This window comes from Sphingomonas sp. OK281 (assembly GCF_900115295.1).
Classification (GTDB): domain Bacteria; phylum Pseudomonadota; class Alphaproteobacteria; order Sphingomonadales; family Sphingomonadaceae; genus Sphingomonas.
This window is the reverse complement of record NZ_FOVZ01000002.1, coordinates 397,149-512,491: the sequence shown is the minus strand read 5'-3', so window position 1 is coordinate 512,491 and position 115,343 is coordinate 397,149. Positions and strand designations below refer to the sequence as shown.

The window sequence follows — 115,343 nt, the reverse complement described above, 5'->3', positions numbered from 1 at the left end:
AACCTCCTCCAGATCGAACTGATAAAACGCCGCCGAGCAGGCGAGGACGACCCCCGCATCGGCGAAGGCATCCTCCTCTCCATCAACGCCATCGCCACCGCCCTAAGAAACAGCGGCTAAAAACTCCCTCGCCCCTCCGGGGAGAGGGAAGGGGCCCGCCGCGCTTGCGGTGGGAAGGGAGAGGGGCGTGAGGCTAAGAACGCCAACTCCCAACACCCCTCACCCTTCCGCGACTACGTCGCTCCCTCCCTCTCCCCGCAGGGGAGAGGGACTAGGAGTAAAACGGCGCAGCCACATCCTCGCGCACCCGCATCAACCGCCCGGTCGCCCGATCCAGCAAAGCCCAGGTCGTAACCGCCTCCAGCTTAACCCGCCCATCATCCCCGACAAACCGAACATGCCGATCGAACCGAGCCCCCTTCGGCGCCCCCTCGACCCACGTCTCACCAACGACCGTTTCCCCCGAGACAACACTCCCGCGGTAATCAATCTCATGCCGCGTCACGACCCACACATACGCCAGCTTGTGCTCAGCCGGCGCCACCGCCTCCCAATGCGCGGTCGCGATGGCCTGGATCCACTGCACCCAGACCGCATTGTTCACATGCCCAAGCTCGTCGATATCCGCGTCCTGCGCCGTGATCGAGAGCGTGAACCGGCTCACCCCGCGACGCCCAGCTGCCACAGCACGAACGCATGCTCCTCCGCGCCCTCACGCAGCGATTCGAACCGCCCCGACTTGCCGCCATGTCCCGCGCCCATGTTGGTCTTGAGCAGCAGCACATTGTCGTCGGTCTTCATCAACCGAAGCTTAGCCGCCCACTTCGCCGGCTCCCAATAGGTCACGCGCGGATCGTTCAGCCCGCCGCTGATGAACATCGGCGGATAAGCCTGCGCCTTCACGTTGTCGTACGGCGAATACGACCGGATCAGCGCGAACGCAGCCTCGTCCTCGATCGGATTACCCCATTCGGGCCATTCGCCCGGCGTCAGCGGCAAGCTCTCGTCCAGCATCGTGTTCAGCACGTCGACGAACGGCACATCCGCGATCACCGCACCCCACAGCTCGGGATCCGAATTGACCACCGCCCCCATCAGCTCGCCGCCAGCAGACCGCCCGGCGATCGCGATCTTCCCCGCCGACGTCCACTGCGCGTCGACCAGCGCCTTCGCCACATCAACGAAATCGTTGAACGTGTTCGCGCGCTTCTCCAGCTTGCCATCCAGATACCATTGCTGGCCCAGATCGTCGCCGCCGCGGATATGCGCGATCGCATAGGCGAACCCGCGATCGAGCAGGCTCATCCGCCCGGTCGAGAAGCCCGGCGGGATCGCATAGCCGTACGCGCCATACGCATAGAGGAACAACGGCGCAGACCCGTCGCGCACGAACCCCGCCGGATACACGATCGAAACCGGAATCTCCGTCCCGTCCCGCGCGGTAATCTTGAGCCGCTCGGTCGCGTATTTCGCCGCATCGTAGCCGCTCGGGATCTCCTGCACCTTGAGCATCGTCCGCTCACCGGTATCGACGTCATAGTCGTACACCGTCCCCGGCGTGACCATCGACTCATACCCGAGCCGCAGCACCGTCATGTCGTACTCGGGATTATCCCCCAGCCCGGCGACATAGCTCGCCTCGGGGAAGTCGATCCGCTTGCCCTCGGTCGGCGTCTCGTACCGGTGGATCGCGATCTGATCGAGACCGTCCTCGCGCCCATCGACGACGAAGAAGTCCTGATAGCACTCCACGCCGGTCATATAGAAATGCGGCGACGCCGGAATCAGCTCGCTCCACGCATCCGGCTCCTCGACCAGCGCGGTGCACAGCCGGAAATTCGGATCGACGTCGTTGGTATGGATGAACAGCGTCCCGTCATGCTCGTCTACATCATATTCGCGGCCCACCTTCCGCGCCGAAACGAGGATCGGCACCGCCAGAGGCTCGTGCGCAGGCAGCAGATACAGCTCGCTCGTCACATGATCGCTGGTCGCAATCACGATCCACTTGCGCGAACTCGTCTCCCCGACGCCGACGCGAAAGCCCTCGTCCTCCTCGTGGAACAGCACGACGTCCTCGGAGATCGGCGTCCCCAACCGGTGGAACCGCGCATTGTCCGTCCGCCACTGCTCGTTCGCCAGCCCGTACAAAAAGCCCGCATCGTCCGCGGTCCAGACGATCTCGCTGAGCATCCCCGGGATCACATCGGGCAGGTGCTCGCCGGTATCCAGGTCCTTGACCCGAACCTCGAACCGCTCGCTCCCATTGTCGTCGATCGCATAAGCGAGATAGCGCCCGTCATTGCTGATCGAGAACGCGCCGAGCCGGAAATACTCATGCCCCTCCGCCAGCGCCGGCTCGTCGAGCAGCAGCTCGTCGCCACCGCCGGCCACAGGCTTGCGCCACCATTTCTTATACTGCCCGCCAGTCTCGTACGCAGTCCAGTAGAGCCAGTCGCCATCCTTCTGCGGCACCGAGGATTCATCCTCCTTGATGCGCGCCTTCATCTCTTCGTAGATCGTGTCGGTGAGCGCTTCGTGCGGCGCCATCTGCGCTTCGAAATACGCATTCTCGGCAGCGAGATACGCGAGCACGTCGGCGTCATCGACCTCCGGATAGTTCGGGTCCTTCAGCCACGCATACGGATCCTCGATCTTCACGCCATGCGTGGTGAAGCTGTGCGGGCGCTGTTCGGCGATGGGGGGCGTGGTCATGCAGCGGTGTTAGCCGTGCGGGGGGAGGAAGCCAAACGCTGCGGCGTTGGGGAGCGATCGATAAAGACCGCCCACCCCACCCCACCACCCCGGCGAAGGCCGGGGCCCAATTGGAAAGGTCGCAGTAACTGCGCGCAATCCCTCGTTACCATCGTCCCCCAATTGGGCCCCGGCCTCCGCCGGGGTGGTACAAAACTTCGGTGGCGCCCCTAACCCTGTTTCCCCGCGAAGGCGGGGACCCAGTCTGGGCTCCCGACTTCGCGGGAGAACAAGGAGCAGGAACGCGCGATAGCCGCTAAGAACACCACCCCGGCGGAGGCCGGGGCCCAGTTGGAAGGGTCACCGTAACGAATCGCGGTCCTCAGCCATCGCCGCTCCAACCAGCCACGTCCTACCTCGGGAAAATGGTCGAAAGTACCGCCAACGCTGCAAGCGCATTCCCTCCCCCGCTGTCCTACACATCTGCTTTCTGTCACAACGCTCGGCATGAACCATGACCGCCGATCCACGCCCATACCGATGCCGTCGCACCCGTCCGCAACGCCCACCGGATGCAAGTATTGAAACCTCGCCAGCGTCTGCACTCTCTATACTTCACTTTTGACGAGAGACCGAACCGATGATCCCGACCGCCCGCTTAGCCGACCGCCTCGCCGCCCTCCGCGCCCAGCTAAACACCGATAATCTCGATGGTTTCGTCATCCCGCTCACCGACGAACACATGAGCGAATATGTCGGCGGCTACGCACAGCGCCTCGCCTGGCTCACCGGCTTCGGCGGCTCGGCCGGCACAGCCGTCGTCCTCGCCGACCGCGCCGCGATCTTCACCGACGGTCGCTACACGATCCAGGTCCGCGAACAGGTCGACGGCGCGCACTGGGCGTACGAACCCGTCCCCCAGACCAGCCCCGCCGCCTGGCTCGCCAAGCACGCCCCCGAAGGCGGCCGCATCGGCTACGACCCGTGGCTCCACACCGGCACCTGGGTCGCGGAAGCCACCACAGCCCTCGCGGAACGCAGCGCGACGCTGGTAGCGGTCGACACCAACCCCATCGACGCGATCTGGACCGACCGCCCCGCCCCCTCCCCCGCCAAGCTGACCGTCCAGCCCGACCAGTTCACCGGCGCCTCCTCTGCTGAAAAGCGCGCGCGCATTGCCGACTGGCTCTCCGAGCAGAACGCGGACGCGGTCGTTCTAACCGCACTCGATTCGATCGCCTGGGCGCTCAACGTCCGTGGCGGCGACGTCGACCACACCCCCGTAGCGCTATCCTATGCGATCGTCGGCGCCGACGGCACGACCGACCTGTTCGTCGCCCCCGATAAGCTCGACGACGCAGTCCGTCAGCATCTCGGCAACGCGGTCCGCCTCCACGACCGCACCGCCTTCGCCGCCGCCCTCGCCACCTATGCCGGCAAGCGCGTCGCCGCCGACCCCGAACGCGCGGTCGCCGCAATCACGCAAGCGCTCCAGGCCGGCGGCGCAAAGATACTGCCGCTGCGCGACCCCGTCGTCCTCGCCAAGGCAATCAAGAACCCCGTCGAGATAAACGGCCACCGCGCCGCCTCCGCCCGAGACGGCGCCGCACTCGCGCGCTTCCTCCGCTGGGTAGAAACCGAATGCGTAAAGGGGGAGCAAACCGAACTCAGCGCCGCCGCCAAGCTCCTCGCCTTCCGCGAACAGACCGGCGTCCTCAAGGACACCTCGTTCGACACGATTTCCGCCACCGGCCCGCACGGCGCGATCCCGCACTACCACGTCACCGAGGAATCGAGCGCGCCGATCGAACCCGGCCAGCTCTACCTGATCGACTCCGGCGGCCAATATGCGGACGGCACCACCGACGTGACGCGCGTCATGCCGATCGGCGAACCCACCGAAGAGATGCGCGACCGCTTCACGCGCGTCCTGAAGGGCCATATCGGCATCGCCACCGCCGTCTTCCCCGACGGCACGATGGGCGGCCAGATCGACGCCTTCGCCCGCCGTCCGCTGTGGGAGGCCGGCCTCGATTTCGCGCACGGCACCGGCCACGGCATCGGCGCCTATCTCGCAGTCCACGAAGGCCCGCAGCGCATCGCATCGCCGAACTATCCCGGCGGCGCGGCGATGGAGCCCCTGCGTGCCGGCATGATGCTCTCCAATGAGCCCGGCTACTACAAGGCAGGCGAATACGGCATCCGCATCGAGAACCTGATCCTGATCGAACCGCGCGCCATCCCCGGCGCCGACCGCGAGATGCTGGGCTTCGAGACGCTCACCTTCTGCCCGATCGAACGCACGCTGATCGAGCCGGCGTTGCTGACCGCGGAAGAACGCCACTGGGTCGACGACTATCACGCACGGGTGCTTGAGGTTCTAGCTCCCGAAATGACCGACGCGGAAGATCGCGCCTGGCTCACCGCCAAATGCGCACCATTGTCTTAAGGGCGCTCAACGAGAAGGCTCGTCCTTCACCGCAGGCGCAGCCCCCACGGCACGCGCCTGCGCCTTCCGCCGCCGCAGGTTCTCGCGCAGCGCGGCGGCCATGCGCTCGGCCTTCTCCGCCGCCTTTCGATCCCGATCATCCATAAATATGCCCTACATTGCGGCGCGGTGCCTTGACAATCATCCCGCCCTCGTCTCTTAGCCCCACTCCGCCGGCAGCGATGCCAGCGAGTGCTGCCGTAGCTCAGTGGTAGAGCGCATCCTTGGTAAGGCTGAGGTCGTGAGTTCAATCCTCACCGGCAGCACCATTTTTTCAGTAGGTTCGCCCCTTCCCAAACGGGAAGGGAAGGTATTCGGCCGGCGCGTAACGCGGGACGACAACCGGCACGACAGGGCGTCGGCGTTCCGAGGGAAGCTGAGGCTGGGCCAGTGGTGGCGCATATGTGCCGACGGCACGGAACACCGTGCGCGACCTCTTGAGCGCGGACACACAGCGGCGAGCCGGCATAACGATCAACTGCAAGAAGACACCGCAACTCTACCGCAGGGAAGGTCCGAAGGTGCGCCGATCAGCAGCCAGAGTTCGTAGCCGAGGCACGATGCTGCACAGGACGCAGCGTAGGCAAAAAGCTAGGCTTGGAAGGCGTGCTCGGTGATCGCCGAAGCCGCCGCGCAGTCACAGCCGCCGCCGGGACGGCACGCCTTCGGCGGCGGCGACTGGTCGATATAGCGCGTTTAGAACCGGAAGCCCGTCCGCACGCCATAGGTGCGTGGGTCCTGCAACGAAACGCCACTATACGTGCCCGACGATGCCCCCGATACCACGATGCTGTTTTCCACGTTGCGCACGAAGCCTTGAAGATACCAGCGCTCGCCCGGTGCGTTGTAGGTGAGCGACAGGTCGGTCTTGGTGAAGCTGGGCTGGCGGAACTGGTTGAGCGTACCCAGAGCCGACAAATAGTAGCTGTCGCTGAGGCGGGTGCGTGCCGACGCTTGGATGTTACCGCCGCCCGCCAGCGGAACGGTCTGCGTGATCCCCGCTGTCACCGTCCATTCGGGCGACCGGTCGAGCTTCCTGCCGGCAAAGCTGACGGTCGGTGTCGGGAAGAAGTTCGTGTAGCGCGCGTTCAACCACGAGGCCGATGCGTCGAAGCGCGTGTTCGGACCTGGGTTCACGACCGTTTCGAGCTCGACGCCGTCGACTTTCGCCTGGCCGGCATTGGTGGTTACCTGGCACGGGCCGCCGCAGATCGTGGAGAGCTGGCTCAGCTGGATGCCCGCGAAGTCGTAATGGAAGCCCGACAGGTTCACGCGCAGCACGTTGCCCGCCAGATGCGTCTTGATGCCGCCCTCGTACGACGTGATCGTCTCCGGATTATAATAGAGCGCGGTTTCGCTCAGCGTACAGCCGGTGCCCGTTCCCGCCTGGCAACCATCGTTGAACCCACCCGCCTTGTAGCCGGTCGAGACGACCGCGTAGAGCAGGCTGCGTGAATTCAGGTCGTAGTCGACGCCACCGCGATAGGTGACCTTCGAAAACGTCCTCGCCGCATTGTTGACCGTGCTCGAATCCCCCACGCCGGTGCAGGCGACCGATCCGCAGATGACGGTCGCGCCGATCCGCGCCTTCTCGTCGTGCGAATAGCGGACGCCGCCAGTCACGCGAAACCTGTCGGTCAGCTTCAGCGTCGCCTGGCCGAAGCCGGCAAGCGATTCCGATTTCACGTGACGCTGCGGGAAGCCGAAGACGTAGCCGGGAGCGCCCGGCGTGGCGTTGAGCAGGCCGAAGATGTAGTAATTCTGGAAGCCGGTCTCGTGGAAATAATAGCCACCCGCCTGGATCGAGAGCGGTCCGACGTCGGTCGACAGACGCAGTTCCTGGCTGTTCTGCTGGTACGCGGCATCGTCGCGCGACGGATAGACGGTTAGGCCGGTACCCGGCGTCACGCTCAGGTCTTCGCGCCGTTCGAACTTCCTGTAGGAACCGAGATAGTTGAGCGTCACTCCGCCAAAGTCGTAGCTGAAATCGGCCAGCACGCCGTAGATGTCGTTATCGCGGCCAAGCTTGGTCGTATAGGGTGAGACGACGGTGCGCTGGGCCGTATTGCCCGAGACGGGATTGTAGACCGGATCGACGCCGACCGTGTTGTATCCGGTGAAGAAATTGCTCGCGAGAACAGTGTTCAGCGTCTGTCCGCCCACATGCGAATAATCGCCTACGATCAGCAGCTTGGCCGGCCCGCTCGACCACGACGCCGACAGCCGTCCAGACACGTTGTCGCGGAACGGACTGAGATCGGTACGGACGCGTGGCCCGGACTCGAGGAAGCTGTCGCGGCGGTCGTAGTTGAACGCTGCGCGGACGGCGATGGAATCCGAGAGCGGCACGTTGATCATGCCCGTCAGCAGGCGGCTGTCGTAATTGCCATAGCTCGCGTCGAGCGAAGCCTCGAAGCGATTGACGGGATGGTTGGTGATGACGTTGATCAGACCAGCGGTGGTGTTGCGGCCGAACAACGTACCCTGCGGACCCCGTAGCACCTCGACGCGGGCGATGTCGTAGAAGCTCACCTCCTGCGTTTGCGGGCGCGCGATATAAATGCCGTTGGTCATGAATGCGGCGGACGGATCGCCCTTTTCGGTGCCGTCGGTGCTCGTGATGCCGCGGATCGTGATCTGCAGGCCATTGCCGCGATCGATCGAAAGGTTCGGCACCTGCTCGCCGAGCGTGGTCGGGTTCGTGATGCCCGCTGACAACAGCGCCGTACCGCTGATCGCGGTGAGCGCGATCGGTGTCTTGGAGGCGAGCGATTCGTTTCGGTTGGCGGTGACAACAATATCGCCCTCTGTCGCCTGCAATGCGCTGTTCGATTCCGCCGGGGTCGCAGAGGCCGGGGCGGCACCGGCCTGCTGCACGCTCTGGTCCGGAAGCGTCGACGGCGGCCCGAGTTGTTGGGCTGCTACCGGCGGCGCAAGGAAAGCGATCGCGGAAACCCCACATACCAACAACAGCTTGCTCATCGTTATCCCCTCCTGATCGGCGTGGACTTTGCATCCCGCTCGTCGTTGAATAGTGTCGTCTGTGCAGCGTCATCACGCCACATCACCTCGACCTGCCATCGTGTTCACACGCGCAAGGCTATCAGTAAAATACAAATCCGTGATCGATCGATATAATATCCGGATAGTCCAGCATGCAGTATGCGAACGGATAATGCTTCACTGGAAGGTTCCTCGCCTGTCGGTGAAAGGCGCCACAATCGGCCCCAATCGATCACATTTCGGCATGATGCGATCAGGAAACTCGCATTGCCGGGCGCGCGAAGCCGGGGCATCTCTTGCGGTCAAAGATAATCGGGAGAGACAATGGTGCGGACGGCTTCGATCATATCCATCACGACGTCGCTGATCGCGATGATTGCCGCTGTCGACGCAGCGGCGCAGCGGCCGACGCCGCCGATCACGATCGCCGGCGGGTCGGTCACCGGCATCGAAGATAAGGCGGTCATCGCGTTCAAGGGCATTCCTTTCGCCGCACCGCCGGTGGGGCCGCTCCGCTGGCGTGCGCCGCAACCGGTACGGCCCTGGTCGGGGGTTCGGGCCGCAACCGCGTTCGGCCATGACTGCATGCAGCTGCCGTTCCCCAGCGACGCGGCACCGCTTGGTGCGACCCCGGCGGAGGATTGTCTGGTCCTGAATATCTGGCGTCCCGCGGCGCACGCCAAGGCACGGCCGGTCGTCGTCTGGATCTATGGCGGCGGGTTCGTCAACGGCGGGTCGTCGCCCGCGGTCTATGACGGTGCGGCGTTCGCGCGGCAGGACGTCGTGTTCGTCAGCTTCAACTATCGACTTGGTCGGTTCGGGTTCTTCGCGCATCCCGCGCTCAGCGGCGCCAATGAGGGACCGCTCGGCAATTACGGACTGCTCGATCAGATTGCCGCGCTGAAATGGGTGCAGGCCAACATCGCCAAGTTCGGCGGCGATCCTGCCAAGGTGACGGTGATGGGCGAGTCCGCGGGCGGCTCTTCGGTGTTGAACCTGATGGCGTCGCCGATGGCGAAGGGCTTGTTCCAACAGGCGATCTCGATGTCGGGCGGTGGCCGCAAACTGGTCGGCGGCGTGGCGCTGCACGCGACCCGGCCGGGCGAGGTGTCGGCCGAAGAGATGGGCATGAACTTCGCGCAGAGCGTCGGCATCGCCGGCACCGATGCGAAGGCGCTAGCGGCGCTGCGTGCGTTACCGGCAGAGCGGGTGCGCGGCGACATCAACCTCGCGAACCGCGGTCCGGTCGACAAGCCGACCTATGTCGGTGGGCCGATCGTCGATGGCCGGATCGTGGTGGGTACCACCGATGGCGCGATGCGAGCAGGCACGGCGATGAGGATCCCGATGATGGTCGGATCGACCAGCGCGGATATCGGGTTCTTTTCGGAAAAATCGAAGGATGCGCTGTTCGCCGCGTTCGGCTCGCAGGCCGCCGCGGTTCGCGCGGCCTATGATCCCGGCGGTACGGCCGCCTTGTCGGAGGTCGGCCCGCAAGTTGCGCGCGATCGCCTGATGGTCGAGCCTGCGCGGTTCGTAGCGCAGCAAACCCAGCGCGTGGGTCAACCGGCATTCCTGTACCGGTTCGGCTATGTCGCGGCATCGATGCGCAAGGACTGGGCCGGTGCGCCGCACGCCACCGACATCCCGTATTTCTTCGACACCGTCGCAGTGAAATACGGCGCGGCACTGACCGCCGAAGACGCCAAGGCCGGAAAACTCGCCAACGCCTATGCCGTGAATTTCATCCGCAAGGGCGATCCGAACGGTGCAGGCCTACCGAAATGGTCTGCGTTCGACACCGCGAGGGACAATGTTCAGGTCCTCGATGCGGAAGGAAGTGCCGAAAACGTCGTCGACCCGCTGAAACCACATCTCGATGCCATCCAGGCGGCGGCCCCACAGTAAGTCGAACGCCCGGGCCGGCAGCGAAGCCGGCCCGGACCAGATCGTTGGGGCGGTAGTCGGCCAACAACCGCCAGTCGTCATACGAGTCGACCCGGTCACTCCAATCGAGGCCGGCAAGCGCCTTGCCGTCGGTCGTTGGGATCGATCCGCTCCTGCTGTGGACGGACGGATTGTCCTGCAATCCGTGGTCGCCAGTTGGACGGGCAATCCGGCTACGGAAATTGGCCGCCGATCAGCATCCCGATGAACGGCGGCCGCCGCTCATGGCCTGATCGCCTGCGCGGTTACCTGCATCGTCCCCGACAAGGTCGCCTCGCCTGCCTGCCGACCGACGGTGATCGCCACCGCCCCTGCCGGCACCGACCAGCCGGATCGTTCTGTATCGTAGCGCGCGATCAGCCGAGGATCGACGGTGACACTGACTTGGCGGGTCTCGCCGGGTTGCAACATTACACGCTGGAACCCGACGAGGCGGCGCATCTGCCCTACCGGCGCGGCATAGACCTGCGGCACATCGGCACCCGCGCGCGCGCCGGTGTTGGTGACCGAGAAGCGAATGACCCCGCCATCGACCTTCAGGCCGCGGTACGCGAACCGGGTGTAGGACAGTCCGTGGCCGAACGCGTATGCCGGTGTCGTGCCCTGGCGCTGATACCAGCGATAGCCGACGTCCGCGCCTTCGGGATATTCGACCGGGAACGACGGCACGCCACCGGTCAGGTCGACCGTGCTGAGATCGAGCGTGGCGGTCTTCGGCTTGGCCGCATTGCGCACCTCAGCGGCCTTAACAAGCGCCAGGCCGGGAATCGCCGGCCGCGGCGCCTGTCCGGTGCTGGCGGGAAAGGTGACGGGCAAGCGACCCGACGGGTTCACGTCGCCGACCAAGATCGAAGCAATCGCCTCGCCGCCCCTTTGGCCGGGATACCATGCCTCGAGAATCGCACCGACGCGGGGCGCCCATGGCATCGTCACGGGACCACCGGTTTCCAGCACCACGACGGTCTTCGCATTGGCCGCAGCAACCGCATCGATCAGCGCGTTCTGCGTTCCCGGCAGGTCCAGCGTGTCAACGTCCTGCGCCTCGGTCCGCCACTGCTCGCCGAACACGATCGCGATGTCGGCCGCGCGCGCCGCGGCGGCAGCGGCCTTCACGTCGGTCCCGTCGACATAGGTTACCTGCGCCTGCGGCAGGCGCGCCTTGATCGCCGCAAGTGGCGACGACGCGTGATAGGTGACGCGGATAAATCCGCTCAACGGTCCGCCGCCGGGCATCGGCAGTTCGAGCGGCACACCGCCAACCGAGCGGACCTGCGACGATCCACCGCCCGACAGCACTCCGACATCGGCATGACCGCCGATCACCACGATCTTCTTCGCGGTGGCGGCGAGCGGCAACAGGTCGCGCTCGTTCTTCAACAGCACGATCCCGGCCTCGGCAGTCGCCTGCGCGATCTTGGCGTTGGCGGCGTAATCGATCGGCTGCGGCACCGCGGGAGTCGGCCGGTCCAGCAGGTCGTGCACGATCATCGTCCGCAGGATACGTCGGACCATATCGTCGAGCCGCGCAGGCGGCACGGTGCCCGCGGTGATCGCGGCCTTCAGCGGCGCACCGAAAAAGATCTGCTTGTCGAGCTCCTGGCCCGATTCCTGGTCGAGCCCTGCAGTTGCGGCCTTGACCGTCGAATGCACAGCGCCCCAATCCGACATGACCCAGCCGGTAAAGCCCCAATCCTTTTTGAGGACGGTATTCAACAGGAAGTCGTTCTCGCAGGCATAATGCCCGTTCACTTGGTTGTAGCCGCACATTACCGAACCGGGTTTGCCCGCCTCGATCGCCATCTCGAACGCCAGCAGGTCGCTCTCGCGCATCGGCGCTTCAGCCATCGTCGCGTCGAGCACGTTACGGCCGCTTTCCTGTGCGTTCAGCGCGTAATGCTTGATCGTCGAGACGATGCCGTTCGACTGGATGCCCCTGATCGCCGCGCCTGCCATGACGCCGGTCAGCAGCACGTCCTCGCTCAGATATTCGAAATTGCGGCCATTCCACGGATCGCGGATCAGGTTGGCGCCGCCCGCCAGCAGCACGTTGAAACCCTTCGCGCGGGATTCGCCGCCGATCATCCGCCCGCCGGCCTCGGCGATCGCCGGATCGAACGTGGACGCGGTCAACAGGCTGCCGGGCAGCGCCGTCGCGACGTCGCCCTTGCGCATCTCGCCGCCATTCGCGACGCCCAAGCTCGCATCGCTTTCGTACAGATCGGGAATGCCAAGCCGCGGAACGCCCGGCACATGCCCCGCGCCGATCCGCTTTTCGTCCGGGTTGGTCTTCTTGAGCGCGGAGCCGAACGTGCCGTTCACCATCGCGATCTTCTCGTCGAGCGTCATTTGCGCGAGGATCAGCATGGCGCGCTCATCCGGCGTGCGGCTTGCGTCCATCCATGCCCGTGCAGGGGGCGTCTGCGCTGCCACGGGTACGCTCAACATGAGCGCTGCTACGCCAACCCCATTCCGCCAGATCGTTCTCGTCATATGCCTCTCCCGTTTTTTCTCGCTTGCGCCCTTATCGAAGCCGCGCGATGATTTAAGAAATAGAGATTGCCGATCGATCAATCCAGATTTCTGATTGCTCGGTTCAAGCGACGCATTGATGAGAGGCCAGCATGTCCAGATCTCCGAGCATGTCGAGCCTGCGACTATTCATGCAGGTCGCCCATAATCTCAGCTTCAGCGAAACAGCGCGCATGACGAATGTATCGCAACCCGCGCTCAGCAGGACGATTCGACTGCTCGAGGAAATGCTCGACGTCCGCCTGTTCGATCGCAACTCCCGCAATGTCACGCTGACGACAGCAGGCGAGACGCTACTGCCGATCGTGGAGCGGCTGACTGCGGATTTCGATCACGCGTTCATTTCACTTCGTCAGAATTTCGCCGGCGAGCGCGGTCGCGTCGTGGTGGGGGCGTTGCCGTCGGTCGCTGCGGGGGCGCTGCCTCGCATGATCGCGCATTTCCACACCGTCTATCCCTTGGTCGAAATCATCCTCCACGATCATCTGTCGGGTACGCTGTATCAGGAGATGCAGGATCGCCAGATCGATCTCGCGATCACGACGCCGCCGGACGAAGATGCCTTCCGGTTCGAGCCGTTGATTGAAGACGATTATGTCCTGGTCTGTCGGGCCGGACATCCGGTCGATCTGTCCGGCCCGGCAGACTGGTCGATCTTTGCCGACAACCCGTTCATCGCAATGGCGGCGCGCAGCAGCGTACGCGCCTTGACGGACACCGCCTTCATCATGGCCGCGGTCAGCGTGAAACCGCTTTACGAGTGCACGCAACTGGCGACGATGGGCGGGTTACTGGCAGCAGGGCTCGGGATCAGCGCTCTGCCACGGTCGACGCTTGCCATGCTCGGACACGACACGCTTGCGGCACACCCTCTGACATCGCCCGCGATCAGCCGGACGATCGGCTTGGCGTGGCTTGCCGATCGCACGTTACCGCCCGCCGCATCGGCATTCCTCGAACATTTCCTCGAGCATTGGCCGCGTGCCGGCATCGGCGCCTAAAACCCCAATTCAAATTGGTTATCGATCTATCGAACATTTCTAATTGTTGCATCGATACCGAAGCCGCATGGTATCGCCACCATGATAAAAATAACACGGGGGAGGCCGCAATGTTGGCGCTAGTTGGCGGAATGACGCTCCTAGCGTTGTTGGCGTCGATCCTGTCGAATCGGGTCTCGCCGCTCGCGGCACTGATCCTGATCCCGATTGTCGGCGCAATTGTCGCCGGTCTTGCCCCTCACATTCCCGAATACATTCTCGCCGGCCTGACCAAGATCGCACCGGTTGCCGGAATGTTCGTCTTCGCAATCCTGTTCTTCGGCATCATGACGGACGCTGGCCTGCTCGCGCCGATCGTCTCGCGCATCCTGAAGCTGGTCGGCGAGCGCCCCTCGCGGATTACGCTGGGCACGGCTGCCTTGGCGCTCATCATCCATCTCGACGGTTCGGGCGCGGTGTGTTTCCTGATTACCATACCGGCCCTTCGGCCGCTGTATGATCGCCTGGGGATGGATCGCCGCGTGCTCGCATGCACCGCCTCCATGGCGGCGGGCGTGAACTTCCTTCCCTGGACCGGGCCGACGTTACGCGCAGGCGCTGCGCTGAACCTGTCCGTCTCCACGATCTTCACCCCAATGATCTGGATCCAGGTGATCGGTCTCGTCTTCGTCTTCACAGCATCATGGTGGCTCGGCAAGCGCGAAGAGCGCCGCCTGGGTTTGACCGGAAATACCCTGTCCGGTCTCCCCATACCGCCCGTGATCGAGGAGAGCGAAGCGGTACTGGCGCTGCGTCGACCGCGACTTTATCCCATCAACGCAGCGCTTACGCTGGTCGTCGTCGGCGTCATGGTGAGTGGCGCGATCGAGCCTGCCGTCGCGTTCATGGCCGGGACCGCACTCGCGCTCGTCATTAACTATCCCTCGGCTGGCGAACAGCGCAGTCGGATCGATGCCCACGCGCACGCGGCACTGTTGATGGCGTCGATCCTGTTCGCGGCCGGCGCGTTCACGGGAATCATGTCGGGTTCGGGCATGATCCGCGCGCTTGCGGTCGCGTCGGTATCCCATGTCCCGGACGGAGTGGGCACCCACATTCCCGTTTTTCTCGGCCTGCTGGCGATGCCACTCAGCCTCGTGTTCGATCCCGATAGTTTCTACATGGGCGTACTACCCGTCATAGCCGAAGTCGCGGGCCATTTCGGCGTGCCCTCGGTCAAGGTCGCACAGGCTGCCCTGCTCGGTCAGATGACCACTGGCTTCCCCGTAAGCCCCCTCACCCCGGCCACCTTCCTAGTCGCCGGGTTGAGCGGCATCGAACTCGGCGCGCATCAGCGGTTCTCGATCCCTTGGCTGTTCGCGGCCTCGGTGATCATGACGCTCGCGGCGGTTATCCTTGGACTATTTCCCCTATGACGAACGACGTTTTCCTCCAGGACGCCGGTTCGGGCGATTTCCCTCCGTTGAGGATCGGTGCGGGGGCCGGATATTCGGGCGACCGGATCGAACCGGCGATCGAGCTCGCGAAACATGGCGCGCTCGATTTCCTGGTGTTCGAATGCCTTGCCGAACGCACGATCGCAATTGCACAAGCCGCACGGCAGGCCGACCCCGAGGCGGGATACGATCCCTTGCTCGAAGACCGGATGCGCGCCGTACTTGCGCCAGCGCGTGCGCGCGGCGTGCGGATCGTCACCAACATGGGCGCCGCCAACCCCGTCGCAGCCGCCCGCTGCGTGGCCCGGATCGCACGCGAGATGGGTCTCGACGGGCTGAAGATCGCTGCCGTGATGGGCGACGACGTCCTCGATATCGTCAACAGCCAGCGCTGGCCGCTGATCGACCGCGACGGCACCAGTGCGGATCTGGGCGACGCGATCGTGTCGGCCAACGCCTATCTCGGCGCGGCGGGTATAGTCGAGGCGCTAGATGGCGGCGCCGACGTCGTCATCACGGGCCGCGTCAGCGATCCAGCGTTGTTCCTCGGTCCGCTCGTCCATCATTTTGGCTGGCATGCCGACGAGTGGACGTTGCTCGGGCGAGGCACGCTGGTTGGCCACCTCCTCGAATGCGCAGGGCAGCTAACCGGCGGCTACTTTGCCGATCCCGGCATCAAGGAGGTCCCTGGCCTCGCTCGCCTGGGCTTTCCGATCGCCGAGGTCTCCGCGGACGGATCGGCGATCCTGAGCAAGGTCGACGGATCGGGCGGACGGCTGTCGATCGCCGCGTGCAAGGAACAGCTGTTGTACGAGATTCTCGATCCGGGGGCTTATCTTCAACCCGATGCGGTCGCCGATTTCCGCAATGTCGTCTTTCGTGAGGTCGGCTCGGATCGCATCGCAGTGACCGGCGGCACGGGTGGGGCGCGCCCCGAAACGCTCAAGGTCTCGATCGGCTATAAGGACGGGTTCATCGGCGAGGGTCAGATATCCTATGCCGGCATGGGGGCCGCGGCGCGTGGGCAACTGGCATTGGAGATCGTTCGCGAACGGCTGGCGATCATCGGCGTACCGATACGCGAACTTCGTACCGAACTGATCGGCATCGACGCGGTCGATCGCACCCTATCGGCGGATCGGGAGTCGATACGCGAAGTCCGGGTCCGCGTCGCCGGACGTACGCAAAGCCATGCCGACGCGCGGCGGATCGGCGCAGAGGTTGAGGCTCTCTACACCAACGGCCCGTTCGGCGGCGGTGGCGCGACCAGAAGCGTCCGCGAGGTCATTGCGGTCGCCTCGACTCTGGTGCCGCGAACGATGATTCGATCGGCCGTCCAATATGAGGTCGCCTGACGTGCTGCTCCGCGACATCGCGCACCTGCGCACCGGTGACAAAGGCGACATCTCGCAAATTTCCGTGATTGCCTACGCGCCCGAGCATTATGAAACCCTTGTCCGGTGCGTCACACCGGAGCGCGTGCGCGCGCATCTCGCTGGGCTGTCGATTCGCACGCTCCATCGATACGAACTTCCCACGCTCCATGCCCTGAACCTGGTGCTCGAAGGTGCTTTGGCCGGAGGAGTGACGAGATCCCTATCCCTCGACGCGCACGGCAAAACGCTTGGTGCTCAGTTGCTAGACCTCTCAATCGATTGAGTTCCGGACGGCGCGGCGATCCAACGAAATTAGCCTGACCATTTAGATGCATTCCCAAGGCTGTACCTGCCGGAACCCGCAAAGCGCGCCTCACCGCTGCTAATTCTGGCATCGGAAAAGTAGCAAAGAGTCAGGCGCCGGAGGAGGTCGCCCGCGCAAATCGGCGCGCAAAATACAGGTAAAGGTCGCCTGTACGACGATACCGATCGTCACATTCCTGTCCGTCATGGTCTCCGCCATTGCCGATCTGGAAGGCCGTCGATGGCTCAGCCCCGGAGACTGGGTATCGCCGGATTAGCAACGGCCGTTTGCATGTAAGGGCGAGGCCCTTCCATCGATGATCAAAGGCGGAAACGATACCCGACAGAGGGTCACTCCGAAACGGTGGAACACGCTTCGGGTGAGCCGACCCCACTCGGCCCTCCGATCAGACCTATGGCTTCAACCATGCCTCAACCAGGTTCATGTCGCTAGTTATGACCGCTGTTTCCACGTCGCGACCGACGGACACCCGCACCGTCCCGCGGCGGACGTGCCAGCCTGGCCGCGAAACGTCGTATTGGGCGAGAAGGCGACGGTCGATCGCGATCGACACGGTCCGCCGCTCGCCCGGCGCCAGCGTCACGCGGTCGAAGCCAATCAGGCGCGATACCGGTGCTCCCTCCCGCCCGGCGACGGACGCATAGACCTGTGGCACGTCCGATCCAGCGCGCGTGCCGCTATTGGTGACGGTGAAGACGACGCGCGGTACGGTACCGCCAGTCACCGTCAGCCCCGAATAGGCGAAACGCGTATAGGACAAGCCGTATCCGAACGGGAACAACGGCTTGGCCCCGGTACGGCGATACCAGCGATACCCGGCATCGGCGCCCTCGACATAGTCGACCGGGAAGGATTCGACTCCGCCGCTGATGTCGATCGTCGTCGCGCCGACGGTCGGTGGCTTGCTCGCCTGCCGTGCCGCGGCCTCGTTCACCTTGTCGAGCCCCGGAATGTCGGGGCGTGGCATCTGGCGGTCGCTCGCCGGGAAAGTCAGCGGCAGCCGCCCGGTGGCGTCGACTTCACCGAACAGGACGCGGGCAATCGCCTCGCCGCCGCGCTCGCCAGGATACCAGGCTTCGAGCACCGCACCGACCCGTGGCAACCACGGCATCAACACCGCGCCACCGGTTTCGAGCACGACGGCCGTCTTCGGGTTGGCCGCCGCCACCGCCTCGATCAACGCATCCTGACCGTCCGGCAACGCCAGCGTCGCGAGGTCGACCGCCTCGGTTCGCCACTGCGTCGCGAACACGAACACCAGGTCGGCGGTTCGGGCCGCATCGGCGGCAGCGGCTACATCCTGGCCGTCGAGATACACGATCTCCGCCTTGGGAACACGCGCCGCGATCGCAGTCAGCGGCGACGAACCGTGATAGGTCACCTTGATGAAACCCAGGTTCGGCGGACCATTGGGCATCGGCATGCGGATCGGCGTGCCCGCGACCGCGGCGACCTGCGACGACCCCCCACCCGACAGCACGCCGACATCGGCATGACCGCCGATCACGACGATTCGCTTGGCGGTCCTAGCGGCGGGCAACAGGCCGCGATCGTTCTTGAGCAAGACGATACCGGCTTCTGCGGCCTGTTGCGCGATCAGGCCATGCGCGGTGTAGTCGATCGGTTGCGGCACGGCAGGCGACGGCGTGTCGATCACACCCTGTGCGAACATCGTCCGCAGGATGCGGGCAACCATGTCGTCGATCCGGGCCTGCGATACCGTCCCGGCTTCGACCGCCGCCCTCAACAGCGCACCGAAATAGATCGCCTTGTCCAGTTCCTGGCCGGATTCCTGGTCGAGCCCGGCATTGGCCGCTTTCACCGTCGAATGGACCGCCCCCCAGTCGGACATCACCCAGCCCTTGAAGGCCCAGTCGCGCTTGAGAACGTGGTTCAGCAGGTGGTCGTTCTCGCAATCCCAGTCGCCATTGACCTTGTTGTAGCCACACATGACCGATCCCGGCTGGCCGCGCTCGATCGCGATCTGGAACGCGAGCAGGTCACTTTCCCGTAACGCCGCCTCGGACATGCGCGCGTCGAGGACGTAGCGCCCGCTTTCCTGCGAATTCAACGCGAGATGCTTGATCGTCGAGACGATGCCGTTCGATTGCACGCCCCGGATGCTCTCGCCCGCCAGGACGCCGCTCAGCAGCACGTCTTCGCCAAGATATTCGAAATTGCGGCCGTTCCACGGATCGCGGGTCAGGTTGACTCCGCCCGCGAGCAAAACGTTGAACCCCTTCGCCCGCGCTTCCGCACCGATCATCGCGCCACCGGCATAGGCGATCGCCGGATCGAAGCTGGCGGCGGTCGCGAGACTGGACGGCAATGCGGTGGCGACGTCGCCCGGGCGCATGCTGCCGCCATTGGCGATGCCGAGGCTGGCATCGGTCTCGTACAGATCGGTGATCCCGAGCCGCGCCACGCCTGGGATATGCCCCGCGCCGACCCGCTTGTCCGCCGGGTTCGCCTTGCGGACCGAAGATCCGAAGGTTCCGTGGAGCATGGCGATTTTCTCGTCGAGCGTCATCGCCTTTACCACCAATGCAGCGCGCGCATCTGGCGACAACGACGCGTCGCTCCAGGGTCGCGCGTTTGCCGGGGAGGCTTGCGCCTGCGCCGAAATCGGCAACATCGTCGCGAGAGCAATGCCCGCCAGATATCCTGCGGTCCGGTTTTTCACGTCTCGATCCCTTTCAACGGAAGCGTGGGGCAGGTCAGGGGCGATCGCCCCTGGTCCGCGTCCAGCCTGCGCGGCAGCCTAGTCGAGCCCCTGCAGCATACCGCGATCGGTGAGCATCTAGCCGTCAGGCGGACTATCCTACCACCCACACCACCCCCGCGCCCGGATCGCATAGACCTGCGCCGACGGTGATTGGGGACGGGGTCGACATGATCGAAATGGGACGACGGCGTGCGATCGGCATGATCAGCGGCACGATTGGCGCCGGGTTGGCGGGTCTGGGCCTGACTGAAACGAGCCTGGCCTCCCCCGCGCCACGACGCGGCGGCGCACTCGATTTCGCGCGATCGGAGGATCGGCTGAAGGCGTACATGCTCATGCGTGGCGCGCTCGACGAGCGGCTGGTGATCGGCGGCATCAGCGGCAGCTATTTCGGGGTGGTGGACGACCGGATCACGCCGCTGTGGGACGTCACCGCCGTGACCTTCGCGCGCTATCGGCGCCGTGCCGATGGCGGCTATGACGGGTACACCGCCGAAGTCGCGTATTTCATCGACCCGCAGACCCGGCGCGCAACGGGCCAGTTCCGCAATCCCTATACCGACGAGATCGTGATCGAACCGCAGCAAGGCTATCCCCCGGCGCACGTCGTGATCGGCGCGGACCTGAGTTTCGGGTTGGCGGTCCCCATACCGGGCCTCGTGCTGGACCACCGGATCAAGCAGCCCGACGTCCGCGGCGACGATGTCTGGATTTCGGAAATCAGCCAGAGCGCGATGACGCTGCCGGGCGCCGCGGCGAATGTCCGCAAGCCCGTGCGATACAGTGAAAATATCATCATGCATGCGCGGCGCTCCGAACTGGAGACGCCCGGCGTCCGGCGGGTCCGGACGGACGTCAGCTTTACCAATATCGTCAGCTGGCGGCCCTGGATGAACATGGGCGATCGTCCCGGCCACCTGACCGCGATCGGAGCCGGCAGTGTCTCGGACACCATGGACCTGCTGCCCGCCGACTGGATCGCGGCCACGCGCGAGAAGCGGCCCGCGCTGCTGGATAATCCCGGCATGCTGCTCGATGCGATCTGGAACACCGCTGGCAAGACCGGTGCCTAGCCGCCCTTCGGACAACCGGCCGAGACCATCTCGCGGCCGCTGCGGCGCGGTCTAGGAAACGCCATGCCCAGGACATTGTACGAAAAGCTTTGGGACAGTCACGTCGTCGCCGATCTGTCCCCGCAGCAAAAGGGCGGCGACGCGCTGCTGTATATCGATCGCCACCTCGTCCACGAGGTGAGCAGCCCCCAGGCATTCCAGGCGTTGCGCGACGCCGGGCGCCGGTTGCGGCGACCGGAAACGCATCTCGCTGTCGCCGATCATGCGGTGCCAACGCGCAGCCGGGGCACGATCGCCGATCCGCTCGCGGCGGCTCAGGTCGCCGAACTCGAAGCGAACGTCGCGGAGTTCGACGTACCCTATCGCCGGCTCGACGGCGAAGGCCAGGGCATCGTCCACGTCATCGGCCCGGAGGCGGGCTTCACGCTGCCCGGCATCACGCTCGTCTGCGGCGACAGTCACACGACCACGCATGGCGCCTTCGGCGCGCTCGCATTCGGGATCGGCGCGAGCGAATGCGGGACGGTAATGGCCGCGCAATGCCTCAAGCAAAAGCGCGCGAAGACGATGCGCGTCGAACTGATCGGCACGCTGTCACAGCATGTGACGGCAAAGGACATCGCCCTCGCCTTCATCGCCCGGGTCGGTGCGATGGGTGCGGCGGGGTATGCGGTGGAATATGCCGGTCCGGGCGTCGCCGCGCTGTCGATGGCGGCACGCATGACCTTGTGCAACATGACCATCGAAGCCGGGGGCCGCATCGGGCTGATCGCGCCCGACGAGACCACGTTCGCGTATCTCGAGGGCCGCGCACTCGTCCCGCGCGGCGAGCGATGGAGGCAAGCCGTCGCATATTGGCGGACGCTCCACTCCGACGGCGACGCGGTGTTCGATACGGTCGTCGTCATCGACCTCGGCGACATCGCCCCGCATGTCAGCTGGGGTACGAGCCCCGAGGACTGCGCGCCGATCACCGCGAGCGTGCCGGACCCCACCACGATCATCGACGCCGGCGCGAGGCGGCGGCTGGAAAAGGCGCTCGCCTATATGGACCTCGCGCCCGGCACGCCGCTTCAGGCAATTGCGATCGACAGGGTGTTCATCGGTTCGTGCACCAACGGCAGGATCGAGGACCTGCGCGCCGCGGCGTCGGTCGTCGCGGGACGCTGCGTCGCCGACGGGGTGACTGCGATCGTCGTGCCCGGCTCGACCGCGACCAAGCATCAGGCCGAAGCCGAGGGGCTCGACGTGGTCTTCCGCGCTGCCGGTTTCGAGTGGCGCCATGCCGGCTGTTCGATGTGCGTCGCGATGAACGACGACCGGCTCTTTCCCGGCGAACGTTCGGCGTCCACCTCCAACCGCAATTTCGAGGGTCGCCAAGGGCCCGGCGGCCGGACGCATCTGATGAGCCCGGCCATGGCCGCAGCCGCCGGGATCGCTGGCCACCTGGTCGATATCCGCAATCTGGGAGCGCCCGTCGCATGACACCATTCGGACGCCTCACCGGCACGGCGGCGCCCCTGCCCGAGGAGAATGTCGATACCGACATCATCTTCCCGGCGCGCTTCCTGCTGATCACGGAGCGGCACGGGCTGGGCCGCTACGCGTTCCACGATCGCCGCTTTGCCGCGGACGGATCAGAGATCGCGACGTTCGTACTCAACCGTACGCCGTGGCGTGGTTCGCCGATCCTGATCGCCGGCGCCAATTTCGGATCGGGATCGAGCCGCGAGCAAGCGGTATGGACGTTGCTCGGGCACGGCATACGCTGTGTGGTCGCGTCCAGCTTCGGCGAGATCTTCCACGGCAATTGCCTGCGCAACGGCGTGCTGCCAATCATCCTTCCCGAGCCGATAGTTGTCGCGCTGATGGCTTCGGCACAGGATGGTCGCATCTTCGTCGTCGATCTCGACGCGCAAGTGATCGCGAGCGAGGGCCTGCCCCCTCTATCCTTTCCCATCGACCCGGAACAGCGCCTCGCCTTGCTCAACGGCTGGGACGAGACCGACCTGATCCTCAATGCGCGCGGGCCTGACATCGCCGCCTTCGAGGATCGCCAATGCCGCGATCAACCCTGGCTGTACGAACTGGAGGTATCATGATGGTCGACGATCTGGCGGCGAACTACGCCGGCGTCTACGGCACGCGGATCGGCTTCGGCACGCGCCCCGCGCTGCTGATGATCGACTTCTGCCAGGGCTATTTCGATCCGACGTGCGATCTTTATTCCGGGGTCGAGGACGCGCTCGCCTCGGCCCTGCGCGTCCGGGTCGCGGCGCGCGCGGCTGGTGTACCGGTGATCCTGACCAATGTCGTCTATCATCCGACCGCGATCGACGGCGGCCGCTTCTTCGAAAAGGCGGCGCCTCTCCGCCATTTCCTCGCCGGCAACCCGATGGGCGCCTGGCCCGAAGGGCTGCTGCCGGAAGCCGACGAACTGGTGATCTCGAAACAATATCCAAGCGCGTTCTTCGGCACCTCGCTCGCCTCGACGCTGACCGCATTGGGCGTCGACAGCGTATTGCTGACCGGCCTGACGACCAGCGGCTGCATCCGTGCAAGCTGCGTCGATGCGATGTCGCACGGTTTCCGTACCGCGGTGATCTCAGACGCATGCGGCGACCGTCACGTTGCGCCCCACGACGCGAACCTGTTCGACATGAACGCGAAATATGCCGACGTGGTACGCGAAGCCGATGCGGTGGCGTTCTTGGAGACCCTGAGGCGCTGACGGGGCGGGGATCGGGGACGAGAGTCCATCGGCCATGCAGGATATGCCCCGAGGTCCGGGACGTCAGCCGATAATCCCTGTGCGGCGAATGACCGCTGCCGCGTCCTCTGCCCGGTCGAGCGTCGCGATCGTGTCGAACAGCGGTCCGTCGCACGCGTCGAGCCCCGCGAAAGCGAGGCAATCCCGCGCCTTTCGCCGGTGCTGTTCGGGCGTGAGCGGAAACGCCGGGGAACCCAGTTGCGCGACCACGTCGGCCCGTAGCACGCGGCCGTCATGGAGGCGCGCGATCGCACGGGCCGGGACGAACGCGGCGGGATCCGGATTGGCGTCGGCGACCACCGTCACGCGCCCGGCAATCGCCAGCGTCGCCGGATCGTACAGCAGGTCGGCGCGGAAATCGCCGAGTCCGACGGTCCCCCGCCGGAGCGTCACCGCGGCCAGCCATCGCAAGCATAGCCGTGCATAGCCGGGCGCCATGTCGTGCCGCACCGGACGACCGACGAGCCGGTGGATCAGCGGTGGCGCATGATACTCGAGCGACTGCAGCATGTCCGCGGTGAGACCATACTCGGCGACCAGCGCCTGCACGGCGACGATCCCGCCATGTCCCGCGCGTCCGGTCGGGAACGGTTTCCAGCTGACCTCGGCAATCCGGTGGCCCTGCCCGAGCATTGCGAGCGCGGCACCGAGGTCTGAGCCCGTCTCGAACAGGGTCAGGTAGCCGAACGGGCCGTCGATCGGATGTTCCACGCCAGGCATTCCCGCCAATGCGAGATCGACCGCAAGCAGTGCGCCGCGCGCTGCATTGGCGATCTGGATCGGCAATGCGGGCTTGCCCTCGACATGCGCCTGCATGGTACCCGAGGCGAAGGCGAGCGCATGGCCGAACGCATCTCGCGCAGTACGACGGTCCATTCCGCGCAGGTTGGCGATCGCCGCGATGCACCCGAAGATCCCCGCGGTGGCCGGACGGAAGAACGTCAGCGGGCCGGTCGCCGCAAGTCCTAGCGTGACCGCGACATCGACGCCCGCGACGATCGCGGTCAGCAACCGCGCGCCGTCGACCAGCCTGCCGCGGTCGATCTCGGCGAGCAGCGCCGCGAGGATCGTTGCCATCGGATGGAGAACCGCAGGTTCGTGGACGCAGTCATATTCCTGGCCGTGGATCTGGAACGCGTTGAGGAACGCCGCGGACGACGCCGGCAACCGCACGCCCGGCCGTCCCAGCACGCCGGCAGCCCCGCCCTCGCCCCCACCCTCGCCCCAGCCCCGCACCACCGCGAACACCGCATCGGCATGCGCGGCGTTCCGCCCGGCAACGCCGACGCACAGGCTGTCATGCAGGAACGTCCGCGCAGCCTCGCGCGTGGTGTCCGGCAGTTCGTCCCAGCGCAGTGAAAGCGCATGGTCGATCAGGCACTCCGACACGCTCAATGCGGTTCCTCGCCCCCCGACACGTTCATGCTCTCGCCGGTGATGTAGGTGGCGTCGTCCGAGCACAGGAACGCGACCGCGGCAGCGGTATCGCCTGGCAAACCCGGGCGGCCCATCGGGATCCGCGCCGCCATCCGGATCAGATATTCGTCGACCGACACGCCCTGCAACGCTGCGAAATGCGCGTTCTGCCATGCGCCGAGTCCGGTCGTGACGTGGTTGGGACAGACGTTGTTGACGGTGATGCCGTGGTCGCCGAGCTCGGTTGCGGCCGAGCGGACCAGCCCCACCAGCCCATGCTTCGACGCGGTATAGGCCTGCGCGTGCGGGAAACCGGACTTGGCCGCCTGGCTGGCGATGTTGACGATCCGCCCGCCGCGGCCCTGCGTGATCATGACCTCCGCCGCCGCCTGGAGACCGTAGAACGCGCCGCTCAGGTTGACGTCGATCACCGCGCGCCAGTCGTCCGGCGAGACGTCGAGCAGCGGCTTCATGATATAGCCGATGCCGGCATTGTTGACCCAGATGTCGAGCGAGCCGTGCGCCGCGACCGCATGCGCCGCAAGCGCGCGAACCTGTACCGGATCGCGGACGTCGCACGGGAAGGCGGAGCCACCCGCGATGAGCGATCCGACGATGGCCTGCATGTCCGCCGAACTGCCGATCATGGCATCGGGCGTCGCGGCATCCTGCGACGCGCCGATGTCGGAGACGACGACGGTCGCGCCCTCCGCGGACAGGCGCCGGACGATCGCCTCGCCCAGACCTCCGGCGCGACCGGAGCCGGTGACGACCGCGGTCTTGCCGGCGAACCTCATGCGACGATCTGCTCGGTGGTCAGGAAGGTGACGTCGGCCATCTCCTGAAACGCGGCGGCGATCGCGATCATCGCCTTGGTGGCGATCTCCTCGCCGAACCGGCCCATGTCCGCGACGTCGATCGTCTCGATATAGGCGTAGGGCGGTGCTGCCGCGGAGCCGAGCTGGCCAGTGGTGCGGAACACCTCGAACCGCTCGACCGATGCCAGCCCGTTCACGGTCGGCAGGTCGACCGTCCGGGCCCAGGACTCATACGCGTCGACCGACACGCCGGGCTTGAGATTGAACAGGACGATGAGACGCATGGCGTTTTCCCGGGGTTTGAGGTGCCCGGACGCTAGCGGATGCCGCCGGGCGGAGTGGCGGGGCGGCTGGAGTGATCGCGACGCGACTATTGTGCGTCCGCAGGATTGCGCCGGTTGGTCGAAACCCGAACAGGGTGACATCGCAACGCAAGGATCCGACCGTGGACCAAAGCAGCAGCACTATCAGCCCGCCCCCCTATGACGGGCCGCCCGATTACCGCGTTGTCGGCCGGCACGCGCTGTTCCCGCAGACCAGCCACGACGAGATCGAGCGGATCAATTTCCTCGCGCAGATGAACCGCCATCTGGCCGCCCGCGTCGTACCCGGCGTCAAGGCCGCGTATGACGCGAGGGTCGCACCCAGATTCGCGAGCGCGCATGGCCGCCCGATCGCCGACCGGCACGAGGCCCGCAAGAGCCTGCTTCAGGATCCCGCGTTCCAGACCTGGTCCGCGCTCCGTCGCCTGACGATGGAACAGCGCCAGCAGGCCGGGCGCTGGACGGTGATCCGCCAGCGCGAGGCGCTTGCGCGGATCGCCGCCGGGCTCACCGATGGCGACGACCGGCTTACGCTCGATCCGACGCTGGCAATCCCGCGCTACGTGTCCGCGGTCGATCATCACTGCATGCCCGGCAGCTATCATCGGGAGGCGTTCGACGGCGATGTCGCCAACGGCGCGAATTACGATCATGCGGGTTTCGTCACGACGGGGGGCCTGCTCGGAAAATATTCGGACGGCGGCGGGCATGCGGTGGTCAAATGGGTCAAACGCAACCTGCCTGACTTCGCACCGCGGACGATCCTTGAGATCGGCGGCACCGTCGGCCACAGCAGCCTGCCGCTCGCACAGGCGTTTCCCGAGGCGGAGATGACGATCGCCGATCTCGGCGCGCCGATGCTGCGCTATGGCCTCGCCCGTGCGAAATCGCTGGGCGTCGACAATATCCGCTGGGTTCAGGCAAGCGGCGAAGACCTGTCGATATTTCCGGACGCCAGCTTCGACTGGATTCAGACGACGATGTTCCTGCACGAACTGTCGACCACCGCGCTGCGCAACATCTTCGCCGAGACGCGGCGGTTGCTCAAGCCGGGCGGCATCGTCCTGCACGTCGAACAGCCGCAATACGCGCCCGACATGCCGTTGTTCGAACAGGCGATGCGCGACTGGGATGCGTTCTACAACAACGAGCCGTTCTGGAGCCGGATGCACGAGATGGACCTCGATGCGGCCATGATCGACGCGGGTTTCGATCCGGACGGGTTGATCCACGGTGGCGTGACGGGCGTGGTCGACCGCGATCTGTTCCCCGACGCGCAGGACGACGACACCGAGGACTATGGGCGAAAAGCCGCGTGGCACGTGATTGGGGCTATGGCATGAGTTTCGCGGACGCCCTCGGCGAAGCTGGCGCCAAGCCGGCGGGAAAACGGCCCTATTTCCTCGAGCCACAGGTCGAACGGGTGCTCGCGATCACGATGGCGGTCGCGCAGGAGCTGGCCGTCTCGCGGCAGCGGGTCGATACGCTGGAGCGGCTGCTCACGGCCCGGGGCCTACTCGGGGACGGGGAGATCGATGCGTTCGCGCCCGACCCGCTTGCCGCCACCGAACGCGCGATGTGGAGCCAGGAATATATCGCCCGCATCCTCCGCATTGTCCAGCAGGAGAACGAGGCCGCGATCGCGACCAGCGACGTGGCGTCGGGCGACGTCGGTGATCAGCTTGGCTGACCGTGGCACGTTCGAATTCACGGTTCCCATTCTGATCGTCGGTGGCGGTGCCTGCGGTTGCGTCGCGGCGCTCGCAGCGAAGGATGCAGGCGTCGCGCCGCTGCTGATCGAACAGGATGCGCGGCCAATGGGTACGACCGGCATGTCGCAGGGGCTGTTCTGCGCGGCGGGAACGAAGGCGCAGGCGGCGCTGGGCATCGACGACGACGGTGAGACGCTGTTCGCCGACATCATGGCGAAGACGCGTGGCCTGGCCGACCCGGTCGTCGCCCGCGCGATCGCGTTCGGATCCGGGCCGACTGCGGACTGGTTGATCGAGACACACGGACTGCCCTGGACGCTCGATACCGGATTTCGACCGGCCTACGGGCACAGCCGGTTCCGGGTGCATGGCTGGTACGGCCATGAGGGCGCGGACATGGTGCCGCTGCTCCACCAGAAACTGGCCGAGGCGGACATCGACGTGCTGCTCGGGGCGCGGCTGACGGACATCTTTGCCGATTCCGATGGGCGGGTCCGCGGTGTCGAGATCATGCGACCCGATGGCGCGATCGAACATATCGGCTGCGAAACGCTGATACTCGCCAGCGGCGGTTTCGCGGCGGACGCCGCGATGGTCGCGCGGTTCATGCCGGAAATGGCGCAGGCGCGGCAGAATGGCCATGAGGGTAGCCGTGGGACCGCCGTGCGGCTGGGCGCGGCGGTCGGCGGCGCGCTGGCCGACATGGGCGCGTATCAGGGCTATGCGATGCTCACCGAACCGCAAGGCATCAGCGTACCGCCCGGCGTGATCGTCGAGGGCGGCCTGATCGTCAATATCGACGGCCAGCGCTTCACCGACGAAACCGCCGATATCGCCGGGATGGTCCATCCCGTGATGGCACAGCCGGGCGGGCATTGCTGGGTGATCTTCGACGCGGGGATCGAGGCGCGCAACGCCTATGTCCCCGACACGCGCGCGCTGATCGACCTGCGCGCGGCGAAGTGCGCGGACAGCATCGGCGATCTCGCAGCCCTGATCGACGTCGATCCCGCCACGTTGGGCGCAGCGCTCGCCGAGGCTCACGCGGCACGACGCGAGGGTCGCGTCGATGCGCAGGGCCGTGCCTGGAGCGACGATACGCCCCCGGTCGCACCGTTCCGCGCGCTGAAAGTCGTCGGTGCGATCTATCACACGCAGGGCGGCCTGCAGATCGACGGCGAAGCGCGCGTGCTGCGCACCGATGGCCGCGCGCTGCCGAACCTGTTCGCGGGCGGCGGCGCGGCGCGGGGCGTCTCGGGGCCGTCCTACTGGGGCTATCTCCCGGCAATGGGGCTCTGCACCGCCGTGACGCTCGGACGCCTCGCCGGCGAGACTGCGGCGAAGCACGTGCTAGACATGCGATCGATCCTCCCCCTGCAGAGCGAAGTGGTTGTCGCAACCTGACGCAGAGGGCGGCAACGGATAACATCCGTTCCGCCCTCCGCCGCTTCACGCGCGCCTGCGGGGGATCAGTGGCCTATCGACGAAACGCCTCGAGCCTTACGCCCCATGGCGTGACGGCGGCCGCGGCGGTGACATCACCCCAGGGCTCCATCCGGATCACGCGCGGAGGCAGGATCGTGCAGCCTCCGCGTGCGGCGCTGACGAGGAACCCCTCGATATCGCTCATCGGAAACCGCAGCGTCGCCCATCCCCGTGCCGGCGGCCCGGCTTCGGCGAAATGCAGCGACTCCGCGGTATATTCCAGCACCTCGACGGAGCCCTCGTTGCGGCCGTTCGCCTGATATATGCCAACCTTCAGATCGCGCACCCGGGCCACGTCGAGCGGCAAGCCGAGGCAATTGTCGCCCGACGCATGCGCCCAGGTCGATTCCTGCACCACGCTCCAGCCCAGCGCATCGACGTAGAACGCGCGGGCCGCATCGAAATCGGGCACCACTTGCGTCGAATTGAACACGTAGGACGTGTCGCCGATCGCGTCGTCATACCCCGTCAGCGGCGGCGCCATGCGTTGCATGACGGCGATGGCCAGCCCGTCGGCATCGCGCGAGACGACCTCCTTAACGCTCAGCGCCCCGAAATCCCACGCCGTCAACGGTCCGAACGCGCAAAAGCCGTGGCGCGTCATCGCCGCATGGATCGGCTCGATCGCGGACAGCGCGCGGATGTTGATGTCGAACAACCCCCCGCTGTCCCACGCCTGCGCGCCGTCGCGCATCACGCCGGTATCGCGACCGGGGAACGCAAACAGGCGGATGTTTCCCCTGCCCTGCGCCGGATCGCCGATCAGCGCCTCGTCCGCGGTCCAGCTGGGATCGATACCCATGAGCTCGAGCGTGGCAGGTGCGGCCTGCCCGCGCCAAATCGTCCGGTAACCGAAGATCGCGTTCAGCCGCGCGATGCTGGCATCGACCTCCAGGACGATGGCAGTGGCTTCGTCGAAACCGTTGTCGAGCGCGATCATGCGGGAATATCCTCGTCTGCGAATTGGCGATAGCGGCCCAGCGCCAGGAAGGCGGCGGCCGCCGCGACCAGCGCGAACGCTGCGGTCGTCAGGGAAAAGCTGTAATTGCCGTGGAGGTCGTAATCGCGCGCGAAGGCCAGCGGGCCGAGCCCCGAACCGAGCGCGAAACAGACATATAACAGCCCATATATCGCCGCGTAGCTGCGCATCCCGAAATAACGCGCCACGAAATACGCGACGACGTCATATTCGATTCCCAGCGCGAACCCGATCAGGACAATCGCTGCGGCCGCGGTGGGGTAGTCGAGCGTGGTGCCGGTCAGCAGCCAGCACGATATCGCCGGCAGTGCGAGGATCACGAAGCTGATGCCCGGCGCCCAGAGCCGATCGAGCAGCCAACCGCCGAAGATCCGGCCGATGATCGCCGACAGGCCGACCAGCGGTGTCAGGGCAAGCACGGTGCCGGGCGCCACGCCGCCGCTCTTGAGGATTATCTCCAGGTTGGGCACCGGTCCTGCCAGCGCGTAGGAGATCGGCACCAGCGCGAACGCGATCAGCCAGAACCGCCATTCGCGCAGCGCTTCGCCCAGCGTGAATCCGCCGGGAACAAGGGTACGGACGACCGCGTCGGGATGCGTATCGGTATCGCGGAACAGGAAGAACGCGACCGGAAAGGCGATCAGTATCGGCAACAGGCCTAGTCCGACATACCCGCCGCGCCAGCCATGTTCCGCGATCAACCAGGCGAGATACGGCTTGCCCAATATCCCGAACAGCCCCGTGCCCATCATCGAAATGCCGAGCGCGAGTCCCTTGCGAACATCGAACCACTGGTTGACCGCCTTGGTCCAGGTGATCGGCAGCGTCCCCGCCCCCAGCAACGACACCAGGCCGTAAGTCAGGTAATATTGCAGCAGCGACCCGCCGTTCAGTGCCATCGCCATGAACGCGACACCGAACAACACCAGCGACGTCAGCGCGACGCGGCGGACGCCCAATCGTACCGCCAGCACGCCGACCGCGGGCCCGGCGACCAGCACCACCAACGTCGTCACGGTGATGCCGGCCATGATCTCGCCCATCGACCAGCCGAACTCGGCGGCCAGATGCGGCGCGAACATGCCGATCGTGTAGAACGGCATCGCCGCCAGCCCCAGGCCGATCCCCAGCAGCGAGGCCAGCACGACCTGCCAGCCACGTCTGAATTCGCCATAGCCCAGCGGTTGCGCGGGTCGCCCCATCCAGGCGGTATCGGTCGAAGCGTGGCCGGTCGAAGCTGGCCCGGTCGAAGCGCGGCCTGTCGAAGCGATGGTCATGCTTTGCGTGCCCCCGGGTGGCGGCGACCGATGCCGCCGTTATGCGGACAAGGCGTCAAGGCCTCGACGCGAACAAGCTCGGGTGCTCCACGATCCGCCCTGCGGATAAAGCGAGGCCGGGTCGGCGCAGGGGGGCCCGGCCGCCTATTCAGGCACGCATCACAGCACAGGACGACGCCGATGCACGCGGATGCGACCACGACGCCTTCGAGCTTTCCCGCCCCCCCCTCCGCCGCTGCGCTCGAAGCCGCCTTCGCGGCGATCGTCGGCGCGGCGAACGTGCGCGACGACGAAGCCAGCCTGAAGCTGCACAGCGAGGATGTGTACGAAGCGTCCGCGTATGTCGCGATGCTGATCGTGGCGCCGGCTACGCTCGACGAACTCGGCGCCGTCGTCGCCGCGGCCCATGCCGCCGGCGTCGCGATCGCCCCGCGCGGCGGCGGCATGAGCTATACCGCGTCCTATCTGCCGGTGACCGATACCAGTGTCTCGCTCGACATGTCACGGATGGACCGCGTGCTCGCGATCAGCCCGGAGGACATGACCGTGACGGTCCAGGCCGGCTGCACCTGGCGCGCCCTCAACGACGCGCTCGCGCCGCATGGTTTGCGCACGCCGTTCTGGGGGCCGATGTCTGGCTTGTATTCGACGATCGGCGGGGGTTTGTCGCAGGGCAACGCGATGTTCGGCGCGGGTCGTTACGGGACGGCGAGCGAGAGCATGATCGCGATGACGATAGTGCTGGGCGACGGCCGCGTCCTGCGCACCGGCGCGCGCGGCCCAGACGGCGATACGCCGTTCTATCGACATTACGGGCCCGATATCGCCGGCCTGTTCTGCGGCGACAGCGGGACGCTGGGGATCAAGGCCGAGATCACGATGCGGCTGATCCGCACCCCCGCGCACGAGGACTACGCCTCGTTCAGCTTCAGGTCCGGCACCGACCTGCTGACCGCGCTCGCCGAGATCGCGCGGGCTGGGATCGCATGCGAGACATGCGGCTTCGATCCCGGCCTGACCCGGGTACGGCTGCGCCGGATGTCGCTGGCAAGCGATATCAAGACGCTCGCCGCGGTCGTCGGCAAGCAGAAGTCGTTGACCAAGGGGCTGGCGGCGGCGGCGAGGATCGCGCTCGGCGGCCGTAATTTCGTCGAAGCCGACGAATACCCGCTGCACATCGTCGCCGAGGGGCGGACCGCCGCCGGGGTCGCCGCCGACATCGCCGCGGCGCACGCCATCGCGGTTCGTCACGGCGGTCGGGCGATCGACAACACGATCGCCAAGGTGATCCGCGCGCAGCCCTTTCCCGTGCCGAACTCGATGCTCGGGCCCGACGGGGAAAGCTGGGCGTCGGTCCATAATCACGTATCGCTGTCCAACGCTCCGAAGGTGTTCGCGGATATCGAGACACTGTTCGCCGGGATGCAGCCCGAATTCGACGCCCACGGCATCACTTTCGGCTATCTGTTCACGTCGTTGGCGACCAATGCGATCACCGTCGAGCCGGTCTTCTACTGGCCGCACGGTTACCGTCCGATCCATGCCGCGCTGATGGATCCTGGGCACCTCGCAGGTCTGCCGAAGCTCGATGCCAATCCTGCGGCGACCGCGGTCGTCACGCGCGCGCGCGATGCGGTGAAGGCGATCGGCGTCGAATATGGTGCCGCGCATTTCCAGATCGGTCGCGCCTACCCCTATCGTCAGAGCCGCGACGCGGCATCGCTCGCGTTGCTCGACGCGGTCAAGGCGCTGGTCGATCCGGTGCGGCAGTTCAATCCGGGCGGGCTTGGCTTCCCCGGTTGAGCGCGGGCTAGTCGCATCGCGGTCACTTTGCGCGAACGTCGGTTGCGCGGCGATCACTCGGCCTAGCGTACGATAGACCATGGACAAGGAAGCAAGCGCGATGAGCGAAACCGCAACACTGGGCGTCCGCGAAGCCATGCCGATCCTCGCCAGCAACGAGGGCGTCTGGGAAGGCGTGTACCGCTATTACGATGCGAAGACGGGCAAGCTGATCGACGAACACCAGTCGCGGCTCATCTGTCGGCTGGTGCACGAGGATGGCAAGGACCGATATCACCAGACCAATTTCTATTATTGGGACGATGGTCGCACCGATGTGCGCGAATTTCCGGCGTGGTACGAGAATGGCCGGGTCTGGTGGGACAACGACCTGATCAAGGGCTGGGCCGCGCACATGCAGCCCGATGATTTCAACCGCTCGACCTGCCTCAACTGGACCCGCAAGAACGAGCCCGGCATTTATCTTTACGAGATGATCCAGAACAACGACGAGCGCACCAAGCGCGCCCGGACGTGGCAGTGGTTTCGCAACGGTGAATGCTACCAGCGGACGCTGATCGACGAAGTCTTCGTGACCAAGGACTGGCAGAGCTGGACCTATGATGGTCCGCCCCGGAGCTGAATCCCTGCGCCCGTTCCCCCCTGACGCGAGTGGCTATGCGATGCGCCGTCCCGTTCGATCGATTTTAGTGCTGATCCCGACGCTTGCCGCGCTGGGACTGTTGACCGCCGCCGCGTCGGATCAGGATGCGGTGTACCGTGCGCGGTTCGATGCGATGATGAAGGCCGGCGGGGTCGTGACGCACTATGATCCGATGGAGGTGGTACCGGGTGCACGGTCGGCGGTTCCGCTTCGTGTCGCAACGGCGGCGGAACGCTCGATCCGGGGCGACGCACTGGACCGGGCGACGGCGTATGCAGGGGCGAACAATAGCCGTGTGCTGATCGTCTGGCGCAACGGCACGGTACAGCGCGAGGCGTATTTCGGGGCAGCGGACCGCACCACGCAGATCGTCTCGAAATCGCTCTCCAAACCGCTCGGTGCGATCGCGGTCGGGCGCGCCATCGCGCTCGGCCGGATCAAGTCGCTCGATCAGCCGGTGGCGGACTTCATTCCCGAGTGGACCTCCACGCCAAAGGCCGCGATCCTGGTTCGCCACCTGCTCGACATGCGCTCCGGCATGCTCGGACAGATGACCAGTCCGGACCCCGCGCACCCGATCAACCGTGCGTATCTCGGTCCGGATCACGACCGGGTACTGATCCACGACTATCCCCTCGTCGACGTCCCGGGTACCCGGTTCGGCTACAGCAACGCGGTCGCGGACATGATCGCACTGCTGATCGAACGCGCGACCGGCATGCGATACGCCGAGTTCATCGGACGCGAAGTGCTCACCCCGATCGGGGCGCCAGGCGGACGCATCTGGGTGGATCGTCCCGGCGGCCTTGCACATTCCGGATGCTGCATGACCCTTCCCGCAGAAAGCTGGCTGCGGCTCGGCGTCCTGTTGCTCGACGACGGCATGGCAGGTCGCCGTCGGCTGTTGCCGCGCGGCTATGTCACGCAGATGACTACCCCGACGCCTCAGAACCCCTATTACGGCCTCGGCGTGTGGGTCGCCGGCCGCTATGTGAAACGGCGCGGATTCACCGGCGTTGATGGCCCGGGTCCCCAGGTATTGCACGGCGCGCCCTATGCCGACCGCACGCTGTTCCTGTTCGACGGCAACGCAAACCAGGTCGTCTACATCTCGCCCGCGACGCGGATGGTCATAGTGCGCGTGGGCGATGCGCCACCGAGGCAGCCGACGGAGTGGGACAACAGCGTCCTGCCCAACCTGCTGATTGACGGTATCGTGCCGCGCAAGGGGGAACAAAAACCCGTGCCGCAACCGGAACCCGCGGCGTGATTGCCGTGCATCTGCCATCGTATCGGCATCGGCCATCGTATCTGCGTCGGAAGGAAATCGCATGACCCTTCTTCGCTGCGCCACGCACGGGGTCGCCGATCTCGACGCCGCGACCGAGCGGTTCGCGCAGTGGCTGGACTACCGTGTCGTCGAAGAGGGCGTGGTTGCCGCCGATCTTGCTGCTGCGTGGGGAGCACCGGCCAGTGCGGGCCGGCGCTATGCCGTGTGTCAGCCGGCCTCTGGCACCGAGGCTTTCCTGCGGTTCGTCGAGGGCGACACGGTCCCCGACTATCGCCCAATACGAAGCCATGGCTGGGCGGCGATCGAGATCTGCGTCGAAGACGTCCTCGCGGTCGATGCGCGGATGCGCGAACCCGACTCGCCGTTTCCGGTAATCGGGTCGCCGACGCGGATCGCGGGCTTCCCGGCGATCTTCCCGATGCAGGTACGCGGCCCCGACCAGGAAACAGTGTACTTCACCCAGATCACCGACCCGCTGGTACCGGGCCTGCCGCGTGCCAGCTCGCCGATAGACGCGATATTCATTCTCGTACTCGCGTGCGCTGACCTGCGGACGACGGCGGCTTGGTTTGCCGAAACCCTGCTGCTCGACGTTTCGTCCCCGGTGGCGATCCGATATTCGATGATCAGCCAGGCGTTCGACCTGCCGATCACCGACCTGCACCCGATTGCCACGGCCAGTTGGCAGGGCGAGGTGTTCCTCGAACTGGACGAGTATCCCGCGAGCGCCGGCGAACGCATCGGATATCCAGGCGCGCTGCCGCCGGGCGTATCGATCTGCACGCTCATAGTGCCGCATTTCGCTACCCTGCCGGTGGAGTGGTTCTCCCCGCCCGTAGTGCGGCCAGGCCGGCTTTACGGGGGTCGACGGGTGGGCGTTCTTAAGACGCCGGAAGGGGCATTGATCGAGGTCATCGAAGGGCCGCCCGCATGTGTATTGGCGGCGACCTGCTAGGCAGTGCGATCCGCGACGAATGGCGTGGGCCAACCTGTCGGCAGGATACTGATCGAAGTCGACCGACGCACGATCGCTGCGGTCAGCGCTTGTCCTTCGCACCGTCGGGAGCGGCCGCTTCAATATAGGCGGTCACGAGCGCGGCATAGCGATGCGGAACCTCGACGGGTGGATAATGACCTACGTCGGCAAGACGGATCTTGGAAACCTGGGCGTTGGTCAGATAGCCGGCGAGCGTATCCATCGCCGCATAGGGCAACAACGGATCGGCACCGCCCCAGATCAGCAGAACCGGGGCCTTGACCGCGTTCATCGCCGCCACCGCCTTGGCATGATCTTCCACGACTGCGACCAGACTGAACATGTTGGACCGCGGAGCACGGCGGTTCATGTCGTAGATTTGCCGGTGAAAGGCCGCATCGTAGCGCGCCGGATTGCCTGCGTAGAAGTCCAGGAATGCATCCCAATAGGCTTGCGACTGATAGCCCCGCGCCTTGTAGTCGGCGATCGCGGCTCGCAACGCGGGGGTCAGCGTCTTGACGTCGGGACGTACCTGGTCGGCAGGCGCGTTGGAGATGATCAGCCGCGCGACGAGATCGGGGCGTTTCGCCGCCAGTTGCACCGCCATCGTGCCGCCGCTCGACACGCCGACGACCGTCGCTTTGACGATACCCAGCCTAGCCAGCAGTTGTTCGGGAATATCGGTCGGTCCGAGCGCGGCCAGGGCTTCGTTCGAAACGGGCCCGGACAAGCCCTGCGGCGGAATGTCGAAGCGGATGACTCGGTAGCGTTTCGCCAGTTGCGCGGCGAGCGCATCGTAGGTTTTGAGGGAGCTTACGGAGCCGTGGATGAGCAGGATCACTGCTCCCTTCCCCTCGTCCTTGTAATACACCTCGACGCCGCCGATCATCGCGGTCCTGCCGCGGGCATCACCGTAGCGGGCGCGCAGCGCGTCGAGCGTGAGCCAGGGCGCATCCGTCGCCGCCATGGCGGTCGAGACCGGCACGCTCGCCGAGATTTGCGTGTGGCCGGCGGAGGAAACGCCCGCGACGGCGGCGAATATCGGCAGGATGACGCAAGCCTTCATGGCAGGTCCTTTCACACAGGAATCAGCGTTTGGCAGGCTTCAGCGTGACGAGATACGCGATCATGTCAGCACGGTTCTGGGGTGCCGCGATGCCGGGAAACGCCATCTTGGTGCCCGGTACCAGCGCGCTGGGTCGCTTGAGGAACGCGTCGAGCTGGGCGCCGGTCCAGACGATCCCGGACTTCGCGAGCGCCGGCGAGAACGTGTAGCCGGGCTTGGATGCGGCCTTCGCCCCCGCCACCCCGTTCAGGTTCGGACCGACGCCGTTCCGCTCGGCCGCCCCGACCGTGTGGCAGGCGCGGCATTGCAGGAACAGCTTGCCGCCGCGCACCGGATCGCCCTGCGCCAGCGCGACCTGCGGCACGAACAACATGGCGACAGCGAAAAGGCGGGCAGTCGGGCGCATGGCGGGATCCTCGTTCGAACGGCGGGAGCGTGGCAGGACCACGCCCTGATCCTCGACTAACCCGGCCGCCCCCCGACCGGCCGCCCCGCACTGGGTATGATCGCCTGCCGACCATGCCCGGCGTCACGCTCGACGGATGGCGCCGCCGCACCACACCAGACACGCTCGCATCCGGTTCGCCTGAGAGGCACGCCGCCACGAGAGGGACGTCATGCACTTCAGCCGCCGCGATATCGTTGCCGGGGCCGCCCTTCTGGGCCTCGCCGCGCCTTTGCCCGCCTTCGCCCGCCAGACCAGCGCGAAACGGACGCCAGCGAAGACCGGCGATCCCGACGTCATCATCCTCGGCGCGGGCATTTCCGGACTGAACGCCGCATGGTTGCTGGAGCAGCAGGGACTGAAGGTGGTCGTGCTGGAAGCACGGCACCGTGTCGGTGGCCGCGTGCTGACGCTGTTCGACCAGCCCGGATACCCGGAAATGGGCTTCAACTCGATGGCCGCCGGCTATGGCCGCGGCATTGACGCGGCCAAGCGCGCCGGGGTCGAACTGGTCGACGTCTCGCCGCGCTACACGGTCGACCCGACCCAGCAATTGCTGCTCAGCGGACAGTCCATCGCCCGCGCCGACTGGGCGACCTCGCCGCTCAACCCGCTGCCGGCGGCGCTCAAGAGCAAGATGCCGTGGGAGGTCGTGCCCGGCCTGTTCATGCAAAATCCGCGCTTCCCCGACTGGACGGACTGGATCAACGCGACGCCCGCGCTCGACATATCCGTGCAGCAGTTCCTGAGCGCGCAGGGCCTGAGCGACGCGGCGATCCGGCTGGTATTCGACACGGCGCCCTATGCCGGAACCAACGCCTACGACGCCGCCGCGCTCAACTATGATTTCAACTATGGCTGGATAAAGACCCAGATGCAGGGCGGCGCGCAGAGCTTCGGCGTGAAGGGCGGCAACCAGAAGCTGACCGACGCGATGCGCGGCCTGATCAAGGGGGACGTGCTGCTCGGCAAGGAGGTCGTCGGGATCGAGACGGGCAAGGACAGCGCCAGCGTCACCTGCCGCGACGGCACCGTCTATCGCGGGGGCCGCGTGCTGTCGTCGCTGCCGTTCTCGACCTTGCGCAACGTCCACCTGACGCCTGCGCTGACAGGAGCGCAGGCCAAGGCGGTCATGACCCTGAATTACCAACCGCTGTCGATCGCGTTCCTGACCGTCGAGCAACCCTATTGGGAGGCGGACAAGCTGCCCGTATCGATGTGGACGGACGGGCCGCTCGGCACCGTGCTGGCGCAGCGCTACGGCGCGACGATCGCCGAAGTCACGGGGCTCAGCCTGTTCGCACGCGGTCGGCTGGCGCAATATTGGGATCGGCTCGGCAAGGACGCGGTGCTGAAGCTCGTGGTCGACGAACTGGCGCGCGTGCGCCCTGCTTCCAAGGGATTGGTCACCGGCGCGGCATTCCACAGCTGGGGCAACGAAGTGTTCAACGGCGGCGACTGGTCGTATTTCTCACCGGGCCAGGTCAGCAGCTTCGGCCAGGCGATGTCGGTGTCGAGCGGCCGGCTGCACTTCTGCGGCGAGCACACCGCCACCACCAATCGCGGTCTCGAAGGCGCGCTGGAATCGTCAGAGCGCGCAGTGCTGGAGATCATCGCCGCCTGAGGCTGCGGCGATGCGCTATGCCAACCGCCGCATCATCCAGCCGGGACCGGGTGGATCGCGTGGGGCATCGCCGCCAACCCCAGCCGCTGGCGAAGCGTCCCGGTTCGCCTGGCTTCGGGAAGCAGTCCACGCTCGACCAGCGCGGGCAGCATGGTGTCCGCGAACTCCTGCAGACCCCGACGCGGATAGGGGGGTGTCAGGTGGATCCCGTCGATGATGCCGTCATGATACAGCGCCTCGATCTGATCGAGCCCAGCCAGCGCGGTATAGGTTCGCAACAGGCATTTCTGGCCGGGGGGCGGCTTTGGCGAATCCATGTCGATGACCACGATGTCGGCGGCGACATGCGACCATAGCGGGTCTGCATCGGTCTGGACCAGGACCGGATGGCCTTGCAACGGGGCCGGCGGGAATGGCGGATCGCCCGGCGCGCGATCGTCGGCGGCGCACCATTCGTTCCAGCGACCGCGCGTCGCGGCGACGAAATCGATACCCCGCGGCACGCTCTCCGCGACCGTCGGCGGCATCAGCGTCGACGGCTGCCAGCCCGCGCAGCCATTGGTCGCACGGTCGAGTGCCGCCAGGCCGCGCGCGACGTCGTCCGGAAGGGCCCGCGCGGTATCGATCGTCGGCACCAGCCCGACCGCACCGGCACGCGGCGCCAGCCACGTTGCGATCGACAGCGCATCGAACGGCGCTGCATGGCCATCGCCGAGCAGCAGCAGGCCGATCCGCGCACGTTCGGTGAGCCCGATCATCTCCTCCGCCCAGGCGTGATCGGTCAGGCGAGCGTCGCCGATACCGGCGGACAGGATCAACGGCGCACGGTTCATAGCGTAATCACTCCCTCGTTTGATAAGCGACCGTTGCACTGCATGCAGCGCGAGACCGCGCCTGCGCACGGATCGATCAGCAAATTCATACGGATAGAAAGAGGGCCACCGGCCGCGTTAGTCTTTCGGTGCGCACCCTTTGCCCGCCAGGCGGACAGATGCCGCGCCCGCGGTCGCCGGTGGTGCGTCTCGGCCTAGCCTTGGCGACACACCGTATCGGGGCTCAGGGCATGATCGAACGCGCAACTGTCGTACGGACCGCGTCGCCCGCGGGGAAACGCGGCGGTGCCGACACTGGAAACCCCGGCGTGCGGCGCGGGGCAACGCTTGCAGCGCGGGCACTCGCTGGCCTTCTGGCGGTCTCCACGTCCGCCATCGCCGTTGCGCAGGACAGCTGGCCATCGCCGGCGCAGGTCAAGCTGGTCCATGACCGGCTGGCGACCTTTCCGGCCAGTCGCCTGGTCGCCGCGGTAGACTGGTATCAGCCCCAGGAGGCGGTGAAGGGCGCGCGCCACCCACGGCCGATGGTGCTGAAACCCACCGCCAGCCGCACGCTGGCGCCGACCGCGGTCGCCGCAGCCACCGCCTATGCCGAAGCGCAGAAGAGCTATGCACTGCTGGTCTGGCGCAAAGGCGCGCTGGAGATCGAGACCTATTGGCCGGGCTTCGATCGCAGTTCGCGTTACGAAACCGCATCGATGCACAAGACCGTCGTCGCACTCGCGATCGGTGCCGCCGTCGCGGCCGGCAAGATCCACGGCGTCGACGATCCGATCGAGCGCTACATTCCGGAACTCGTCGGCACGCGACGCGGCGCGATGCCGCTGCGTGGCTATCTCGAAATGGCGAGCGGGATCGAAACACCGCGGCCGGGCGGCGACGCCAGCGTGTACTGGCAATATTACCTGGGCGACGACCTCAATGCCGATGTCGCACGCTGGCCCGACACGTGCGCACCGCGGACCGAGTTCTGCTACGCCAACGCCAACACGCATTATCTCGGCTGGGCGCTGAGCAATGCGACGGGCATGCGTTACGCCGACTGGTTGTCCCGCGCGATCTGGCAACCGATCGGCGCCAGCGATGCCAGGCTCTGGCTCGACAAGGTCGGTGGCAGCCCGCGCCACTCATGCTGCCTGATCGCGACGGCGCAGGATTGGATCCGGATCGGTCGCCTGATCCTCGATCAGGGCAAGGTCGGCAATCGCCAGGTCGTACCCGCCACCTGGATCGCATCGATGACCGCCCCCTCCCCTGCCAATCCCAATTACGGATGGCAGGTGTGGCGCGGCAGTCCACACGCGCCGGCGCGGACCTACGGCAAGTCGATCAAGGCACAGGTGCCCGCGGCGGACCCGTTTGCACGCGACGACGTCGTCTTTCTCGACGGTTCGGCGGGGCAGCGCGTCTATGTGATTCCGTCGGCGGACATGGTGATCGTCCGGATCGGCACGCCCAGCACCGACTGGGACGATAGCCGTCTCCCCAATCTGCTCCTCGCGGGTCTGCCGATCGATCCTGCGAAATGAAACCGCGTCGGGACGCGTCCGATGACCAGGCGGAGTCGAGGATGTCGACGGACGTTGCGATGGCGTCGGGCGCACTGCCCACGGCCAGTCGGTCCCAAGCGACCCGGCATCATGGGCGGGATCGTCGCCCCGTATCGGCTGCATAGGGCAGCACATTCTCGGATCGGCCGATCCAATCCGTAACGCGGCCGACTTGCCGCAAAGGCGTCGGCGCGATCAGGACCGGGCTGATCGGTAAGGGTTGATGAACCGGGCGTGCTCTGGCTGCGACGGGGGCTGCGACCGGGGCTGCGACCGGCAGGCGGGCATCCGGCCATATCGACGACGCGGTATTCGAAGCGTTCGAGCGCGATATCGCCCTCGCGAAACGCGTCGTCGTCAGGCGCTTTCCGATGGCCGCCGCTTTCCGATCACCGGGGCTGCACGCGGTTACGCGACATCGCCCGACTATCTGGCTCGCGCCGCGCCGCGCGAAGGTACGGCAATTGTCGCGCGGCGCCTGCCGGTCGCTCCCGCGGTCGCCGATGACCGCGGGTGCCCTGTGTCTAGTTCCGGCCCCAGCGTGCGAGGATCAGCGCGCCCACCGCGTTGAGCGCCGCCGGCGCCAGGCCGAACGATACCATGACGCCGACCAGCGCACCGGGTGCCTGCGGCAACCCCGCGACGGCCCGCGCCGAATCGAACCCGAACGCGGACAGCATCAGCCCGACCAGCAACGTGCCGCCGAGCGCGAACGCGATCTTGTCGGTTGCGATCCAGGCGGCGGCGTAGAGCCCGGCATGGCGATCGTCCTCGCTGGCGATGTCGGACATCATCGAGAAGCCGAGCATCGTCCACCCGGCATTACCGACCGCGGCGACGAACGACAGGACATAGGCCGCGACCGTGCCCCACTGCGCGGCGAACGCCCAGACGGCATAGGTCGTCGCGAACAGCACGGTCGATACGACATAGGCGCGCCGCTTGCCGATCCGCGCGGCGACCGCGACCCATATCGGCTGCGACACGACGATCCCGGCACACGCGACGAACACCAGGCCGCCGATCAGTTGGAACGCATCCGTGCGCGCCATATTGTAGCTGAGGAAATACAGCATCGAGGCATAGCCCATGCCGGCGCCCATCAGCTGCAACAGGTTCGCACCGAGCAACACCGAAAAGCGCGGGGCAAGCAGCACCGCGAGCGCCTCGCGCGGAGTCAGCCGTACGCGTGCCTCGGTACTGGTAACGAACGCGCTCTGTTTCGCGGCATGCCCGGCGCCGAAGAACGCCGCCAGCAGGGCGAGCGGACAGATCACCGCGAGCACCAGCGCCATCGTCTCGTACGCCGCCTGCCCGCCGCCGTGGCTCTGGACGATCGCCGGCGCCACGGCACCCGCGGTCAGCACGCCGACCGCCGTGAAGACGAGGCGCCACGCCATGATGACGTTGCGTTGCCGCGAGTCCGAGGTGAGTTCACCGGCGATGGCGAGATACGGCACCGAGAAACTCGCGAACACCATCATGTACACGCTGAACGCGAACGCGACATACGCGACCCGCAACGTCGTCGAACCCTCGGGCACGTGGAACAGCAGCAGCATCGCGACCGGCGCGCCGAGCGCCCCCGCCAGCAGCCAATAGCGCCGCTGGATCCGCTGCTGCCAGCGATCCGACAGGATGCCGACCAGCATGTCCGAGCCGACGCCCCAGACGAGCTTGGGCACGAAGATCGCGGTGCCGGCGATGGCCGGCGCGATGCCGAGCACCGTTGTCATGAAGAACAGCAGCAGCAGCGAGGGCACGTCGCGGAAGACCTGCCCCGCGATCTGGCCGACGCCGTAACCGAGTTGCGCGCCCAGGCCGAGGGTTCCGGCGGTACGCGGTGCGAGTGCTGCTGTGGCCATGGACTCAGCCCTTCGGCTTGAAGGCGGCGGGCGGCTGCGGCGGCGACCAGCCGACCGGGACCGGCGCGGGCTTTTGCTCGCGCGCGTAGTTTTCCAGGCTCGACAGCGACGGCCCGTAATCCTCGGTCGGCGCATGCAGCCATTTCTCGCCCATCGCGCGCGCCGCGGCGACCAGATCGGCGGGCAATTCGTTGATTCCGCCGGGAAGCGTCGCGAACGTCGTGAAGTAACTGACGCTGCCGGGCGCCTGGCCCATCAGCATCCATGGCAGCCACGGCGTGATCCGCGACCAGCTGCCGATGTGCGGAATATGGGTCAGCGCCGGATTCTCGACGTCGGCCCGCTTCACCACATAGATGAAATGCTCGGACACGCGGTTCATGGGGCCGGCGGACTCCCGCGGCCATTTATCGGGCTGGAGCGCGTTCGGGTACATCAGCTCGATCCCCGTGGTCAGGATCATCGTCCCGTCGGGCCCGTACTGCCAATCCTGCAGGAACGGCTTGCGCGGTGGCTTGTCCTTGTTGAGCCCACCATAGGATGGTGGTTCGGGCTGGAATTCGCCGATCGTGAAATTGAACGGATCGTTGGCGATCGGCACGACGCGGACCGCCTCGTTCGTATATGGATTCTGCCAGGTTTCGAGCAGCCGGCCGGTCTCGAGGTCGCGGTAGAAGACGATCTCGCGCAGCATGCGACGGATGCTGCCATCCTCCAGCCGCTTGGTCCGCACGAAGCTGAAGCCCTCCACGCCGAAGAGCGGGCGGACCTTCTCGTTTTCGCGCACCCCGTAGGCGATGCCCTTGAGCCAGCCGCATTTCTCCTTGGCCGGATCGAGATCGGCATCGATCCGCGCATACGTGTCGCGCGTCCAGACCGGATCCTTGAAATCGATCTTCGTGCGAAACTGGACCGCGGGCGGCTTGGCCAGCGCCGGCATGGCCGTCATCCCGGCCGCGAGCGCGGCGAGGCCAAGGCCCTCGCGACGACTGACAAGCACATCCTTCATGGCAGAACTCCCGGCTGTTTCGATCATGGAACGAAACTGGCGCGCTCTGCCGCCGTCCCGCCATATGCACGCAGCCGAATAGTCGCTTGGCGGATAGGCTCCGGCGCTATGCGCGCTGGAGCATCGCGACGCATGACGGGCATCGCGGAGATCGCGGAAGAATGAGGATAAGAGTGCGGTGCGCGATCCCGGCCCACTTGCCGTGCTCCGGCTGGAGCGAGAGCCAGTCGCCATCAACGTCACGCCCGGTAACGCTGGACTCCATCCTTCGCAGCCGATTGGTCCTGCAAGACCGGACCCCGATCTTGCCATCCCCACCGCCCCGGCGAACGCCCCTCCATCACAGGATCGCGGCTTCGTCCTTCAGACTCTCGTACATCGACTGGCGGAGCAGATACGCCCGGCGCTTCACCGGGTCGGCGGCCAGCGCCGCCAGCCGCACTTCCTGCGCGCTGCGGCCGTCGCCGCCCGCTTCCATCATCGTCTTGTTCGCGATCGTCTGCGACTGGACGAAGGTGTTGGCGATCGTCCGGCGCTGCCGGTCGTACTGCGCCAGCGACACGTCGGCATCGGCATCGTCGAGGATGATGTCGCGCAACCGGGTCGTCAGGTTCCAGACGTCGTGGATACCCGAGTTCATCCCGAACCCGCCGAGCGGATTGTTGAGATGCGCGGCGTCGCCGGCCAGCAGCACGCGGCCATGGTGGAACCCGCCGGCGACGCGCTGGTGCACGCGGTACAGCGTGCGATGCGACGTCTCGACCTTGGCGCCATCGCCGACCAGCCCGTCGAACACCGCGTTCTTCTTCGCGTCCGACAGCAGGTCGACGTCCTGCGCGGCGATGTTGGTCGGCACCAGCACGCGCCAGAAATCCGGCACGCGCAGCAGCACGCACCACTCGTCGCGGTCGGACACGTAGTTGACGGCCGCCAGTCCGTCGAAATGCCGCTCGATCGGATAGCGCGTCGACAGCGTCAGGAAGCGTTCGGGATAGGTGAATCCGTCGAAGCTGGTGCCGGTCCACTTGCGGATCGTCGAATTCGCCCCATCCGCGGCGATCAGATAGTCCGCGCGGATCGTCTCGATCGCCATCGGCGTCTCGACCGATACCGTCACCCCGTTCGCGTCCTGATCATAGGCGAGGACCCGTCGCTGGAACCGGGTTTCGCCATTGGGCAGCGCGTCGAGCTTCGCGGTCAGCAGCCGGGCGAGCTTGAACTGCTCGCACTGCAGCCGATACGGATGCGCCGACACGTCCGCCAGTTCGCCCAGATCGAGTTCGATCACGTCGCCGCTGCGCCGGTTGCGGTAGTGATAGGTCGGCGCCCGCAGGCCAACCTGCTCGAGTTCGCCCAGCACACCCAGCTCGGCAAGCATGTCGAGCGTCGGCGGATGCAGCGTCGAGGCACGCATGTCCTCCGGACAATCGGGCAACGCCTCGACCAGGATCGTGTCGATACCCATCAGCGCGAGGCGATACGCCGCCACCGCACCCACCGGGCCGCCGCCCGCAACCAATACCTGCGTTCTCACGACCCCAGCCTGCGCTCCAGTCCTGGCCTCCACACGCTACCCCCAACTTGCTTCTTGTTACCGATATCAGGGTAGCGGCCGGGTGGAGGGCGGCTTGGTCATGGATCATTTGTGCTCGACAGACGGACAGATTTTCAGCGTCGACACGCCAGGATCATCGGAGCACGTCGCGGTTTGATCGCTGGGCGGAGACATATGTCCGAAACCGTTCCGATCCATTCTCCAGGATGGTTGGGTAAGCCCAGTTACAGGAGGCTGAGGCATGGTGGATTCACTCGGGCACCGCATGAAATTCGCGGTGGTGGCGCCGTCGACCAACACCAGCGTCGAGCCCGAATATGCGCGGATGCAGCCGCGCGGCGTCACCAATCACTTCTCGCGCATCGCCATTCCGGACACCAAGGTGACCGACGACGAGAGCTTCATGGTGATGCTCAACACGATCCGCGATTCGACCTTCGATGCGGTCGACGTGTCCATGTCGATGGAGCCGGGTTGCGTCATCATGGGGATGTCCGCCGAGACGTTCTGGGACGGCGCGGAAGGCGCGGATCGGCTTCACAAGAAGATGGTCGAGCGGACCGGCGGCGTCCCCGTGATCATGGGCTCGACCGCGGTCGATGCGGCGATCAAGGCCTACGAGGCCGACCGCAAGCCGATCCGCAAGATCGGCATCATCACGCCCTACATGCCCGTCGGTGACCGCAACGTGCAGAAGTTCTTCGAGGACCAGGGCTATGAGGTGGTCAACCTCGTCGGGCTGAAATCGCCGTCGCCGATGATGATCGCGCATGAATCCAAGCAGATACTCAAGCAGGCGGCGATCGACGTGTCCGACGGCGTCGATGCGATCATCCAGGCGGGCACCAATCTCGCCTTTGCCGAGGTTGCGGCCATCGCCGAATTCTGGCTGGATAAGCCGGTGATCGCGATCAATACCGCGACCTATTGGCACGCGCTCAGAACGATGGGCATTTCCGACCAGATCGACGGCTTCGGCCATCTGCTCAGCCACTGCTGAACCCCCAGGAGTACGCGCATGGACTATGATTACATCCCGCTTCCCGCCCGCCAGCCGCTGGTGTGGCCGAACGGCGCGCGCGTCGCGCTGATCCTGACGTTCAATCTCGAGACCTGGGATCTGACTAAGGATACCGACAAGCCCTATTACGCGGGCGGCCCGTCGATCCTGCCCGATATCCTGCCGGGGAACGTGCCCGATTTCCCGAACTATAGCTGGCGCGAATATGGCCAGCGGGTCGGCATCTGGCGGCTGTTCGAGCTGTTCGACAAACTGGGCGTGAAGGCGAGCTGCACCACCAACGGCGTGACGTTCGAGCGGCGCGGGGCGATGACGGATGCGGTGCTCGCGCGCGGCTGGGAATTGCTGACGCATAACTGGGAGCAGGGGGAACTGCTGACCAACTTCGCGGGCGACCCCGCGAAGGAGCGCGAGATCGTGCTGCGGACGCTCGACCAGTTCGAGAAGTTCACCGGGCGGAAGTCGAAGGGCTGGCTGTCGTCGAGCCTTCGCGGGACGATGCAGACCGCCGACATCCTCGCCGAATATGGCTGCACCTTCTACTGCGACATCATGAACGACGATCAGCCGTACCTGCTGAAGACGCCGAACGGGCCGATCGTGTCGGTGCCCTATTCGAACGAGATCAACGACTTCACGTTCATCACGCGCAAGAACTTCACCACCGACCAGTTCTCGCAGGCGCTGATCGAGGAACTCGACGTGCTGTACGAAGAGGGCGCGACCACCGGCCGGATCATGAACGTCGGCCTGCACCCGCACGTCTCGGGGCGCGCGCACCGCATTCGCGCGCTGCGCGAGTTCATCGAACATGCCAAGTCGCTGCCGGGCGTGTGGTGGGCGACCCGCGAGGAGATCGCGGACTGGTATCTCCAGAACCACGAGTCGCACATTCCCGGGCAACTCGGGTGAGTCGCAGCGAACGGATCACGATCGTCGGCGGCGGCATCGGCGGTATGACCGCCGCCGCCGCGATCGCGCAGGCGGGCTTTCCGGTCACGTTGCTCGAGGCGGCACCGCGGTTCGGCGATATCGGCGCGGGGGTGACGCTGTCGCCCAACGCGATGAAGGGCCTCGACCATATCGGCGTGATGGAGGCGGTCGCAGCCGCCGGTGTCGAGCCCAGCCGGCAACGCATCCAGCACTGGCAGGACGACCGCGTACTGGTGCCGATGGAACGGGCGAGCGCGCGCGCGAAATACGGCGCGCCCTATGTGACGATCCACCGCGCCGACCTGCATGCCGAACTGGTCCGCGCCGCGGGCGACGCCGGCGTCGACCTGCGCACCAGCGCACCGGCCGCCTCGACCGAGGGCACGACCGTGATCCTCGCCGACGGCAGCCGCATCGCAGGCGACGTGATCATCGGCGCGGACGGCGTGAAGTCGGTCGTCCGCCAGCGGTTCGAGACGGTGCCGGCGACCTTCACCGGCCATGTCGCGTGGCGGGCGCTCGTCCCCGTCGACGACGCGATCCGTTCGGTCACCGAATGGCCGGGAATCCATATCGGTCCCGGCAAGATGATCACGCGCTATCCCGTGCGTGGCGGCAGCCTGCTCAACATGGTATTTTTCGCGCGGCAGGATGGCTGGACCGAGGACGGCTGGACGCTGCCCGCCGATCCCGCCGACCTGATCGCGACCTATGCTGGCTGGTCCGACGAGGTGCAGGCGATGATCGCCGCCGCCTCGACCGTGCCGCTGTTCAAATGGGCAATCAACGCGCGGGCGGCGCTGCCCGACTGGACCGTCGACGGCAATGTCGCGCTGCTCGGCGACGCCGCGCATGCGATGACGCCGTTCCTCGGGCACGGCGCCGCGTGTGCGCTGGAGGATGCAGTGGTGTTGTCGCGGGCGCTCGCCGCCTCGGACACCACCGCGGAAGGCCTGCGTCGTTACGTCGCCGCACGTCATGAGCGCGCGAGCTTCATCCAGGCCGAATCCAACGCCAATGCCGATCGGATGCAGGCCGACGACGCCGCGTTGTTCGGGCTCGGCGCGATGAAGGACGAGGAGAGCCTCGGCCTGTTCGACTATGACTGCAGGACGGTGAGCCTATGATCCCCTTCGACGGCCACGCGATCGCGCCCGAGACGCAGGCGTTCCTCGACCAGCCGCACCAGCTGCTGATCGACGGCGCATGGGTCGACGGCGAGGCCGGCGAGACGATGGCGACGCGCGATCCGGCGACCGGGTTGGTCCTGGCGCGGTTCGCGATCGGCGGTGCGGGCGATATCGACCGCGCGGTCGCGGCGGCGCGACGTGCGTTCGAAGGGCCGTGGTCGCGGCTGACCGTCGCCGAGCGCACCGCGCTGCTGATGCGGCTCGCGCGGGCAATGAATGACGACGCGCAGGTGCTCGCCGAACTGGACGTGATCGACAACGGCATGCCGATGTTCATCGCCGGTCTCACGGTCGCCAACTGCGTCGAGATGGTCGACTATTATGCCGGCGGGATCATGCGGATCGAGGGCACGACGACCGCCCCGCCGCGCCATGTCGCCGCCGAAGCGGAGGCGCTGACCTATACGCTGCGCGAACCGGTCGGCGTGGTCGGGCAGATCGTCCCGTGGAACGTGCCTTTGTCGACGGCGATCCTGAAGCTGGCGCCGGCACTCGCCGCGGGGTGCACCGTCGTCATCAAGCCGTCGGAGGAGACGCCGCTGTCGATGCTGCGGCTCGGGCAGCTGATCCTCGACGCGGGCTTTCCGAACGGTGTCGTCAACATCGTCAACGGACTTGGTTCGAGCGTCGGCGCGGCGCTCGCCGAACACCCGGACGTCGACAAGATCTCGTTCACGGGCTCGACCGCGACCGGCCGGCGGATCGTCCAGGCGGCGATCGGCAATCTGAAGAAGGTCTCGCTCGAACTCGGCGGCAAGTCGCCGGTGGTGGTGCTGGCCGATGCCGATCTCGCGCTGGCGATCCCCGGCGTGGCGATGGCGACGTTCTTCCTGCAGGGCCAGAACTGCATGGCCGGCACGCGCATCTTCGTTCACGAGAGCATTCATGATCAGCTGGTCGAGGGCCTGGTGGCGTTTGCGGCCGGCATGACGCTCGGGCATGGGCTCGATCCCGCGACAATGCTCGGGCCGATGATCTCGGACGCGCATACTGCCAAGGTAATGGGGTATATCGACGGCGCGATTGCCGAAGGAGCGACGCTCGTCACTGGCGGCAAGCGGCTCGACCGGCCGGGCAACTTCATCCAGCCGACGATCTTTACCGACACGCGGCCGGAGATGGCGGTGGTGCGCGAGGAGATTTTCGGCCCGGTGATGGCGGTGTCACAGTTCGCGACCGACGATCTAGACGCGATCGCGCGGCTGGCGAACGATACGCCGTTTGGACTGTCGGGGAGCGTTTGGACGCAGAACCTGTCGTCCGCGCACCGGCTGGCGTCGCGGATTCGCGCGGGGCAGGTTTCGATCAACTGCCACGGCGCGGTGGGGACCAACATTCCATTCGGGGGATATGGGCAATCGGGTTGGGGACGCGAGTTCGGGCGCGAGGGGCTCGATGCGTATCTCGAGACAAAGGCGGTGACCGCGCGGTTGTGAGGGCGCCCCCCCCCCCCCACCACCACCCCGGCGAAGGCCGGGGCCCAATTGGGGGACGGTTATAACCGAGGATGGCCCGTCATTATTGCCACCTTTCCAATTGGGCCCCGGCCTTCGCCGGGGTGGTAGCCGTGCGGGCGTGTTACGCCGCCCCTTCGCTCAGATCATGGCTGATCAGGGTCGCCGCCGCCTTCAGCTCCTCCAGATAGGTCTCCAGCGCCACCTCGAGCTTCATCGCGGTGACGAAGAACACCATCGTCATCGCCGCCTCGAACACACCGTTCATGAAGATCGGCACCGCGATCGACGAGGTCTTGCCGGGCGTCAGGTTGAAATGGTTGCGGCCCTGGACCGCATAGCCCTGGCGGCGGATGCGATCGACGTCGAGGCTCGCCTGCGCGGTGGCGAGATATTGCAGGTCGATCTCCTGCGACACGCGCATCCATTTGAGGATCATCAGCCGCTCCTCCTCCGGCGCGAACGCCATCGACAGCTTGCCCGAGGCGCTGTCGAGGATCGGCAGGGTGAAGCCGGGATAATATTGCTCGAACGTCAGCGACGTGTTCGCATGCGTCGAATCGCGCAGCATCATGTTGCGACCGACTCGAGTCGCGATCGAGACGGGCCAGCCGAACCGCTTGGTCAGGTCGACGATATGCGGCCGCGCAGCCTTTACGAGCCGGTCGTCCTGTTGGAACCCATGCGCGAGCGTCTGCACCATCGCCGTCGGGCGATAGCGTTTGCGCGCGGGCTCCTGCTCGATAAGTCCTTCATACAGCAGCGTTTGCACGATCCGGCAGGCGGTCGGATAGGGAACTTCCGACGCCTTCGATATCTCCATCATCGACAGCGAGCCGTGGCGGTTGATCGCCTTCAGCGCGGCGATCGACCGGCTGATCGACCGGATGGGTACACCCTTTTCCATGCTCGCGAATCCCCGAAGTCATTTTGGTTGCACCAGCATGACAGGGAATGGCTTGATGACCGCCACGTGACAATCTTTATCCGCCTGGCGGATAAAGTACCAAGTTCAGGGTTTGACCACTTGGCGGATGGCAGCGCCCGAGGCGAGCCGGTCGAGCAGGCCGTTGATCTCCGACAACGGGCTGATCGAGGTGAGCAATCGCTCGACCGGCAGCCGCCCCGCCCGCCACAACGCGACGTAGCGCGGAATATCGCGCGACGGGATCGACGAGCCCATGTAACTTCCCATCAGCGTCTTGCCGTCGGCGACCAGCGACAATGCCGGAATGGACAGCATTTCGGATGCATTGGGCAGTCCGACCGTGACGACCCGCCCGCCGCGCCGTGCCGCGGCATAGGCCTGGGCAAGCACTACGGCCTTGCCGACGGTCTCGATCACCACATCGGCCTTTGGCAGCGACGCCGCATCGTCTGGCGACAGAGCTTGCGCCGCTCCGAGTTCGAGCGCGAGCGCGCGCTTTTCGGGCGAAGGATCGACCGCGGTGACCGGTTGCGCGCCTGCCGCGAGCGCGCCAAGCAGGGCCGCCAGCCCTACCCCGCCGAGGCCGTAGACCAGCACGCTCTCGCCGGGCCGGACCTGCGCGGTGTTCATAACCGCGCCAACGCCGGTCAGCACCGCGCAGCCGAACAGCGCCGCAGTTTCCGCCGGGATGTCGCGATCGACCTTCACGGCCGAGCGGCGATCGACCACCGCATGCGTCGCGAAGGCCGACACGCCCAGATGATGGTGCACCGCCGCGCCGCAATCCGAGAGGCGATGACCGCCGCGCATCAATTCGCCCGCACCGTTCGCGGCGGCGGCGTTGGGGCAGAGATAGCCCTCGCCCGATGCGCAGGCGACGCATTCGCCGCACGACGGCAGGAACACCAGCACGACCTGATCGCCGACCGCGAACTGCGCGTCGTCCGGATCACCAAGCGCGACGATCGTCGCGGCGGCTTCGTGGCCGAGCGCCATCGGCATCGGGCGGGGGCGATCACCGTTCACCACCGAGAGGTCGGAATGGCAGATCCCGGCCGCGTCGATGCGGACCAGCAGCTCGCCGGGCTTCGGGTCGTCGAGCGTCAGCGTCTTGAGGACCAGCGGAGGCGTGTCGGCATAGGGACGCGGGTTGTCGCCGCTTTGCGCGAGGACGGCGGCGGTGATCTGGGTGGTCATGATGATGCTCTCTCGCACAAACCGTGTTCCCGCGGACGCGGGAATCCAGGATCACAAGCGTGTCGCCCGTGACCCTGGGCTCCTGCATTCGCAGGAGAACCGCAAATGCGGATTACTCCGCCTTGGCCCATTTCTTCTCGAACGCCCAGACGTCTTCGAAGCCGATCAGGGAGCAGAACTCCTTGAAGTTGAACAATTCGTCCGGCTCGCCGACGCCGTTCTGCTTCAGGTCGATCAGGGCCTTCTCCATCGCCGTCGCCGCGACCAGGCTGGTCAGCGACGGGTAGATCGCAAACGCATAGCCGAGGTCCGCCAGCACCGAGGCATTCGGCACCGGGGAGAGGCCACCGTTGGCCATGTTCGCCATGACGGGCTTATCGAACGCGGCGCAGGCAGTCCGCATCTCCTCCTCGCTTTGCAGCGCTTCGGGGAACAGGATGTCGGCACCGGCCTTTGCATATGCCTCCAGCCGGCGCAGCGAACCGTCGAGGCCCTCGGCCTGGCGTGCATCGGTGCGCGCGACGATCAGGAGGTTCTCCGTGTCGGTCCGCGCGTCGCACGCGACCTTGATCTTCTCGACCATGTCCTCGAGCGGGATCAGCCGCTTGTTGGGCGTATGGCCGCATTTCTTGGGGAATTCCTGGTCCTCCAGCTGCACCGCGGTGACGCCGGCAGCCTCATAGCCCTTCACGGTGTGATGGACGTTGAGCAGCCCGCCATACCCCGTGTCGGCGTCGGCGATCAGCGCCGCCTTGCTGGTCCGCGCGACGGTCGCCATGCGGTCGACCATCTGCGTGTAGCTGGCGATCCCGGCGTCGGGCAGGCCGTACGCGGACGCGGTCAGCCAATAGCCGGTGCCGTAGAGGATATCGAACCCGACCTTGTCGGCGATGACCGCCGAGATCATGTCGTGGACACCGGGAACGACGAAGAACGTGCCGTCCGCGAGCTTGGTGCGGAGGATGGAATTGGCCATGATGTGCAGTCCTTATTCGGCGGCGATTGCGGTGGCGTGCCACCGCGGTTGCTTCGGTGCGGGCAGGCCGGTCTCGGCGAGGCAATTGGCGCGCAACGTCTCGATGTCCGGACCATAATCGAAGGTCGGCAGCTCCGCCGGGCGAGCGGCCCGCATTGTCGCGCGCAACGCGTCGGTAGCCGCCACATCGACGGCGCCATCGACCAGCACGACGCCGTAGCGTTTCGCACCCTCGGCCGTGACCAGCCCCTGCCGCAGTTCCTTCGCCAGCAACGCCGGATCGCGCGCGAGCGGGTCGCCCCAGCCGCCGCCGCCCCAGGTTACGAAGCGCAACTGCTCGCCCGCCTCGACCGGATAATCCTCCAGCTTGTTGCCGAGAACGATCTCCGTCCCGTCGTTCTTCACCAGAACCTTGCGCGCTCGCGTCCCCGGCTCGCCGCCGTTGACGCCCCAGGGCGGCACGAACCAGCGATCGTCGTGGATCGCGATCACGCCGGGCTGGAGGAAACGGTACACCATGTTGATGCCATTGCCGCCGCGGTGGAGCCCTGCCCCGCCGCTGTCGGCGACCGTCTCGTACGTCTCGATCCGCAGCGGGAAATAGCGCTCCAGGAACTCGTTCGGCACGTTGGTGAAGCCCGGCCAGAGCGAATGGCCGTCGGGCCCATCTCCCATGGGACGCGCGGGGATCCCGCCAAAGCCGATCTGGAACAGCTGGAACCATTTTCCGCTCGCATCGAGCCCGGAATAGAACAGGTGCGGCGACGACGAGAAGCCGGCCGCGTTGAGGAACTCGGGCGTCTTCTGGCCGAGCAGCCCGCCAAGGATGTCGAACAACCGCCCCAGCGCATGCGTGCGGCCCGACAGCGCCGCCGGGAAACGCGGCTTGAGCAGCGAACCTTCCGGGATGCGGACGTCGATCAGGTCGTAATAGCCGTCGTTGAACAGGATCAGGGGGTCGAACACCATGATCATGTAGATGCCGAAGAACATCTTCATCATGTTTTCGTTGAGCAGGAAATTGATCGAGGCCTGGCTCTGCGGATCGGTGCCGTCGAAATCGAGGATGACGCGGCCATCCTCGCGCCACATCGTGCACTTGATCTTGTACGGGCCGTAGCCGAGCCCGTCGTCGCAGATATAATCCTCGAAGCTGACCTTCTCCTCGCCGATCGCGGTCTCGACGAGCTGTTTCATCGCGCGATAGTTGCGCTCGAGCAGCAGGTCAGTGGCGGACGCATAGACGTCGTCGCCGAACCGCTCGCACATCTCGATGATGCGGCGCGAGGCGACGCGGCACGACGCGATCAGCGCGTTCAGATCGGCACGGCACCAGTCGGGCGTGCGGGTCTGGTGCATGATCAGCGTCAGCAGGTCCTCGTTGTGGACGCCCTGCTTCCACAGCTTGACCGGCGGGATGCGGACGCCCTCCTGGAAGATGCTGGTCGCGTCGATCGGCATCGATCCGGGCACCTTGCCACCGATGTCGCTCATATGGCCGAACATCGAGGTATAGGCGACGACGCGGCCGTCCTTGAACACGGGCATCAGCACGAGCCAGTCGTTCAGGTGGCTGATCGCGCCCTGCACCGAATAGGGATCGTTGAGGAAGATCAGGTCGCCGTCCTCGACGGTGCCGTCATAGCCGTCGAGGAACGGGCCGATATACGAGCCGAACTGGCCGACGATCATCCGGCCCTTGCTGTCGGCGATCAGCGGGAAGGCGTCGCCCTGCTCGCGGATGCCGGGCGACATCGCGGTCCGGACGAGCGTCGCGTCCATCTCGATGCGAGCGTTGCGGAGCGCGTTCTCGATCACCTCCAGCGTGACGGGATCGATCGGCACCGTGGCAAAGGGTGTGTCGTTGGCCTGGATGATGCGTGCGGGCATGATGGTCCTCTCAGGCGTCAAAAGACGAAACGGGGGTGATCAGGATGTTGCCGACCGAGTCCACGGTGCCGATGCAGCCGCCCTCGATCAGCGTCGTGGAGTCCATCTCGACGACGATCGCCGGGCCTGGCACGACGTCGTTGGCGCGCAGTTTCGATCGGTCGTAGATCACCGCCGGTTGCATCGCACCGTCGGTCCACAGCTCGTGATCGCGCAATTTCGCGGCGATCGGATCGCCATTCCCCTCGGCAAGTACCGGCGCCTTGAGATCGAGCAACGGCCCGAGCGCCACGGCGCGCAGGTTCACGAGTTCGTGCGCGGTCTCCATGTTGAAGGTGAATAACCGGTGATGCTCCTCGTCGAACCGCGCGGTGACGCCGGCGAGCCCGTCGCGGGCGAGCGTCTCGGCGTCGATCGACAGCGGCACCTCGAACGCCTGGCCTTCGTAGCGGACGTCGATCTCGAACAGCGACGTGATGTCACCGTCCGCGATCCCTTCGGCGGCGAGTTCGGCGCGGGTCTGCGCGGCCATCTCGTTGAGGATCGCCTGGACCTCGGTCTCGTCGGTCTCGGCGAAACGGCGCGAGAAGCTGCGTGCGGTTTCGGTCCGCATCTGCGTGGTGGCATCGCCGAGCGCGCACAACACGCCGGGGCTGACCGGCGACACCGCGGGCCAGCTGCCCATCAGCCGCGCGACCGCGTTGACATGGAGCGGCCCTGCCCCGCCGAACCCCATCAGCGCGAAGTGGCGCGGGTCGTAGCCCTGCTGGACCGAGATCATGCGAAGCGCGCCGAACATGTTCTCGTTGACGATGTCGATGATCCCGCGCGCCGCCTGCATCAGGCCGATGCCGAGCTTGTCGGCGATCCCCTGCACGGCGATCTTGGCACCCTCGCGGTCGAGCTTGAACGCGCCGCCGAGCAAAGATTCCGGCAGGTATCCAAGGACCACATTCGCATCGGTCACGGTCGGCTGGACGCCGCCCTTGCCGTACGCGACCGGCCCCGGCACTGCGCCCGCCGACTGGGGGCCGACCCGCAGCGCGTTGGTCAGTTCGGGAACGTAGGCGATCGAGCCGCCGCCGGCGCCGACCGTCTTCACGTCGAGCGCGGACGCCCGCACCGCTAGATGGCCGACTTCGGTGGTACGGACGCGACGCGCCTCCAGGTTCTCGATCAGCGCGACGTCCGTCGACGTGCCGCCGACGTCGAGCGTCAGGATGTTGCGGATGCCGGCGTTCTTGCCGACCCACAATGCGCCCGTCACGCCGCCCGCAGGCCCTGACATCAGCAGCGAGACGGGATGCTCCTCGGCCTTCTCGGACGACATCAGCCCGCCATCGGAACGCAACAGCGACAGGCTGCCCGCCATGCCGCTGTCGCGCAGCTTGGTGCGCAGGTTGCGGACGTAGTTGCGCATGATCGGACGGACCGCGGCATTGGCCACGGTCGTCAGCGTGCGCTCGTATTCCTGCATCTCGGGCAGCACGACATGACTGAGCGACAGCGGCACTTCGGGCAGGATCTCGGCGGCGAGTTCGGCGACGCGCAGCTCGTGCGCGCCGTTCAGATAGGCGTTGATCAGCGACACCGTCAGTGCCTCGACGCCTTGTGCCTTCAACGCCTCCAGCGCGGCGCGGATATCGGCATCGTCGATCGGCCGCACTTCGTTGCCGTGTGCGTCCATGCGGCCCAGGATCTCGACGGTATCCTCCAGCGCGGCGAGCGGCTCGGGCTTCGGCCAGACGATCCAGCCGGCAAGGCCACCGGGCACGAAGCTGCGCGCGATCTGCATGATCTGGCGGTACCCTTCGCTGGTGACCAGGCCGACGCGCGCGCCCTTGCCCTCGAGTACCGCGTTGGTCGCGACGGTCGTGCCGTGCAGGAAGAATTCGATCTCGGCAGGCGTGATCCCCGCATGGGCGCAGATCGCCTCGACCCCGATCAGGATGCCGACCGAGCTGTCGTGCGGCGTCGACGGCGTCTTGTGCCGCCAGAACCCGCCGCTCTCCTGATCCAGCAGCAGCAGGTCGGTGAAAGTCCCACCGACATCGACGCCCAAACGATAAGCCATGATGTCCCCGCTATGATGATGGCGCGACGACCGATCGGGGCGCCGCTTTGCTGGAGCCTTCCTAGAGCGGCCGGGTAATGCGATTGGGCCGCGTCACCGCGACTATCCGCTGTGCGACTTTTCGGGCGTGGCGATTGGTCACGCGCGCCGACGTTCGCCAGGGTGCCAGGCCTGCAGGAGAATCCGTCATGTCGATCGTCAGCCCCGAATCTTGCCCGGAACTCCGGGCCGACACGCGCGCCTTCCTCGAACGCCGCGCGGGCGGCAGCGGATTGCTGATCGACGGCGCATGGCAGTCCGCCGAGGGCGGCGCCACGCTCGCGACGCTCGACCCCGCGACCGGTCGCGAAATCGGCCGGATCGCGTCCGCCTCGGCCGGCGACGTCGACCAGGCAGTGACGGCCGCCCGCGCGGCGTTCGATGGCTGGCGCACCACCACGCCGGTCAACCGGGCGCGCTTGTTGTGGGCGATCGCGGACCTGATCGAGGCGCATGTCGACGAACTCGCCGAACTCGAGACGCTCGACCAGGGCAAGCCGTTGTTCGTCGCACGCTGGGCCGAGATACCCGGCGCGATCAGCCAGTTCCGGTTCTTTGCGGGCCAGGCGATGGCGATTGAAGGCAATACGCTCGAAAGCTCGATCGATTATCAGCCGGCGGGCAAGATGATCTCGGCGTGGACGGTGCGCGAGCCGGTCGGCGTGGTCGCGGCGATCGTGCCGTGGAACTCACCGCTCGTGCTGACCGCGATGAAGCTGGCACCGGCGCTGGCCGCAGGTTGCACGATCGTCCTGAAGCCGGCGGAGGACACCTCGCTCAGCGCCTTGCGGCTCGGCGAACTGATGACGCAGGCAGGGCTACCGGCCGGCGTGCTCAACATCGTCACCGGGCTCGGCAGCGAAACCGGCGCCGCGCTCGCTGCGCATCCGGGCATCGACAAGATCGCGTTCACCGGCTCGACGCAGACCGGCCGCGCGATCCTCGATGCGGCCAAGACCAATTTCAAGCGCGTCACGCTCGAACTTGGCGGCAAGTCGCCCGCGATCGTGCTGCCCGACGCCGATCTCGATCTCGCCATCCCCGGCGTCGCCAACGCGATCTTCTTCAACGCAGGCCAGGTCTGCATCGCCGGCTCGCGGCTTTACGTCCACCGCTCGATCCACGACCAGGTGATCGAGGGCGTCGTCGCCTATGCGAAGGGCCTTGCCATGGGCCACGGCCTCGACCCCGCGACGCAAATGGGTCCGCTCGTGTCGGCGCGGCAGGCCGAGCGGGTCGCGAGCTTCGTCTCCGGCGCGCGGGACGAAGGCGCAACCGTGCTGACCGGCGGCGATCGTTCCGGCGAGGCGGGTACGTTCGTCGCACCGACCGTGGTAGTCGACGTCCGCCCCGACATGACGATCGTTCGCGAGGAGGTGTTCGGGCCGGTGCTGGTCGCGCAACCCTATGACGATCTGGACGAAGTGGTCGCGGCAGCGAACGACAGTCAATATGGGCTGGCGTCGAGCATCTGGACCCAGTCGCTGTCCAGCGCGCACCGGCTGAGCGGACAACTCCGCGCGGGAACGGTGTGGATCAACTGCCACGCGATGTACGACGCATCGTTGCCGATCGGCGGAATGAAGGCGTCGGGCTGGGGTCGCGACAGCGGCAAGCAGGCGATGGACAACTATCTCGAATGGAAGACCGTCTGCGCGGTGATTTGAGCGCATTTGGGCTGGGCTGGGGTGGGCGTCCCGTCGGCGCGCCTCCGACAAAACACCACCCCGGCGAAGGCCGGGGCCCAATTGGGAAACGCTGTTGATAGACGTTGGCGCGTCATTACCACGGCCTCTCCAATTGGGCCCCGGCCTCCGCCGGGGTGGTGCGGTTTTCGGTGAGGCCGTGAAGCATACCCTCGTGCTATCCCGCGAAGGCGGGGAAACATTGCCTACGAGCTACCGCCGCGGCCCTGATCTGACACAGGTCAGCTTGTGCCAAGGTACCGCTGATCGACAGACGGATACCCAACGGCAAGCGCTCCCATTCCGGCGCACGTAGCGCACTGTCTCGACAGCGAAACGCGGCGGATGGAACAGCCATCCCAACGCGGCGCCAGACCCCGGGAGGGGGCTCATCATCGGGACGAGATAGCCTGACCACGCCCAAGATGCTGGCTGCGCGACCTAGTCCCAAAAGGGGATACAGCCATGCGTCGCTTCATGTTTTCGACCGTCTCGTTGCTCGCGTTGCTCGGCGCCACCGCCGCCCGCGCGCAGGAAGCTCCCCAGGATAGCGGTGCGCTCGAAGAGATCACCGTCACCGCGCAGCGCACCGACCAGCGGCTCCAGGACGTACCCGTCAGCGTCACCGCGATTTCGGCCAAGACGATCGACCGGTTGCAGATCCAGTCGCCCTCCGATCTCAACCGCATCGCACCCAACGTGAAGTTCGATTCCGTGACCGGCGGCACCACCGGGCTCAAACCGTATATCCGCGGGGGCGGCGTTACAGACGGTGCGATCGTGACGTCGGAATCCGAAGTCGCGATCTACGTCGACGACGTCTATCGCGCGCGCCTGTCGGGTTCGATGCTCGAGTTCGTCGAGCTCGACCGGATCGAGGTGCTGCGGGGGCCGCAAGGGGTGCTGTACGGCCGGAATTCGTCGGCGGGCGCGGTCAACATCATCACCAAGGCGCCGAGCGACGTGTTCGGCGGCACCGTCCAGGCGGGCTATGGCACGTGGAACGAGCGCCGGCTGAAAGGCTATCTGACCGGGCCGCTATCGGCCGACGGCAAGTGGCGCGCATCGGTCAACGGCCTCGTCCGCGCGCGCGACGGCGGTCGGCAATACAACGTCACGCAGGCCAAGAAGGTCGGCAAGGAGAATTTCGAGGGCGTGCAGGGCGATCTCGCCTATGTCGGCGATGCGGTCGACGGGCGGCTGACCGGCTATTACATGCACGGCACGTCGGATGGCCAATATGCCGTGGCGACCACGCTCGATGCGAACGGTGGCATCGTCCCCGTCACCGGCTCGTACCGCCGCGTCCAGTCCGCGACGCCGTCGTTCACCCGGCTCGAACAATATGGCGGTTCGCTGAAACTCGGCGCGGACATGGCGGGCGGGCGGCTGACCTCGATCACCGCCTATTCCGAGATGACCGACGGATGGCGCCAGGATTTCTCCGGCGGCGTGCTGCCGTCCGCGCTGGGGCTTCCCGGTACGACGCCGATCTCGCTGTTCGATCGCACCACGCGCAGCGCGCAACACCAGTTCAGCCAGGAACTCCAGGTGACGAACACGGCTGCGGGCGGCGTGCTCGAATACATTGCCGGCCTGTATTATTTCAACGAGAAGGCCGACCAGACGATCGACACGACGCTGTTCTTCGCGCCCAGCCAGACCGTGTACGCGACCGAGACCAACAGCTTCGCGGGCTATGGCCAGCTGACGCTGAACCTCGGCGACAAGCTATCGCTGGTCGGTGCGGGGCGGTACACGATCGACGACAAGCGCCTGGATGCGACGATCGCGGGCACGCCGGTCCAGCTCGCCAACAGTTATGCGCGGTTCACGCCCAAGGTGGGCCTGAACTACAAGGTGACGCAGGACATCCTCGCCTATGCCTCGTACGGCGAGGGGTTCAAGTCGGGTGGCTATAACGGGCTGGCGTCGACCGCGATCGAGCTGTCGCAGCCGTTCAAGCCACAGATCACCAAGGCGTACGAGGTCGGCATCAAGTCCGATCTGTTCGGCCGCACCGTACGGATCAACGTCGCCGGCTTCTACAATACGATCAAGGACCGGCAACAGGCGATCACGACCGCGGCCGGCGCGTTCCTGATCGAAAATTACGATGCGACGCTGAAGGGGCTGGAGCTGGAACTCTCGTGGCGGGCGCTGCGAGGGCTTACCTTGTGGGGCAACGGGTCGCTCAATCACGGCGAATACGCCAACAGCGCGGCGGGCGGATCGCTCGACGGCAACGCGCTGCCGGTGTTCCCCAAATACCAGTTCACCGCAGGGTTCGACGGCGACGTCGCGGTCGGGCCGGGCAAGCTGATCCTCGGCGCCGACTATACCAGCCGCGACCGGTATTTCTCGACCGCGGACAATCTGGCGATCGGCGCGGTCGGCAAGCAGGATTTCCTCAACGGCTATGTTGGCTATGAACTTTCCCACTGGAAATTCCAACTCAACGCCAAAAACCTGCTGAACCAGACCGGCTCGCAGACCGGGTTCGGCTTCTCGGTCATCCAGCCACGCTTCGCGATCGATCCACGGACGGTGCTGGGAACGGTGCGCTTCAGCTTCTGACGATGTCCCGTCATCCCGGTACGCCAGGATGACGGATTCGGCTCAGCGCGGCGTCTTGCCCGCGAGGAACTCGACGATGTCGAGCCGTGGCTTCGTCCAGTTCGCGGTGTCGAAGATTTCCGGCGTCTTCTTCTCGAACCCTGCGCGGATTCCGGCCGGCAGATCGTCGAGGCTACGCAGTTTCGCGCCGTACGCACGACCATAGGTCCGCCCCGGTCGACTCCCCATGCCAAGCCAGGGATGCCAGCTTCCCATGTTCTGGAAGGTGCAGGTCGCGGCGACGTTCAGCTGCCGTGGATCGGCGACGTCGGCAAGCCGCGCCGAATAGGTCGCCTGAGATTCCCAGTAGCGTGTCGCGCCAGCGGATTGGGTCGGCCATTCGGCGGGAGTCATCGGATTGGGCATCGTCGTGCTCGACGCCATCGGAATCATCAGCATGTCGCCGATCGTCTCCATCCGGATCGTCTGCGGCTTCAGTTCGGCACCCTCGACGGTCGCGCCGTCGGGCCCGACCTCAGCCGTGAACGGGCCGCCCAGGAATTTCCACACCGGCAGCGTCTCGCCGGTGACGGGGTTGGCCCAGACGTCGAGAACCTCGTCGGTATCGAAGCGGCAATATACCCCGCATTCCCAGGTCCGCGCGTGATGATTGCCGTTTGCCAGCGGCCTCCAGTCGGTGACGCTCAGGTGATTGAGCGTGAACAACGGGATCAGGCCACCGTCGTTGAGATAGGCGTAAAGGTGCAGGCGGTAGAAGATCGGGACGGTCTCCTCGCCCGCTGATCCCATCACCTTGGCCCGTGCCCGCGCCCGCTGGCGTGGATCGCCAAGGTCGAGGGTGTGAGGCGTGACGGCGCTCGCCGCACTGCCTGTTCCGGCCGCCAGGCCAACCCCCAGCATTGCTGCGGTACCGCCAAGCGCCGCACGACGGGAAAGCAGGTTGGGGCCCATCATCGTGCCTTCCGAGCGGTGGGAGTGAGCGCTGCTGGCGGCGTACGCGTGGTCAGGCCGCGGGCTTCGAGCCACCAGAAGAACTCCTGCAGGAAATGGTCCGAACTGCTGCCTCGCGGGGTCATTCCGAAACCGTGACCGCCGCGCAGGTAGAGATGCAGTTCGGGGCGATACCCGGCCGCGAACAACGCATCATAGAACTGTCGCACGCCCTGCCCGACAGCCACGTCGTCCTGCGCCATCGCGAGGAAGATCGGTGGCAGCGCACCCGGCGCCGGTACCGCTGGCGGTGCAAGCCACGGCTCGGTCGGGCTCCCCGGCGGGGGCGGCAGGTTGGCCGGCGGAAAGTCCGGCATCTTCGTCAGGAACGGCGCGCCGTAGATGGGCGCTACAAAATTCACCCGGTCGGCGACACGGGGGTTGAGCGCCATCATCGACACGACATGGCCGCCCGCCGAAAAGCCGATCGCACCGATCCGTGCGGAATCGATCCCGTATTCAGCGGCGCGGCGGCGTATCGACGTCACCGCCTGGATGCCATCCATAACGCTAGGCGCGCTGGTGACGTCGAGCGACATCGTTTTGATCCGGTCGCCTGGCGCTACGTCCTCGGTGCCCTGCTGAACCAACCGGTATCGCAGCACGAATGCGGCAATACCGTGCCGTGCGAGCCATTCGGCAACCTCGGCCCCCTCGTGCTTGATCGCCAACTGACGAAAGCCGCCGCCGGGTGCGATGATGACGGCCGTGCCAGTCGCCAGCGCAGGATCGGGTAGATAGGCTTGGTAGCTCGGGTCGGTGACGTTGTAGACGGTCCTGCCGTCCGCGCTGATACTCTCCACGACGGGAACCGGCGAACGGCCGGGCCAGTCGCGCATGCCCGGCGGCTCGCCCGGCCACAGACGTACCGGTGGCAGGACGCGGTAGACGGATCGTGCCTCCACTGCCGATGCCGATGCCGATGCCGATGCCGATGCCGATGCCGATGCCGATATGAGGCCGGCGCAAGCGAAGGGAAGCAGGAATCCGGCAGAAGCGCGGAGCAGAAACGAGCGATAGGTCATCAGTGGATCCCGCACATCATGATCGATAGATTTGCCGCGATCACGTCGTAGGATCATGATGGCGCGCAAGACGATGACCGGCGGAAGGACCCTTCCGCCGGTCATAGGCATGGGCTGGAAGGCCTCAGAACTTGATCTTGGCCTGAACCCCCGCGGTCCGACGTTCGCGCAGCCCGACCAGAAGCGCCGAGTTGACGGCCAGCTTGTCGAAGGTCGGTGTGAAGACCCAATTGTCGGCGATGCTCGTATAGGCACTGTTGTTGAAGATGTTCGTGACGAACAGTTCAAGCGACAGATTGTCGATCGTGACGCCGGTGCGCGCGTTGAAGGTATGCGAGTCCTGCGTCTTCACGATGTTCGCCTGGTTCGACCAGAACCCCGACTTGAACGACCAGTCGGTCCGCGCGAACCACGATGCGTTCGGCGTCCCCCGGATCGCACTGCCGATCTGGACGCCCGCGTTGGCGGAATATTTCGAGGTGTTGGGCTGCTCGTTGCCCGAAAAGTCATAGACGCCCGTCAATTTGCTGACGGTGGGTCCGACGAAGGACTTGATACTGCTCTCGTTAAGCGCGGCAGCGACATTGAAACTCACGAAGCTCGATGCTGCGAAAGTCGCCTCCGCTTCGAGACCATAGAGATCGACCGAACCGCTGTTCGCCGATCCGGACACGAACGCCGTCGTTCCATTGGCTTGCATGACCGTGAGCAGGATGCTGTTGATCTGATTACGCCATTGCGAATAAAACGATGCGATCGAAAAGCGCAGGCGGTTGTCGAGCGCCTTGCCCTTCAAGCCGATCTCGAAGTTGGTGACCTTTTCAGGGTCGACCGTAATCTTCAGGCCGGCATCGACCGCAGCCTGCTGAAGGGCAGTGCCGAACCCCAGTACGCCGGCGTTGAACGATCCGGGGTTCACGCCCTTGGCGGCCGACGCATAGACCATGAGGGACGGCGAAATCTGGTAGTTCGCGATCGCACGGGGCAGGAAGTTCTTGTAGGTCTGCTTGGCGATCACCGCGCCCCCCGCGTAGGTTCCCGCCGGGATGAACAGACTGGTCGTCGCCACGATCCCTGCTGGCGAGGCATAGGCATAGAGCGTATCGAGCTGATACCGCCCTTCCAGGCTCACTGAGAATCGCGACGTCAGATCATAGGTCAGGCCAAAGAACACACCCATGGTGCGTGCCCGGTTCTTCCCGGAGATCGTCGACGTAACCCGCGTTCCCAACGCCCCGTTGCCGCCGCCCAGATCACTCTGGTCCCATGCATTCAGATAGCTCAGGCCCACGGTGCCACGGAATGGCCCTGAATCATACGATGCCCGCGTCTCTAGCGAGTAATCCTCCTGGATCCGCTCGACGAGATAGGGAAAATCGAAATAGCTGCGCGAGCCCGTGCCGCCGAGCGGATTGGCGAGCGAGGTCGTGTCATAACCATCCAGATCCGACAGCTGGCTCCATTCCTCGTGATTATACCCGGCGAGATAGGACAGCGTCAGCGCGTCGGTCACCGACCAGTCGGCGGTCAGATGATAATGCTGATAGTTCCGGACCAGCCCATAGCCCTGCGTACCGTCTTTCGGATCGATCAACCGCCCGGTCGGGTTCGCCAGGAAATTCTTGATATAGCTGTCGAGCAGCGTGTTGGACGAGACCGGATTGGCGAGCTTCGGCGTGGTCCCGCAGATATAGGGGTTGGACGTCGCCACCCCCAGTCCGGCAACGCCGACGCTGTTGCCGGTCAGCGTGCAGTTCGACTGCCCCTGAACGACGACGTTACCCGCTGCATCCTTTACCGTGTACGCGGATATCCGGCTGTTTGCGGCGACCCCGTCCTTGTCCTGCGAGAGAAATCCGAACGCCTTGATGACGAGCCCGTCGAACGGCTTGGCGACGACGAGCAGGCTGCCCGAGGTCGTCGATTGATCGCCCAGCGTACCGCCGTCGTAAGCGTTGATGTAGGACCCATCCTTGGCGAACCGGTCGGCCGACACGCGGAACGTCAGCGCGTCGCCCAGGATCGGACCCTCAATGTCGCCGCGAACTCGGTAATTGTTGCGGGTCCCGCTCATCCCGGTGACCGATCCACCCCATTCGCCGCTCGGCAGCTTGTTGACGACGTTCACCGCGCCGGCAAAGGTGTTGCGCCCAAAATAGGCGCTTTGCGGCCCCTTGAGAACTTCGATCCGCTCCGGATTGCTGATCGAGGTGAACGCCGAGGGCGACGATACCGCGACACCGTCGATGAACATCGACGTGGTGGTCGACAGCACGGTCGACGGCGTGAATCCCCGCAGGACGAGTTGCTGGAACGAGCGATCCGCGCGTCCCGCGGAATTGTTGTTCACGTTGAGACCGGGGGTATTCTCGGCGATATCCGCCACCGAGACGATGCCGCGTCGCTCGATATCCTCGCTGGTGAGCGCCGACACCGTGACCGGGACCTTCAGGATATCCTCCGCTCGCTTGCGTGCGGTGACGACGATGTCGCCGTCCGTGTTCTCGCTGACTTCGGTGGCCTCGGTCGGTTTCGGGTTGGTCACCTGCGCCGCGGCGCCAACCGGCATCAGTCCTGCCGCCAGGACGAGCCCGGTCGCCATCACGCAATTCGAAGACGTTCGAAGAAGTTTGTGTGCCGTTTTAGTCATCATGCCCCCCATGATTCAATTGGTCTTTATATGAAATCCGTTGTCACGAACTATTCATCCTGGGCGAATACGGCGCATATTCGCTATGCCTTACGACACGCCGGGCGCTCACTTGTTGAAGGGCAGGTTGGTCTAAACTCCACGACCTACAATCTTGACCGCGACACTGTTCGCCACGTGATCATTCGATCGTAACAATTGGCTCCCCGACCATGCGGCAATGGTAGCTTGCCGATCAGGCAATTGGTCTTTCCTGCAGATCACACCGGGGAGATGCCGATAGAGGTCATCGTGACGCGGACTGCCTCTGGCCAGGGTATCGGGATTGGTCTTGTTGAAGCCTGTCGAAGGCGCCCATAGCGACACGCGAGCTTGCGCGCAGATCAAGCGGCCGGATGGCACCGCGCCGTCAAGGGCGCGGGCCGATCACAGGTGGCTCGGAGATCTGAAGGGCAGGATCAAGGGATTGTCGATCCGCCAGCGACCATGCCGGCTGCGAGCAGGAGGCAAGACGAGCAAAGCGGCCTGCCGGGATCACAACTCGGCGTTCAAGTGACGTTGGCTGGCATCAAAGGCAAATTGACGCTGGTGACGCTTATGAAGCGGTACAGATCGAGGTGAACAACCGCCGACCGAGAACGTCGAAGCTGGCTCCGGGTTCTGCATCGAGGCGCTGGAAGAAGCGGTGGCCGGCTACGGCAAGTCGGCGATCTTCGACGGCTAGCAGTGGCTGCAGTTCACGAGAATGATCTCCACTGCCGTGGCCCCGCGCACGAAGATCAACATCAGCATGGACACTAATGGCGCGACACCGTTTTCGTGGAGCGCCTCAAGCCACCGCAACTCTTAAGATTTCTTGCTTGGCCTGACCGCGCAAACCCTCGCACCACGTGGCACGGGCAGCCAAAGCACCACTTTTCGTGCGCCAACACCGCATGTCTCGAAATCGATGGACTGCGTTGGCCAAGATGGCATGCTACGCGTCAGCACCAAGAAGGAAAAGTCGACATCGGCGGACTTTTGCAACCCCTACGAAGAGGGTTTTGGCGGAGACGGAGTCTGTCTAACTTCTGCGCACCGCCAATCACCCCCGCTCACTTAACCCCAGCAAATCCGCCATTTTCCGCGAACAATTGTTCACCGCTGCGCATTGCTGCGCACTCGTAAGCACGATACAGTGTGGTAACTGATGAGGGGGCCACATGGGCAAGCTGACAGCGTTGAAGGTGAAGAGCGCAGCCGAAGGACGCCATGCAGATGGCGATGGCCTGTACCTTCTCGTGAAGGAGTCCGGAGCCCGGTCTTGGCTGCTTCGTATCCAGTCCGATGGGGTACGGCGCGACCTTGGCCTTGGGACAGCCGAGACAGGGCCCCGCACCAAGGAAGCTCAGGCTTCGGCAGATAGTATCCCGCTGCTTGACCGTCGGTCCCTCACCCTGAGCGAGGCTCGCGACAAGGCCGACGCGTACAAGCGGCTGGTCAAGGCAGGCATCGATCCGGTGGCTGAACGCAAAAAAGTGCCCGTCGCCATTCCCACTTTCGAGAAGGCTGCGCGGGATTGCCATGCCGAACTCAAGGCCGGGTGGCGGAACAAGAAGCATGCGGATGGCTGGCTCAGCAGCTTGGCGTCGCATATCTTCCCAGCGATCGGCGACAAGCCGGTCGACGCGATCACCAGCATCATGGTCCGGGACGCTCTCGCGCCGATCTGGCTCACGATCCCGGAGACCTCTCGGCGGGCGCTTCAGCGCATCGGTGCGGTACTCGACTTCGCGCATATCAAGGGGTGGAGACCGTCTGAGACGTCGTTGAAGTCGGTTCGCAAGGGCCTGCCCCGACAGCCCCAGGCCGACAATCACTTCGCCGCGATGCCGTATGAGGACGTGCCTGCGTATATGGCGCAGCTCGCTTCGGCCGACACCACCGCCGGGCGCGATGCACTCCAATTCACGATCTTGAACGCAGTCCGATCGAACGAGACACGGTTCGCGGCTTGGCCTGAGTTCGACCTCGACAAGGGCATGTGGACGATCCCGGCGGCCCGCATGAAGATGAAGCAGGTCCATATCGTGCCCCTCGCACCCGCCGCGATTAAGATCCTGCGCCGGCGCTTCGAGGCTCGGACGAGCGACGATGGCCTCGTGTTCTTCTCGTCGCCTCGAAAAGCACTGAGCGACATGACGATGACCAAGGTGATGCGTGACGACGGCCGCGACAGCGTAACCGTGCATGGCTTCCGAAGCGCCTTCACCGACTGGGCAGCAGAGACGACTAGCATACCGAAAGAAGTGGTCGACAAGGCTCTGGCCCATAAACTGCCGGACAAGGTGGAAGCGGCATACCGCCGGACTGATTTTCTCGAGCGGAGGCGAGCGCTGATGACGATGTGGGCAGACTATTGCGCGGGCGTCAGCAACGTCGTGCGCCTGGCGGCGTCAGCATGAGCCGCGTCCCAGAAGTTGTCCTGTTCGACATGGACGCAGAAGTCGCGGTAGCCGAGGATATGCTTTTCGGCGCCAATGCGCCCCTCGTCATAGATCCCAGCGAGGCGATGTCGTGGATCGCGACGGGCTCGTTCAGCGAAGTGGTTGGATTGAAAAAATGGACTGAGTTTCGCGAAGAATCTCTTGGATGGGTACTCGAGCGCTCTGCGGGACGGTCGGAGTTAGCCGAAGAGATCGTCATTGCAGGCATTGCGTCCGGGCGGGTGCGATGCGTCTTCGTGACTGAAGACGCGAAGGATTTACCCCGTCTCGCGTATGCAGATCCGGCAATCTTCGAAGGTAAAGAGCTAAGCCATGAATGGGAAAATGGCCTGACGCTTCAGGTATATCGCGACGATGACGACGAAGATTATTTAGAACTGAAGGGGTTCTGGTTCTTCTGGGAGGACATTCTTACCCTGACGCCGCGTCGACCAACTGGCGCACCCGATACCCCTTCGCCGAGCATTCCGACGGCTACCAGTGCGACAGCCCCGACCAGCCCTATGCCGGTCAGAGACAACGTGCCGCCCCCTATAGTATCCCGCAGCCATTCGCATGACCCCGCGGCGCGGCGAGGAAGGGGTCGACCGGCCGGCAAGAATGGTGAACCGATAGCGATGTTCGTCCTTCGCGTTCAGGCTGAAGGGATCGACGTACTCGATGGTCTTTCGGACGACGCTCTCGGAGCGATGCTCAAGGAGGAGTATTTACGCCTTGGCTTAAATCTGCCGGAAAACACCAACGCTGCGCGCGATGCACGGGGCGTTATGCGTGCCCTGGTGAAAATGCAGGCGAAAATGGTTGACCGCCAGGAGGCATAATTAACGCCACACAATCCTACTATTTCGCCATTTCCGCCGCATACTCAGGCAGTTCCGCATCAGCCATCACCGCTGTGCACCGGTCGTCATTACCGTGCACAATGGAGATGGCACGATGGAAAATCGAATTGCATGCAGCGTACGGGATGCCGCCGAAGCGATCGGCGTGTGCCCGAACACGATCTATAAGCACATGCGCGAGGGTCGCCTGGAGTTCACTAAGCTCGGCACGCGGCGCCTGATCAAAGTCGCCAGTCTGCACCGGCTGATCGACCCACAGGCAATGGCTGCGTGATCGCCAATGTTCACAGCAGCCGCGGCGAGCGTCGCCCTTAAGACGCGAAAGGGCCGGACCGCCACAGTCCGACCCTCCACAAATTTGCTCAACAGCAGCGCATCCGCAGATAGCAGTGCCGCACTTCGCCTTCAACGGCTTCGTCTCGCTGGCGTCATCGGCGCACGCGCGGGACTTCTCGCCGGGCTAGCCTGGGGCGACGCGCAACATGGCTGATGCATTCCGCGCCCACGCCGATGCGGCCCTTGCATTAATCAATGCGGGCCTGCCGCTGAGACCGCGTGAAGGGCAGTTCCTCGGCGGCCTCGCCTTCGACGCGAACCCGCTCAGCGAGAAGCAGCGCAACTGGCTGGTGATCTTGCTCGCCAAGCACGGCCTCCCCCCTCTCGCCGATGGAGGCGCAGCATGACACGACACCGCAGCGACACCAGTGCCGCCGCCTATGCGGGCATTGCTCCAATGGCAGATCATCTCCGTGCCGTTGTCCACAAGGTGCTGTACGCGCACCCCTCAGGCCTGACGGTAGACGAGACGTGTAAGGTTGCCGGCTATGCGCGCTACTCGCTCCAGCCACGGTTCACCGAGCTGCTAAAGAAGGGCATGATCCGCGACACCGGTCAACGCCGGCGGAACGTCTCGGGAGCGAACGCGATCGTCTGGCGCGCCACCGTCCTCGACCGGCAGGAGGGCGCAGCATGACGGCTCAAGTTTATCCCTCGTCCGCATGGTATCGCGCCCGCTCCGCTCGGGCTTCGGCTGGCAAGGCTCCGCGCCTCGCTGTCATCCGCGCGATCGTGATCCGGGAACGTCCGGGCGGCGGCTGGTGCGTTGGGCTGGTAGAACGCCGCTACGGCATATGGAAAAAGCCGGAATGGCTGTGCGCGGGCACGACACTGGATGCGGCGGAAGCCATCGCGGAAGGGGCATGGCGCAAGCATCGCTTGCCGATCGCCCTCGTCCCGCCTGGCGGGCGGCATATGCGTCCTTTCCATATTAATCGGCCGGTGCCGATCGGACGTGTTGCGTGAGCCGCCGCATGGATAGCACGGCGTTCGCCGCCATCGCGCAGCAGATCCGCGACCGTTTCCCCGTATCCGGCGTGGCCAGCAAGGCGGGGGTGAAACTCATCCGCGCCGGGCGGGAGTGGAAGGCGTGCTGCCCGTTTCACCCCGACAACACTCCCTCCTTCACGGTATATGCGGACGATCGGCGTGCGCACTGCTTCGGCTGCGGCTGGTCAGGCGACGTTCTCGACTTTGTTCAGCAGGCCTATGGCGTAAAGCTGCCCGCAGCGATTGATATGCTGGACGGCGGCGCCTTACGCGAGCTGGAACAGCAGCGCGCACCTGCGAAGCCCAAGACCGATATGCGTCCGATCGCACAGCGCATCGTCAAGGACTCCGTGCCAATCGAAGGGACACCCGCCGCAATATACCTGCGATCGCGCGGGATCACGATCGACTTGCCGCATACTTTGCGGTTCGCTCGTCTGCCGCCGCCGAAGATCGAGGGAAACGGTCTGTTGGAGGCGAATGGGCCGGGGCTGTTGCCGACGCTCATTGCGATCGTCACGGACGCGGCGGGCGAACTCGTCGCGCTGCAACGCACGTATTTGACCGAGGGCGGGCGCAAGGCAGCGACGAAGCCGACCGACACCGATCGTAAGCCCAAGGTGAAATACAGCCTGGGCAACGTCATAGGCGGCTCGATCCAGCTTGGACCACCATCGGCGAGCATCCTCGTCTGCGAGGGGCTCGAGGATGGGCTCACGTTGGCGCAGGGCTTGGGCCGTTCGGTGTGGGTTGCGGCGGGCACGTCGATGATGCCGGCCATGATCTTCCCCGACGTCGTGCGCGCGGTCGTGATCGGGGCGGACGGCAACGCTCCCGGTGAGGCGGCGGCGCAGAAGGCGGCCGAGGCGTACGCCGCATCGGGCTTGTCGGTCCGCATCATGCGCCCGACTCCCCCCTTCGTCGACTTCAACGCCGAGCTGTTGGGCGACCGGTCATGAACGCCGGTCTCGCAGCGCGGTTCGATGCCGCCGAAACCTACCAGGATGCCTCGCACTATATGGGGCAAGGCGCCCGTTCGGGATCGGGTTGGGTTGCGCCCGATATGACGATCCTCGCCGGCGGGCGCACGATCCCACCCGTCATGCCGACCGAGATCTTCGGCACGCTCTGGCCGCTGATCCGCGACCTCGCCGCAGGTGCCGGTGCGCCGGTCGACTATGTCGCGGTTGGCGTCCTTGGCGTCGCCGCTTCGCTCGTCGGCGCCAAGCGCCGGGTGCAGCCATATCCGACCACGCCGCAGTGGCAGGAGCCGTGCGTGTTGTGGGTCGCGCCGGTCGGCGATCCGTCCTCGAATAAGTCGCCCGCGATCGACGCGGCGACCAGCCCATTGCGCGGCATGGAGACCGAACTCGCCGAGCGGCACAAGGCCCGGCTGATCGGCTGGCAGACCGAGAACGAGCGCGCCAAAGCCGAACGCGCGGAGTGGCAGGCGCAGATCAAGACGGCGACCAAGGAAGGTGTGGCTACCCCGTCCATGCCCGATGCCGCGATCGAGCCCGCCGAGCCTCAGCGCACGCGGTTGCTCGTGCAGGACGCCACCCCGGAAGCCTTGGGCGAGATCCTGGCCGGCAACCCCAATGGCACGTTGCATCTGCGCGACGAGCTCGCTGCGTGGCTCCTGAGCTTTGACCGGTATTCGCCAGGCGGCCGCGAGTTCTGGCTGGAGGCATATGGCGGCCGTCCGCACATCATCGACCGGAAGAGCAACAAGGCAGGCCCGCTGTTCGTGCCGTTCAACGGCGTGACCGTCCTTGGCGGCATCCAGCCCGAGAAGTTGCGCGAGTGCCTGCTCAAGACGGCGGACGATGGGTTGGTCCCGCGCTTCTTATGGGTGTGGCCGGATCCGATCCTCTACCAGCGCCCCCGCCAGATCGCGAACGTCGACCAGCTCGAGCAGGTATACCGCCGCCTCTTGCAACTCGACGCCCCACGGCATGATGACGGTCGGATCGATCCGCACTTGCTGTTGCTCGCGGACGACGCCGCCGATGTGTTCGAGGCGTGGGTCCGGGACAATGACGCTACGGTCCGGGAGGCGTCGTCGCTATACAAGGGGTTCGTTGGCAAGCTGCGGGGCATGGTCCTGCGACTGTGCCTGATCGTCGAGCTGATCAACTGGGCGGCGAACGGTGATCGCGAACCCTCCACGGTCAGCCTCGGCACGCTGGTCGCCGTCCTGGGGTTCGTTGACGACTATGCTAAGCCGTCGGCCCTCCGCGTATTCGGGGACGCAGCGTTGCCGGAGGAGGAGCGCAACGCGGCGGCGCTGGCTCGGTACATCCTGAAGACCAAGGCACAGCGGATCAACGCACGCGACATCCGGCGCACCAGTGGCATCGCAACGCTGAAGGTGGCGGCCGACGTCGAGGCAGCGACGGAGGCACTTGTCGAGGCGGGATGGCTTCGTGGTGTCGCTGAGCGTGCCGGCGATACGCCCGGCAAGGCGCGCAAGGACTTCCTCGTGAACCCGGCAGTGCATGAGGCGGGTAATGAGTAGCTGGCGTGACGTCGCCGCCGCTGTAGCCCAGCGTCAGCAGCCGGCGGCCGGGCCCACCGCGATCGAGACCTTCGGGCTGCCCGATGACCTCGCCGCCGCTCTTCGCCGTCTCGAGACGATGCCGCCGCCGCGGAAGCTGGAGCGGAGCGCGAACTGGCGGGGAGTGGTTGCCGACGCCATGACGATCGCGCGGGATAGGTGGGCCGCTAAGGCAATGGCGCTTGGGTGGACGGCTGGTGACCTGTTCGGGATCGGCCCGCGCGACGACTGGGACTTCCAGGGATTGGCCGTGTGGTTGAGCAGCCGGCGCATTGTCATGCTCGACGCCGAGCGCGTGATCGTTGCCGGCGACTCCGGTGATCACCGGTCCACCTTCGAGCGCGGTGGAATGCGTCACGGTACTCACCCAACGATTACTCCCGTCATGCTCTGGGACTTCGGGCGATGATCGGGGGGCTATTGGCACTAATGGCACTATTGGCACGGACGCCCGCGCTCAGTCTCCCCGCCTTCGCCCTGACGCGGCGTAGGCTAAAAAAGTTATCTATCTATCTCTTAAAAAAGAGCACGAGGGTAGGACACGAGGGCCATGCCAATAGTGCCGATAGCGCCAATAGGTCGGGTTTTGTCGGGGCCTCGGTTGAAAAACAATCAATCGCAATCAAGCGCGAGTGCGATCACGGCGAAGGGGACCGTCCCTGTTTATACAGGCGAAAACAGGTGCACATCGGCAAAGTGCCGAGTGAATGCCGATAGTGTCGGCAGGTCGCGCGACCGCTGTTTTAACAGCGTAACAACAGAGGACCAGGCGGGCGACGGTCGGGTGATAATACACCGCGTTAACACCGGCCAGTCGCTCCACGGGTGACGAGGGGAAGCTAGATGACGTTCGATCCAGACTTCGGGAAAAAGGGCTTCGCCCGTGATCTGTTCCGTCTGCGGTTCCGTCGGCTCCGTATCGAACAGCCCGCTTTCGCCAGGCGGTTCGGGCTGACGTTCGGGATGATCAAGGACCAGGAGCAGTCCCGAGCCAAGCCGTCGAAGGCGTTCAAGGTGCTGGTGGCCGCGATCGAACTGGATCCCGCCTTGATCGAGCGCGCAGCGCGGATTGCAGAAGAGCGGTGGCCGGATGAACGAGCCGCGAACCTGACAAAACCTGACATCGCCGATGGGGTGGGAGACGTTCCCGAAGCCATCGCGAGCGTGTTCGCGTAATCTCTATGCGGCGGGGGTTCCGCAATAATGTCAGGCAGTCCTTGGGCGTTCGGCGCCAGGCGGCGTGCTCATGATCTGTCATAAGCGCGCACATCGCAGGTGCGCGCGTAAAGTCTATGCGGCGGGTAGCCCGCCATATTCGGACCAGTACGCGCAGGCGCGCGCGGTATCTCTATGGAGCGGGCAATCCGCAGCAGTGTCAGGCCCTAAGGCGGACCATGACATGGGAGGCAATCTCCATAGTACGTTTGGGACTGTATGCGGCGGGGCCCCCGCTGTTTTACGACGCCATAAAAGCAGCGCCGCGGGACGCCGCCTGAACCCCAAAATACGGGGCGAATACGGGGAGCCGATCTTCGGCGGCGGGGAGTGGCGAAACCGTTTTTTAACGGGGGATAGCGGCCCCTTGGGATCGGCAGTCTTTTCTAAAATAGAAATGAAGTAGAAACGGCATGATCCTGTGGCTGAAGTAGGTAGGGAGTAGCGACACAGCTGGCGGAGGTGCAAACCCCGCCGTGGCAAATTTTTGGAGAACAGGCATGGTAGATCGACCGAAGATGAAGCGCCAAGCCATGCACCGGCTTTGCAGCACGCGAGCCCATATGCTGAATATGACCCTGCGGGACTTCGCCGATCAGTATGGCATTAGCTACGGCCAAGCTATGGACATCGAGCAGATGCGATCACTCCCTTCGCTGGCTACGAGGACGCTTATCGAGGCAGTCCGGCTTGATCCTGAGTTGATCAAGCGCGCCGCATCGATGACCCGGACAATCTACGGGAGTGCAATAAAATAGATGTATTTGCGGCCGCCGGCAGTGGCTAGTTAGCCGCTAGCTATTAGACTACTTCTCGTTGCGCCGCCGAGCGACTTGCATTACTATTGCCTTACGAAAGATCGAGCGCGCAGAGCGCGTCGGTCAAATGCCAAGTCGACCCCGCAAGGGGGCATCGGGTAGCCGCCCGTCGCACAGTCGAAGCCCACAGCGGGCATGAGGTTCGAAGCCTCAAGCAGTTTGTCTCGCCAGCCGCGAGCCCATGCATCCGCTGAGGTTTATCATGGCATCTTGCGAACCGCGCCGATCCGTCCACGACGCTAACATTCAATTACGCATCAGCGCCACGCTGCTGAACCGCACAGAGCACGCCGCTCGAACGGCGGGTGTCAGCGTGTCGGAATTCGTCCGAACGGTCCTCCGGCAAGAGGTGGGTACGGCGTGATGGCCGGAGTCCTGACGTCGCCCGATCTGGCGCAGCGCGAACAATTCATCTTCGACCTGGCGCAGCGAGAGGCGATGCGTACTCTTTGCCGAGCCCTTGCTGAAAGCACTGGCTCTGATGAAGCGCACTTCGCTCGCCTATGCGGCATGCTTAGTCCGAACCTTGCTTCGTTGCTGTACTCCCCACAAGGCTGGGCAGCGGCTGGCAAGATCCTGGTTGGCCTGCCCGAGTTCAGCGCCTCGCTGACGACGGTGCACTGATGCCGATCGCAGCAGCAATCGCAGGCGCGGCCGTCATTGGTGGCGCCGTGTCGATCTCGGCAGCAAGTAAGGCGGCGAAGACCGCCAAGAACGCAGCCGCGGCCAGTAATGCTCTGCAGGCTCAGCAGCTCACCGACAGCAAGGCGCTACTGTCCCCCTACGTCGCAGCCGGCAACACCGCTACGCCTGTCATTCAGGGGTTGCTGGGTCTCGGTGATAGCACGCAGGCCAAGGCCGCATACGACACCTATCAGGGCAGCACCGAGTATCAGTCGCGGCTGCAGCAAGGCCAGAACAGCGTACAATCGGCGCTGGGCAGCCGCGGCATGATCGACAGCGGCGCCGCGCAGAAGTCGCTTGTGAAATTTGGGCAATCGTTCGCGAGTAACGAGTTCGGCAACTACCTCGGCAATCTGCAAGGGCAGCAGGCACTAGGTTTCCAGGCAGCTGGCGCCCAGACAAACCTGGGCGCAAACTACGCGAACAGCGTGTCTGCGAACAACAACAACGCGGCCAATATCCAGGCGACCGCGGCCATGTCTAATGCCGCCACCATCAACTCATCCCTGAACAGCCTTGTCGGTGCCTACGGCCTCTCTCAGGGGCTCGGCAGCAGCTACGGCGGGTCCAAAAGCGGCGCGCTTGGCGGAGGGACGGGCAACCTTGGATTTAACCCGTCCTCCTTCCTCACTAAGTATGGCGTTGGCTTCTAGCCGCGGCGCCAACCTGGGCCATTCACACCTACTTTACGTTGGGTCAGTAAGCTCCTATCTCCAGGCAGACGAAGCGGTTGGTATCGCAGGCGTGCAAGCGAATAGGTGAAAATCGATGGCCGACGTTCACGACGTGGCTGCCTACATTCTGGAGAAGACCAAGTCTCTGACGGCGATGAAGCTGCAGAAGCTGGTTTACTATGCCCAGGCTTGGTCGCTGGTCTGGGACGAGAAGCCGCTTTTCAAGAATCGCATCGAGGCTTGGGCTAACGGTCCCGTCGTTCCCGATCTCTATCAGGCTCATCGTGGCGAGTTCACGATCACGGCAGAGCCCCGCGGGGATGCGTCGAAGCTGACCAAGGACGAGCGCGAGACCGTGGACGTCGTTCTCCGTGATTACGGAAAGAAGACGGCCACCTGGTTGAGCGCCCTGACGCATAAGGAAGATCCGTGGCTCTGCGCGCGCGACGGGATTCCCGATGGCGAACGTAGCAATCAGCAGATCACCCATGCTGCGATGGCCGAATATTACGGCAATCTCTGAACCTAAACTGTGGCGAAGACTGACAAGCGGACGAAGTTCGGCGCCGAACCGCAGCCGGAAAAAAAGGTTCGGTTTTCTGAGCCCGAGCTAGATGACGGCCACCCGCTGGCGTGGCGTTTCAGCGGATGCGACCGGGATGGCCCGTTCGGTTGGAGCATTCCCGAGGACGTAAAGTTTCGCGAAGTTATCGAGAAACTTTACGAGTTCGAGGGCAAGAACTGGAACGAGATTACGTTGGGTGGCTCCCATCCAATTCCCGTGTCGAACCTGTGCGATGCCGCAAGGAAGCGGCTCGTTGAACTCAAGCGCGACGATCTAGACGAGCTGATGTCGCTACGGCTCACCGGGCCGAACCGGGTCTGGTGCATCAAGAGCGGACATATCATGAAAGTCCTCTGGTGGGATGCGGAGCATCAGGTTTATCCGACGCTGATCGACAAGGCCGATCGGAAGAAGATCCGCAAAAGGAAGTAACGGAGTGAGTTGCGTCGGCGGACGCGCGCTCCACCGAACTTCCTCCCGCGATCGTCGCGAATGCTGGGCCCGCAGCAAAGCCGGCCAGCCGGCTCCCACAGTGGCCCCCACACCGCGCCAGTTCACCTACTAAAACGCTCCGCAGCTACCCGCTTTTAACCAGCGGGCCCGTAGATCGCCGTCATGGATCTATTGCTCGGCCTCCCCGGTCTCATCGTACGCGACGTCGTAGAGACTTTCCTTGAAGTGCAAATAACGGCCGACGTCGTAGGTGACGTGCCGACTTGCCCCTCGTGCACGAGCGGAGGGCAGATGAGCCCACATGGATCGGTGGAGCTGAAGTTTTGGGACTCACCCATGCGGGGCAAAAGATGTCGCCTCGTTGTCCGTCGCAGCCGGTTCATATGCAAGTGCCGCAGGACGGCCACGCTCGCTACGCCCGCCATTGCCGAAGACGATTTTCCAAGCCTGACGACGAGGCTCGCTCGCTATGTTGAGAACCAATCGTTCCGGCGGACAGCACCCGGCATTGCGATCGAGACGGGGGTGTCCGAAACATTGATCCGTCGGGTTTCAGATCGGCTAGCCCATCACCTTTGGGACAATCATCGTTTCGCGACGCCGCTCGTTCTCGGGATCGATGATCTGCGCATCAGGAAGCAGCTTTTCACGAACGTCACCGACGGCCGCACAGGGCATTCGATTGCGCTCGTCGACGGCGGCGAATCCGACAAGATCGTTGGAGAAATGCGCCGGCGGGAAATTGATCCCACGAAAGTGAAGATCGTCGTCTCCGACATGGGCGGATCGAACATCGCTGTGTTCAAGCAGCTATTCGCGGCACACGCGATCCACGTAGCTGACAAGTGGCATGTGCTGAAAGGCGCGAAGGAGGCGCTGAACAGCGTGATCAATAAGCGCCTAGACTTCCTACGGCGGCGCCGCGCTTGGTGCGAGAAGGTGTACAGGAAGCGGGGCACGTTGCCCCCAACCAGCAAGACGGATCCTTATTACAAGCGGAAGCCACCGTTCAGCACGCACCCCCTAACGCGTATGCAGCATCGCATTGACGACCTGAAGAATGCGAAGTCGAAACTTCTGGGCATGCGCCGCCCGTTCTACGCGACCAAGCAGCTGACGCTGGATGACTACCAGATGATCGTGAAGCCCATGTGCAAGAAGCATCGGGCAGTTGGCCATGCCTTCGTGGCGACCATGCGCCTTCACGCCGTGTATGACGTCGAGAAGCGCATCGATCGCCGTGGGGCGGATGCCAACATCGACCTGTTCTTCCGGCTCGCTTCGGCTCCCGACATAGTCAATCAGTTCAAGATAATCGTGGACCGGGTCAGGACCCATCGCGACATCATCCTCAACTATTACGACGCGATCGCCTTATTGGGCCGCGACCAGCCAGCGCCGACAACCGGACCGACCGAGCAACGGAACAGCACGATCAAGAACGCATGGAGTGCTGCGCGCGGGATCAGGAACCATAAGGTTTTCACGATGCGCGCGCTCTACGCGCCGTGGCATATTGATACCGACATCGCTATCTGTTGGAGCGACAAGAGGGTGATTGTGGATGCAGTCGGCAAGGAGCGCTCTATCTATTGTAACGACGTCGGCGGTCCATTCGGCGACCAAGGGCATACCCGGCGTCAGCAAGTCATGGCACCCCTCCATCGTCATCGCTGCCCACTCCACTGACCCTCGCCGCGGGTCCAACGACTGTTCTCCGCCGAACCCTGTAGATTGAGAGCGGCAAGGGGTGGGCTGACCATCCTTAGGCGGACTGAGTGCCAGCCATGACCTGGCTCGGTCTGTGAGAGGCGCTATGCCGATTCCAGCACGCCGCTTACGCCGAGCAACGCCCTGATGCTCTTCGCGTAGATCATCGTGCGTGTTCCGAGCTTCTTCGAGATCAGGTCCCCGCGCTTCACCAGGTTGCCCACGGTCCCGCGGCTGACGCCGAGAATGTCCATCGTGTCGGCGATCGAGACCATGACATCGCCTTCTGGCAGCGTCGCACGCGTGCGGGGCGTGGCGGCGACAGGGGCGGGAACGATTGCCGCCGGCTTCACCGTGGCGGCCGGCGTAGCTGTGGGCGTGGGCAGCGTATCCATGATCTCAATAAGTGGAAGATTCGCGGCTACCTTGGGCGACACCTTCGGAGCGGGCTTCGCCTTCTGCGGGGCAGTGGCAGGCGCTGCGATCGGTAGCGTAGGACTATGCTGGGAAGCCACATCGCGGAGATTGGCTTCGTTGAATCGAACGCCCGTAATCATGACGGCGGGGCGGCCCCCGACTAGGCCGTCACCACTGAGCTTCACACTTCCCGTCGCAAGAACGTGCTCCACCTTTTCCTCGGCGACGATGCGTTTCCACAACGGGCGGGGGATCTGGGCGTCGCGGACTTCGGTGCGGCCGCCGTCGGCCGTCAGCGTCTCGACGACGCGGGCGTAGGCCCTGATTAGACCAGCTTCGACGAAGTCCGAGAGGATCGTTCCTACGTCCGCCTCGCTGATACCGTGAAGAATGTGCCGGGCTGCTGCCGGCGAGATCGGGATGAAGGCGACCACGAAAACCCCTCTTATGAATCAAGGGACCATGCGCGCCGAAGGTAAATATTACGTCGATCACAAGGCGCGGAGCGCGAAGCCAAGATCAGCTCCGCCGCGTATCGACGAGAAAATTGCGGGCCCAAAATGTAAGCTCGGCCTGTTCGCGCTTCGCGAGCGCCTCGCCCTGTTCAAGCGGAACTCGGACTTTCTGCGCCGCCTGCCGTACGCGCTTACGCCGGGCTCGAGGGCTCAGCCGCTCCAGCTCAAGAGCGGTATTGTGGATCCGCCGCCAGGAGCTGTCCCAGCGATCGTTGTCGAACACATGGACCTTGCGTGTGTCACGCTCGTACTCTTTGTCCTTCACGAACCATACCTGCTCACCGGCGGCGAAGGCTTCATCGATCATCATCAGCCGGTTGAGATCCTCGGCTTGCGACACGACCAGATGCCGATCATGCTTCGGATCGAAGTCCTGCCGCAATCCATCCAGGATCAGCCACACGATGCCGGCGCCGATCGCGACCCACAGTCCTTGCGAGCCAAATTCGTGGTTTGCCCACCAGATCGCGCCGGCCCACAGCAGCGGCCGTGTCAGCGCGAGTATCCGTTTATCGGCTTCTTCGCGGGCGATCTGCCTGATTCGTTCGTCCGGATCGTCACCAGTCAGTCGCTCCGAAAGCGCCTGCACTTTGTCGAAATACTCATCGTCTTCCGTCCGCATCCGCGTAACCTCGTTCCCCATGTATCCCGGTGGGTCTTCATCTACTCCCCGGCAATGATGTAGCGCAGGCCTCGCCCGAACATCGCGAAGGCAATGCCGATGGCGGGGATCGCCAGGACAAAGCTCCAATCGAAGTGATGGACGTACGGCTCGTCATCGGGATCGGTCCAGTATTCCCCGGCATCGATCGGCCTCGGCGTGGCTATCCTGCTACCGTTCGAATCCAGCGGGTGTCGCGTCTCCCACTCAACATGGTCCTTCACGGACTGGCTCGCGCTCGAAGCTGTCGAGATTGCCACGGCCACGGACAGCACAAGCGTCAGCGCGAGGATGCCAACTCCGATCCAGTGCAGCACGCGGCCCAAGCGGATCGCGATGTCGGTCTGGGCCTTCTGGGCTTGTGGCCATATCCATGCTGGCATGTCAGGCACAGTCCGCAGGCGTCACGGTATAATCGACAATCACGCCACCCTCCGCAGAATACCGGTACCGCATTGAAATGCCGCTACCGATCAGGTTCGTCGACTTCGCGCGACACAGGGTCGACCGGTTCGTTGCCTCCAGCGTAGAAAATCTCGTAGCTATGTCGCGCGCTGCGACACCTGACATCGTCGACCCGTCGCGGTTCGTCAGCGTGTAATCGTAGATCAGGGTCGATGCGTCCACGCTTACACGGTTCAGTACCGTGGCATTGTCGACCGCTTTCGGCAGATCCCGGTTCATTTCTGGGATCGCTGCCAGCAGTTCGTCGCGAGGAGACGGCTTGATCGACCCAAGCGCGACAAGCCCGCCGAGTATCCCGATGTACAGGACCGCGACAATAATGGTGCGCGTCAGGCTGCTACCGGCCTCGAATACACCGGTACCTTCGTCCTCGTCCCACGACGTTCGATCGCCAGCCGAGAGCTTACGGTGGTTATGCGACAGCGTGCCCAAGGCGACTATCGGGATGCCTGCCGCCAGACCGAAGAACCAGACACGCATGTTGCGGACGAACAGCGTCCCGAGCGTCGGCCGCCGGTGATCGATCGTCTCGACGCGGATACCAGCGATAGCTTTTCCAACCGTGGTTCCGACCAACGCCATTATCCCGGCTTCGATGGTCATTGCGATCGGGATCAGCACGATTGAGATCGCGGTGAAGTTCCGTTCCGCGGCGCCGAAGAAGGCAGGCCATAGGATCCCCGCAACGAACGACAGGACGGCGATCCCCAGCAGCAGGTCGAACATTCGCGCCCAATACCGTGGCCAAGGCCCGGCGCGCACGGCCATCTCGGTCGGCTCGTAATACGGCTCGGCTTTAGTCTGAAGCTCGCTGTCGTCATGCAGAATCATCATTCCCCCCAGTCCCCGGGGAGAAAGTGCAGTGTTTCCCCAGCGCAGGCAAGACGCCGCCGCCGGCGCAAGGAGCCTGTCGGAAAGATGAGGGAGAGCGGTAACAACCAGTGAAAGGAAAATAGAAATGAGCAACACTCGCGCATGGCGTGCGAAGCCAAGGACGAGCAAGCCCAACTCAAGGCAGAAGCGGAACGGCTTATTCCTCGACAGCCACCCAATTTGTCAGGGATGCGGGCACAACCCGTCGAAGGAAGCTCATCACGACCTGCCACATGGGCATCCCGATCGTGACGACTGGCGCTACATGCGGGGTCTGTGCGTGGACTGCCACACGGACGTGCACCGACCGCTGCCGGCTATCGTTAAACCTCAGCCTTGAATCCTGCACTCACCCGGACACCTGGGCCGCCGTCCAAAGATGACTGCCCGCCGGCAATGAACAGCAGGCCTGCCCCGCGCATGGCAGACTGCATCGCCTCCACGCTCGATTGGCGGGCATCGCCTCCCAGTTCGAACCGCTTCACGGTCGCGAGACCGATCTGAGCCTCCCGGGCAAGATCAACGGCTGTCCAGCCTAGCAAGCTGCGGCCAGCGCGGCATATCTGCGGTGAAAAATCTCTCATACGATGCGATTAGTATCAGAAGGAGCTTGACGCAACATCTAAGAGTGATACTTAAAGGCTCGTTAAGACTGAATGAAGCGGCTCGGCGGGGTGTTACCAGCACCACCGCCGGGCCTGACCACAACCGATCACGGAAGGATCGAATATGGCTACCCACGCCCTTAGCATTGCCGCGCCCGCCGCAGCCACCCCACATCTGACGCTCACTGCCGTCGCCGTCCCAGGGAATGACACCGCGTCGTGCTGGACCGCTGACCCCCGCGCCGTGAAGCTGCTGGCCTCGTGCGCTGCACTTCCCCCCGTCATGCTCGAACACCGCAGCCGGTTCGGCAACGCGGTAGATCGCTGGACGGCCTTCGCAGGCTACCGTGTCGAAGCGCTTGAGGCGATCCGCATGGAGATCGGCGACCGTCTCTTGCAGGCATACCACCAGCAGGGGCCGGACGCTTACGAGCCGTTCCGCGACTGGTGCGAGCAGCCGAACGCGAGCGCCGCTGTTGCCGCTGTCCTCGTCTCCAGCACGGAGCATTGAGCGATGGCGACCAAGCCCAACACCCCCGCCGCGGTCTCGCCTGCCACCCCGTTCGAGATTGCCGAGGCGCACTATCGCAAGATGCAGACCGCGATCAACGCCTGCACCAGCGCGACACCACCGGCAGAATTTAGCGCGATCGAAGCGGAGTTTATGACTTCCGCCGCCGCCATCGATGCCGTCTCCGCCAGCACGCTCGAGGAGTTTGCGCGCTCGTTCATCATCGCAGTGGACGACGGCGAGAGTCTGCCGAGCGAGGCGACCCTAGACCGCCTTTTCGCCGATGCTCGCCGCCTCACGAACAAGGACGCCTGAACGTGACCAACAGCCAAATACTCGCGATCCGCGACGGCGCTTCGACCGCGGCACAACTCGCCTCGCTCTGCATGTTCCTCTCCGAAGCACTGGGAGCGAACCCCGACACATCGCACGCAAGCGAAGCGCTTGATGGTCTCCGGACGCTGGCGGTCGGCCTGTCGAACGACCTCCACAACATCACGGACGGTGAATAACATGGCCATTAAGACCATTCAGACCGTCGCAACGTCGCCTGTCATCGCCGCCATGTTCGCCGCCTGCAATGCCGCTAACGCGGAGGCAGATCGCCACCAGCGTGAAGTCTTGGAGACGGGGGCATTCAAGACCGCCAGCGCGGACGAGCGCAAGGAGCACGTCACCGTCAACAATACCCTGAATGACGCATGGGTGACGACGATGTACGCCGTCTGCCAGCACCCAGTCGGCACCGCTCAGGACTTGCACGCCAAGCTCGCCTTCATGGTCGAGTTTGAGATGGGCGACGGGATGGACTGGTTGCCGACCGTCCTTGAGGACGTGCAGCGGATCGCGGGCACCAGCAATGCGGAGTGGGACGAAGCGCTTGCCGCAGTCCAGGCCGCCGCCGGCCCGATGCGCGAGACGAGCAAGGCGTTCCACGCGATTGACGCGACCTGGTGCGCCGATCGCACGCAGAGCCCCGGGACCAGTACGGCGTGGGATGTGGCTTGGGAGAGCTACAGCGTGGCGATGGATAGATACCACGTCGAGCTGCGCAACCTCATTGTCATGGTCCCCGCGCCCAACGCCGCCGCCGCCGCGATCAAGGCGCAAATGTTCCTCGACGCTCAGTTGAACGACGAAAAACTCGGCGAGTACGTCGCGGCCGACCTGCGCCGCTTCACCGACCATGCAGATCTGGAGCGTTGAACATGATCACGCACACCACCCGCCGCGCCCTCATTGGTGGAGCTGGCCTCTTCGCCGTCGCTGGCGGCATTGCGATCACGTCGCAGGCCAAAGGCGCAACGCTCCCGGCAGTCGATCGCACGGCTTGGGATCAGGCTTTCAAAGCAATGACAGAGGCGAACCGCGCATATGACGCAGCCGAGGTTTGGTATGATCGGGCCGACACCGCAGGCACCGCTACCGATGCGATGTACGCGGAATACGAGCGCTACGGTGAGGCTCAGTATGAGACGACCTGGACGTTGTTCGCCATCCCAGCGCCCGATCGCATGGCCCTTCTCTGGAAGACCGAATATCTGTTCGGTGACCATATGGGGGCGAACGGTTCCAGCCCCTCGTGGGCGGCTCACGTCATGGAATGGTACATGGCCGACCAGCGCCGCCTGCTTGGTCAGGAGGCGCGCTGACATGTCGCGCGCAACCACGCGTGACGGTATCGTCACACACGCCCGCACCGTCATCGACACGCTCGAGCCTTGGTATGACTGGGGCAAGATCGGCGTAGAGCGCATGGAGTCGCTACGCCCTGGCAAGACCGCCACGGATGGCGAGGTGCGGTTTTTCGAACTGCAATGGCTCGGTATCCACATCGCCTTCCAGATCGGCCGCACACCGAAGGGGGCCAGCCAACATGGTAACCCAACTTAACCGGGGGCGGCGCGGTCCGTCCCCACCTTCGCCCCCTCGGCATGGCCCTTCCGCGCTGGTTTCGGAAACATGATGGGCTGGTTCGCTAGCGCGACATCTTCTCAAGGCTTGCAATAGCTATTGCCAAGGCGGGCTTGATGTCTCGATGCAAGGCGGCGTTCGGCATTAAGCGCCATCGCCCCCGGGAAGGTGAGGTAAGCATTCCCTTTTCCTTCATGCGCCGGAGATGAGAACGCAACGTGCTGCGCGAATTTACGCCTAGCGCTTGGGCAATCGGCCATAACTGATCGGTGGATGTCTCCGGTGGCACGCTCTTGCTCAACCGCTCGACAATCGCGGTCTCGACGGTTAGCCGTTGAACACTGGTGCTTCGTTCCGCCGAAAACGTTTGCACCCCCACTCGACGGACCCGACGCATTTGTAACTCGAGAGCGGCTATCTCTTTTTCTAGATCCGCCTTCTGTTTCTGTTTATGCGAAAGTGCAGCGGCGAGTCGACGTTCCACTATGTCGCGATCACGTTGCATGTGCGTTGCATAGCGGATTTTTCTAGATTCTTGCAACGTTCGAAAATGGCTAAAATCGGCGGGAAGGTGTTGACGGAGCGGTCAATAGCAATTACCAACCTTTGGTCGGTAATTTTGGCGGATGCCTCATCCCAATCTTGCGATAACGGTAAATTTACGCACATGCCATATCTCTGCGACAGCCGAACGGGCTGTCTGCGGCCTGAGGAAGGTGAAATGGCGCTTCTAGATCATACGCGCGGATGGTTCTTAACCGTCAAGCCCCGGACGCCGAGTGCCGCAGGTACCGCCGCGGTGTTCGCGCTGGGTGATCGTGTTCTAGCGCAAAAGGGTTTGAACCCGAAGGTTGTCGATGCTGTAAAGCGCTCGATCGAGAATGACCGCCGCATCCAGGCTCGCAAGATGAAGGCCGTTGCCGGAAATTGAATACCGCGATCTGAGCGATACTACAGATTTTGCTAACTTCGTATGCGGTGATAGCGAAATTGATAAGTGGCTCCGCAATGACGCGAGGAAACACCATGGGCAGAGAAAACATTTAGTCACATTCGCGTCGTTCGGTGATGCACCGGATAGCGTTGTTGGATTTTATGCTTTGTCCGCCGTTGTTGAGAAGGTCGCCAATCTCGGCGGCGATGTTCCTTTCTTCGCGTTTCAGGATGCCAGCCGGTGCCCTTGTTTGCAGCTGACTTACATGGCCATGCAAAAGGAACATCAGGCTCAAGATCACGGAACATTATTGCTCGCTAACGTTATCCGGACCTTTGCCCGCTTAGGTTCTGAAATTGGCATTCCCGCGCTTATTGTGGCGCCCGGCAGTGAACGAGCGCGAAAGTTTTATATAGATCGCGGCAGCTTTGAGCCATATGCGAAAGGAGGCGGTCTATTTCTTCCCCTCAGGGTCGCTACGAGCATTGTCACAGCGGCTAGCCCTGAGGACGAAGCGCAATCAATATGAGCCTACCTGACCGAGACAATCGCTTCACGCGGTATCCAACGACTGTTCTGCGCCAATACCTGTAGAAGCGCCCGCCGGCAGCAACACCGGCGGGCGCTGCATCAGGTCCGCGCTGGGGCGATACCTGCATAGACCTCGAGGATTGCCGCACGCATTGCCTGGGCCCGCATATCGGTGCCCTTGGCCCCCTTCACGAACTTACCCCACCCAGTCATGTCGTAGTGGTGCAACGCTCGGTATAGCCGCTCACGATCAAGACCCTCGGGTGGCCGCACTAGAATGCGGGTCAGCCCTATGAAAACCGATGACCCGGCCGACAGCACCTGCCCTCTGAAGGCATTCGCCATACCCGTCAGAGCTTCGAGCACCATGTCTTCGCCATGCTTGCCGAGTATATTCGCGATACTGCTGGTGAAGGAAACTTCACCCGGGACCCAGGCCTGAGATCGTGTCTGGCGCGACACCTTCAAACCGGCCTCGTGCACCACCCGATTGACCTCGATCGCGTCCTCGTCGCCAGCAACGAGCGCAGCATGAAAATCGTCTAGCCGGCTGATGGCGCGGCGTGCGCGATTGGCCGCAACGAACATCGCCGCCTCATCTGCGGGGCCGTCGTAGCTCGCGATACAGCAAGGTAGATGCGGGATGTCCGATCGTAGCTTGGCAGCGGCAAGCCTATGCTGCCCATCGATCACATACCGCCCTTCATCCCGACGCGAGACAGCGAGCGGCATGCATAGGCGCCAATCCCAGTGCGCCGCGATCGACGCTATCAGGCGTTCGGACGTGTAGCCATCGATCGAACGCTGGTAGTCTCCATCGACCTGCAGATCGCTGACACCAACCCATTCGATACTGGGTGGTGCGCCCGTGACGGGAGAATAGACGCGCCGAGTAGTGCCTGGTGAGCCCCTTTCGCGCTTCCGGCTGGGTATGGCCGTCTTCAGGCTCTTGCCGGGGCCAACCATATTTGATGGCCGTGAACCGGCGACGGCTCGATCACGGAGCTCGGCTACCCTCGCCCCCACCTCTTCCTCCGGCCATGCATAAACGTCGCCAACATGTTCAACGACGACATAGCCGCGGTGAACGCGCTGCTGCCCTAGCGGCGTCTCTATAAGGAACGTCCCGTTGGCCTCGACGCGGCCGATCATCCAAGGATGCAACCAGCCCGGGACCGGGCGGCCGTCCTGCTTCCAGAGATTTACGTCATCCCGACGTACAGCGATCGCGGTGTGCTGGTTCATGTCGTCCTCCACGCAGCCGATCGACAATCGAACGGCTGCACAGAGGCTGTCACTGTACGCGCGGCCGATCTTCCTGTCGGCGACAGGACGTGGCGTTCCTGAAGCGGGCTGCGTTCGCGACAGATATGACGACAGCTACCCTGCGTAACTTTTCTAACGAGCATTTATCGAAAGACGCGCACCCATGCTCACTGATGCGCAAATCACGGTGTGGGAACAGGTGGTGGAGCCAAGCCATGCAGCGAATGCCGTTACCTAGTGTAATCAACTACTTAGGGGGCATCGCTTGGCGGAGACGGAGGGATTCGAACCCTCGGTACCAGTAAACCCGGTACGGCGGTTTAGCAAACCGCTGGTTTCAGCCACTCACCCACGTCTCCGGCTGCAGCAGATGCGGGGCTATAGCGAGGGTCGGTGCGGGGGGCAACGGCTGTAATCGCCGGGCGCACGAATTCCGTTCCGACGGCGCATTTCATCGGCATGTTCCGGCAGCACATAGCCTTGTCGCACGTCCTTACCTGGTGTTGACCGGGCGTTCGGCCCGAATTCGCCCGAATTCGACACGGGCAGCCGGTTCGTTCATTGCGCGGCAAGCCCGACGTTGGTTAACCTGTCGTGCGTTGGTATTTGGGGATCGATCGACATGCGTAGCGTCTGGCTTGGCCTGGGTGCCCTAGCGGCAGCCCTTTGTGGAGGCGGCGCGTCTGCGCAGGTCCGCACGATCGATCCCAACCAGGCGATCGACGGCGACATCGCGCCTCGGGCATATGCCCCTCCCGCGAACAGGCAGGCGACCACGCAACCGTCGAGGCCCGCATCGTCCGAGCCCAGCTATCCCGATGCGCCGGTCCAGAACGATACCATTGTGCCACCGGCATCCCAGGCCCGCACGGCGCCTCCCGAAACGCGCGCGGAAGCGACGATGCAGGCGGCCGACACGTATCAGCGCGATGATCTGCTCGCTGCGGGTGAAGGCGTATTCGGCAAGGGCGCGGCAGGCCTGGGCGGCATCCTGGAAAAGATCCTCAAGGACCAGGGCCAACCCAACGCCTACATCGCCGGCCGCGAAGCGTCGGGCGCCTTCATCCTCGGCGTCCGCTATGGCTCGGGGATCATGAGCCACAAGGTCGAGGGCCAGCAACCGGTCTATTGGACCGGACCATCGGTCGGCTTCGACGTCGGCGGCGACGCGAACAAGGTCTTCGTCCTGGTCTACAACCTCTACGACACGGAAGAACTCTACAAACGCTTCCCCGCAGTCGAAGGCCGACTCTATCTCGTCGGCGGTTTCGCGGCCACGTACCTGCGCCGTGGCAATGTCGTCCTGATACCCATTCGCCTCGGCGTCGGCTGGCGCGCGGGCGTGAACGTCGGGTATATGAACATCACGCACAAGAGTCGGTGGCTGCCGTTCTAGACGTGGCGAATGGCCACGCCCTGCTGACACACGCAAGCTCGTCCGACGAAATGGGCTTGCGCCGGCGTGCGCCCCAACCACGGCGTCCCTCCTGACACCGCTCTAAAGTGCCGTCGACGAGTTGACGCTCCCATCCCAAGCGTTACCCCGAAACAATGGCAAAACCCGACCGTCTCGCTCGTCTCGATGCTCAGCGCGAGGACCTCGAAACAGAATATCGCGAAACACTGATCGCCGCGATCGAGAAGACCGCCGCCGGTTCGCTAGGCCTGTTCGATCGCACCACCGACCGCCGCGTCCGCGCGGCCATCGCTCCCACTATCGACGCGCTGACCGAGATGGGCAGCGACATCGATTCAATGCGCGAACGCCTGATGCTCGAACCGTTCGCACTCCATCGCGACTTCTTCGCCGCCCGCGGCCCGGCCAGCGCGAGCGCGGTCGGCGAGCAGAAGGAAGCCCGGTTATGGCTGGATCGGCTGAAGGCGCAGGCTTCCGCGACCTAAACGTTCCGCCCCTGCCCTCATACCGGTCGTAGCCGCCTTCGGCGTCTTGTCCTCCCGATAGGGGGAGGCTGGCGTTCGATCGGCCCTAAAAAGCTTCGGGACGAGGCGGTACTAGCCCTCGAACCGCCACCCGGCATTGGTCCCCGCCAGAAACGGCACGACCGCCGTCTCCCCTGTGCCAACCGAAGCCGGCACCTCGACGTCGCCGCGCACCAGCGTCACGGTACCCTGGTTCAGCGGCAAGCCGTAGAACCGCGCGCCGTGCTCCGACGCGAATCCCTCGAACGCGTCGAGCGCCCCCTCCTCGTCGAACACCCGAACATATGCCTCGAGCGCGAACGGTGCGTTGAAGATTCCCGCGCATCCGCACCCGGATTCCTTCGCCCCGACCACATGCGGCGCGCTGTCGGTTCCAAGGAAAAATCGCGGCGATCCAGACACCGCGGCACGCCGCACTGCCAGGCGATGCGTCTCCCGCTTCAGCACCGGCAGGCAATATGCGTGCGGCCTGAGCCCCCCGTCGAACAACGCATTGCGGTTGATCAGCAAATGCTGCGGCGTGATCGTCGCGGCAATCGGATGATCCGCCTCGGCCACGAACGCTGCGGCCTCCGCGGTCGTGATATGCTCCAGCACGATCTTCAAGCCGGGATAGTCGCGCACCAGCGGCGTCAGCACGCGCTCGACGAACACCGCCTCGCGGTCGAAGATGTCGATCGACTTGTCCGTCACCTCGCCGTGGATCAGCAGCGGCATGCCGATCCGCTGCAACGTCTCCAACACGCCCGTCAGCGCGCGAATGTCGGTGACGCCGTGCGCGGAATTGGTGGTGGCGTGCGCCGGGTAGAGCTTGCACGCGGTGAACACGCCTTCGGCATGACCGCGCTCGAGCTCGGCGGGGTCGGTGCCGTCGGTAAGGTAACACGTCATCAGCGGGGTGAAGTCCACGGTATCGCCCACGGCCGCTAGGATCCGCGCGCGATACGCCGTTGCTGCCTCGATCGACGTCACCGGCGGAGTCAGGTTCGGCATGATGATCGCACGGGCGAACTGCCGCGCGGTATACCCCGCCACCGCCTCCAGCATCGCGCCATCGCGCAGGTGGACGTGCCAGTCGTCTGGGCGGCGGATCGTGAGGCGCTCGGTCATGTCGCCTTCCTATCGGCGCCGAAGCAACGACGCCAGACACGCAATGCTTGGAATCGGCGCCCGGCGCACTAGGTGGTGCGCATGGACACTTCCGGAACGATGCTAGCCGATCGCCGCGTGATCCGCGTTGCGGGCGATGACCCGCGCGGTTTCCTGCAGGGGCTGGTCACGGCCGACGTCGGGCTCGTTGCGCCCACCCTGCCCGCATGGTCCGCGCTGCTGTCCCCTCAGGGAAAGGTGCTGTTCGACTTTATCCTCTGGGCTGACGGCGAAGACGTCCTGATCGATGTCGAGGCGGCGCAGGCCGAAACGCTGATCAAACGCCTGTCGCTATACCGCTTGCGCCGTGCGATCACGATCCAACACGACGAGGCCAGGGCCCATTGGTCGCGGTCCGGACAGCAAGGCGTTCCGGACCCCCGCCTCGCCCAACTCGGCCGCCGCTGGCTTGCCCCCGCCGCCCAGGCGGCGACCGGCTGGCATGCGCATCGCCTGTCGCTTGGCGTCACCGAGGGCGTAGCCGAACTCGGTAGCGGCGAGACGCTCTGGCTCGAATGCAACGCGCGCGAACTGAACGGTGTCAGCTTTACCAAGGGATGTTACGTCGGCCAGGAAAACACCGCGCGGATGCATCACCGGTCTAAGGTGAACCGCCGACTTGTCGTCGCACCTTTCACCGAACCAAGCGCGCGGACGCGAATCACCTATCCCGAGCTGAACCTGATGGTCGAGCATCGCCGCGTCGAAGCGCTCGGCGACGCGCTCGTTCCTGCCTGGCTGGCGAGCGCACTCGTCGATACGCCCGCGCACTAGCAAGCGCCGATCGCCACCCTTGCGATACCCACGAGAGGACGAACGATGATCGACCCGTGCTCAACCACCGACCGCACAGGTCTTCACGAATTGGCGCGCGCCCATGCCGCTGCCTCCGCTACCTGCGCCGCATCGGGCTCGACGCCGGTATAGAGGATAAACTGCTGCACGGCCTGTAGCGTAGCGACCTCTGCGCCGGTGATGCACCGTTTGCCTGCCGCCGCCGCCGCACGCACGAAGGGCGTTTCGATCGGATACTGGACCACGTCGAACGCGATCTCGCACGCGGCGATCATCGCGGCGGGAAACGCGAGCACGTCGGCATCGCGCCCGGTCATGCCAAGCGGCGTAACGTTCACGAGCAAAGGCACCGGGCCCGAAACCGCCTGAATGTCGGACACCCATTCATAGCCATACCGGTGCGCCAGGATTCGTCCCGCCGTTTCGTTCCGCGCGACGATCGTGCCGTTGCGGAAACCGCCATCGCGGAGTGCCGCGGCAACGGCCTTCGCCATGCCCCCCGCCCCCTGCACCACGAACGGCATCGCGCGATCGATATCGGCGATCAGATCGACGACCGCCCCGTAATCCGTATTGTGCCCGGTCAGGACTCCATCGTCGTTGACGATCGTATTGACGCTGTCGATCGCGCCAGCGGTTGCCGCCAGGCCGTCGAGCAACGGGATCACCGCTTCCTTGAAAGGCATCGAGACCGCGGAACCGCGAATATCCAGCGCTCGAATTCCCGCGATCGCGCCAGGGAGATCGGTGGTGGAGAAAGACTTGTAGACGAAATCGAGCCCTGTCAGCTCGTATAGACGGTTGTGAAAGCGCGTGCCGAAGTTTCCCGGCCGCGCCGACAAGGACATGCACAGCCGCGTATCGCGTCCAATCATGGGTTTCATCGTCACCTCCTGCATAAAGCTGCGTGGCCTTATGGCATCGCACGCTCGGACATAAGGCACCCGCCGCACCCGGCAGCAGAGCATGCTGCGATCACGCCGGAAATTGCGCCGTGCATATCGTCAGGAGTGCCGGACATCCTTCACCTTCGCTAAAGCCGCGACCGCGAAGGGAGGCTGTGTTCAGCGATATTCTGATCCGCGATGTGCCATGATTCCATGAAGAGCAACGGGCACTCTGGTTCGGTACTGGTAAAGCTGGGCACCCAGATCGTTGGATAATTCATATCGAACGCCACTCATCGAACGTTCTAGGCACCGGGATCGCGTGATTTCTTCCCGACGTCGTAAAGCCCTTCACCAATCGTACGCTTCCTAGTGAAAGCGCTTTGACTTAGAAAAGCCGAACAGTCGATCTGCGCTATACCTGCGGAGGAAGTGACTGACAGGTCGGCTAGGCCTGCCGATGATTCGCCTTTGCAATGTCCAGGACGGACAGGAAACTTTCGGGAAGACGCGCGGCAATAGCCGACATTGCGGTGCTGCCGTTTTTTCCCCAAAAGAGGCTAAAGTCGGCCAGGCCGCGGCGGTAACCTGTCAATGGGGTGCGTGTCTTTTACGTAACACGTTCGGAGAATAGCCGTAGGCGGCCTTAAACGCATGGCTGAAATGGGCGCTGTCAGAAAAGCCATGCCCCAACGCGATCATCGTTAGGCTGTCACTACCGCGGATAATCTGGCGCCGAGCGAGATCGAGCCGTTGCTGACGAATGAAATCTGATGGCGTCAGTCCGAGCCGTCCGAGGCGATTATAGAGCGAACGGCGTGACAGCCCTAGATCATGCGCGAGCCGATCCGGACCATACCCAGCTTCGGCAATATTGGCGGCGACGATAAGCTGAACCCGAATCATTTCGGCGGGCAACGACTGACCGAACGACGCTTCATCAGGCGCGTCGGCGGACGAGAGAGCGAGATCGATTAGCGCGTCCGCCACCAAGCTGTCCGCTGCACTCCCGTTATGGCGTAGCAACGCGGCGACACCCCCCGCCGCTGCGGTGATCGCGCCGTTCGCCGGAAGTGGTCGTGCCATCTCTCGATGCACCGTCTCCTGCCACGACGAGCTGGATGAAGGATCGAAGAACAGCAGCAGGCTATCAGCATCCGCGCTCGTCTCGATCTTATAGTCCATACTCACGCGGCTGATCAGCATTTCGCCGGCATTCAGCGTTAAGGACTGATCGGGATATTCAAAATGCACTGAACCAGCGAGCTGCCACAGCAGTTTGAAATGCTTTCCTAGGCCGGAAAGATTGGCACGTCGGCCTGACGCTTCCGCCACAACATCTTTGAACCGAAGATGGGCAATAACTTGATTGCCAATCATTCGCGATTCAATCGAGTGCGCTGCTTCGTCGCTGGGAAGCACTACGCTCATATGCGGCAATACCAGGTCAGCTTGCTGCGCGAGCATATCCCAATATGGCTGACCGCCGGACACGGCTTGGTCCTCTTGGGGTAAGGTCACATTCGTCCTCGTAGCATGTTTCGAAAGTATCAATCATCATCGATTGGCCCAGGCTTCAGCATCTGGAATCGGAGATCGTATTAATTTTGCAGGGTGTAACATAATCAACACCATACCACGAGTTTAATATTAAAGCCGGGTAGCGTACTTAACATCACCAAGCGATGCGCCGCATATTCAGATCTATACACATAACCACGGCATATGAATTCGATGCCTTTATGGCACCTTCCCCTCTCGCGGACGCATCTTTGTTCATAGTCATAGATTAGTCTGCAATTACCGAGATATCTTTACTTATTTGGTATGATTTAGGTCGCACGGGATGGCGAAATGTCAAATGGTTCGCGGTTGAGCGTGCAACCCCGTAAAATTGCACGGCCTGACAAAAAGGATGCATGCCACGACAAGCGACGCCAAGCAGCGTCGCTTAGGTAGCGGATGTCACCTGAAGGGGGGGCGCTGAAGAGACGGCGCGATACCCATTCAGTGACTCATCGGTCGCACCGCGTTGCGTCCGTCCGTCAACCGAAAGGCCAGCAATGATCAGCCGGGAATATTTCGACCAACTTATGTGCCAGGATGCAACCACTGAGGGAGAACTTCTTACCCTTTTCGATATGCTGGAACCCGTCGCTTGCGAGGACATCCTCTCGCGATGGCGGGGTGGCGGCTTCAACACTGGCCACTGGCTGTTGCCAGCACTGGTGAAGCTGCGCTGGTTCGGAAAATGGTTCGTTTCGCCGAGCGATGCCAAGCCGATGGTCTGCTGGGACGACACCGGCGCGCTATCGTCGAGCCAGGCAATGAATGGTGAAGCCAGCCTGGCAATGATGGCGTTTCGCGGCAAGATCTCGGCGACCGTGGTTTACGACGGCGTGCCGATGTTTGGCCATCTTCGGCGCGTCGACGATGAGACGCTTCTTGGCGCCGTCAGTGGCAAAGCTATCGGTAGCGCCGAATTGCTACCTGACGGGAAGCACCAGTTCTTCTTCCTTGATCGCATTAGCGCTTGGCCCGCGCCGCTGACCGTCCATCAATCGCCTGCCTCGGCATCTGCGACGATTCACTGCGCCTTGTAAAGCAAGATGACCGTCCAGGCGGACCCTGTGCGCTCTTTCTTTTTCTTACCTCTTGAAATCGTAAGGATCTCAAAATGCCTATGACAGACAGGGAAATAGTCCGCGGCGCCTTCGACGCTTGGTCCGCAGGAACGGGTAATCCGTTCGAACTGTTTGCCGAACAAGCGACGATCACCGTCGTTGGCAACTCTGTTGTATCAAAAACGTATTCGGGTCGTGACGCCTTTTTGACCGGTGTTATTATACCGTTCCACGCGCGAATGCACACGCCACCAAAGCCGGTGATCAAGGGACTGTATCAAGATGGCGAAATGGTCATCGTTCTGTTCGAGATCAACGGCGTCGCCCGCGATGATCAGCCTTACCACAATACCTACAGCTGGTTCTTGAAGATGCGGAACGGCAAGATTGTTGAGGGCACCACCGCATTTGATAGCGTGGCATTCAACGCTTTGTGGACACGGGTTCCGCCTGAATAACTACTTCAACACGGCATCATCGAACGCCGTAAGTTCAACTAACGCTTCGATCTCTAATATTGTCTAGCCCTTAGTTTTAGATTATTTTACTTTCAAGGAATTAGAAATGCAAAATGGTAAATTTTCATACATATGCGCTAGTCGCCACGTTTCCTGTGCAATGCTGGCGATGATATCGACCACCGTCATTCTTCTGATGCCCGTTGTGTAAATATCAGTTAGATGATTTAGGATAATGGTAGGTTACAATCTATACGGCGCGCGCTCTACAGCTCGACCCGGCCGCCCTCCGCCATTCCCTGCCTATAGCGGCAAACGAAGCTACCCAGCCTCAACATCCATCGGCCGGTAGAGGGCGCTGTAGACGTGCTAGTCAACTTCCCGTCGCGCATCGGCCCTCAATCGCTCCCGGGGCACCGTAGGTGCCACGAGCGCCCAGCCGAGAGCCTGCTCGATAAGGTCCGCGATCTGTTCGGCAGTGATCACGCTCGCCTTCAACTGAACGTCATCGCAGGGGGCGACAAGCCACGTCTCGCGAACGCTGCCTTAAAATCTTAATCGATGACCGATCTGCTCCGGTTCACCACATTACTTTCTTCAGGATTATGGGGAACGGGACTGATGCACAGAACCGACTACTGAAGGGACCGGCAGGCGAGATGGAGCACTTCCATGCACTTGTCGCCAACGCTATTCGTCGGGACAACCGCAGGTTTTCAAGGCAATCTACAGCTCTCGCCTTGGCCGATGCTTCAAACGCCGACCGCATCGCGAAGCTGTGGGACTTGAAGCAGGCGGGAGCACTGACAGCAGACGAGTTCGAGGCTGAAAAGCGGGTCATCTTGGCCGGGTGGCGGACAACGAAGCACGCTCGATGCGATCAAAAGTCCGCATCAGGACGGGTGAGCCGATCGGTCAAGAGCCGTACGCTATCAACCTTATCCAACACAGGCGGTCAATCTACAAGGGTATAGCGTGGGTCAGCGCCCGCGCCCTACCCAACGCGTCCCAAGCAGGACCTAACCGACTCGCCCCCCCCCCCCTGAACGGCATTACTGCCGATGGCGCCGCCGTTGCCTTCTGGAAGCGCCATAAAGAAGGGTGGTGCCGCTTACAGGACTCGAACCTGTGCCCCCCGCATTACGAAGGCTAGTAACGCATTGGGAATAGCTGAGCTTTTACAAGTACTTAGGTAACGGTAACCCGTGCCACGGCGGCGGCACCCAGCCGCTTCCCAGTTTGGCATGAGTCCGCCAATCAGCCGCTTCCTAGCGAAAGCGCTTTGGCTTGGGAAAAGCCGAAAAATCGACCTACGGTATACCTGCCGTGCCGCTTCGATCCGACGCATATTCACCCTTGGAAAGTTAGATATGGGGGGAACGGACGTCGGCGTTTGGTATCCACCCGCTACTTTGGATCACGCAGTGCTGTTGCTAAAGCCGGCTCCGCTGGTCGATCCCGTTGCGACCTGAGCACCATGGGAGGGGCGGGCCAGAGCACCAACGAGCCGCACCTCGTTTTGCGAAAGCCCAAAAAGCTTGTAAACCGCATCATCAATGCTCGTTCGGAGCGCGCCGAGCAAACGCCGACGAGCATCCTTTTCATGTGGTTTTGCTGCCTGAAGAGAAGCCGTCGCTGCCACGTACTGGTCATACAGGATCGCTAGCTCACCCTTCGCCTTTTTTGGCAGCACTGCCGGGAATGGGTACTCTCGAAGATTCCTGATGAGAACCTTTGGAAACAGCTTTCGAGCGCTCTTAACCGCGTACTCTTTGTAGAACACCGACATGAGGCTACTGTTCAGCGTACATGCAAGTACCTTCAGCATTTCACCATCGTCAGCGTGGTGTAGGACTGATAGTATACTTTTGTTCGACAAATAAGGGCTTTCAACGAAACAGGCAGACAGGCAATGAGGTAGCGGACCCGTGATTTCACGAATAAGCACCCGCTTTCGCTTGAACTGCGAGATCTCTCGTGGCTGTGCCAGCCAAGGACCGTACCGCATCCACATGCCAGACCAGCATACGGCAAAGGCGCCGACGTCGCCCCCCTGCAGGTACTTATATGTGGACGCATCAAGCTTCCGGTCCGCATCGTAAACGTGGTTTTCGACATCCGCGGCCGTCTGAGCAGGCGCGCCTTTCCCTTTTTCGTAGGCCTGTAATCCGGTGCGAACGTCAAAATGGGAACCGATGGTGCTCAGGCGCTCGCGAATGATGTCAAGTGTGGCCCTATCTTTGGATTGTGAGAACGTTATTCGTCCACCGTTTTTCCTCCAAGCCTCCCTGTTCGCAGAAAGTAGTTTCTGACTGGCGAACTCGGCACGCGACGATACGCGGCCAACCCTAGGCTGAGCCGCCGACGTCCGGCCGGCAGTTACAAAGACGGTCGGTTCCATAGAAACTCGCGGAAAAACCGCATAGTTGAAGTCCACAATGGTTTCTACCCGCTCCACGTATGTATCACGAAGCCGTTTCCCGCTTTCGACGGTCAACCAAGAGTTTGGAACGATGAACGAGGCCAACCCATCCTTGTGCAGCCATCCGATCAGAGCCTCCATGAATAGGAGGTAGGTGTTGTGCTTTTCCCAAGCCATTGGATAGTGCTTGGAGAAGTACTCTCGTTCTGATTTAGAAAGGAGGTCTCGCGCAAAAATATAAGGGGGATTGCCAATTACGACGCGGAACCCGCCGCCGGCCATTATTTCCTGAAACCCATCGTCTCCACACCAGTCGAATATGTTGATTTTTTCGGGAAGCATGCCATCAAGTGGCAGCATACCAGAGGAATAAAAGTCAGAGCCTATCAGTGAGTTACCACATTTGATGTTATTCCCAAGGTCAGGAAGAGCTCGTTCAGCCAATCCGGCGAGGGTAGGTTGAATGGTATGCTCTGTTTCGCCTTCTAGGACCTTCAGAAGGAGCGAAAGCTTAGAAACCTCTACTGCCTGGTAGTCTATATCGACCCCGTAAATGTGTCGTAGTAGAATCCTCTTTCTTTCACCGAGCGTAAGACGCCACACGTCTTTGTTCAGGACCACCGCCGGCTTTGTCCCTTTCGTAAACTTATTGGGATCATTGTCGGTATAGTATGCGAGGTACCAATTTAAGAGGTACTGGTATGCCGCAATGAGAAACGACCCTGAGCCGCACGCGGGATCGAGAACGCTAAGCTTCTCGATTTGACGTGGCGTTCTGTTTTCTGTCAGTCGCCCGAGCGTCTCCGCTACAATATAGTCTACAATGTAGGTTGGCGTGTAGTACACACCACCCGCTTTCCTTACTTCCGGCTTCTCCTCGACAGTCGCCCGATGCGCCGACGTAAGGCGTATTATTTTTCCAAGAAATTGTTCGTATACTTGACCCAGTATATCGGCAGGAACAACACTGAATTCGTACGGGCTACCTGGGTAGTACAGGCCCTTAATGATATCCCTTAGTGTCTTGTCCTCAACTATTAGCGTCGGAGTTAGTGTATCAGGTGTCTCATCCCTAAACTTCTCCGATCTAAAATGAAAAAGTCCTGAGTTGTATTTCAAGTCCGCTTCATGGAAACGATCCAAGAGCTGGAGATATATCCCAGGCTTGGCGACTAGTTTCTTTAGCTGCCCGTAATTCTCGATTGACCGATCCTCGCAGATCCGCAGGAAGACTATCCTGTCGATGATCCGCTGAACAGAAAAATTAACGTCCCTCTCCGTTAAGGTCGCGTTACGCCTTGCCAACGACTTTGCGAGGTCGGTACGCCATCCTTCAATGGTTGCAAGGAATTCGTTATCAACCGTGGAGTGTCCGCGTCTTGCTTTGTTGACTTCCACCCAGCTTTCGAGCGACCCTCCCAGCACTGCGGCTTTGGAGAATGTGCTTGCGATCCAATCCCAGTGCTTATCTAGTTCGTCAAATTTACAGTAGAAGATCCTCGCTTTCGAAGCGGGGTCGCCTTCGTCGGGCCGCACGCGACCGTCGTATACGGCAAACTCCTGGAAGGACGTTAAAATGCTTAGCGGAAGCTTGGCGCTCCAGGCATAACGGCGAAGTTGGTACGCGGCTGAACTACCCGTTTGAATTTGAACTGATGGGCGTTTTGCCTCGACAAAAAATTTGCGAGCGCCTCCTATTCTGAACGTGAAGTCGGGTGCTTTTATGCCATCTTTAGTGGCTAGCGCCTCCTCCTTCACGACGTCTCGATAGGCGTGTGACAGGCCGGCGGTGTTCGTGAGATCCCAGCCCAGCTCGCGAAAGAACGGATCCAAAAAGTCGTCGCGGAGGAGGGTTTCGTTATACTGGACCGAAGCATAAGTGCTCCGATGCAGCGTGAACGTGTCGATCTTTTCTAAAATCGCTTCTGGCAGTGGCATGTGATTTCCGTGTTCCGGCGTCCGGCCAAGCATGGCAGCCCAGAAGGTAGCCCGACGAGATGCGGGACGCCACAGCCCTTTCAGACGCAGGATGTGTCCACTGTTGGGGGCGCCCAGGCTGTCGACCACGTTGGATAAGCGGGTCGCGCTATATCGGTCGGAAAACCTCGGAGCAGACAAGGAAGCGTCGCTCGGTCTGTACTTAAAACGCGGCGACGCGACCAAGGCCGTTGCACAGGTCGCGTATCAAGTCGGATCGCGTCGCTGAGCGACGCCGCCACTCGCAACCGGGAAGTTACTTCAACGGGCGATGATGTTGTCGAGGGTCGCCGTCGAAACAGTCGCCGCGTGAACAACCACGGTGCCGCTCATGATGCTCAAAGTGGGCGCTCTGTCCCGTGGCCCCAGTTCGATGCGCTCGAACACCGCCGCCGCATTCGACGCAGCGCATTCGACGACTCCGTGGCATTCCAACCTCACAGGTCCGAGCTTGTTATAGATGTGGACGCGATTGCCTTGGACGGCCCAAAAGCCAACTGCGCGCCCGGCGTTGACCTGGTATCGCGCGCTCCCGTCTGCGTTGAGATCGACGTCCACCTTCAAGCCGGCTTCCTCAAAGTGGTACTTGCCCACGAGAAGTTGCTGATTGGGAGGGACCACGGTTTGGGACGATGCGGGGACCACAGCCACCAGTCCAGCCAACGCAGAGACACAGACCAAGCGAAGCATAGCCACGACTTCCTACCCAAAGCGCCCCACTTAGGACCCAAACGAATAGCCTAGCTAGGACGCTTCCCGTAGGAAACATACTGCTGACCAACGTTATGTAACTTAAAGAAGGGTGGTGCTGCTTACAGGACTCGAACCTGTGACCCCCGCATTACGAACGAAACTGATAGTAACCTTATCAGCCGTTTTTGAGCAAATGTTGCACCTACAGAGGCGATGAGGAGCCGCAGAAAACCGTCGCTGAAGACGGGCTGCACCGAAAACGCACCGAAAACTAAGCACATCGAACCTTCGGGTTCATCGCCTCGCAGGCGACGACGGATAGCCATCCAACGCCTGCGACTGCCTTCGACTTCCCAAGCCGGGAGCCGACACGATGTCGCGTACTTCGCATTCCATCGGGGGCTTGGTTGCCTCCGTTCTACAATCCGCCTCGTCAACTACCGGCGATCGCTCCAAGGCGGCTAAGTCCGGTGCCACGCACCGCACGGGCGCGCCGGTCCTTCGCAACAGCATTGAGGCTGGGACCTTTGAGGACACGTTCTATTCCACCCCGGCAAAGGGCGAGACCGACAAGCTACTCCGCGCCGCGAAGAATCTGCTCGACGCCGGTAGGCGTTTGCGTCGTGAGGAACGGATCGACGGCCGAAAGCTGTCGCGCCTTGAACAGGCCATCACGCGGCTGACAAGCGGGGCCGTGCGCGTGTACGAAGAGCTGGCGACCCTCGCTCGTCTGAACGGCGGGAGGGTATTCCCTAGCTATGACCATCTTGAGGAAGCTACAGCGCTCGGCCGCGGTACGATCGCGCGCGCGCTTACGATTCTGGAAGGCGTCGGGCTGCTCGTGCGGCAACGCCGGTTCAAGCGTGTTGAGGCCGAAGGACCAGGACCACGCTACAAGCAGACATCAAACGTCTATCGGTTGCTACTGCCTAAGCCGTTGGCGGCCTACTTGCCGCGCTGGATGCGAGCGGCCCCGGTACCGGTCGACCAGATGCAGCGTGATGCCGATCGAGCGGTCGACGACAAGCACATGTTCGCGCAACTCAACTGCCGTGAACTGGCGCGTGCGACCCTCGCAGACAGCCCTCTCGGCCGCATGTTGGAAAAGCTGGGGGCGAGCATCGATAAGAAAGAGCGCGAGTTCGATTCTGGGCCTCAACCGCTACTCAATTCGATTGGTATAGCTTGAAAAGAACGCCTCCGGCGTACGCCAGTTTGATTGTCCCCCATCGGAAACGTCTCATCCCATCGACCCGATCGCCAAGCGTCGGCTGTCGGACCGGTCGGCTTACGCCGACCGATGGCTATGCGAGGGGGACGAGCACAATCTATGCCAAGTGGGGGGGCGGACGCATTTTAATAAAGGGGCACTGCCAAAGCTTAAAATCATGTCGCAACGCGCCGAAGCCGAACCTGTAAGCTCACTTAGTGCCCTAGAGGCTGTTATGAACCTGCGGCGAAGGCACCGGCCTGCTTCATCATGAGGCAGGCGAAGGCGACGACGTGAAGTCCTGCGAGTGTTTCGGCGTAGCGCTCGTAGTCTTTGACGAGGCGACGAAAACGGGTCGCCCATGCGAATGACCGCTCGACGACCCAGCGTCGTGGCAGGAGGACGAAGCCCCGCTTGGCTTCAGGCAGTTTGACGACCTCGAGCGCGATGCCATGTCTGGCGGCCGCGGTGGCGGCACGTTCGCCGGTATAGCCCTGATCGACCCAGGCAAGTTCGACGGTGTCGTTGGTGACGGCCTGCACGGTACGCACGAGCCGTTCCACCTCGCCGCGATCCTCTGCGCTGGCCGGCGTGACGTGGAGCGCCAGCAGATGCCCCAGCGTGTCGACGGCCATGTGGATCTTCGAGCCCTTCTTGCGTTTCCCACCGTCATAGCCAGCGCGCTCGCCGCTCTCAGGCGTGGAGCGCAGCGTCCGGCTATCGATGATCGCCGCGGTCGGCTCGGCCTTGCGGCCCGCCGCCAGGCGCAACACCGCGCGCAGGTCGTCTACCAGCGCCTCGAAGCATCCTGCCGCCAGCCAGCGCTGCGTCTGCTGGTCCACCGCTGCCCAAGGCGGAAGGTCGTTCGGCATCCACCGCCACGGCGCACCTGTCTTCACGATGTAGCGAAGACCGTTGAACGCCTCGCGCAGGTCATGCGCCCGTTGCCCGGCATCCTCGCGCTGCAGCAGCAGATACGGCGCGACCAGCGACCACTCCTCGGTGCTGACGTCAGACGGATACGGCTTGCGGCAAATGCTCATCCAATACTGGATGAATCAGGCCCGCTTCCAAGTCCATAACAGCCTCTAGTTGCCCCCCAACCGAACGACACATCCTCATACTAAGCGGCAACGGCATCCCCCGTATCCCGTTGCTCCTACCATCGTTCATTTACGCTTTCGTTCTCGAACATCATCAACAACCATTTGGTGGGTTTCATCGACCGGCAGATAAGGCGCTTCTATCGCCAGACTACTGGAGAGAGCTCGTAAAATGTCCGTATTCATATTGTTCGTCTCAAATGTCCGAGAGTTTGCTACAAGCAACGAACTATCAGCCGCGATGAATTTCCCATATATTGAAGAAATTGACGCCTGCTCGTTTTCCTGAACCCACTTCCAATAGCGCCGCCCCCAAGACAGCGACTCGATGACAAATCTTTCGGCAAATACTTCGTCGCGACTAGCCATGATTATCGCGCGATCTATTGCCTCGCGGTTAGGAGCCTGGGTACTCTTCGGTTTGACATGTGCCAATCGCTTAATCAACTCGTGGTCTAAATTATAGATGACACGTCCGTGCATATTCACCGCCGCGACGCCACGCCAGTTATCTGGGAAAAGCGCGCACATCGAACCGACGGTGCCGTCGATGACCTGAAACGCGTTTGGCGACTCCCAAGCCAAGCCAAACATAGCGTTCCTCTCACCCGGCTGAATGATGAGCTTCCCCCCGCCGTACAAATGATGAAGTCGCATCAATCGATCGTCGGAGCCTGTTCCGATTGGAACGGCCTCCAAACCACCTCCAGATGCTGTTATGTGAAAATCCGTCCAGTTATAAAATGAGAAACGTCCAACCGAACTGACAGACTGATCGCAACTCTCAAGCGAAGCTGGCGCCCCATTTTCCTTTCGCAGCAGCCAGTATGGCACTTGGCGACAGTACTCAGACTTTTGCGCGGCGGAAAGCGAAGACGCGGAAACATTTATTTCGTTAAATGGCGATGCCGTATTCGCCTTCAAGAAATCACGCCACATAGCTGATCGAAATTTTCGAATCTGGCTCAGTACGCTTCCGCTCATTGGTTCGATCAACCGAGATCGATCGACCATGATCTCGGCAGCCTTCCGGAGGTCAACGTCCAAATGACAATCATTGAATTTGCCCGCGCCAAACTCTATAGTTATACCGTGAAGTGAGGTAAAATTGCTGATTACAGGCCTGCGAAATGCATCTTCACCCCATGCAAAATCTCCATTGAGCTTCTCGGTATCCGAAAATAGCACGGAGCTGCTTCCGTCAATCAAGAAGTAAGGAATGGATCCCCGCAACACCCCTTCATCGTTATCGAGCTTAATCTCTACAACAGGGGTCCACCGCAATGCCGAGTTAGCGATATCCGTCATGGATTTTACGCGCCGACTTTTTGCAAGAAAGATCTCTGTTTCCTCTTCCGAAGCAAAGCCTTTTTTACCCGGCTCGTCGTTTCGGAAAATGCTAGCCACGATCTTTTCCTTATCGAACGCCACGTCATGGGCCCATTCAGGGCCCATCGCCACAGGATCGGATACACCAACATCATCGCGCAATACTAATTTGCAGGGTAGCCACCTGAACGTCTGCGAAACATAGACTTGGAGCCGTTTAAAAAATGACTCCGGGGATGGTTCGAGAGCAGAATCTTTTAGTTCCAGTGACACAACCGTACCTTTACCGGCTCTGGTATCTTTGGACAATTCGCCAAATCCGTCTAACCCGTTTATCGCAAACTGCCAGCCGCTAGCATCGTGATCGCCAGCTTCCTGACTTCTTCGGGTCGTAATCGTAAGAGCATTTGCAAGCATGAAATAGCTTAATACCCCGATGCCAAAGCGGCCGGTTCGCTCGACTAAAAACCCCGCGTCGCGAGCTGCTCGTTCTAAACGTCGTGATTCACCCCGGATACCCGACCCGCTAATGAGCAAGTGTTGTTCAATGATTGAGCGGGTCATTCCCGATCCGTTATCTTCACAGATTAGCAAATACTTCCCGTCGCTCTGCGTAAACGTTACAGTGACTTGGTGAAAATTACTAAGATAATTCAGAGCATGAACGTCTCTAGGATTGTCCATTTCCAAGCGACTGTAAGCAATTTGTTCCCGGATTGCGTCTAGGCTATTTTGTATCAGTTCTCGCACGGCTACTATAGGGCGCTGGTATAACGCCGTTCCAGAAAGCAGCGCCAAAACCTTCTGGGTATCAGGGCGAAAGCTTCCGTCTATAAATATGAACGTCCCTGGCAACTCTCGTATGTCGGATACAAGACGACTAGGCCATTCCCACTTGTATACCGCTGCACGACCAGCCGCGACCACTCCGCTGGTGAAAGCGTTCTCTTGGCTCAGGGTAGCGCATAGCGCAAGTTCGGCGTTGACCCAATCCGCCGTCATAAGCACTGCCTTATGAATAAGTGCGTTTGGCGTTTGTGCTGAGAATATTAATTGGTGGTTTACGGCATCGATCTCAAACGATATCGAATGGTCCTTGTACCAATATATGCGACTTGACGGAGCAATACCCCGGTTCTTTAGAACAACTTCGGGAGTCCTTTCGGGGGCAAATTCCAACACATCAGCTAATCGTAAGACCGCTGCCAGAAACCTTAGGTTTATTGGATTTGCGGGTGACCCGACGTTTTTGGCATTGAAGCGGGAGCTTCGCAGGTCCGAGAGCCCCTCATGGTGACTCCTACAAAGAATAACCAGATCCTCAATCCAGCCGGGATAAAGACTTAATCCTGAAAGTGACAGCTCTGATCTAATAAATTCTTCGCTCCAATCGTTATGCCTACTCCTCGAATAGTAAGCAACCGCGTCATCTACGATAGTTAGCCCTGACAATGTAATCCGGTCTTTTTCCACCGGTGCAGTTAGGCCGCTACGATTTGTATCGAGCCAACTTTGGAATTGTTCTCTGTCAACCTTTGGAAGTTTAGATGTGTCCCCGGTGATTAGCCAGCTATAGTGCTCGCTGATTTTTTGCCGCCTTGGTGACATACCAATATCGTGGCAGTATGATGCCATCAGTAGAAGACTCAACTCGATAGTTGATAAGCTACCAATGGCGTCTCCGACGAGATTTGCGCTCATCTCAGCAACGCGGAAGCTATGTTCATTATCGTGTAGTGTGAAATCGAGAGAGGCTGGCGCCCCAGAACGTAGCACGGATTCGACGGCGGGCATCGCAACATGAAGAAGCGTAGTTTCCTTAGTTGCACTCGTTCGAGAAAATATTTCTGCCGCTAGCCGGGTAGATCGCCAATCTGACATAAATTTCCCTTTGTAGTTTTTCTGCACCGTACGGACGGACGCCCTTTTGTCGAGGTACGTTGGAGCGTGCACGAAAACGCATTTTGCCCTCTCCCCGCCTATGAGCCACTCATGGCGGAGAATCGTTCATGTTGAGGGTTCGCCGGCGATTTAGCTGCATAAAATGCCGTCCCAAAAGCCTGCGGGCGAGGCGTGGGGGCAAGTGCGTTTGTTCTGGTGAGGTTTTGCGCGGCTTTATCAAGACGGAAGCATACCTGCACCAGGCTTTTTCCGAGCCTCCTCTCGGCGATGAACGAGGGGCAGGGATCGATCAGAACAAATCATGATCGAGTTAACGCATACAGCTTGACCGTGTCGGTTTTTCCGACCAACTTGTCGGTAAGAAAAACAGACAAGGTGATGAAGGTGCGACCAATCGGTTCTTTCGTTGAAACGATTATCCTGCGCGAATCTTGGGAGGTTGTCCCGCGCCTCGACGAGCTGAACCTCGATTTGAATCGCCTCCTTCACGTTAGGTCCGTTGCGCTAGGTGAGCGAGCCAACGCCACCCCTTTCCATTGCGCCAATGCCCCGGGCACGTTTGCCTACCAATACGGCACTTGGGCGCTACGGGAGCAGTTCGTCGACGAGATCTGGCGGGTTGACCGTTCGGAGGGAGTCGAGGGCATTTATAACTCGCAACGCCAGACCCGCGTGGTTTTCTGCAACGTTGATGTGAGCTGCAATGATATCGCCCACCCTAAGCCGCGCTCCGATAAGGGATCGGGCGCCGAGCGCGTATGCCAGGGAAACTTGTTTGGAAGCTTACCAGTGTACACCCAGCAGGCCGCCAGCTCGATAGCGACCTACTATCTGATGGTCGATGAAACAGGTGCCGTGGAGTTGTCGCGTCCGATCATTGCCGATGGCACCTTCGTTGCCTGCCTTGAGCGTATTTACCTTTCTCAGGGCGGCCCGAATGATGAACTGGTTACGGCCTTGCCGCTCGACTCCGATGATGCCATCGGCGGTTTCGATCCGCAGGTAGCCCGCAAGTAACGAGTTTTCATATGTTTAATCCGAAACGGCTCAGTCTGGCCCGCAAGCGGCGCCGGCTGACCGCGAAGGCGCTTGCCGAATTAGCCGGGCTCGCCATTGACACCGTCTTGCGCCTTGAGAAGGGAGCGCACTCACCGGACGACATGACGATTGCCCGCTTAGCGCGAGCTTTAGCTTACCCTCATAGCTTCTTCACATCGTCTGACCCTATGGACCTTGACGTCGATGCCGTAAGTTTTCGGAGCTTCTCGAAGCTCAGCGTCCGGGAACGGGAAGCTGCAATCGCCGCTGGATCGCTGGGGTTGCAGTTAAGCGCTTGGGTAGAGGAACGGTTCGCCCTTCCGCAGATTAAAATGCTGGACCTAAGCTACGAAACAAATCCGGAAGTGGCAGCGCTGAACCTACGGCAATTCTGGGGTATTGGGGAACGTCCGATTGGCGATATGCTGGGTCTACTAGAGACACATGGTGTAAGGGTTTTCTCTCTTTCGGAAAATACCGCAGCCGTGAACGCCTTCTCATTTTGGCGAGACAACAAGCCTTACATCTTCTTGAACAACTTTAAGACGGCGGAAAGCAGCATATTTGATACCGCCCACGAGCTTGGGCACCTGGTCATGCACAAGCATGGCGATCCGAAAGGCATTCGGTCCTCGGAACGGGAAGCCGACGCATTCGCGTCAGCCTTCCTTATGCCGGAACGTGATGTGATAGCCAGGATACCGAGACCGATCACGGTCGATCTTGTGCTTAGAGCAAAACAACGTTGGCGGGTTTCAGCGATGGCCATGGCATATCGCATGAAAGCTTTGCGATTGCTCTCGGATTATCAGTACAAATCGATTTGTATTGAACTTGGCCGCCGAGGCTATCGCACTGCGGAACCCGGTGGAATCGAACGTGAGACATCAATCGTTTGGCGAAAAATGCTCTCGCACCTATGGAGCGAACGGACAACGAAAGCGGAAATAGCGCGAGATCTGAATATGCCCCTCGACGAACTGGAGGGACTGATTTGGAATCTTGCTGCCGTTGGCAGCCATCCTGACAGGAACGACAAACCGTTACTTCACGCCGTTTGAGAAATGATCGCCGGAGCGACAAGTGAAACCTGCCGCTCCGGCTCGAACATTACATTTCCGTAATCCGCGGCAACAGCGCACGCAGCGTGTGAGGGTAGCTGTTTGTCCCGCGAATCGTGGCAGCAGCGCCCGACACATCGATCACGACCAGCAGGTCGGTCGACGTCAAGAGAAGCGTCCTAAAATAAAGACGGTTCTCCAACTCGGAAATGCTCTCGTTCGTTGAAACGAGGGCGAAGGACGTGGTTTCGGTCCACACTGTGTTACATGCACGGATCTGCCCCATAAGGCTTTCATAACGAGCATGGTACGTGGAGTCTGATGCCAGTTTAAAACTGACGGCGTACGTTGACATCGCGCGGTCCTTCTAATGGACATTTTGCAATCGCCTTGACCCGCCACGCGAACAGAGTAATCTGCTCGCGCTTGGAATAGCCGTTCCGCTGACGATTGCCCCGTGTAGCGGATGAACAGAGCCGGGGTCGCCAAACCCCGGCTCAATTCATGTCGAGCGCATGTATCGTTAAGAATCGGTGAAAAGTCGATAGAGGGGCACCGACAGAAAACGGAAAATCGTCGACTGTGCCAAAATTACCACATTGGGGTATAGCCACCCCTCTAGCCTACTACTTTTTACGCTGCAAACGCAAAGCGCGGCATTACATCTTTAATGTTGATATCGTGACTTTTATGCATCACTCATATTTAATCGTTCTACGGATCGCGCAGATTCCGGTCATTCAACGTCAACAATAATGGTTGGCGATAGGTACTAACGTTTAGTTGTGTCGACGCGCGATTATAACGGCGCTCCTGTCTTTGCCATCGGTTGAAACGCCTCGAACGCGATCGCTTCCTCGCCAAGCCAGTCGTTGATCTCCATCATCCGCATCATAATCGGCGTGGCGACGTTGATATGGAACGCGTTTGCGGCGTCAATGATGCTACCGAGGCCACCAGCGTTGTGCGGCACGAAGCCGAGCAGGATAGGCGGCACGCGGTGCGATGCGAGGACGTCCTCGGTTGTCGCCTGCTTGATGCCGAGGAACTCATCCTTCGCCGCGGCCTCGCCGATCGGGATGATCTGGACGCCGTCCTTCTTTCCGCCAGGCGCATGAATGAACAGATTTTTGAAATTGCCGACACCCTTGGCTCCCTCGAGCGCTTCCTCGATATCGTCCGCATCCTCGTCCGACATCGTTGCCTCGTTCAAATAGAACACGAAGCCAGCATGCGCGCCGTTCTGGAAGTAGCGACGACGAAACAACGTCGACTGCTCATTGAGGAAAGCGGACTGCAGCGCAGCCAGGTACTCGGGCACGCCATAAATCTCTTGCTCTAGATCGGTCTCATAAAGCTGGAACACACTACCAGGAGCGAACGGCACTTCGTTTCGGTAACCGGGCACCCAATAGAACTCGCCTTCGTCCTTTCCGCGCCGCGTATGGATCGCCGGCGAATGAACGAGCTTCAACGGCCGACCGCTGATGCTGTCACGCCGCTCGAGATAGCCATTGCCCATCGTAAGGTAGTTGAGGGCAAAATCCGCGAAGTTCCGCCGGTCCAGTAGTCGAGACGGCTTGAAGTGGCGGACGAGCTGATCGCGCTTGTACTGCAGCGCGCTCGAATGGTGCGCCGTCGCGCGATAGGCGCGGGCGAGGCCCTTGGGCGGGATTGGCGGCTCGTACCACCGCCCATTTAGCCCGCACTCGGCGTAGCTGATCATGTCCCGGCGATCGAGAACCGCCTCTGGCTCGCCGAAGCGAAATGCCCTGGTGCGACCCGTTGACGTTCCGGCCGGTGCCGAACTCGTCACGATCGCGCCGGCGCCGGCCGCGGCGTCGCTCACTGGCGCCGGCGCTGGGATCATCGGACTTGTCATGGAGGGCTCTCACTCTGGTTTTGGTGCTGGTGGTGTCGGTTGGATCGAGCGGCTCGTTGTAGAGCGCGTGCATGATGGCCCAGGCGAGATCCGCGTGGCCGGTATCGCCGGCGCGGCTCGCGACATAGGTTACCTGGCGCTGGCTCTTCGTCAGCTCGGCGCGGATCGCCATGAAACTCGCCATGATATCGCGCGCGCCCTGGTCGAACTCGAGACGCTTGGCCTGCATCACGCTCTTGGCCTTCAGGACCATCTGCGTCTTGACCGGCACCGAATAATCGATCCGGCGTGCGGTCGGGAATTTCTTCACCACGAGCTGCCACACCGAGGCGCCAACGCCAGTGGTATCGATGCCGATATAGCCGACATTGTACCGCTCGAGCTGGTCGAGGATCATTTGCGCCTGCTCGGCAAAACCTTTGCCCTTCAGCCGGTGCTTTTCTAGGACCCGGAACTTGCCCTTCGCCCCGTTAGGCGCGGCGACGATCACCATCGCAGCATCGTCACCGGCCGCGCTTTCGGCCGGATCGTAGCCAATCCACACCTCGCCATCACGGAACGGCCGGATAGCAAAGGGATCGAAGTCTTTTGCCCAAGCGTCCCAACTATCGACGCCGCACGATCGCATGAGATTGAACGGGAACATCGACGCCGTGTCGTCGACGAAATTACACATGTAGAGGTTGTCGAAGACGTCGGGCGCATAACGCCGGCGCAACTTGTCCAGGTCGAACAGGTTGCACCCGCCGGCCTGCGCATCGAGAATGCTGACGCGCTGCCGCCAGATCCCGTCCGCGCCCTCGACGCCGGCGCGCAATTGCTCGTCGGTGAATCGGAAGTTGGCGCGATCCGCCTTTGGCCGATCCTCGTTGTACGCATCGCCGGACCATTTCTTGTACGCCTGGTGCGCGATCGTCGACGGTGTCGAAAAATAGGTAATCCGGTAGCGTTTCTGGCTCGCCATAGCGCTGGCGACGTCGTCAATTTGCTCGAAGCCGTGAACCCAGAACACTTCGTCAATATAAACGTCACCGTGGTAGGACTGCGCGGTCTTATAGTTCGTACCGAGGAAATAGAGCTTAGGTTGCTCGCCTAGTGGTCCTTCAACGCCATCGAGATCGAGCGTAATCGGATCGCCCTGCAACTGGACGCCAACGACCTTTAAGACGAAATCGATAATGTACGCGCGGAAGTTGTTCGCCTGTGCGCGACTTGCCGATATGAAAAGCTGGTTGTTGCCTGTCTCTAGCAACCGGATGAACGCTTCGCGCGCGAAATAGTAAGTCGCACCGATCTGGCGGCTCTTGAGGATGAACCGCGTAGTAAGCGCGGACGATCCCATGAGATCATCTTTCGGCCCACGCCACGCTAGCTGATAGTCGAAGAGATCGGTCTCAAACGCGTCAATGAGCTTTGCGATTTGCTCTTCGTCTAAGTGATTTTTGCGTGCAGCCTTTTTAGGGCCGGCATTACGCGCGGCGACCTTCGGATTTAGGTCGACCTCGTTGCCGCCTGGCGCCAGGTAACGGCGCACACGTGCCATGCGCTCGATCTGGCGGCCGAGCAGGTCGATTTCCTTGTAATCGCTACCCGACTTCGTCTCTTTGGCGACGAGCATGCAGTAGCGCGAGACCGTGCAATCCTCGGCGCGCTCGATCTGCGGAGCGTCATCCCACTTGTCGCGCCCCTTCCAACTGGCGACGGTCGCGGCATTCAGCGTCAGGCCGTGGTCGCCGACACCTCGCCCGCCTGGGGTTTCTACCTGCAAACCCATGACGGGGAACCGCTGCTCGACGCGGCCGACAACACCTTTCTGGATACCGCACCATGAGCGCGCTCAAACTGATTCTCACCGATGCCGGCATGGAGCGCTTCACCGCGGCGCAGCTCGGCAACCCGATCGACCTCACCGTTGCCGCGATCGGCCTGACTGCGCAGGACTTTTACGCCGCGCCGACGTTGACCTCGCTCCCCGGTGAGTTCCGCCGGGTCACCGCGGTTTCCGGCTCTGTCGTTGGCGACAATACCGCGCACATCGTAATGCGCGACGATGCCGAGATCGGCTACACCGTGCGGGGCTTCGGCCTGATCCTCGCCGATGGCACGCTGCTAGCTGCCTATGGTCAGTCGACGCCGATCGTCGAGAAGTCCACGGCCGTAACGCTGCACCTACCGCTCGACCTCGCCTTCCCGACCGCCGCGATCGATAAGCTGACGTTCGGGGATGCGAACTTCCTTAATCCGCCTGCGACCACGACGAAGAAGGGCGTGGTCGAGCTGGCGACGATCACAGAAGCGCGCGCCGGCGCGGACTCTACGCGCGTTCCTCCTGTCGCGGCGGTCCAGGCGATGCTCGAGCAGCGCCTGCCAGCAGGCGTTATTCTTCAATGGTTCGGCGATGTCGACACCGTTCCCGCCGGCTGGGCGCTTTGCGATGGTCGATCGGTCGATCGCGCGGACGGCAACGGCAAGATTGCGACGCCGGATATGCGCGGCCGCACCGCAGTTGGCGCTACAGCGGAAGCGCCGGCCGGTGCCACGTTCGGCGCGACGTCGAGGGATCTGACGACCAGCAAGGCGGGCGCACATACGCCAGTCGCGACGATCACGATCGATGCGATCGCAACCGGCGTCTCTATAGGCACAACGACGCGCAACGTCGACGCCGGTGGATCCGCAAACGGCGTCATCACAAGCGTCAGCGTGAACGATCCCACCCATACCCACGGCGCGCATGCGGCTGTCGAGGCGGTGCCGTCCCACGATCATACCGCCACGATCGACGTCACCCAGCCGTCGCTCTCTCTCAACTACATCATGAAGATCTGAACTATGGCGAAGATCACACAACTCGAGCGGCTCGCAAATCCGACTGGCGATGAGCTGGCCGTGGTCGCCGATATGGCGGACGGCGGCAAGACGAAGGGCATAGCGGTTGGTCCCCTAGCTATGGCGGCTGCAATGCCCGCTGTGGAACTTGCGGAGACCGCGCGCGATGGTGCTGAGGCTGCCGCGCTGGCGGCGTTTGTTGCTATGGGCGACGGTGTCTATGACAGCGTCGAGGACGGCATTGTCGGCGCTGACGATGGCGAGGGCTTCTACGTTCGGGGCAATGACAGCGGCCTAGAACTCTGGATCCGCGATGGCGCGACAGCGCGCCTGTACGTCGCGTTCGCGACCAGGTCGTCTCTGCGCAACAACGGGATCAACCTTTGGGAGATCGCCAAAGGCGACGGCGTCACGAACGATACCGATGCGATCGCCGAAGCGATCGACACTGCGGCGTCGTGGAAGGTCGGCCGCATCAACTGCGGCAGCGATCGGTACACCTACAAGATGGGCGGTGACTTCCATCGCTCGCCGAACAGCGACTTCAATCGTGGCCTGGTCGAATTGCGCTCAAGCATCGCGCTCGTTGGCGCGGCACCAGGTTCGCGTCCGACGTTCAAGATGGCGGGCGGATACTACAACCCCGGCGGGCTGTTCTCCGATCGCTTCTGGGAAGGCAGCTTTATCGAAGGCGTCCACTTCGAAAACCTGATCCTGGACGGCAATATCGCCGCTCAGACCTGGAACGCATCGGGTGGGACCGACTTGGGGGGCGGTGACGCCGGTGCGGATGTATTTCAGCACAGCCATCTGGTTGCGCTGCTGCTCGCGAAGAAGATCTCCGCCCGCCGGTGCGCGTTCCGCAATGCACGGGGCGACGGCATCACCACCGGCGGACGCCGTGACGGCGTAGTGTATGATTTCGCCCGCGATCTGCTCGTCGAATATAACGATTTCGAGAACCTGTTTCGCCAGGGCGTCAACGCAGCCACGAACGTCGTTCGTCTCATCGGCAATCGCTACAGCGGCGATGGCTTCTGGGTAGGCGCCGTCACGCTCGAGGTCGGCGAGATCGTCGACGTCGTGCAGGACTTCTGGGCCGCATACGAGCAGTTCGACTTCCGCATCGGCGTATCGCCGCCCGAGCGCACGCCTAAGTGGCGAGCGACCAGTGCGGAGGCGGCAGCACGCCGAATCCACCTGCGCCGCGCGTATGCCGCGAGCGGAAACTTCTACACCAGCTATCCGGACTTCAAGTTTCCCGGCAAGCTCGGCCGCCTTAGCCTGGTGCATCCGAAGATCTGGCAGGGCACGATCGACTGTTTCGGTTTCGACCGCGTTCATATCGACCAGCC

Annotated in this window: 101 protein-coding genes, 2 tRNA genes and 1 pseudogene (1 of these 104 only partly in view); 60 read left to right on the top strand and 44 right to left on the bottom strand. The window is 63.2% G+C overall.

The window, feature by feature from the left end:
- Positions 1-120: the end of a phosphoenolpyruvate carboxylase gene (gene ppc / locus BM244_RS08535; RefSeq protein ID WP_093398526.1), read on the top strand. It extends 2,556 nt beyond the left edge of the window; 120 of the gene's 2,676 nt are visible here — the last part of the coding sequence; the start codon falls outside the window, past its left edge; it ends in the stop codon at positions 118-120.
- Positions 121-271: 151 nt separating this feature from the next.
- Here ppc and BM244_RS08530 read toward each other — a convergent pair whose 3' ends face one another.
- The gene (locus tag BM244_RS08530) at positions 272-664 is read right to left on the bottom strand and encodes an acyl-CoA thioesterase (protein WP_093398525.1); all 393 of its coding nucleotides are present in this window, start codon (positions 662-664) and stop codon (positions 272-274) included.
- Complete coding sequence (locus tag BM244_RS08525) at positions 661-2,715, bottom strand: S9 family peptidase (RefSeq protein WP_093398524.1); 2,055 nt, start codon at positions 2,713-2,715, stop codon at positions 661-663. The genes BM244_RS08530 and BM244_RS08525 overlap by 4 nt, the downstream gene beginning before the upstream one ends.
- 619 nt (positions 2,716-3,334) lie before the next feature.
- On the opposite strand from BM244_RS08525, the gene BM244_RS08520 reads away from it, so the two are divergent.
- A complete protein-coding gene (locus tag BM244_RS08520) occupies positions 3,335-5,143 on the top strand; it encodes an aminopeptidase P family protein (RefSeq protein ID WP_093398523.1) in 1,809 nt (602 codons plus the stop codon).
- A gap of 6 nt (positions 5,144-5,149) precedes the next feature.
- Here the strand turns inward: BM244_RS08520 and BM244_RS23060 are convergent, their stop codons facing one another.
- A complete protein-coding gene (locus BM244_RS23060; protein WP_175518134.1) occupies positions 5,150-5,287 on the bottom strand; it encodes a hypothetical protein in 138 nt (45 codons plus the stop codon).
- An 89-nt stretch (positions 5,288-5,376) separates the two neighbouring features.
- Here BM244_RS23060 and BM244_RS08515 point away from each other — a divergent pair.
- Positions 5,377-5,451, top strand: a tRNA-Thr gene (locus BM244_RS08515).
- A gap of 427 nt (positions 5,452-5,878) precedes the next feature.
- Here the strand turns inward: BM244_RS08515 and BM244_RS08510 are convergent.
- Positions 5,879-8,164, bottom strand: coding sequence for a TonB-dependent receptor (locus BM244_RS08510; protein WP_093398522.1), 2,286 nt, complete (start codon positions 8,162-8,164; stop codon positions 5,879-5,881).
- A gap of 345 nt (positions 8,165-8,509) precedes the next feature.
- Between BM244_RS08510 and BM244_RS08505 the strand changes: the two genes are divergently transcribed.
- Positions 8,510-10,093, top strand: a complete 1,584-nt coding sequence (locus BM244_RS08505; protein ID WP_217649106.1) for a carboxylesterase/lipase family protein — start codon at positions 8,510-8,512, stop codon at positions 10,091-10,093.
- A gap of 261 nt (positions 10,094-10,354) precedes the next feature.
- On the opposite strand, the gene BM244_RS08500 is transcribed toward BM244_RS08505, so the two are convergent.
- Positions 10,355-12,622 carry a beta-glucosidase family protein gene (locus tag BM244_RS08500; protein ID WP_093398521.1) on the bottom strand — a complete coding sequence of 756 codons (2,268 nt, stop codon included), beginning with the start codon at positions 12,620-12,622 and terminating at the stop codon, positions 10,355-10,357.
- A gap of 131 nt (positions 12,623-12,753) precedes the next feature.
- Here BM244_RS08500 and BM244_RS08495 point away from each other — a divergent pair, with 131 nt between their 5' ends.
- The 4 genes from BM244_RS08495 (at position 12,754) to BM244_RS08480 (ending at position 16,757) form a co-directional block, all read left to right on the top strand.
- The gene (locus BM244_RS08495; RefSeq protein ID WP_093398520.1) at positions 12,754-13,662 is read left to right on the top strand and encodes a LysR family transcriptional regulator; all 909 of its coding nucleotides are present in this window, start codon (positions 12,754-12,756) and stop codon (positions 13,660-13,662) included.
- 110 nt (positions 13,663-13,772) lie between these two features.
- Complete coding sequence (locus BM244_RS08490; RefSeq protein WP_093398519.1) at positions 13,773-15,077, top strand: CitMHS family transporter; 1,305 nt, start codon at positions 13,773-13,775, stop codon at positions 15,075-15,077.
- The gene (locus BM244_RS08485) at positions 15,074-16,453 is read left to right on the top strand and encodes an acyclic terpene utilization AtuA family protein (protein ID WP_093398518.1); all 1,380 of its coding nucleotides are present in this window, start codon (positions 15,074-15,076) and stop codon (positions 16,451-16,453) included. The genes BM244_RS08490 and BM244_RS08485 overlap by 4 nt, the downstream gene beginning before the upstream one ends.
- A gap of 1 nt (position 16,454) precedes the next feature.
- Positions 16,455-16,757, top strand: coding sequence for an AtuA-related protein (locus tag BM244_RS08480; RefSeq protein WP_093399046.1), 303 nt, complete (start codon positions 16,455-16,457; stop codon positions 16,755-16,757).
- Between the two features lie 433 nt (positions 16,758-17,190).
- On the opposite strand, the gene BM244_RS08475 is transcribed toward BM244_RS08480, so the two are convergent.
- Positions 17,191-19,434, bottom strand: a complete 2,244-nt coding sequence (locus tag BM244_RS08475; RefSeq protein ID WP_093399045.1) for a beta-glucosidase family protein — start codon at positions 19,432-19,434, stop codon at positions 17,191-17,193.
- A 257-nt stretch (positions 19,435-19,691) separates the two neighbouring features.
- On the opposite strand from BM244_RS08475, the gene BM244_RS08470 reads away from it, so the two are divergent.
- From BM244_RS08470 to BM244_RS08455, 4 genes are all read left to right on the top strand, one after another.
- Positions 19,692-20,597, top strand: a complete 906-nt coding sequence (locus tag BM244_RS08470) for a DUF1838 family protein (protein WP_093398517.1) — start codon at positions 19,692-19,694, stop codon at positions 20,595-20,597.
- Positions 20,598-20,660: 63 nt separating this feature from the next.
- Positions 20,661-22,082, top strand: a complete 1,422-nt coding sequence (gene leuC / locus BM244_RS08465; RefSeq protein WP_093398516.1) for a 3-isopropylmalate dehydratase large subunit — start codon at positions 20,661-20,663, stop codon at positions 22,080-22,082.
- Entirely contained in the window at positions 22,079-22,699 is a 621-nt protein-coding gene (gene leuD, locus BM244_RS08460) for a 3-isopropylmalate dehydratase small subunit (protein WP_093398515.1), read from the top strand. The genes leuC and leuD overlap by 4 nt, the downstream gene beginning before the upstream one ends.
- Complete coding sequence (locus tag BM244_RS08455; RefSeq protein ID WP_093398514.1) at positions 22,696-23,328, top strand: isochorismatase family protein; 633 nt, start codon at positions 22,696-22,698, stop codon at positions 23,326-23,328. The genes leuD and BM244_RS08455 overlap by 4 nt, the downstream gene beginning before the upstream one ends.
- 63 nt (positions 23,329-23,391) lie before the next feature.
- On the opposite strand, the gene BM244_RS08450 is transcribed toward BM244_RS08455, so the two are convergent.
- Genes BM244_RS08450 through BM244_RS08440 form a run of 3 tightly spaced genes read right to left on the bottom strand, consistent with a single transcriptional unit; the run spans position 23,392 to position 25,885 of the window.
- On the bottom strand, positions 23,392-24,756 hold the full coding sequence (locus tag BM244_RS08450) for an MmgE/PrpD family protein (RefSeq protein ID WP_254784401.1): 1,365 nt from the start codon (positions 24,754-24,756) through the stop codon (positions 23,392-23,394).
- A 2-nt stretch (positions 24,757-24,758) separates the two neighbouring features.
- On the bottom strand, positions 24,759-25,580 hold the full coding sequence (locus tag BM244_RS08445; RefSeq protein WP_093398512.1) for an SDR family NAD(P)-dependent oxidoreductase: 822 nt from the start codon (positions 25,578-25,580) through the stop codon (positions 24,759-24,761).
- Complete coding sequence (locus BM244_RS08440; RefSeq protein WP_093398511.1) at positions 25,577-25,885, bottom strand: REDY-like protein HapK; 309 nt, start codon at positions 25,883-25,885, stop codon at positions 25,577-25,579. The genes BM244_RS08445 and BM244_RS08440 overlap by 4 nt, the downstream gene beginning before the upstream one ends.
- Positions 25,886-26,046: 161 nt before the next feature.
- Here BM244_RS08440 and BM244_RS08435 point away from each other — a divergent pair, with 161 nt between their 5' ends.
- The 3 genes from BM244_RS08435 to BM244_RS08425 are packed head-to-tail and all read left to right on the top strand — an operon-like array spanning position 26,047 to position 29,040.
- Positions 26,047-27,267, top strand: a complete 1,221-nt coding sequence (locus BM244_RS08435; RefSeq protein WP_093399044.1) for a class I SAM-dependent methyltransferase — start codon at positions 26,047-26,049, stop codon at positions 27,265-27,267.
- A complete protein-coding gene (locus tag BM244_RS08430) occupies positions 27,240-27,614 on the top strand; it encodes a hypothetical protein (protein ID WP_254784353.1) in 375 nt (124 codons plus the stop codon). Before BM244_RS08435 ends, BM244_RS08430 begins: the two co-directional genes overlap by 28 nt.
- Positions 27,598-29,040 carry an FAD-dependent oxidoreductase gene (locus BM244_RS08425; RefSeq protein WP_254784352.1) on the top strand — a complete coding sequence of 481 codons (1,443 nt, stop codon included), beginning with the start codon at positions 27,598-27,600 and terminating at the stop codon, positions 29,038-29,040. The genes BM244_RS08430 and BM244_RS08425 overlap by 17 nt, the downstream gene beginning before the upstream one ends.
- Before the next feature lie 73 nt (positions 29,041-29,113).
- On the opposite strand, the gene BM244_RS08420 is transcribed toward BM244_RS08425, so the two are convergent.
- Both BM244_RS08420 and BM244_RS08415 read right to left on the bottom strand, forming a co-directional pair.
- Complete coding sequence (locus BM244_RS08420) at positions 29,114-30,061, bottom strand: VOC family protein (RefSeq protein WP_093398509.1); 948 nt, start codon at positions 30,059-30,061, stop codon at positions 29,114-29,116.
- Positions 30,058-31,377: an MFS transporter gene (locus BM244_RS08415; RefSeq protein WP_093398508.1), complete on the bottom strand. Its 1,320-nt coding sequence runs from the start codon at positions 31,375-31,377 to the stop codon at positions 30,058-30,060. Before BM244_RS08415 ends, BM244_RS08420 begins: the two co-directional genes overlap by 4 nt.
- A gap of 180 nt (positions 31,378-31,557) precedes the next feature.
- Between BM244_RS08415 and BM244_RS08410 the strand changes: the two genes are divergently transcribed.
- The 4 genes from BM244_RS08410 to BM244_RS08395 all read left to right on the top strand — a co-directional run bounded on the left by BM244_RS08410 (position 31,558) and on the right by BM244_RS08395 (position 36,069).
- On the top strand, positions 31,558-33,180 hold the full coding sequence (locus BM244_RS08410) for an FAD-binding oxidoreductase (RefSeq protein ID WP_093398507.1): 1,623 nt from the start codon (positions 31,558-31,560) through the stop codon (positions 33,178-33,180).
- Between the two features lie 100 nt (positions 33,181-33,280).
- Positions 33,281-33,802 carry a DUF3598 domain-containing protein gene (locus BM244_RS08405; RefSeq protein ID WP_093399042.1) on the top strand — a complete coding sequence of 174 codons (522 nt, stop codon included), beginning with the start codon at positions 33,281-33,283 and terminating at the stop codon, positions 33,800-33,802.
- Positions 33,803-33,842: 40 nt separating this feature from the next.
- Positions 33,843-35,093 (top strand): serine hydrolase domain-containing protein, encoded by a 1,251-nt coding sequence (locus BM244_RS08400; RefSeq protein ID WP_175518133.1) that lies wholly within the window; start codon positions 33,843-33,845, stop codon positions 35,091-35,093.
- Between the two features lie 61 nt (positions 35,094-35,154).
- Positions 35,155-36,069, top strand: a complete 915-nt coding sequence (locus tag BM244_RS08395) for a hypothetical protein (protein ID WP_093398505.1) — start codon at positions 35,155-35,157, stop codon at positions 36,067-36,069.
- 82 nt (positions 36,070-36,151) lie between these two features.
- On the opposite strand, the gene BM244_RS08390 is transcribed toward BM244_RS08395, so the two are convergent.
- Both BM244_RS08390 and BM244_RS08385 read right to left on the bottom strand, forming a co-directional pair.
- Positions 36,152-37,156 (bottom strand): alpha/beta fold hydrolase, encoded by a 1,005-nt coding sequence (locus BM244_RS08390; RefSeq protein WP_093398504.1) that lies wholly within the window; start codon positions 37,154-37,156, stop codon positions 36,152-36,154.
- A gap of 22 nt (positions 37,157-37,178) precedes the next feature.
- Positions 37,179-37,562: a c-type cytochrome gene (locus BM244_RS08385; protein WP_093398503.1), complete on the bottom strand. Its 384-nt coding sequence runs from the start codon at positions 37,560-37,562 to the stop codon at positions 37,179-37,181.
- A 211-nt stretch (positions 37,563-37,773) separates the two neighbouring features.
- On the opposite strand from BM244_RS08385, the gene BM244_RS08380 reads away from it, so the two are divergent.
- Entirely contained in the window at positions 37,774-39,225 is a 1,452-nt protein-coding gene (locus BM244_RS08380) for a flavin monoamine oxidase family protein (protein ID WP_093398502.1), read from the top strand.
- 32 nt (positions 39,226-39,257) lie between these two features.
- Here BM244_RS08380 and BM244_RS08375 read toward each other — a convergent pair whose 3' ends face one another.
- A complete protein-coding gene (locus tag BM244_RS08375) occupies positions 39,258-40,058 on the bottom strand; it encodes a hypothetical protein (RefSeq protein WP_093398501.1) in 801 nt (266 codons plus the stop codon).
- A gap of 230 nt (positions 40,059-40,288) precedes the next feature.
- Here BM244_RS08375 and BM244_RS08370 point away from each other — a divergent pair, with 230 nt between their 5' ends.
- The gene (locus BM244_RS08370) at positions 40,289-41,587 is read left to right on the top strand and encodes a serine hydrolase domain-containing protein (RefSeq protein WP_175518132.1); all 1,299 of its coding nucleotides are present in this window, start codon (positions 40,289-40,291) and stop codon (positions 41,585-41,587) included.
- Positions 41,588-42,132: 545 nt separating this feature from the next.
- Here the strand turns inward: BM244_RS08370 and BM244_RS08365 are convergent.
- The 3 genes from BM244_RS08365 to BM244_RS08355 all read right to left on the bottom strand — a co-directional run bounded on the left by BM244_RS08365 (position 42,133) and on the right by BM244_RS08355 (position 46,016).
- The gene (locus tag BM244_RS08365) at positions 42,133-43,473 is read right to left on the bottom strand and encodes an MFS transporter (RefSeq protein ID WP_093398499.1); all 1,341 of its coding nucleotides are present in this window, start codon (positions 43,471-43,473) and stop codon (positions 42,133-42,135) included.
- Positions 43,474-43,477: 4 nt separating this feature from the next.
- The gene (locus tag BM244_RS08360) at positions 43,478-44,482 is read right to left on the bottom strand and encodes a DUF1838 family protein (protein WP_093398498.1); all 1,005 of its coding nucleotides are present in this window, start codon (positions 44,480-44,482) and stop codon (positions 43,478-43,480) included.
- Positions 44,483-44,822: 340 nt separating this feature from the next.
- Positions 44,823-46,016, bottom strand: coding sequence for an FAD-dependent oxidoreductase (locus tag BM244_RS08355; protein WP_254784351.1), 1,194 nt, complete (start codon positions 46,014-46,016; stop codon positions 44,823-44,825).
- A 262-nt stretch (positions 46,017-46,278) separates the two neighbouring features.
- Between BM244_RS08355 and BM244_RS08350 the strand changes: the two genes are divergently transcribed.
- Genes BM244_RS08350 through BM244_RS08335 form a run of 4 tightly spaced genes read left to right on the top strand, consistent with a single transcriptional unit; the run spans position 46,279 to position 50,617 of the window.
- Positions 46,279-47,037: a maleate cis-trans isomerase family protein gene (locus BM244_RS08350; protein ID WP_093398496.1), complete on the top strand. Its 759-nt coding sequence runs from the start codon at positions 46,279-46,281 to the stop codon at positions 47,035-47,037.
- Between the two features lie 18 nt (positions 47,038-47,055).
- A complete protein-coding gene (locus BM244_RS08345) occupies positions 47,056-47,970 on the top strand; it encodes a polysaccharide deacetylase family protein (RefSeq protein ID WP_093398495.1) in 915 nt (304 codons plus the stop codon).
- Complete coding sequence (locus BM244_RS08340; RefSeq protein ID WP_093398494.1) at positions 47,967-49,118, top strand: FAD-dependent monooxygenase; 1,152 nt, start codon at positions 47,967-47,969, stop codon at positions 49,116-49,118. Before BM244_RS08345 ends, BM244_RS08340 begins: the two co-directional genes overlap by 4 nt.
- On the top strand, positions 49,115-50,617 hold the full coding sequence (locus BM244_RS08335) for an aldehyde dehydrogenase family protein (protein ID WP_093398493.1): 1,503 nt from the start codon (positions 49,115-49,117) through the stop codon (positions 50,615-50,617). Before BM244_RS08340 ends, BM244_RS08335 begins: the two co-directional genes overlap by 4 nt.
- A gap of 142 nt (positions 50,618-50,759) precedes the next feature.
- Here BM244_RS08335 and BM244_RS08330 read toward each other — a convergent pair whose 3' ends face one another.
- From BM244_RS08330 to BM244_RS08310, 5 genes are all read right to left on the bottom strand, one after another.
- Positions 50,760-51,542, bottom strand: a complete 783-nt coding sequence (locus BM244_RS08330; protein ID WP_093398492.1) for an IclR family transcriptional regulator — start codon at positions 51,540-51,542, stop codon at positions 50,760-50,762.
- 105 nt (positions 51,543-51,647) lie between these two features.
- Entirely contained in the window at positions 51,648-52,760 is a 1,113-nt protein-coding gene (locus BM244_RS08325; protein WP_093398491.1) for a zinc-binding dehydrogenase, read from the bottom strand.
- 112 nt (positions 52,761-52,872) lie between these two features.
- Positions 52,873-53,736 carry an isocitrate lyase/PEP mutase family protein gene (locus BM244_RS08320; RefSeq protein WP_093398490.1) on the bottom strand — a complete coding sequence of 288 codons (864 nt, stop codon included), beginning with the start codon at positions 53,734-53,736 and terminating at the stop codon, positions 52,873-52,875.
- A gap of 12 nt (positions 53,737-53,748) precedes the next feature.
- On the bottom strand, positions 53,749-55,626 hold the full coding sequence (locus tag BM244_RS08315; protein ID WP_093398489.1) for a hydantoinase B/oxoprolinase family protein: 1,878 nt from the start codon (positions 55,624-55,626) through the stop codon (positions 53,749-53,751).
- Between the two features lie 10 nt (positions 55,627-55,636).
- Positions 55,637-57,700, bottom strand: coding sequence for a hydantoinase/oxoprolinase family protein (locus BM244_RS08310; protein WP_093398488.1), 2,064 nt, complete (start codon positions 57,698-57,700; stop codon positions 55,637-55,639).
- A 188-nt stretch (positions 57,701-57,888) separates the two neighbouring features.
- Between BM244_RS08310 and BM244_RS08305 the strand changes: the two genes are divergently transcribed.
- Both BM244_RS08305 and BM244_RS08300 read left to right on the top strand, forming a co-directional pair.
- Positions 57,889-59,406, top strand: a complete 1,518-nt coding sequence (locus tag BM244_RS08305; RefSeq protein WP_093398487.1) for an aldehyde dehydrogenase family protein — start codon at positions 57,889-57,891, stop codon at positions 59,404-59,406.
- A 483-nt stretch (positions 59,407-59,889) separates the two neighbouring features.
- On the top strand, positions 59,890-62,001 hold the full coding sequence (locus BM244_RS08300) for a TonB-dependent receptor (RefSeq protein WP_093398486.1): 2,112 nt from the start codon (positions 59,890-59,892) through the stop codon (positions 61,999-62,001).
- Positions 62,002-62,043: 42 nt separating this feature from the next.
- Here the strand turns inward: BM244_RS08300 and BM244_RS08295 are convergent, their stop codons facing one another.
- From BM244_RS08295 to BM244_RS08285, 3 genes are all read right to left on the bottom strand, one after another.
- Entirely contained in the window at positions 62,044-62,955 is a 912-nt protein-coding gene (locus tag BM244_RS08295) for a DUF1838 family protein (protein WP_093398485.1), read from the bottom strand.
- Positions 62,952-64,016 (bottom strand): alpha/beta hydrolase, encoded by a 1,065-nt coding sequence (locus tag BM244_RS08290; RefSeq protein ID WP_093399041.1) that lies wholly within the window; start codon positions 64,014-64,016, stop codon positions 62,952-62,954. The genes BM244_RS08295 and BM244_RS08290 overlap by 4 nt, the downstream gene beginning before the upstream one ends.
- Positions 64,017-64,140: 124 nt before the next feature.
- Positions 64,141-66,618 carry a TonB-dependent receptor gene (locus BM244_RS08285; protein ID WP_254784350.1) on the bottom strand — a complete coding sequence of 826 codons (2,478 nt, stop codon included), beginning with the start codon at positions 66,616-66,618 and terminating at the stop codon, positions 64,141-64,143.
- A gap of 1,250 nt (positions 66,619-67,868) precedes the next feature.
- Between BM244_RS08285 and BM244_RS08280 the strand changes: the two genes are divergently transcribed.
- The 16 genes from BM244_RS08280 (at position 67,869) to BM244_RS08210 (ending at position 79,975) form a co-directional block, all read left to right on the top strand.
- On the top strand, positions 67,869-69,110 hold the full coding sequence (locus BM244_RS08280) for a tyrosine-type recombinase/integrase (RefSeq protein WP_093398484.1): 1,242 nt from the start codon (positions 67,869-67,871) through the stop codon (positions 69,108-69,110).
- Positions 69,107-69,973, top strand: a complete 867-nt coding sequence (locus BM244_RS08275) for a hypothetical protein (protein ID WP_093398483.1) — start codon at positions 69,107-69,109, stop codon at positions 69,971-69,973. Before BM244_RS08280 ends, BM244_RS08275 begins: the two co-directional genes overlap by 4 nt.
- 115 nt (positions 69,974-70,088) lie before the next feature.
- Complete coding sequence (locus BM244_RS08270; RefSeq protein WP_093398482.1) at positions 70,089-70,268, top strand: helix-turn-helix domain-containing protein; 180 nt, start codon at positions 70,089-70,091, stop codon at positions 70,266-70,268.
- 208 nt (positions 70,269-70,476) lie between these two features.
- Positions 70,477-70,677: a hypothetical protein gene (locus BM244_RS08265; RefSeq protein WP_093398481.1), complete on the top strand. Its 201-nt coding sequence runs from the start codon at positions 70,477-70,479 to the stop codon at positions 70,675-70,677.
- The gene (locus tag BM244_RS08260) at positions 70,674-70,967 is read left to right on the top strand and encodes a hypothetical protein (RefSeq protein WP_139226893.1); all 294 of its coding nucleotides are present in this window, start codon (positions 70,674-70,676) and stop codon (positions 70,965-70,967) included. The genes BM244_RS08265 and BM244_RS08260 overlap by 4 nt, the downstream gene beginning before the upstream one ends.
- Positions 70,964-71,296 (top strand): hypothetical protein, encoded by a 333-nt coding sequence (locus BM244_RS22620; RefSeq protein ID WP_139226892.1) that lies wholly within the window; start codon positions 70,964-70,966, stop codon positions 71,294-71,296. The genes BM244_RS08260 and BM244_RS22620 overlap by 4 nt, the downstream gene beginning before the upstream one ends.
- The gene (locus tag BM244_RS08255; protein WP_254784349.1) at positions 71,293-72,279 is read left to right on the top strand and encodes a DUF7146 domain-containing protein; all 987 of its coding nucleotides are present in this window, start codon (positions 71,293-71,295) and stop codon (positions 72,277-72,279) included. The genes BM244_RS22620 and BM244_RS08255 overlap by 4 nt, the downstream gene beginning before the upstream one ends.
- Positions 72,276-73,838, top strand: coding sequence for a DUF3987 domain-containing protein (locus BM244_RS08250; protein WP_254784348.1), 1,563 nt, complete (start codon positions 72,276-72,278; stop codon positions 73,836-73,838). The genes BM244_RS08255 and BM244_RS08250 overlap by 4 nt, the downstream gene beginning before the upstream one ends.
- Entirely contained in the window at positions 73,831-74,286 is a 456-nt protein-coding gene (locus tag BM244_RS08245) for a hypothetical protein (protein WP_093398478.1), read from the top strand. Before BM244_RS08250 ends, BM244_RS08245 begins: the two co-directional genes overlap by 8 nt.
- A 434-nt stretch (positions 74,287-74,720) precedes the next feature.
- Positions 74,721-75,053 carry a helix-turn-helix domain-containing protein gene (locus BM244_RS08240; protein ID WP_093398477.1) on the top strand — a complete coding sequence of 111 codons (333 nt, stop codon included), beginning with the start codon at positions 74,721-74,723 and terminating at the stop codon, positions 75,051-75,053.
- A 557-nt stretch (positions 75,054-75,610) separates the two neighbouring features.
- Positions 75,611-75,850 (top strand): helix-turn-helix domain-containing protein, encoded by a 240-nt coding sequence (locus BM244_RS08235; protein ID WP_093398476.1) that lies wholly within the window; start codon positions 75,611-75,613, stop codon positions 75,848-75,850.
- A gap of 420 nt (positions 75,851-76,270) precedes the next feature.
- On the top strand, positions 76,271-76,534 hold the full coding sequence (locus tag BM244_RS08230; protein WP_139226890.1) for a hypothetical protein: 264 nt from the start codon (positions 76,271-76,273) through the stop codon (positions 76,532-76,534).
- The gene (locus BM244_RS08225) at positions 76,534-77,247 is read left to right on the top strand and encodes a hypothetical protein (protein WP_093398474.1); all 714 of its coding nucleotides are present in this window, start codon (positions 76,534-76,536) and stop codon (positions 77,245-77,247) included. The genes BM244_RS08230 and BM244_RS08225 overlap by 1 nt, the downstream gene beginning before the upstream one ends.
- A gap of 115 nt (positions 77,248-77,362) precedes the next feature.
- The gene (locus BM244_RS08220; RefSeq protein ID WP_093398473.1) at positions 77,363-77,791 is read left to right on the top strand and encodes a Panacea domain-containing protein; all 429 of its coding nucleotides are present in this window, start codon (positions 77,363-77,365) and stop codon (positions 77,789-77,791) included.
- 9 nt (positions 77,792-77,800) lie between these two features.
- Positions 77,801-78,265 (top strand): Hint domain-containing protein, encoded by a 465-nt coding sequence (locus tag BM244_RS08215; RefSeq protein WP_093398472.1) that lies wholly within the window; start codon positions 77,801-77,803, stop codon positions 78,263-78,265.
- Between the two features lie 546 nt (positions 78,266-78,811).
- Positions 78,812-79,975, top strand: coding sequence for a transposase (locus BM244_RS08210; RefSeq protein ID WP_175518131.1), 1,164 nt, complete (start codon positions 78,812-78,814; stop codon positions 79,973-79,975).
- 125 nt (positions 79,976-80,100) lie between these two features.
- On the opposite strand, the gene BM244_RS08205 is transcribed toward BM244_RS08210, so the two are convergent.
- The 5 genes from BM244_RS08205 to BM244_RS23055 all read right to left on the bottom strand — a co-directional run bounded on the left by BM244_RS08205 (position 80,101) and on the right by BM244_RS23055 (position 83,511).
- Positions 80,101-80,847 carry a helix-turn-helix domain-containing protein gene (locus tag BM244_RS08205; RefSeq protein ID WP_093398470.1) on the bottom strand — a complete coding sequence of 249 codons (747 nt, stop codon included), beginning with the start codon at positions 80,845-80,847 and terminating at the stop codon, positions 80,101-80,103.
- 85 nt (positions 80,848-80,932) lie between these two features.
- A complete protein-coding gene (locus BM244_RS08200) occupies positions 80,933-81,550 on the bottom strand; it encodes a hypothetical protein (RefSeq protein WP_139226889.1) in 618 nt (205 codons plus the stop codon).
- 41 nt (positions 81,551-81,591) lie between these two features.
- Positions 81,592-81,972, bottom strand: a complete 381-nt coding sequence (locus BM244_RS08195; RefSeq protein ID WP_093398468.1) for a hypothetical protein — start codon at positions 81,970-81,972, stop codon at positions 81,592-81,594.
- 1 nt (position 81,973) lies between these two features.
- Positions 81,974-82,888, bottom strand: coding sequence for an RDD family protein (locus tag BM244_RS08190; protein ID WP_093398467.1), 915 nt, complete (start codon positions 82,886-82,888; stop codon positions 81,974-81,976).
- A gap of 362 nt (positions 82,889-83,250) precedes the next feature.
- Positions 83,251-83,511 carry a hypothetical protein gene (locus tag BM244_RS23055; protein WP_093398466.1) on the bottom strand — a complete coding sequence of 87 codons (261 nt, stop codon included), beginning with the start codon at positions 83,509-83,511 and terminating at the stop codon, positions 83,251-83,253.
- Between the two features lie 145 nt (positions 83,512-83,656).
- On the opposite strand from BM244_RS23055, the gene BM244_RS08180 reads away from it, so the two are divergent.
- The 6 genes from BM244_RS08180 to BM244_RS08155 are packed head-to-tail and all read left to right on the top strand — an operon-like array spanning position 83,657 to position 85,936.
- Entirely contained in the window at positions 83,657-84,043 is a 387-nt protein-coding gene (locus BM244_RS08180; protein WP_093398465.1) for a hypothetical protein, read from the top strand.
- 3 nt (positions 84,044-84,046) lie between these two features.
- The gene (locus tag BM244_RS08175; RefSeq protein ID WP_093398464.1) at positions 84,047-84,358 is read left to right on the top strand and encodes a hypothetical protein; all 312 of its coding nucleotides are present in this window, start codon (positions 84,047-84,049) and stop codon (positions 84,356-84,358) included.
- Between the two features lie 2 nt (positions 84,359-84,360).
- Positions 84,361-84,555 carry a hypothetical protein gene (locus BM244_RS08170; RefSeq protein ID WP_093398463.1) on the top strand — a complete coding sequence of 65 codons (195 nt, stop codon included), beginning with the start codon at positions 84,361-84,363 and terminating at the stop codon, positions 84,553-84,555.
- Between the two features lies 1 nt (position 84,556).
- The gene (locus BM244_RS08165) at positions 84,557-85,249 is read left to right on the top strand and encodes a hypothetical protein (RefSeq protein WP_093398462.1); all 693 of its coding nucleotides are present in this window, start codon (positions 84,557-84,559) and stop codon (positions 85,247-85,249) included.
- Between the two features lie 2 nt (positions 85,250-85,251).
- Positions 85,252-85,695: a hypothetical protein gene (locus BM244_RS08160; protein ID WP_093398461.1), complete on the top strand. Its 444-nt coding sequence runs from the start codon at positions 85,252-85,254 to the stop codon at positions 85,693-85,695.
- Between the two features lies 1 nt (position 85,696).
- Entirely contained in the window at positions 85,697-85,936 is a 240-nt protein-coding gene (locus tag BM244_RS08155) for a hypothetical protein (RefSeq protein WP_093398460.1), read from the top strand.
- Between the two features lie 85 nt (positions 85,937-86,021).
- Here BM244_RS08155 and BM244_RS22615 read toward each other — a convergent pair whose 3' ends face one another.
- Complete coding sequence (locus tag BM244_RS22615; RefSeq protein ID WP_139226888.1) at positions 86,022-86,462, bottom strand: helix-turn-helix domain-containing protein; 441 nt, start codon at positions 86,460-86,462, stop codon at positions 86,022-86,024.
- Positions 86,463-86,507: 45 nt separating this feature from the next.
- Between BM244_RS22615 and BM244_RS22610 the strand changes: the two genes are divergently transcribed.
- Both BM244_RS22610 and BM244_RS22605 read left to right on the top strand, forming a co-directional pair.
- Positions 86,508-86,888 carry a hypothetical protein gene (locus tag BM244_RS22610; RefSeq protein ID WP_139226887.1) on the top strand — a complete coding sequence of 127 codons (381 nt, stop codon included), beginning with the start codon at positions 86,508-86,510 and terminating at the stop codon, positions 86,886-86,888.
- Positions 86,875-87,420, top strand: coding sequence for a hypothetical protein (locus BM244_RS22605; protein ID WP_139226886.1), 546 nt, complete (start codon positions 86,875-86,877; stop codon positions 87,418-87,420). The genes BM244_RS22610 and BM244_RS22605 overlap by 14 nt, the downstream gene beginning before the upstream one ends.
- Positions 87,421-87,521: 101 nt before the next feature.
- Here BM244_RS22605 and BM244_RS23370 read toward each other — a convergent pair whose 3' ends face one another.
- Both BM244_RS23370 and BM244_RS08140 read right to left on the bottom strand, forming a co-directional pair.
- Positions 87,522-88,667 carry a DUF6551 family protein gene (locus BM244_RS23370; RefSeq protein ID WP_217649105.1) on the bottom strand — a complete coding sequence of 382 codons (1,146 nt, stop codon included), beginning with the start codon at positions 88,665-88,667 and terminating at the stop codon, positions 87,522-87,524.
- Positions 88,668-88,954: 287 nt separating this feature from the next.
- Positions 88,955-89,047, bottom strand: a tRNA-Ser gene (locus tag BM244_RS08140).
- Positions 89,048-89,310: 263 nt separating this feature from the next.
- On the opposite strand from BM244_RS08140, the gene BM244_RS08135 reads away from it, so the two are divergent.
- Positions 89,311-90,084, top strand: a complete 774-nt coding sequence (locus BM244_RS08135; RefSeq protein ID WP_093398458.1) for a DUF1134 domain-containing protein — start codon at positions 89,311-89,313, stop codon at positions 90,082-90,084.
- Positions 90,085-90,239: 155 nt separating this feature from the next.
- On the top strand, positions 90,240-90,590 hold the full coding sequence (locus BM244_RS08130) for a hypothetical protein (protein ID WP_093398457.1): 351 nt from the start codon (positions 90,240-90,242) through the stop codon (positions 90,588-90,590).
- 111 nt (positions 90,591-90,701) lie between these two features.
- Here BM244_RS08130 and pyrC read toward each other — a convergent pair whose 3' ends face one another.
- Positions 90,702-91,739, bottom strand: coding sequence for a dihydroorotase (gene pyrC, locus BM244_RS08125; protein WP_093398456.1), 1,038 nt, complete (start codon positions 91,737-91,739; stop codon positions 90,702-90,704).
- An 81-nt stretch (positions 91,740-91,820) separates the two neighbouring features.
- On the opposite strand from pyrC, the gene BM244_RS08120 reads away from it, so the two are divergent.
- Positions 91,821-92,552: a CAF17-like 4Fe-4S cluster assembly/insertion protein YgfZ gene (locus BM244_RS08120; RefSeq protein ID WP_254784347.1), complete on the top strand. Its 732-nt coding sequence runs from the start codon at positions 91,821-91,823 to the stop codon at positions 92,550-92,552.
- Positions 92,553-92,635: 83 nt separating this feature from the next.
- On the opposite strand, the gene BM244_RS08115 is transcribed toward BM244_RS08120, so the two are convergent.
- Together BM244_RS08115 and BM244_RS08110 are read right to left on the bottom strand one after the other, a co-directional pair.
- On the bottom strand, positions 92,636-93,457 hold the full coding sequence (locus tag BM244_RS08115) for a shikimate 5-dehydrogenase (protein ID WP_093399036.1): 822 nt from the start codon (positions 93,455-93,457) through the stop codon (positions 92,636-92,638).
- Positions 93,458-94,051: 594 nt separating this feature from the next.
- Positions 94,052-94,954 (bottom strand): AraC family transcriptional regulator, encoded by a 903-nt coding sequence (locus tag BM244_RS08110; protein ID WP_139226885.1) that lies wholly within the window; start codon positions 94,952-94,954, stop codon positions 94,052-94,054.
- 569 nt (positions 94,955-95,523) lie between these two features.
- On the opposite strand from BM244_RS08110, the gene BM244_RS08105 reads away from it, so the two are divergent.
- Both BM244_RS08105 and BM244_RS08100 read left to right on the top strand, forming a co-directional pair.
- The gene (locus BM244_RS08105; protein WP_093398454.1) at positions 95,524-96,063 is read left to right on the top strand and encodes a DUF4334 domain-containing protein; all 540 of its coding nucleotides are present in this window, start codon (positions 95,524-95,526) and stop codon (positions 96,061-96,063) included.
- Positions 96,064-96,137: 74 nt separating this feature from the next.
- On the top strand, positions 96,138-96,542 hold the full coding sequence (locus BM244_RS08100; RefSeq protein ID WP_093398453.1) for a nuclear transport factor 2 family protein: 405 nt from the start codon (positions 96,138-96,140) through the stop codon (positions 96,540-96,542).
- Between the two features lie 369 nt (positions 96,543-96,911).
- On the opposite strand, the gene BM244_RS23860 is transcribed toward BM244_RS08100, so the two are convergent.
- The 3 genes from BM244_RS23860 to BM244_RS08090 all read right to left on the bottom strand — a co-directional run bounded on the left by BM244_RS23860 (position 96,912) and on the right by BM244_RS08090 (position 101,535).
- Entirely contained in the window at positions 96,912-97,028 is a 117-nt protein-coding gene (locus tag BM244_RS23860; protein WP_368086061.1) for a DUF6771 family protein, read from the bottom strand.
- A gap of 931 nt (positions 97,029-97,959) precedes the next feature.
- Positions 97,960-100,902, bottom strand: coding sequence for an Eco57I restriction-modification methylase domain-containing protein (locus tag BM244_RS08095; protein WP_175518130.1), 2,943 nt, complete (start codon positions 100,900-100,902; stop codon positions 97,960-97,962).
- 300 nt (positions 100,903-101,202) lie between these two features.
- Positions 101,203-101,535, bottom strand: coding sequence for a hypothetical protein (locus BM244_RS08090; protein WP_139226884.1), 333 nt, complete (start codon positions 101,533-101,535; stop codon positions 101,203-101,205).
- 472 nt (positions 101,536-102,007) lie between these two features.
- Here BM244_RS08090 and BM244_RS08085 point away from each other — a divergent pair, with 472 nt between their 5' ends.
- Positions 102,008-102,823 carry a helix-turn-helix domain-containing protein gene (locus tag BM244_RS08085; RefSeq protein ID WP_093398450.1) on the top strand — a complete coding sequence of 272 codons (816 nt, stop codon included), beginning with the start codon at positions 102,008-102,010 and terminating at the stop codon, positions 102,821-102,823.
- Between the two features lie 254 nt (positions 102,824-103,077).
- On the opposite strand, the gene BM244_RS08080 is transcribed toward BM244_RS08085, so the two are convergent.
- Both BM244_RS08080 and BM244_RS08075 read right to left on the bottom strand, forming a co-directional pair.
- Positions 103,078-103,887, bottom strand: coding sequence for an IS5 family transposase (locus BM244_RS08080; RefSeq protein ID WP_093398449.1), 810 nt, complete (start codon positions 103,885-103,887; stop codon positions 103,078-103,080).
- A gap of 126 nt (positions 103,888-104,013) precedes the next feature.
- Positions 104,014-106,977 carry an HD domain-containing protein gene (locus tag BM244_RS08075; protein ID WP_175518129.1) on the bottom strand — a complete coding sequence of 988 codons (2,964 nt, stop codon included), beginning with the start codon at positions 106,975-106,977 and terminating at the stop codon, positions 104,014-104,016.
- Positions 106,978-107,502: 525 nt separating this feature from the next.
- Between BM244_RS08075 and BM244_RS08070 the strand changes: the two genes are divergently transcribed.
- Together BM244_RS08070 and BM244_RS08065 are read left to right on the top strand one after the other, a co-directional pair.
- Complete coding sequence (locus BM244_RS08070) at positions 107,503-108,195, top strand: hypothetical protein (protein WP_217649104.1); 693 nt, start codon at positions 107,503-107,505, stop codon at positions 108,193-108,195.
- A gap of 11 nt (positions 108,196-108,206) precedes the next feature.
- On the top strand, positions 108,207-109,277 hold the full coding sequence (locus BM244_RS08065; RefSeq protein ID WP_093398447.1) for a helix-turn-helix domain-containing protein: 1,071 nt from the start codon (positions 108,207-108,209) through the stop codon (positions 109,275-109,277).
- 49 nt (positions 109,278-109,326) lie between these two features.
- On the opposite strand, the gene BM244_RS08060 is transcribed toward BM244_RS08065, so the two are convergent.
- The 3 genes and pseudogenes from BM244_RS08060 to BM244_RS23505 all read right to left on the bottom strand — a co-directional run.
- On the bottom strand, positions 109,327-109,632 hold the full coding sequence (locus BM244_RS08060; protein WP_093398446.1) for a hypothetical protein: 306 nt from the start codon (positions 109,630-109,632) through the stop codon (positions 109,327-109,329).
- 444 nt (positions 109,633-110,076) lie between these two features.
- Positions 110,077-111,003: a phage portal protein gene (locus BM244_RS08055; RefSeq protein WP_254784346.1), complete on the bottom strand. Its 927-nt coding sequence runs from the start codon at positions 111,001-111,003 to the stop codon at positions 110,077-110,079.
- Positions 111,004-111,190: 187 nt separating this feature from the next.
- Positions 111,191-112,933: pseudogene (locus BM244_RS23505) on the bottom strand (terminase family protein); the annotation flags it as partial.
- Positions 112,934-112,986: 53 nt separating this feature from the next.
- On the opposite strand from BM244_RS23505, the gene BM244_RS08045 reads away from it, so the two are divergent.
- Positions 112,987-113,988 (top strand): tail fiber protein, encoded by a 1,002-nt coding sequence (locus BM244_RS08045; protein WP_093398443.1) that lies wholly within the window; start codon positions 112,987-112,989, stop codon positions 113,986-113,988.
- Positions 113,989-115,343: the final 1,355 nt, after the last annotated feature.

What these genes read in the sequence shown, in the direction of transcription:
- BM244_RS08295 (WP_093398485.1), bottom strand. Translation starts at nt 62,955, where the DNA reads ATGATGGGCCCCAACCTGCTTTCCCGTCGTGCGGCGCTTGGCGGTACC.
- BM244_RS08300 (WP_093398486.1), top strand. Translation starts at nt 59,890, where the DNA reads ATGCGTCGCTTCATGTTTTCGACCGTCTCGTTGCTCGCGTTGCTCGGC.
- BM244_RS08315 (WP_093398489.1), bottom strand. Translation starts at nt 55,626, where the DNA reads ATGCCCGCACGCATCATCCAGGCCAACGACACACCCTTTGCCACGGTG.
- BM244_RS08320 (WP_093398490.1), bottom strand. Translation starts at nt 53,736, where the DNA reads ATGGCCAATTCCATCCTCCGCACCAAGCTCGCGGACGGCACGTTCTTC.
- BM244_RS08345 (WP_093398495.1), top strand. Translation starts at nt 47,056, where the DNA reads ATGGACTATGATTACATCCCGCTTCCCGCCCGCCAGCCGCTGGTGTGG.
- BM244_RS08375 (WP_093398501.1), bottom strand. Translation starts at nt 40,058, where the DNA reads ATGAACCGTGCGCCGTTGATCCTGTCCGCCGGTATCGGCGACGCTCGC.
- BM244_RS08520 (WP_093398523.1), top strand. Translation starts at nt 3,335, where the DNA reads ATGATCCCGACCGCCCGCTTAGCCGACCGCCTCGCCGCCCTCCGCGCC.
- BM244_RS08525 (WP_093398524.1), bottom strand. Translation starts at nt 2,715, where the DNA reads ATGACCACGCCCCCCATCGCCGAACAGCGCCCGCACAGCTTCACCACG.
- BM244_RS08330 (WP_093398492.1), bottom strand. Translation starts at nt 51,542, where the DNA reads ATGGAAAAGGGTGTACCCATCCGGTCGATCAGCCGGTCGATCGCCGCG.
- BM244_RS08105 (WP_093398454.1), top strand. Translation starts at nt 95,524, where the DNA reads ATGATCAGCCGGGAATATTTCGACCAACTTATGTGCCAGGATGCAACC.
- BM244_RS08325 (WP_093398491.1), bottom strand. Translation starts at nt 52,760, where the DNA reads ATGACCACCCAGATCACCGCCGCCGTCCTCGCGCAAAGCGGCGACAAC.
- BM244_RS08160 (WP_093398461.1), top strand. Translation starts at nt 85,252, where the DNA reads ATGATCACGCACACCACCCGCCGCGCCCTCATTGGTGGAGCTGGCCTC.
- BM244_RS08500 (WP_093398521.1), bottom strand. Translation starts at nt 12,622, where the DNA reads ATGACGAGAACGATCTGGCGGAATGGGGTTGGCGTAGCAGCGCTCATG.
- BM244_RS08155 (WP_093398460.1), top strand. Translation starts at nt 85,697, where the DNA reads ATGTCGCGCGCAACCACGCGTGACGGTATCGTCACACACGCCCGCACC.
- BM244_RS08190 (WP_093398467.1), bottom strand. Translation starts at nt 82,888, where the DNA reads ATGATGATTCTGCATGACGACAGCGAGCTTCAGACTAAAGCCGAGCCG.
- BM244_RS08200 (WP_139226889.1), bottom strand. Translation starts at nt 81,550, where the DNA reads ATGCGGACGGAAGACGATGAGTATTTCGACAAAGTGCAGGCGCTTTCG.
- BM244_RS08285 (WP_254784350.1), bottom strand. Translation starts at nt 66,618, where the DNA reads ATGGCGACCGGGCTCGTCCTGGCGGCAGGACTGATGCCGGTTGGCGCC.
- BM244_RS22620 (WP_139226892.1), top strand. Translation starts at nt 70,964, where the DNA reads ATGACGGCTCAAGTTTATCCCTCGTCCGCATGGTATCGCGCCCGCTCC.
- BM244_RS08260 (WP_139226893.1), top strand. Translation starts at nt 70,674, where the DNA reads ATGACACGACACCGCAGCGACACCAGTGCCGCCGCCTATGCGGGCATT.
- BM244_RS08080 (WP_093398449.1), bottom strand. Translation starts at nt 103,887, where the DNA reads ATGAGCATTTGCCGCAAGCCGTATCCGTCTGACGTCAGCACCGAGGAG.
- BM244_RS08275 (WP_093398483.1), top strand. Translation starts at nt 69,107, where the DNA reads ATGAGCCGCGTCCCAGAAGTTGTCCTGTTCGACATGGACGCAGAAGTC.
- BM244_RS08135 (WP_093398458.1), top strand. Translation starts at nt 89,311, where the DNA reads ATGCGTAGCGTCTGGCTTGGCCTGGGTGCCCTAGCGGCAGCCCTTTGT.
- BM244_RS08305 (WP_093398487.1), top strand. Translation starts at nt 57,889, where the DNA reads ATGTCGATCGTCAGCCCCGAATCTTGCCCGGAACTCCGGGCCGACACG.
- BM244_RS08405 (WP_093399042.1), top strand. Translation starts at nt 33,281, where the DNA reads ATGAGCGAAACCGCAACACTGGGCGTCCGCGAAGCCATGCCGATCCTC.
- BM244_RS08180 (WP_093398465.1), top strand. Translation starts at nt 83,657, where the DNA reads ATGGCTACCCACGCCCTTAGCATTGCCGCGCCCGCCGCAGCCACCCCA.
- BM244_RS08390 (WP_093398504.1), bottom strand. Translation starts at nt 37,156, where the DNA reads ATGAAGGCTTGCGTCATCCTGCCGATATTCGCCGCCGTCGCGGGCGTT.
- BM244_RS08060 (WP_093398446.1), bottom strand. Translation starts at nt 109,632, where the DNA reads ATGTCAACGTACGCCGTCAGTTTTAAACTGGCATCAGACTCCACGTAC.
- BM244_RS08055 (WP_254784346.1), bottom strand. Translation starts at nt 111,003, where the DNA reads ATGATCAGCTACGCCGAGTGCGGGCTAAATGGGCGGTGGTACGAGCCG.
- BM244_RS08415 (WP_093398508.1), bottom strand. Translation starts at nt 31,377, where the DNA reads ATGACCATCGCTTCGACAGGCCGCGCTTCGACCGGGCCAGCTTCGACC.
- BM244_RS08505 (WP_217649106.1), top strand. Translation starts at nt 8,510, where the DNA reads ATGGTGCGGACGGCTTCGATCATATCCATCACGACGTCGCTGATCGCG.
- BM244_RS08310 (WP_093398488.1), bottom strand. Translation starts at nt 57,700, where the DNA reads ATGGCTTATCGTTTGGGCGTCGATGTCGGTGGGACTTTCACCGACCTG.
- BM244_RS08335 (WP_093398493.1), top strand. Translation starts at nt 49,115, where the DNA reads ATGATCCCCTTCGACGGCCACGCGATCGCGCCCGAGACGCAGGCGTTC.
- BM244_RS08510 (WP_093398522.1), bottom strand. Translation starts at nt 8,164, where the DNA reads ATGAGCAAGCTGTTGTTGGTATGTGGGGTTTCCGCGATCGCTTTCCTT.
- leuC (WP_093398516.1), top strand. Translation starts at nt 20,661, where the DNA reads ATGCCCAGGACATTGTACGAAAAGCTTTGGGACAGTCACGTCGTCGCC.
- pyrC (WP_093398456.1), bottom strand. Translation starts at nt 91,739, where the DNA reads ATGACCGAGCGCCTCACGATCCGCCGCCCAGACGACTGGCACGTCCAC.
- BM244_RS08265 (WP_093398481.1), top strand. Translation starts at nt 70,477, where the DNA reads ATGGCTGATGCATTCCGCGCCCACGCCGATGCGGCCCTTGCATTAATC.
- BM244_RS08400 (WP_175518133.1), top strand. Translation starts at nt 33,843, where the DNA reads ATGCGCCGTCCCGTTCGATCGATTTTAGTGCTGATCCCGACGCTTGCC.
- BM244_RS08380 (WP_093398502.1), top strand. Translation starts at nt 37,774, where the DNA reads ATGCACTTCAGCCGCCGCGATATCGTTGCCGGGGCCGCCCTTCTGGGC.
- BM244_RS08420 (WP_093398509.1), bottom strand. Translation starts at nt 30,061, where the DNA reads ATGATCGCGCTCGACAACGGTTTCGACGAAGCCACTGCCATCGTCCTG.
- BM244_RS08240 (WP_093398477.1), top strand. Translation starts at nt 74,721, where the DNA reads ATGACGTTCGATCCAGACTTCGGGAAAAAGGGCTTCGCCCGTGATCTG.
- BM244_RS08290 (WP_093399041.1), bottom strand. Translation starts at nt 64,016, where the DNA reads ATGACCTATCGCTCGTTTCTGCTCCGCGCTTCTGCCGGATTCCTGCTT.
- BM244_RS08350 (WP_093398496.1), top strand. Translation starts at nt 46,279, where the DNA reads ATGGTGGATTCACTCGGGCACCGCATGAAATTCGCGGTGGTGGCGCCG.
- BM244_RS08385 (WP_093398503.1), bottom strand. Translation starts at nt 37,562, where the DNA reads ATGCGCCCGACTGCCCGCCTTTTCGCTGTCGCCATGTTGTTCGTGCCG.
- BM244_RS08495 (WP_093398520.1), top strand. Translation starts at nt 12,754, where the DNA reads ATGTCCAGATCTCCGAGCATGTCGAGCCTGCGACTATTCATGCAGGTC.
- BM244_RS08220 (WP_093398473.1), top strand. Translation starts at nt 77,363, where the DNA reads ATGGCCGACGTTCACGACGTGGCTGCCTACATTCTGGAGAAGACCAAG.
- BM244_RS08470 (WP_093398517.1), top strand. Translation starts at nt 19,692, where the DNA reads ATGATCGAAATGGGACGACGGCGTGCGATCGGCATGATCAGCGGCACG.
- BM244_RS22610 (WP_139226887.1), top strand. Translation starts at nt 86,508, where the DNA reads ATGGCTAAAATCGGCGGGAAGGTGTTGACGGAGCGGTCAATAGCAATT.
- BM244_RS08455 (WP_093398514.1), top strand. Translation starts at nt 22,696, where the DNA reads ATGATGGTCGACGATCTGGCGGCGAACTACGCCGGCGTCTACGGCACG.
- BM244_RS23060 (WP_175518134.1), bottom strand. Translation starts at nt 5,287, where the DNA reads ATGGATGATCGGGATCGAAAGGCGGCGGAGAAGGCCGAGCGCATGGCC.
- BM244_RS08490 (WP_093398519.1), top strand. Translation starts at nt 13,773, where the DNA reads ATGTTGGCGCTAGTTGGCGGAATGACGCTCCTAGCGTTGTTGGCGTCG.
- BM244_RS08175 (WP_093398464.1), top strand. Translation starts at nt 84,047, where the DNA reads ATGGCGACCAAGCCCAACACCCCCGCCGCGGTCTCGCCTGCCACCCCG.
- BM244_RS08245 (WP_093398478.1), top strand. Translation starts at nt 73,831, where the DNA reads ATGAGTAGCTGGCGTGACGTCGCCGCCGCTGTAGCCCAGCGTCAGCAG.
- BM244_RS08280 (WP_093398484.1), top strand. Translation starts at nt 67,869, where the DNA reads ATGGGCAAGCTGACAGCGTTGAAGGTGAAGAGCGCAGCCGAAGGACGC.
- BM244_RS08165 (WP_093398462.1), top strand. Translation starts at nt 84,557, where the DNA reads ATGGCCATTAAGACCATTCAGACCGTCGCAACGTCGCCTGTCATCGCC.
- BM244_RS08195 (WP_093398468.1), bottom strand. Translation starts at nt 81,972, where the DNA reads ATGCCAGCATGGATATGGCCACAAGCCCAGAAGGCCCAGACCGACATC.
- BM244_RS08370 (WP_175518132.1), top strand. Translation starts at nt 40,289, where the DNA reads ATGATCGAACGCGCAACTGTCGTACGGACCGCGTCGCCCGCGGGGAAA.
- BM244_RS08045 (WP_093398443.1), top strand. Translation starts at nt 112,987, where the DNA reads ATGAGCGCGCTCAAACTGATTCTCACCGATGCCGGCATGGAGCGCTTC.
- BM244_RS08410 (WP_093398507.1), top strand. Translation starts at nt 31,558, where the DNA reads ATGCACGCGGATGCGACCACGACGCCTTCGAGCTTTCCCGCCCCCCCC.
- BM244_RS08085 (WP_093398450.1), top strand. Translation starts at nt 102,008, where the DNA reads ATGTCGCGTACTTCGCATTCCATCGGGGGCTTGGTTGCCTCCGTTCTA.
- BM244_RS08485 (WP_093398518.1), top strand. Translation starts at nt 15,074, where the DNA reads ATGACGAACGACGTTTTCCTCCAGGACGCCGGTTCGGGCGATTTCCCT.
- BM244_RS08270 (WP_093398482.1), top strand. Translation starts at nt 70,089, where the DNA reads ATGGAAAATCGAATTGCATGCAGCGTACGGGATGCCGCCGAAGCGATC.
- BM244_RS08120 (WP_254784347.1), top strand. Translation starts at nt 91,821, where the DNA reads ATGGACACTTCCGGAACGATGCTAGCCGATCGCCGCGTGATCCGCGTT.
- BM244_RS08440 (WP_093398511.1), bottom strand. Translation starts at nt 25,885, where the DNA reads ATGCGTCTCATCGTCCTGTTCAATCTCAAGCCCGGCGTGTCGGTCGAC.
- BM244_RS08075 (WP_175518129.1), bottom strand. Translation starts at nt 106,977, where the DNA reads ATGAGCGCAAATCTCGTCGGAGACGCCATTGGTAGCTTATCAACTATC.
- BM244_RS23055 (WP_093398466.1), bottom strand. Translation starts at nt 83,511, where the DNA reads ATGAGAGATTTTTCACCGCAGATATGCCGCGCTGGCCGCAGCTTGCTA.
- BM244_RS22615 (WP_139226888.1), bottom strand. Translation starts at nt 86,462, where the DNA reads ATGCAACGTGATCGCGACATAGTGGAACGTCGACTCGCCGCTGCACTT.
- BM244_RS23370 (WP_217649105.1), bottom strand. Translation starts at nt 88,667, where the DNA reads ATGAACCAGCACACCGCGATCGCTGTACGTCGGGATGACGTAAATCTC.
- BM244_RS08475 (WP_093399045.1), bottom strand. Translation starts at nt 19,434, where the DNA reads ATGTTGCCGATTTCGGCGCAGGCGCAAGCCTCCCCGGCAAACGCGCGA.
- BM244_RS08235 (WP_093398476.1), top strand. Translation starts at nt 75,611, where the DNA reads ATGAAGCGCCAAGCCATGCACCGGCTTTGCAGCACGCGAGCCCATATG.
- BM244_RS08365 (WP_093398499.1), bottom strand. Translation starts at nt 43,473, where the DNA reads ATGGCCACAGCAGCACTCGCACCGCGTACCGCCGGAACCCTCGGCCTG.
- BM244_RS08095 (WP_175518130.1), bottom strand. Translation starts at nt 100,902, where the DNA reads ATGCCACTGCCAGAAGCGATTTTAGAAAAGATCGACACGTTCACGCTG.
- BM244_RS08445 (WP_093398512.1), bottom strand. Translation starts at nt 25,580, where the DNA reads ATGAGGTTCGCCGGCAAGACCGCGGTCGTCACCGGCTCCGGTCGCGCC.
- BM244_RS08115 (WP_093399036.1), bottom strand. Translation starts at nt 93,457, where the DNA reads ATGAAACCCATGATTGGACGCGATACGCGGCTGTGCATGTCCTTGTCG.
- leuD (WP_093398515.1), top strand. Translation starts at nt 22,079, where the DNA reads ATGACACCATTCGGACGCCTCACCGGCACGGCGGCGCCCCTGCCCGAG.
- BM244_RS08250 (WP_254784348.1), top strand. Translation starts at nt 72,276, where the DNA reads ATGAACGCCGGTCTCGCAGCGCGGTTCGATGCCGCCGAAACCTACCAG.
- BM244_RS08225 (WP_093398474.1), top strand. Translation starts at nt 76,534, where the DNA reads ATGCCGATCGCAGCAGCAATCGCAGGCGCGGCCGTCATTGGTGGCGCC.
- BM244_RS08100 (WP_093398453.1), top strand. Translation starts at nt 96,138, where the DNA reads ATGCCTATGACAGACAGGGAAATAGTCCGCGGCGCCTTCGACGCTTGG.
- BM244_RS08360 (WP_093398498.1), bottom strand. Translation starts at nt 44,482, where the DNA reads ATGAAGGATGTGCTTGTCAGTCGTCGCGAGGGCCTTGGCCTCGCCGCG.
- BM244_RS08395 (WP_093398505.1), top strand. Translation starts at nt 35,155, where the DNA reads ATGACCCTTCTTCGCTGCGCCACGCACGGGGTCGCCGATCTCGACGCC.
- BM244_RS08065 (WP_093398447.1), top strand. Translation starts at nt 108,207, where the DNA reads ATGTTTAATCCGAAACGGCTCAGTCTGGCCCGCAAGCGGCGCCGGCTG.
- BM244_RS08130 (WP_093398457.1), top strand. Translation starts at nt 90,240, where the DNA reads ATGGCAAAACCCGACCGTCTCGCTCGTCTCGATGCTCAGCGCGAGGAC.